The organism is Rothia sp. BD8 (genome assembly GCF_044878465.1).
Lineage (GTDB): Bacteria > Actinomycetota > Actinomycetes > Actinomycetales > Micrococcaceae > Rothia > Rothia kristinae.
Map to the genome: position 1 here is coordinate 57,672 of NZ_JANJES010000004.1, position 115,086 is coordinate 172,757.

The 115,086-nt window shown below is 72.4% G+C and carries 97 protein-coding genes, 2 pseudogenes and 1 riboswitch (2 of these 100 running past the window's edge); of the genes and pseudogenes, 33 read left to right on the top strand and 66 right to left on the bottom strand.

Annotation, left to right across the window (positions count from 1 at the left end):
- On the top strand, positions 1-100 hold the 3' portion of the coding sequence (locus NQ707_RS04480; protein WP_224799799.1) for a hypothetical protein. It extends 590 nt beyond the left edge of the window; the window shows 100 of its 690 coding nt (coding positions 591-690); its start codon lies off the left edge, out of view; it ends in the stop codon at positions 98-100.
- A 21-nt stretch (positions 101-121) separates the two neighbouring features.
- On the opposite strand, the gene NQ707_RS04485 is transcribed toward NQ707_RS04480, so the two are convergent.
- The 3 genes from NQ707_RS04485 to NQ707_RS04495 are packed head-to-tail and all read right to left on the bottom strand — an operon-like array spanning position 122 to position 2,678.
- Positions 122-976, bottom strand: coding sequence for a sugar phosphate isomerase/epimerase (locus NQ707_RS04485; protein WP_224799818.1), 855 nt, complete (start codon positions 974-976; stop codon positions 122-124).
- Positions 973-1,842, bottom strand: a complete 870-nt coding sequence (locus NQ707_RS04490) for an alpha/beta fold hydrolase (RefSeq protein ID WP_404434957.1) — start codon at positions 1,840-1,842, stop codon at positions 973-975. Before NQ707_RS04490 ends, NQ707_RS04485 begins: the two co-directional genes overlap by 4 nt.
- Positions 1,839-2,678 carry an SDR family oxidoreductase gene (locus tag NQ707_RS04495; RefSeq protein ID WP_404434958.1) on the bottom strand — a complete coding sequence of 280 codons (840 nt, stop codon included), beginning with the start codon at positions 2,676-2,678 and terminating at the stop codon, positions 1,839-1,841. Before NQ707_RS04495 ends, NQ707_RS04490 begins: the two co-directional genes overlap by 4 nt.
- A gap of 237 nt (positions 2,679-2,915) precedes the next feature.
- Here NQ707_RS04495 and NQ707_RS04500 point away from each other — a divergent pair, with 237 nt between their 5' ends.
- The 4 genes from NQ707_RS04500 (at position 2,916) to NQ707_RS04515 (ending at position 7,373) form a co-directional block, all read left to right on the top strand.
- Positions 2,916-3,509, top strand: coding sequence for a YdhK family protein (locus NQ707_RS04500; protein WP_404434959.1), 594 nt, complete (start codon positions 2,916-2,918; stop codon positions 3,507-3,509).
- Positions 3,506-5,743 carry a heavy metal translocating P-type ATPase gene (locus tag NQ707_RS04505; protein ID WP_058730549.1) on the top strand — a complete coding sequence of 746 codons (2,238 nt, stop codon included), beginning with the start codon at positions 3,506-3,508 and terminating at the stop codon, positions 5,741-5,743. Before NQ707_RS04500 ends, NQ707_RS04505 begins: the two co-directional genes overlap by 4 nt.
- Before the next feature lie 170 nt (positions 5,744-5,913).
- Entirely contained in the window at positions 5,914-6,609 is a 696-nt protein-coding gene (locus NQ707_RS04510; protein ID WP_058730554.1) for a YitT family protein, read from the top strand.
- A gap of 167 nt (positions 6,610-6,776) precedes the next feature.
- Positions 6,777-7,373 carry a DUF1269 domain-containing protein gene (locus NQ707_RS04515; protein ID WP_058730550.1) on the top strand — a complete coding sequence of 199 codons (597 nt, stop codon included), beginning with the start codon at positions 6,777-6,779 and terminating at the stop codon, positions 7,371-7,373.
- A gap of 65 nt (positions 7,374-7,438) precedes the next feature.
- On the opposite strand, the gene NQ707_RS04520 is transcribed toward NQ707_RS04515, so the two are convergent.
- The 4 genes from NQ707_RS04520 to NQ707_RS04535 all read right to left on the bottom strand — a co-directional run bounded on the left by NQ707_RS04520 (position 7,439) and on the right by NQ707_RS04535 (position 12,942).
- On the bottom strand, positions 7,439-8,713 hold the full coding sequence (locus NQ707_RS04520; protein WP_081101560.1) for a HesA/MoeB/ThiF family protein: 1,275 nt from the start codon (positions 8,711-8,713) through the stop codon (positions 7,439-7,441).
- Positions 8,714-8,822: 109 nt separating this feature from the next.
- Complete coding sequence (locus NQ707_RS04525) at positions 8,823-9,686, bottom strand: galactosyltransferase-related protein (protein WP_058743517.1); 864 nt, start codon at positions 9,684-9,686, stop codon at positions 8,823-8,825.
- Entirely contained in the window at positions 9,683-10,723 is a 1,041-nt protein-coding gene (locus NQ707_RS04530; RefSeq protein WP_061225407.1) for a hypothetical protein, read from the bottom strand. Before NQ707_RS04530 ends, NQ707_RS04525 begins: the two co-directional genes overlap by 4 nt.
- On the bottom strand, positions 10,720-12,942 hold the full coding sequence (locus NQ707_RS04535) for a glycosyltransferase (protein WP_328798703.1): 2,223 nt from the start codon (positions 12,940-12,942) through the stop codon (positions 10,720-10,722). Before NQ707_RS04535 ends, NQ707_RS04530 begins: the two co-directional genes overlap by 4 nt.
- Before the next feature lie 255 nt (positions 12,943-13,197).
- On the opposite strand from NQ707_RS04535, the gene NQ707_RS04540 reads away from it, so the two are divergent.
- Positions 13,198-14,286 carry a WcbI family polysaccharide biosynthesis putative acetyltransferase gene (locus NQ707_RS04540; protein WP_165607419.1) on the top strand — a complete coding sequence of 363 codons (1,089 nt, stop codon included), beginning with the start codon at positions 13,198-13,200 and terminating at the stop codon, positions 14,284-14,286.
- Positions 14,283-16,820 (top strand): glycosyltransferase, encoded by a 2,538-nt coding sequence (locus tag NQ707_RS04545; RefSeq protein WP_404434960.1) that lies wholly within the window; start codon positions 14,283-14,285, stop codon positions 16,818-16,820. Before NQ707_RS04540 ends, NQ707_RS04545 begins: the two co-directional genes overlap by 4 nt.
- Here NQ707_RS04545 and NQ707_RS04550 read toward each other — a convergent pair.
- Positions 16,783-18,135 (bottom strand): UDP-glucose/GDP-mannose dehydrogenase family protein, encoded by a 1,353-nt coding sequence (locus NQ707_RS04550; RefSeq protein WP_269148350.1) that lies wholly within the window; start codon positions 18,133-18,135, stop codon positions 16,783-16,785. The two genes, NQ707_RS04545 and NQ707_RS04550, sit on opposite strands and share 38 nt — an antisense overlap.
- Before the next feature lie 252 nt (positions 18,136-18,387).
- Here NQ707_RS04550 and NQ707_RS04555 point away from each other — a divergent pair, with 252 nt between their 5' ends.
- From NQ707_RS04555 to NQ707_RS04565, 3 genes are all read left to right on the top strand, one after another.
- Positions 18,388-19,635, top strand: coding sequence for an Nramp family divalent metal transporter (locus tag NQ707_RS04555; RefSeq protein ID WP_404434961.1), 1,248 nt, complete (start codon positions 18,388-18,390; stop codon positions 19,633-19,635).
- Positions 19,636-19,705: 70 nt separating this feature from the next.
- Entirely contained in the window at positions 19,706-20,044 is a 339-nt protein-coding gene (locus NQ707_RS04560; RefSeq protein WP_081046281.1) for a YrhK family protein, read from the top strand.
- A 126-nt stretch (positions 20,045-20,170) separates the two neighbouring features.
- Positions 20,171-21,553 carry an NAD-dependent succinate-semialdehyde dehydrogenase gene (locus NQ707_RS04565; RefSeq protein WP_404434962.1) on the top strand — a complete coding sequence of 461 codons (1,383 nt, stop codon included), beginning with the start codon at positions 20,171-20,173 and terminating at the stop codon, positions 21,551-21,553.
- Between the two features lie 116 nt (positions 21,554-21,669).
- Here NQ707_RS04565 and NQ707_RS04570 read toward each other — a convergent pair whose 3' ends face one another.
- Positions 21,670-22,113, bottom strand: a complete 444-nt coding sequence (locus NQ707_RS04570; RefSeq protein ID WP_404434963.1) for a hypothetical protein — start codon at positions 22,111-22,113, stop codon at positions 21,670-21,672.
- 96 nt (positions 22,114-22,209) lie between these two features.
- On the opposite strand from NQ707_RS04570, the gene NQ707_RS04575 reads away from it, so the two are divergent.
- A complete protein-coding gene (locus NQ707_RS04575) occupies positions 22,210-22,548 on the top strand; it encodes a TetR family transcriptional regulator C-terminal domain-containing protein (RefSeq protein ID WP_404434964.1) in 339 nt (112 codons plus the stop codon).
- Between the two features lie 7 nt (positions 22,549-22,555).
- Here the strand turns inward: NQ707_RS04575 and metE are convergent, their stop codons facing one another.
- Complete coding sequence (gene metE / locus NQ707_RS04580; RefSeq protein WP_404434965.1) at positions 22,556-26,125, bottom strand: 5-methyltetrahydropteroyltriglutamate--homocysteine S-methyltransferase; 3,570 nt, start codon at positions 26,123-26,125, stop codon at positions 22,556-22,558.
- Between the two features lie 62 nt (positions 26,126-26,187).
- Positions 26,188-26,296: riboswitch (SAM riboswitch) on the bottom strand.
- Between the two features lie 162 nt (positions 26,297-26,458).
- On the opposite strand from metE, the gene NQ707_RS04585 reads away from it, so the two are divergent.
- The 6 genes from NQ707_RS04585 (at position 26,459) to NQ707_RS04610 (ending at position 32,368) form a co-directional block, all read left to right on the top strand.
- Positions 26,459-27,841, top strand: a complete 1,383-nt coding sequence (locus NQ707_RS04585) for an NAD-dependent succinate-semialdehyde dehydrogenase (RefSeq protein ID WP_404434966.1) — start codon at positions 26,459-26,461, stop codon at positions 27,839-27,841.
- A gap of 81 nt (positions 27,842-27,922) precedes the next feature.
- Positions 27,923-28,816, top strand: a complete 894-nt coding sequence (locus NQ707_RS04590; RefSeq protein ID WP_058731665.1) for an SDR family oxidoreductase — start codon at positions 27,923-27,925, stop codon at positions 28,814-28,816.
- A gap of 111 nt (positions 28,817-28,927) precedes the next feature.
- Positions 28,928-29,728: a hypothetical protein gene (locus tag NQ707_RS04595; protein ID WP_058731662.1), complete on the top strand. Its 801-nt coding sequence runs from the start codon at positions 28,928-28,930 to the stop codon at positions 29,726-29,728.
- 267 nt (positions 29,729-29,995) lie between these two features.
- Complete coding sequence (locus NQ707_RS04600) at positions 29,996-30,469, top strand: hypothetical protein (protein WP_058731661.1); 474 nt, start codon at positions 29,996-29,998, stop codon at positions 30,467-30,469.
- A 270-nt stretch (positions 30,470-30,739) separates the two neighbouring features.
- Positions 30,740-31,357: a DUF47 domain-containing protein gene (locus NQ707_RS04605; RefSeq protein WP_058731660.1), complete on the top strand. Its 618-nt coding sequence runs from the start codon at positions 30,740-30,742 to the stop codon at positions 31,355-31,357.
- Between the two features lie 3 nt (positions 31,358-31,360).
- Positions 31,361-32,368: an anion permease gene (locus NQ707_RS04610; protein WP_404434967.1), complete on the top strand. Its 1,008-nt coding sequence runs from the start codon at positions 31,361-31,363 to the stop codon at positions 32,366-32,368.
- Between the two features lie 27 nt (positions 32,369-32,395).
- Here NQ707_RS04610 and pstB read toward each other — a convergent pair whose 3' ends face one another.
- From pstB to pstS, 4 genes are read right to left on the bottom strand one after another with little or no spacing between them, the layout of a single operon-like run.
- On the bottom strand, positions 32,396-33,175 hold the full coding sequence (pstB, locus tag NQ707_RS04615) for a phosphate ABC transporter ATP-binding protein PstB (protein ID WP_058731658.1): 780 nt from the start codon (positions 33,173-33,175) through the stop codon (positions 32,396-32,398).
- A 37-nt stretch (positions 33,176-33,212) separates the two neighbouring features.
- A complete protein-coding gene (gene pstA, locus NQ707_RS04620; RefSeq protein ID WP_404434968.1) occupies positions 33,213-34,346 on the bottom strand; it encodes a phosphate ABC transporter permease PstA in 1,134 nt (377 codons plus the stop codon).
- On the bottom strand, positions 34,343-35,260 hold the full coding sequence (gene pstC / locus NQ707_RS04625) for a phosphate ABC transporter permease subunit PstC (RefSeq protein WP_058731657.1): 918 nt from the start codon (positions 35,258-35,260) through the stop codon (positions 34,343-34,345). Before pstC ends, pstA begins: the two co-directional genes overlap by 4 nt.
- Entirely contained in the window at positions 35,257-36,360 is a 1,104-nt protein-coding gene (gene pstS / locus NQ707_RS04630) for a phosphate ABC transporter substrate-binding protein PstS (RefSeq protein ID WP_064724957.1), read from the bottom strand. Before pstS ends, pstC begins: the two co-directional genes overlap by 4 nt.
- A 206-nt stretch (positions 36,361-36,566) precedes the next feature.
- Here pstS and NQ707_RS04635 point away from each other — a divergent pair, with 206 nt between their 5' ends.
- From NQ707_RS04635 to disA, 3 genes are all read left to right on the top strand, one after another.
- Positions 36,567-37,793 carry an aromatic acid exporter family protein gene (locus NQ707_RS04635; protein WP_279752077.1) on the top strand — a complete coding sequence of 409 codons (1,227 nt, stop codon included), beginning with the start codon at positions 36,567-36,569 and terminating at the stop codon, positions 37,791-37,793.
- Between the two features lie 156 nt (positions 37,794-37,949).
- Positions 37,950-39,353 carry a DNA repair protein RadA gene (gene radA, locus NQ707_RS04640; RefSeq protein ID WP_279752078.1) on the top strand — a complete coding sequence of 468 codons (1,404 nt, stop codon included), beginning with the start codon at positions 37,950-37,952 and terminating at the stop codon, positions 39,351-39,353.
- A 110-nt stretch (positions 39,354-39,463) separates the two neighbouring features.
- Positions 39,464-40,534 (top strand): DNA integrity scanning diadenylate cyclase DisA, encoded by a 1,071-nt coding sequence (gene disA / locus NQ707_RS04645; RefSeq protein WP_058731097.1) that lies wholly within the window; start codon positions 39,464-39,466, stop codon positions 40,532-40,534.
- 129 nt (positions 40,535-40,663) lie between these two features.
- On the opposite strand, the gene NQ707_RS04650 is transcribed toward disA, so the two are convergent.
- Positions 40,664-41,464: a hypothetical protein gene (locus NQ707_RS04650; RefSeq protein WP_058731098.1), complete on the bottom strand. Its 801-nt coding sequence runs from the start codon at positions 41,462-41,464 to the stop codon at positions 40,664-40,666.
- 121 nt (positions 41,465-41,585) lie between these two features.
- On the opposite strand from NQ707_RS04650, the gene NQ707_RS04655 reads away from it, so the two are divergent.
- The gene (locus tag NQ707_RS04655) at positions 41,586-42,563 is read left to right on the top strand and encodes an A/G-specific adenine glycosylase (RefSeq protein WP_058731099.1); all 978 of its coding nucleotides are present in this window, start codon (positions 41,586-41,588) and stop codon (positions 42,561-42,563) included.
- A gap of 40 nt (positions 42,564-42,603) precedes the next feature.
- On the opposite strand, the gene NQ707_RS04660 is transcribed toward NQ707_RS04655, so the two are convergent.
- From NQ707_RS04660 to dacB, 20 genes are all read right to left on the bottom strand, one after another.
- A complete protein-coding gene (locus NQ707_RS04660; protein ID WP_058731100.1) occupies positions 42,604-43,110 on the bottom strand; it encodes an amino-acid N-acetyltransferase in 507 nt (168 codons plus the stop codon).
- A gap of 105 nt (positions 43,111-43,215) precedes the next feature.
- Positions 43,216-45,846 (bottom strand): ATP-dependent Clp protease ATP-binding subunit, encoded by a 2,631-nt coding sequence (locus tag NQ707_RS04665; RefSeq protein WP_404434969.1) that lies wholly within the window; start codon positions 45,844-45,846, stop codon positions 43,216-43,218.
- A 190-nt stretch (positions 45,847-46,036) separates the two neighbouring features.
- The gene (locus NQ707_RS04670; protein WP_061225396.1) at positions 46,037-46,387 is read right to left on the bottom strand and encodes an Lsr2 family protein; all 351 of its coding nucleotides are present in this window, start codon (positions 46,385-46,387) and stop codon (positions 46,037-46,039) included.
- 170 nt (positions 46,388-46,557) lie between these two features.
- Positions 46,558-46,779 carry a hypothetical protein gene (locus tag NQ707_RS04675; protein WP_061225395.1) on the bottom strand — a complete coding sequence of 74 codons (222 nt, stop codon included), beginning with the start codon at positions 46,777-46,779 and terminating at the stop codon, positions 46,558-46,560.
- A 3-nt stretch (positions 46,780-46,782) separates the two neighbouring features.
- Positions 46,783-48,327 (bottom strand): lysine--tRNA ligase, encoded by a 1,545-nt coding sequence (lysS, locus tag NQ707_RS04680; protein WP_404434970.1) that lies wholly within the window; start codon positions 48,325-48,327, stop codon positions 46,783-46,785.
- 53 nt (positions 48,328-48,380) lie between these two features.
- A complete protein-coding gene (gene panC, locus NQ707_RS04685; protein WP_404434971.1) occupies positions 48,381-49,334 on the bottom strand; it encodes a pantoate--beta-alanine ligase in 954 nt (317 codons plus the stop codon).
- 108 nt (positions 49,335-49,442) lie between these two features.
- The gene (locus tag NQ707_RS04690; protein ID WP_058731106.1) at positions 49,443-50,384 is read right to left on the bottom strand and encodes a Rossmann-like and DUF2520 domain-containing protein; all 942 of its coding nucleotides are present in this window, start codon (positions 50,382-50,384) and stop codon (positions 49,443-49,445) included.
- On the bottom strand, positions 50,381-52,129 hold the full coding sequence (locus NQ707_RS04695) for a PH domain-containing protein (protein WP_404434972.1): 1,749 nt from the start codon (positions 52,127-52,129) through the stop codon (positions 50,381-50,383). Before NQ707_RS04695 ends, NQ707_RS04690 begins: the two co-directional genes overlap by 4 nt.
- Positions 52,126-52,689: a PH domain-containing protein gene (locus tag NQ707_RS04700; RefSeq protein ID WP_404434973.1), complete on the bottom strand. Its 564-nt coding sequence runs from the start codon at positions 52,687-52,689 to the stop codon at positions 52,126-52,128. Before NQ707_RS04700 ends, NQ707_RS04695 begins: the two co-directional genes overlap by 4 nt.
- A complete protein-coding gene (locus NQ707_RS04705) occupies positions 52,649-53,194 on the bottom strand; it encodes a DUF3180 domain-containing protein (protein WP_061225390.1) in 546 nt (181 codons plus the stop codon). The genes NQ707_RS04700 and NQ707_RS04705 overlap by 41 nt, the downstream gene beginning before the upstream one ends.
- Before the next feature lie 6 nt (positions 53,195-53,200).
- On the bottom strand, positions 53,201-53,701 hold the full coding sequence (folK, locus tag NQ707_RS04710; RefSeq protein ID WP_058731109.1) for a 2-amino-4-hydroxy-6-hydroxymethyldihydropteridine diphosphokinase: 501 nt from the start codon (positions 53,699-53,701) through the stop codon (positions 53,201-53,203).
- Positions 53,698-54,111 (bottom strand): dihydroneopterin aldolase, encoded by a 414-nt coding sequence (gene folB, locus NQ707_RS04715; protein WP_058731110.1) that lies wholly within the window; start codon positions 54,109-54,111, stop codon positions 53,698-53,700. The genes folK and folB overlap by 4 nt, the downstream gene beginning before the upstream one ends.
- A 78-nt stretch (positions 54,112-54,189) precedes the next feature.
- Entirely contained in the window at positions 54,190-55,122 is a 933-nt protein-coding gene (folP, locus tag NQ707_RS04720) for a dihydropteroate synthase (protein ID WP_404434974.1), read from the bottom strand.
- Positions 55,119-55,688, bottom strand: coding sequence for a GTP cyclohydrolase I FolE (gene folE, locus NQ707_RS04725; RefSeq protein ID WP_058731116.1), 570 nt, complete (start codon positions 55,686-55,688; stop codon positions 55,119-55,121). Before folE ends, folP begins: the two co-directional genes overlap by 4 nt.
- Positions 55,689-55,693: 5 nt before the next feature.
- The gene (gene ftsH / locus NQ707_RS04730) at positions 55,694-57,898 is read right to left on the bottom strand and encodes an ATP-dependent zinc metalloprotease FtsH (RefSeq protein WP_058731112.1); all 2,205 of its coding nucleotides are present in this window, start codon (positions 57,896-57,898) and stop codon (positions 55,694-55,696) included.
- Between the two features lie 148 nt (positions 57,899-58,046).
- Positions 58,047-58,598: a hypoxanthine phosphoribosyltransferase gene (hpt, locus tag NQ707_RS04735; protein ID WP_058731113.1), complete on the bottom strand. Its 552-nt coding sequence runs from the start codon at positions 58,596-58,598 to the stop codon at positions 58,047-58,049.
- Positions 58,599-58,653: 55 nt separating this feature from the next.
- Positions 58,654-60,000 carry a tRNA lysidine(34) synthetase TilS gene (tilS, locus tag NQ707_RS04740; protein WP_404434975.1) on the bottom strand — a complete coding sequence of 449 codons (1,347 nt, stop codon included), beginning with the start codon at positions 59,998-60,000 and terminating at the stop codon, positions 58,654-58,656.
- Positions 60,000-61,331, bottom strand: a complete 1,332-nt coding sequence (locus tag NQ707_RS04745; RefSeq protein WP_129357942.1) for a zinc-dependent metalloprotease — start codon at positions 61,329-61,331, stop codon at positions 60,000-60,002. Before NQ707_RS04745 ends, tilS begins: the two co-directional genes overlap by 1 nt.
- Positions 61,332-61,334: 3 nt before the next feature.
- Positions 61,335-62,753, bottom strand: a complete 1,419-nt coding sequence (locus NQ707_RS04750; protein ID WP_358292548.1) for a glucose-6-phosphate dehydrogenase — start codon at positions 62,751-62,753, stop codon at positions 61,335-61,337.
- Between the two features lie 77 nt (positions 62,754-62,830).
- Positions 62,831-64,273 carry a D-alanyl-D-alanine carboxypeptidase/D-alanyl-D-alanine-endopeptidase gene (gene dacB, locus NQ707_RS04755; RefSeq protein ID WP_404434976.1) on the bottom strand — a complete coding sequence of 481 codons (1,443 nt, stop codon included), beginning with the start codon at positions 64,271-64,273 and terminating at the stop codon, positions 62,831-62,833.
- 137 nt (positions 64,274-64,410) lie between these two features.
- On the opposite strand from dacB, the gene NQ707_RS04760 reads away from it, so the two are divergent.
- A complete protein-coding gene (locus tag NQ707_RS04760) occupies positions 64,411-64,923 on the top strand; it encodes an inorganic diphosphatase (RefSeq protein WP_058731650.1) in 513 nt (170 codons plus the stop codon).
- Between the two features lie 96 nt (positions 64,924-65,019).
- Here the strand turns inward: NQ707_RS04760 and NQ707_RS04765 are convergent, their stop codons facing one another.
- The 8 genes from NQ707_RS04765 to NQ707_RS04800 all read right to left on the bottom strand — a co-directional run bounded on the left by NQ707_RS04765 (position 65,020) and on the right by NQ707_RS04800 (position 73,986).
- Positions 65,020-65,544, bottom strand: coding sequence for an O-acetyl-ADP-ribose deacetylase (locus tag NQ707_RS04765; protein ID WP_058731651.1), 525 nt, complete (start codon positions 65,542-65,544; stop codon positions 65,020-65,022).
- 10 nt (positions 65,545-65,554) lie between these two features.
- A complete protein-coding gene (locus NQ707_RS04770) occupies positions 65,555-66,592 on the bottom strand; it encodes a M20/M25/M40 family metallo-hydrolase (RefSeq protein WP_404434977.1) in 1,038 nt (345 codons plus the stop codon).
- 348 nt (positions 66,593-66,940) lie between these two features.
- On the bottom strand, positions 66,941-68,344 hold the full coding sequence (gene brnQ / locus NQ707_RS04775; protein ID WP_404434978.1) for a branched-chain amino acid transport system II carrier protein: 1,404 nt from the start codon (positions 68,342-68,344) through the stop codon (positions 66,941-66,943).
- Positions 68,345-68,515: 171 nt separating this feature from the next.
- On the bottom strand, positions 68,516-70,042 hold the full coding sequence (locus tag NQ707_RS04780) for an amidohydrolase family protein (protein ID WP_404434979.1): 1,527 nt from the start codon (positions 70,040-70,042) through the stop codon (positions 68,516-68,518).
- Positions 70,043-70,184: 142 nt separating this feature from the next.
- Complete coding sequence (locus tag NQ707_RS04785; RefSeq protein WP_328798694.1) at positions 70,185-71,573, bottom strand: MFS transporter; 1,389 nt, start codon at positions 71,571-71,573, stop codon at positions 70,185-70,187.
- A 147-nt stretch (positions 71,574-71,720) separates the two neighbouring features.
- The gene (locus NQ707_RS04790) at positions 71,721-73,055 is read right to left on the bottom strand and encodes a hypothetical protein (RefSeq protein WP_404434980.1); all 1,335 of its coding nucleotides are present in this window, start codon (positions 73,053-73,055) and stop codon (positions 71,721-71,723) included.
- 61 nt (positions 73,056-73,116) lie between these two features.
- Positions 73,117-73,593 (bottom strand): acyl-CoA thioesterase, encoded by a 477-nt coding sequence (locus NQ707_RS04795; RefSeq protein ID WP_081046066.1) that lies wholly within the window; start codon positions 73,591-73,593, stop codon positions 73,117-73,119.
- A 30-nt stretch (positions 73,594-73,623) separates the two neighbouring features.
- On the bottom strand, positions 73,624-73,986 hold the full coding sequence (locus NQ707_RS04800; RefSeq protein WP_058731062.1) for a universal stress protein: 363 nt from the start codon (positions 73,984-73,986) through the stop codon (positions 73,624-73,626).
- Positions 73,987-74,283: 297 nt separating this feature from the next.
- On the opposite strand from NQ707_RS04800, the gene NQ707_RS04805 reads away from it, so the two are divergent.
- The 3 genes and pseudogenes from NQ707_RS04805 to NQ707_RS04815 all read left to right on the top strand — a co-directional run bounded on the left by NQ707_RS04805 (position 74,284) and on the right by NQ707_RS04815 (position 77,334).
- Positions 74,284-75,252, top strand: coding sequence for a tripartite tricarboxylate transporter substrate binding protein (locus NQ707_RS04805; RefSeq protein ID WP_404435017.1), 969 nt, complete (start codon positions 74,284-74,286; stop codon positions 75,250-75,252).
- A 74-nt stretch (positions 75,253-75,326) separates the two neighbouring features.
- A complete protein-coding gene (locus tag NQ707_RS04810) occupies positions 75,327-75,830 on the top strand; it encodes a tripartite tricarboxylate transporter TctB family protein (RefSeq protein ID WP_404434981.1) in 504 nt (167 codons plus the stop codon).
- A pseudogene (locus NQ707_RS04815) lies at positions 75,830-77,334 on the top strand (tripartite tricarboxylate transporter permease). The gene NQ707_RS04810 and the pseudogene NQ707_RS04815 overlap by 1 nt, the downstream one beginning before the upstream one ends.
- A gap of 35 nt (positions 77,335-77,369) precedes the next feature.
- Here the strand turns inward: NQ707_RS04815 and NQ707_RS04820 are convergent.
- Together NQ707_RS04820 and NQ707_RS04825 are read right to left on the bottom strand one after the other, a co-directional pair.
- On the bottom strand, positions 77,370-77,846 hold the full coding sequence (locus NQ707_RS04820) for a hypothetical protein (RefSeq protein ID WP_058731060.1): 477 nt from the start codon (positions 77,844-77,846) through the stop codon (positions 77,370-77,372).
- Positions 77,847-77,975 (bottom strand): hypothetical protein, encoded by a 129-nt coding sequence (locus NQ707_RS04825; RefSeq protein ID WP_260006706.1) that lies wholly within the window; start codon positions 77,973-77,975, stop codon positions 77,847-77,849.
- Between the two features lie 77 nt (positions 77,976-78,052).
- On the opposite strand from NQ707_RS04825, the gene NQ707_RS04830 reads away from it, so the two are divergent.
- Positions 78,053-78,463: a hypothetical protein gene (locus NQ707_RS04830; RefSeq protein WP_058731059.1), complete on the top strand. Its 411-nt coding sequence runs from the start codon at positions 78,053-78,055 to the stop codon at positions 78,461-78,463.
- A gap of 1 nt (position 78,464) precedes the next feature.
- Here NQ707_RS04830 and NQ707_RS04835 read toward each other — a convergent pair whose 3' ends face one another.
- From NQ707_RS04835 to NQ707_RS04850, 4 genes are all read right to left on the bottom strand, one after another.
- A complete protein-coding gene (locus NQ707_RS04835) occupies positions 78,465-79,538 on the bottom strand; it encodes a 2,3-butanediol dehydrogenase (RefSeq protein WP_058731058.1) in 1,074 nt (357 codons plus the stop codon).
- A gap of 353 nt (positions 79,539-79,891) precedes the next feature.
- Entirely contained in the window at positions 79,892-80,722 is an 831-nt protein-coding gene (locus NQ707_RS04840) for an AraC family transcriptional regulator (protein ID WP_133143317.1), read from the bottom strand.
- Between the two features lie 34 nt (positions 80,723-80,756).
- Positions 80,757-81,812, bottom strand: a complete 1,056-nt coding sequence (locus NQ707_RS04845; RefSeq protein WP_242650364.1) for an NAD(P)-dependent alcohol dehydrogenase — start codon at positions 81,810-81,812, stop codon at positions 80,757-80,759.
- 33 nt (positions 81,813-81,845) lie between these two features.
- A complete protein-coding gene (locus NQ707_RS04850; protein ID WP_058731056.1) occupies positions 81,846-83,150 on the bottom strand; it encodes an MFS transporter in 1,305 nt (434 codons plus the stop codon).
- A 239-nt stretch (positions 83,151-83,389) separates the two neighbouring features.
- Here NQ707_RS04850 and NQ707_RS04855 point away from each other — a divergent pair, with 239 nt between their 5' ends.
- Genes NQ707_RS04855 through NQ707_RS04870 form a run of 4 tightly spaced genes read left to right on the top strand, consistent with a single transcriptional unit; the run spans position 83,390 to position 88,986 of the window.
- A complete protein-coding gene (locus NQ707_RS04855; RefSeq protein ID WP_404434982.1) occupies positions 83,390-87,217 on the top strand; it encodes a TM0106 family RecB-like putative nuclease in 3,828 nt (1,275 codons plus the stop codon).
- On the top strand, positions 87,204-87,941 hold the full coding sequence (locus NQ707_RS04860) for a hypothetical protein (protein WP_058731055.1): 738 nt from the start codon (positions 87,204-87,206) through the stop codon (positions 87,939-87,941). The genes NQ707_RS04855 and NQ707_RS04860 overlap by 14 nt, the downstream gene beginning before the upstream one ends.
- A gap of 20 nt (positions 87,942-87,961) precedes the next feature.
- Positions 87,962-88,402, top strand: coding sequence for an HD domain-containing protein (locus tag NQ707_RS04865; protein WP_174544407.1), 441 nt, complete (start codon positions 87,962-87,964; stop codon positions 88,400-88,402).
- Positions 88,402-88,986, top strand: coding sequence for a hypothetical protein (locus tag NQ707_RS04870; protein WP_058731053.1), 585 nt, complete (start codon positions 88,402-88,404; stop codon positions 88,984-88,986). Before NQ707_RS04865 ends, NQ707_RS04870 begins: the two co-directional genes overlap by 1 nt.
- 89 nt (positions 88,987-89,075) lie before the next feature.
- Here the strand turns inward: NQ707_RS04870 and NQ707_RS04875 are convergent, their stop codons facing one another.
- From NQ707_RS04875 to NQ707_RS04940, 14 genes and pseudogenes are all read right to left on the bottom strand, one after another.
- Positions 89,076-90,074 carry a glycine betaine ABC transporter substrate-binding protein gene (locus tag NQ707_RS04875; RefSeq protein ID WP_058731052.1) on the bottom strand — a complete coding sequence of 333 codons (999 nt, stop codon included), beginning with the start codon at positions 90,072-90,074 and terminating at the stop codon, positions 89,076-89,078.
- Between the two features lie 2 nt (positions 90,075-90,076).
- On the bottom strand, positions 90,077-91,108 hold the full coding sequence (locus NQ707_RS04880) for a glycine betaine ABC transporter substrate-binding protein (protein ID WP_081046063.1): 1,032 nt from the start codon (positions 91,106-91,108) through the stop codon (positions 90,077-90,079).
- A 4-nt stretch (positions 91,109-91,112) separates the two neighbouring features.
- A complete protein-coding gene (locus tag NQ707_RS04885) occupies positions 91,113-91,871 on the bottom strand; it encodes an ABC transporter permease (protein ID WP_058731051.1) in 759 nt (252 codons plus the stop codon).
- Positions 91,868-93,217: an ATP-binding cassette domain-containing protein gene (locus tag NQ707_RS04890; protein WP_081101549.1), complete on the bottom strand. Its 1,350-nt coding sequence runs from the start codon at positions 93,215-93,217 to the stop codon at positions 91,868-91,870. Before NQ707_RS04890 ends, NQ707_RS04885 begins: the two co-directional genes overlap by 4 nt.
- Complete coding sequence (locus NQ707_RS04895; RefSeq protein WP_058731050.1) at positions 93,210-93,851, bottom strand: ABC transporter permease; 642 nt, start codon at positions 93,849-93,851, stop codon at positions 93,210-93,212. The genes NQ707_RS04890 and NQ707_RS04895 overlap by 8 nt, the downstream gene beginning before the upstream one ends.
- A 169-nt stretch (positions 93,852-94,020) precedes the next feature.
- Complete coding sequence (locus NQ707_RS04900) at positions 94,021-94,731, bottom strand: hypothetical protein (protein ID WP_279752095.1); 711 nt, start codon at positions 94,729-94,731, stop codon at positions 94,021-94,023.
- A 132-nt stretch (positions 94,732-94,863) separates the two neighbouring features.
- Positions 94,864-95,904 carry a nitronate monooxygenase gene (locus NQ707_RS04905; RefSeq protein WP_129357956.1) on the bottom strand — a complete coding sequence of 347 codons (1,041 nt, stop codon included), beginning with the start codon at positions 95,902-95,904 and terminating at the stop codon, positions 94,864-94,866.
- 10 nt (positions 95,905-95,914) lie between these two features.
- Complete coding sequence (locus NQ707_RS04910) at positions 95,915-97,297, bottom strand: MFS transporter (protein WP_404434983.1); 1,383 nt, start codon at positions 97,295-97,297, stop codon at positions 95,915-95,917.
- A gap of 137 nt (positions 97,298-97,434) precedes the next feature.
- Complete coding sequence (locus tag NQ707_RS04915; RefSeq protein WP_207483665.1) at positions 97,435-98,658, bottom strand: MFS transporter; 1,224 nt, start codon at positions 98,656-98,658, stop codon at positions 97,435-97,437.
- 58 nt (positions 98,659-98,716) lie between these two features.
- Positions 98,717-99,784: a CAP domain-containing protein gene (locus NQ707_RS04920; RefSeq protein WP_404434984.1), complete on the bottom strand. Its 1,068-nt coding sequence runs from the start codon at positions 99,782-99,784 to the stop codon at positions 98,717-98,719.
- 304 nt (positions 99,785-100,088) lie between these two features.
- Positions 100,089-100,922, bottom strand: coding sequence for a hypothetical protein (locus NQ707_RS04925; RefSeq protein ID WP_058731387.1), 834 nt, complete (start codon positions 100,920-100,922; stop codon positions 100,089-100,091).
- A gap of 13 nt (positions 100,923-100,935) precedes the next feature.
- Positions 100,936-102,492 (bottom strand): amino acid permease, encoded by a 1,557-nt coding sequence (locus NQ707_RS04930; RefSeq protein ID WP_404434985.1) that lies wholly within the window; start codon positions 102,490-102,492, stop codon positions 100,936-100,938.
- 153 nt (positions 102,493-102,645) lie between these two features.
- Positions 102,646-104,241, bottom strand: a pseudogene (locus NQ707_RS04935) (amino acid permease).
- Between the two features lie 441 nt (positions 104,242-104,682).
- A complete protein-coding gene (locus tag NQ707_RS04940; RefSeq protein WP_061225585.1) occupies positions 104,683-106,224 on the bottom strand; it encodes an amino acid permease in 1,542 nt (513 codons plus the stop codon).
- 170 nt (positions 106,225-106,394) lie between these two features.
- On the opposite strand from NQ707_RS04940, the gene bioB reads away from it, so the two are divergent.
- From bioB to bioD, 3 genes are read left to right on the top strand one after another with little or no spacing between them, the layout of a single operon-like run.
- The gene (bioB, locus tag NQ707_RS04945; RefSeq protein ID WP_100463792.1) at positions 106,395-107,699 is read left to right on the top strand and encodes a biotin synthase BioB; all 1,305 of its coding nucleotides are present in this window, start codon (positions 106,395-106,397) and stop codon (positions 107,697-107,699) included.
- Between the two features lie 17 nt (positions 107,700-107,716).
- A complete protein-coding gene (bioA, locus tag NQ707_RS04950; RefSeq protein WP_100463855.1) occupies positions 107,717-109,120 on the top strand; it encodes an adenosylmethionine--8-amino-7-oxononanoate transaminase in 1,404 nt (467 codons plus the stop codon).
- Complete coding sequence (bioD, locus tag NQ707_RS04955) at positions 109,117-109,920, top strand: dethiobiotin synthase (protein WP_100463791.1); 804 nt, start codon at positions 109,117-109,119, stop codon at positions 109,918-109,920. The genes bioA and bioD overlap by 4 nt, the downstream gene beginning before the upstream one ends.
- A 233-nt stretch (positions 109,921-110,153) precedes the next feature.
- Here the strand turns inward: bioD and ilvD are convergent, their stop codons facing one another.
- The 3 genes from ilvD to NQ707_RS04970 form a co-directional block, all read right to left on the bottom strand.
- The gene (ilvD, locus tag NQ707_RS04960; protein WP_404434986.1) at positions 110,154-111,995 is read right to left on the bottom strand and encodes a dihydroxy-acid dehydratase; all 1,842 of its coding nucleotides are present in this window, start codon (positions 111,993-111,995) and stop codon (positions 110,154-110,156) included.
- A 128-nt stretch (positions 111,996-112,123) separates the two neighbouring features.
- Positions 112,124-113,815: an amino acid permease gene (locus NQ707_RS04965; RefSeq protein WP_404434987.1), complete on the bottom strand. Its 1,692-nt coding sequence runs from the start codon at positions 113,813-113,815 to the stop codon at positions 112,124-112,126.
- Positions 113,816-113,863: 48 nt separating this feature from the next.
- On the bottom strand, positions 113,864-115,086 hold the 3' portion of the coding sequence (locus NQ707_RS04970; protein WP_404434988.1) for an amino acid permease. 382 nt of this gene lie beyond the right edge of the window; the window shows 1,223 of its 1,605 coding nt (coding positions 383-1,605); its start codon lies off the right edge, out of view; it ends in the stop codon at positions 113,864-113,866.

Consider the following 115,086-nt stretch of genomic DNA (forward strand, 5'->3'; position numbering starts at 1 on the left):
GGCCGGCACCCGGATGACCCGCGCCTCCCGGCGGCTGATCGGCACCGCCGAGCAGCTGGAGGCCGCCGCCGCGGCGTGGCGGGCCGGCACCCTCGACTGACCGCGCCCCGACCGGGTCGGCTCAGGCGGCCCGCTCCCACGCCTGCTCCAGGGCATCCCGGTTCTGCCGGATCAGGGCGCGCAGGTCCCCGTCGTACAGGGAATCCGGCACCCCCTGGGAGAAGATCTCCACCACGCAGGCCCCGGTGTAGCCGGACTCGGCCAGCGCGTGCAGCAGCCGCCCGGTGGGGATCGGCCCGGTGCCCACGCTGCGCCGGTCCATCCCGGAGCGCGGGGTGCGCCAGTCGCTGACCTGCAGGATCGAGATCAGCTCGCCGTGGCTGCGGATCCCCTCCTCCAGCAGGGGGTCCTGCCACAGGTTCCAGGTGTCCAGGCACAGCCCCAGGCCCTCGACGCCGGTCCGCTCGATCAGCTCGACCGCCTGGGCGAAGGTCCAGATCATCGTCTCCGCGTTCAGGGAGATCGGGTTCAGCGGCTCCACCGCCAGGCGCACCCCCAGGTCCGCGGCCACCGGCGCCAGCTCCCGGTGGAAGCGCACGGCCTCCTCCAGGCCGCGGTGCATGTCCCCGTCCGGGGCGGGCCCGGTGTTGGTCACGAACACCGCCCCGGGGGCCACCGGGGCCAGCCGCTCCAGGCTGGCCCGGTAGGCGGCGATCCGCTCGTCGGCGCCCTTCGGGCTCGGCTGCATCGCGCTGGGCACGGCCGTGCGCACCGCGGGCTGCACCGAGCACACCGGCAGCCCGGACTCCCGCAGGGCCTCCAGCTGCTCCCGGCCCGCAGCACCCTCGGCCAGCTTGGCCTCGCACAGCTCGAAGGTCTGCACCCCGAGGTCCGCGCACTCGCGCAGGTCCCGCTCGAAGCTCCACGGCTGGGTGGTGAACTCGTTCATCCCGAAGGCGAAGGGCATCCCGCTCATCGGTCCGCCTCCGCCAGGAACTCCCGGACCGTCTCGACGAAGGCCTGCGGCTCGTCCAGGAACAGCGCGTGGCGGCTGTCCTCGAAGATCCGCTCCCGGGCGTCGGGCAGGTGCTCGGCCACCCAGTGCGGGCCGCGCCAGTCGAAGACGACGTTGCGCCGGGCCACGCACACCAGGGCCGGCACGGACAGGTGCGGGATGACGTCGCGCCAGTCCAGGCGCGTGTGGTTCTGCATCACCGCGTTGCGCACCTCCCGGCGGCACCGGCCCATCTCCGCCAGGAACAGCTCCCGCTCCCGCTCGGTGGGCTCGCGCTGCAGGATGGTCGGCACCTGCTCGCGGTCCTGGCCGGCCGGGTCGGCGGCGATGGCGGCCTGCAGGCCGGCCAGGGCGGCGTCGTCCCAGCACTGGGCGTGGGCCCACGGCCAGTCCGCGGTGCGGTACTGGGCCGGGGTCTGGTCGATGTACACGGCCTGGGCGACCCTCGCGGAGCCGAAGGACTCCAGCAGGCCCCAGATGATCGGGCAGCCCAGGGACCACCCGATGAGGGTGGTCTCGCGCAGGTCCAGGGTCTCCAGCAGCTCGTGCAGGTCCGCGCTGAGCCGGGACATCCGGTACCCGTGGTCCGGGGACTCGGAGCGTCCGTGCCCGCGCAGATCCAGGCGGATCACCCGGTGCCCGCGGGCCAGCTCGGAGGCGACGCCGTCGAAGAACCTCCCGGAGAAGGTCCACCCGTGGATCATGACCACGGGCCGACCGGCGCCCTCGTCGGTGTAGGACAGGCGCACCCCGTCCGAGGTGGTGATGGTGTGGCGTTCGACGGCGCCCGTCGTCTCGGCGGCGGTCTCGGAGTCGACGGCGCTCATAGGATCGGCTGACCTCCCGTGACGGCCACGCGGGCCCCGGAGACGTAGCTGGACTCGTCCGCGGCGAGCATGACGTAGGCGGGCGCGAGCTCGGCCGGCTGCCCGGCCCGGCCCACGGGGTAGTCCCCGCCGAAGTCCTCGACCATCTCCTCCAGCATGGTCGCCGGGATCAGCGGGGTCCAGATGGGGCCCGGGGCCACGGAGTTGGCGCGGATGCCGCGCGGGGCCAGGGACTGGGAGAGGGAGCCGATCATGTTGGCGATCCCCGCCTTCGTCGCGTTGTAGGCCAGCAGCTGCTGCGGGGGCATATCCGAGTTCACGGAGGTGGAGCCGATGATGCTGGAACCCGGCTGCATGTGCGGCACGGCGGCCTTGACCAGGTGGAACATCGCGGAGAGGTTGGTGGCCAGGGTGAAGTCCCATTCCTCATCCGGGATGTCGGTGATCTGCTCGCGGACCATCTGGAACGCGGCGTTGGAGACCAGCACGTCGATCCCGCCGAGCTCCTCCACGGTGCGGCGCACCAGCTCCCGGCAGTGCTGCGGGTCGGTGAGATCCCCCGGCACCAGGATGGCCTTCCGGCCGGCCTCGCGCACCCACCGGGCGGTCTGCTCGGCGTCGTCGTGCTCGTCGTAGTAGGAGATGACCAGGTCCGCACCCTCCCGGGCGAAGGCGATGGCCACGGCGCGCCCGATGCCGCTGTCCCCGCCGGTCAGCAGCACGCGCTTGCCCTCCAGGCGGCCGCTGCCGCGATAGGACTGCTCGCCGTGATCCGGCTGGGGGTCCATGGCCGCGGTGGAGCCGGGCCAGGGCTGGGTCTGCGCGGGGATCTGCATCGGGTCCTGCCTTTCCTCGGGAACGGCGCCCGAGGAGCGGGCGCGCATCCCCAGGCTACCGCCGTCGGACGGGCCCGCACCCCTCCCCGACCGGCATTCGCGCTGATCACAGCCGGGAAGGTGGTCAGGATCGGCCGTCTGCCCCCACCGCCCGTGAATACCCCCTGGGGGTACTTGACAGGGGGTGTACTACTGAAAGGAGAAGGACCCACCGCACCGAGAGGAACCATCATCGCCATGCCGCATCTGCGCACCGCCCCCGCCGCTGCCTGCCTGGCGGCCGCCGCCGTCCTGCTCACCGGGTGCTCCGCCGGCGACGACGCCGGCTCCCGCCCCTCGGAGCAGACGACGGGCGCCACCGCCAGCCCCTCGACCACGGCCGGCATGACCGGGATGGACCACACCCACTCCCACGGCGACCCGCTGCCCACCGACATCCCCGCGGCCCAGGACCCCCGCTACCCCGTGGGCTCCCACGTGCGGCTGACCGCCGACCATATGGAGGGCATGGACGGCGCCGAGGCCACCGTCGTCGGGGCCTACGACACCTGGACCTACGCCGTGGACTACACCCCGACCACCGGCGGGCCCGAGGTGAAGGACCACCGCTGGGTCGTGCAGCAGGAGATCCGCGACGCCGGCTCCCAGCGCCTGGCCGACGGCACCCGCGTCACCCTGGACGCCGACCACATGGAGGGCATGGACGGGGCTCAGGCCACGATCGTCTCCTCCACCGACGAACCGGTCTACATCGTCGACTACACGACCCCTGACGGACAGACCGTGACCAACCACCGCTGGGTCGTGCAGAGCGAGATGGAGAGCCGATGAGCACCGAGGAGAGCACCCACCACCGCGACGCCGGGAGCGATCCCCACGCCGGGCACGACGAGCACGCCGGCGGCGAGTCCCACGGCCAGCACCGCGACCAGCACAACGGCGGGCACGGGCACTCCGGGCACGGCGGACACGATCAGCACGCCGGGCACGACCACCACGGCGGGCACGCCGGGCACGGCGGCGGGCACATGCAGCACCACGTGATGATGTTCCGCCGGCTGTTCTGGATCATGCTGGTGCTGGCCGTGCCCGTGTCGGTGTTCAGCCACGGCTTCGCCCACCTGCTGGGCTACTCCCTGCCCGATGCCGAGTGGGTCCGCTGGATCGCCCCGGTGCTGGGCACCGTGATGTACGTCTGGGGCGGGAAGCCCTTCCTGAGCGGCGCCGTCTCCGAGATCCGCAGCAAGTCCCCCGGGATGATGCTGCTGATCTCCCTGGGCATCACCGTCGCCTTCCTCTCCTCCTGGGGTGCCACCCTGCACCTGCTGGATTCCGGTCTGGAATTCTGGTGGGAGCTGGCCCTGCTGGTGGTGATCATGCTGCTGGGCCACTGGATCGAGATGCGCTCCCTGGCCCAGACCTCCTCCGCCCTGGACTCCCTGGCAGCCCTCCTGCCGGATGAGGCGGAGAAGGTCGAGGGCGAGAACGTCGTCACCGTCTCCCCGGACGAGCTGGCGGTGGACGACGTCGTGCTGGTGCGTCCCGGCTCCTCCGTCCCGGCCGATGGGACGATCCTCGAGGGCGCCGCCGCGATGGACGAGTCCATGGTCACCGGGGAGTCCCGGACCGTGCGCCGCGGGAAGGGCGAGCACGTGGTGGCCGGGACCATCGCGACCGACTCGGGGCTGCGCGTGCAGATCACCGCGACCGGCGAGGACACGGCCCTGGCCGGGATCCGCCGGCTGGTGGATGACGCCCAGTCCTCCTCGACCCGCGCCCAGCTGCTGGCCGACCGGGCCGCGGCCTGGCTGTTCTGGTTCGCGCTGGGCGCGGCGGTGATCACCGCGATCGTGTGGTTCGCGCTGGGTCGCCCGGACGACGCCGTCGTGCGCACCGTGTCCGTGCTGGTCATCGCCTGCCCGCACGCCCTGGGCCTGGCGATCCCGCTGGTGGTCTCCCTGGCCACCGAGCGCGCCGCGAAGGCGGGGGTGCTCATCTCCAACCGCTCCGCCCTGGAGGCCATGCGCCGGGTGGACACCGTGTTCTTCGACAAGACCGGGACCCTGACCCGCGGGGAGCCGGCCGTCACCGCGGTGGACCCGGCCGAGGGCCGGGAGGAGGAGAGCGTGCTGGGGCTGGCGGCGGCCGCCGAGCAGGACAGCGAGCACCCGCTGGCCCGGGCGATCCTCGCCGCCGCCCGGAAGCGCTCCGTGCGGCTGCCGCAGGCGCAGGACTTCACCTCCTCCCCCGCGGTCGGGGTCAGCGCGAGCGTGGACGGCGCGACGGTGGAGGTCGGCGGCCCGCGGCTGCTGGAGCAGCACGACCTCGAGGAGCTGCCCCAGGCCTCCTCCTGGCGCGATGAGGGCGCGATCATCCTGCACGTGGTCGTGGACGGGACGGTGGCCGGGGCTCTGCGCCTGGCCGACGAGGTCCGCCCGGAGTCCCGCGAGGCCGTGGAGGCGCTGCACGCCGCCGGGGTGCAGGTCGCGATGATCACGGGCGATGCCGAGGCGGTGGCCCAGGATGTCGCCGGGAAGCTGGGCATCGACCGGGTCTTCGCCGGGGTGCGCCCGGAGGACAAGTCCGCGAAGGTCGAGCAGGTGCAGGGCGAGGGCCGCCGGGTCGCGATGGTCGGCGACGGCGTGAACGACGCCCCCGCCCTGGCCCGGGCCGACGTCGGCCTGGCCATCGGGGCGGGCACGGACGTGGCGATCGGCTCGGCCGGGGTGGTGCTGGCCTCCTCGGACCCGCGCTCGGTGCTGTCCGTGATCGAGCTGTCCCGGGCGTCGTACCGGAAGATGCGGCAGAACCTGTGGTGGGCCGCCGGGTACAACCTGGTCTCCGTGCCCCTGGCGGCCGGGGTCCTGGCCCCGGTGGGCTTCCTGATGCCGATGAGCGTCGGCGCGCTGCTGATGTCCGCCTCCACCGTGGTGGTCGCGGCCAACGCCCAGCTGCTGCGCCGGCTGGATCTCTCCCCGGAGGCCAGCGCGCAGCGGATCCTGCAGCGCCGCGGCGCCGACAGGACCGAGGCGCAGGAGGTCCAGCACCGCCACGGGACGGCATAGCCCCGGGGACGGAGATCACGTCATCCCAGCCCCGCCCCCGCCTTGGACCCCGGCCGGGGGCGGGGCTACGGTGGGACGATCCCGCCGACGGGGCCGCCGCGCCGTCGTCCCCCGCCGTGTGCACCCACGGCGGGCCCTTCCGACCCGAAACGAGGCCCGACGTGGCGAGCATGACCCACGGGAAGCACCTGTCCGCGGCCGAGATCGCGCTGCGCTCCGCCTACGCCCTGGTCGGGGTGGCCGTCATCGGCCTGGGCGCGGCCATCATGCTGGACGGCGGGGTGGGCGTGGACCCGTTCACCGCGCTGAACACCGGCATCAGCGATCTCATCGGGTGGTCCCTGGGCACCTGGCAGCTGCTGGCCAACGCCATCCTCATCGTCGCCGTGGTGATCTGGGGCCGCGGGTACATCGGCGTCGGCACCGTGATCAACATGGTGCTCACCGGGTACTTCATCACCTGGTTCTCCGCGCTGCTGGATCCCGTCATCCCGGATGACCTGGGACTGGGCGGCAAGGCGCTGTTCTTCCTCCTGGGCATCGCCGTGTTCGACTTCGGCGCCAGCGCCTACATGTCCGCGGGGGTGGGCACCGCCCCGTACGATGCGATCGCCCCGATGATCGTGGACAAGACCCGCTTCTCCTACCGCTGGGTGCGCACGGTGCAGGACATCCTCACCGTGACCTCCGCCTGGCTGTGCAGCGGGCCCGTGGGGGTGGGCACCTTCGCCACCGCCTTCTTCAACGGCCCCCTGATCGAGGCGTTCTCCCAGAAGGTGAACTCGGTGCTGGTGGGCCGCCTGGTGGGCCTCCTGCCGGAGCACCTGCGCAGCGACGAGCACCGCGAGGACCCCACGGAGGGCTGAGCCGCCCGACGTCGCCCCCGCGACCGACCCCTCCGGGCCGGGTCTTGTCCAGGCGGCTCCGGCGGAGTAGACTGAGGGCAGACGGGGCACGGTCCGGCGGGCCCGGGCCGCTCCAGCGCCGCCGCGCGTTTCCGATGTCGGCCCCGCGAGACCGCAGGAGGTTCCCCATGACCCAGTACGCCGCCGTCGTCACCTTCCCCGAGGACGCCACCGCCTATCAGGCCCTGTCCGAGCTGCGCGGCTCCTCTCTGTCCTCCCTGGTCCGCTCCACCGCCCTCGTGGAGCGGGATGAGCAGGGCCGGCTGCGCGTGCCCGAGGGGGATGATCCCGGCATCGGATCCGGGACCGCGGGCGGCAGCCTCATCGGCATGATGATCGGGGTGCTCGGCGGGCCGCTGGGCATGATCTTCGGTCTGGGCACCGGGGCCATGCTGGGCGGACTGTTCGATCTGGACCGCGCGCAGAGCGCGGATTCCGCCCTGGAGGAGCTGGGCCGCACCGTGCAGCCCGGGCGCAACGCCCTGGTGCTGGAGACCGATGAGCCGGACACCGCCGCCCTGGACGCCTTCGTCGCCGAGCGCGGCGGGAGCATCGTGCGCCGCCCCACCGACGAGGTGGTCGCGGAGATGGAGTCCCAGCAGGCCGCGGCCGAGGCCGCCGCGGAGGCCGCCCGCCGTCAGCTGCGCGAGTCCCGCCGGGCCGAGCGCAGGGAGAAGTTCGAGGATCGGGTGGAGAGCCTGCGCAGCCGCTTCCGCAGCGCCTGATCCCCGCCGGGCCCGGGCATCGCCGCCCGGGGCCGGGCCGGGGCCCGGGGGCGCCGCCGGCGCGCTCAGGCGTCCTCGCGCTCCCAGGCGTCGTATCCGCCGGAGAGGCTGAGCCACGGGGTGTCCGGGTCCGCCGCGGCCAGGGCCTCCTGCGCCCGCCGCGAGCGCACCCCCGCCTGGCAGTACAGCACCACCGGGCCGCCTCCCGCTCCGGTCTGCTCCCGCAGGCGCCGCACCCGGTGCGCGGCCGCGGCGGGATCCCGCTGGATCTCCCCCAGGGGCAGCAGCGGGCTGCCCGGGATGGCCCCGAGGCGGTGCTCCCAGGCCTCCCGCACGTCCAGCACCAGAGGGGCCTCCTCCTCCGCGCGCCAGCGCCGCAGCCGCTCCGGTGGGATCTGTCCGGACTCCCGCGCCGGGCACGCGGAGGCGGCGGGCCGCGCGGCCTCGTCAGCCGACGGGACGGCGCACGCGGCGGCGTCGTAGTCCCGGGCCGCGCCCATGCGGGTGACCGGCCGACGCCGGGGATCCGGGGCGAAGGGCACCTCGCGGAAGCCTGCGGTGAGGGCGTCGTAGAACAGCAGCCGCCCGATCAGCGGCTCGCCCACCCCGGCCAGCACCTTGACGGCCTCGGTGGCCATGAGGGTGCCGATCACCCCGGGCAGCACCCCGATCACCCCGGCCTCCGCGCAGCTGGGCACCTCCCCCGGGCCGGGCATGGTGGGGAACAGGTCCCGGTAGAGGGGTCCGCGTCCGGGCCAGAACACGCTCACCTGGCCGTCGAAGCGCAGGATCGCCCCGTAGACCACGGGCACGCGCAGGATCTCCGCGGCATCGGCCACGGCGTAGCGGGTGGGGAAGTTGTCCGAGCCGTCCAGCACGACGTCCGCCCCGGCGAGCAGGCGCAGGGCGTTGCCGGCATCCAGCACCTCGCGGATCTCGGTGACCTCGGCTTCCGGGTGCAGCTCCCGCACGGTCCGGGCGGCGGAGGCGGTCTTGGGCCGGCCCAGGACGGATTCCCCGTGGATCACCTGCCGGTGCAGGTTGGAGCGCTCCACCACGTCGGCGTCGATCACGGTGATCCGCCCGACCCCGGCCGCGGCGAGGTAGCTGAGCACCGGCGCTCCCAGGCCGCCGGCCCCGATCACCACGGCGTGGGCGTTGAGCAGGCGCAGCTGGGGCTCGGGGCCGAAGCCGGTGAGGCTCAGGTGGCGTCGGAAGCGCTCGAGCTGGGCCTGCGTGAGGTCATCGGGGCTGCGGTAGCGCGGGGACGGGGCCCGACCCGCGCCCCCTGCCCGTGTGGGCGGCAGGACCACGCCGGCATCTTCCGGGGCGACGGGCATGGGACCTCCTACGAATGGGACTGCGCCGCCCCCATTGTCCTCCCCCGCGGGCCCTTCGACCATTCCGGCGGGAAAAGGGTCCCGGGGCGGAGAACAGTCATGCATGCGGTCACTCAGCGAGCAGCCAACCGCGCTGCGGATCCCAGCGGGCCAGACCACGTTCGGCGAATGCCTCCAGCCACCCGCGCATGGGCCACACACCCCATCGCCTGTGGAAGAGCCTCGCGTTGTCGAGGATCTCCGTGAGGTGCTCTACCGGCGGGGAGGAGACCGGGTGGTACTGGTGGAAGGCATGGGCCCCACCCACCCAAGCCAGGTCCACCCCCGCGCTATGGGCGCTGTAGGCGAAGTCCGTGTCCTCCCCTCCGTACCCGGTGTACTCCTCGGAGAAGCCTCCGATCCGGAGGTAAACCTCGGGACGCACCGCGAACGACAGGGACCAGAACAGCTCCCAGGCCTCCCGGGGGTGCTCCACCACCCGGGTCAACCGGATTTGGCAGTCGGCCGGATTCGGGCGGGCCGGGTGTGGGTGGGGGTGAGCGACGATCCGCGTCAACTCCCATTGGGTCTCCTCCGGTTCCAGATAGGTGACCGGACCCGCCAACAGGGCCTGCGGGAAGGCGGCGGCAGCGGCCTCGTAGCGCTCGATCATGCGCGGAGCCGGAAGACAGTCCGCATCGAGGAAGACCAACAGGCCAACCCCGGCTCTCCGCCCTGCCGCCGCGGCGAGATTGCGCGCTCGGGCCAGGTTGGCCCGTCCCCCGCACAGTCCCTCCGTCACGGGGACCACCTGCCAGCCCTGGTTCTCGACGACCTCCCGGGGGGCATCCCCGAGCAGAGCCAGCACATGAATGAGACTCCCCTCCTCGAGGCGGTCGCCATGGTACTGCCGAAGGGCGGCATGCTGACGACGCACGTGCGGCATCCGCTCCACACTGGCCAGGGTCAGTACTGCGGTGCGCGCGCGGCTCATTCCACCAGCTCCTGGATTGCCCGCGCCGCCCGATCCGCAGCGCCTCTCACCTGCCAACCGCCCCAAGCCGGGCCCCCGGCGGATAAAGCACGGTCCACCAGAGCATCCCACTGACCTATCTCCGGCATGCCGGAGGCGGTCACCACGCCGATGCCCCGCAGCAACCGCACCGTGGCGTTCTGCTCTCCGAAGGGCCGGTCCTGGGCCAGCACGACGGCGGGCCGGGCCAACCGGGCGACGTCGGCCACAGATCCCAGCCCCGCATTGATCACCACAACGTCGGCCTCGGCCATCCGCTTCCGCACATCCGAGACCCACGGGAAGCCGGGGACCCCGACCACCTCCCCAGCGAAGGTGCTCGCGGCGAGCAGGGGACGCAGCGCCTCCGCGGTCATCGCAGAACCGCCGCGGGATCCGACGAACAGCACCCGGGAGCCCGCGACGGTATCAGCCCTCTCCTGTGCGGGCCCAGCCGTCTCATCCAACGCGGAGATACCGCCGGTGAACACCGTGCGTTCGGCGAACTCGAGAACGTGCGGGGCAGCCTTGGCCAACACGGCTCGTCCAACCCGATCCGGTCCGGGAAAAGACGCCAGGATGCGGGTGGCGGCCCGATAGGCCAGCTGGTGAGTCAGATCCGTCCGCTCTCCTGGTTGGGTGACCGCCACCACGGGAACCCCCAGCAACCTGGCGAGCAGCACAACCTCCGCGGAGACGTCCACGACCATCAGCTCCAGATCCGTGGCGGCCGCGGCGATAGCGGCGAGCCGGGAGGCATGTCCTCGGTGATGCAGAGGCGCCCAGTGCAGCAATCCCCCGGCCACGGGATCTGCGGTACTCGGATCCGGGCAGAAGGTCTCCGGTGTCCAATCCTCGGGCAACTGGATCCAGCCCACCGGCCCGCTGCGGGTGGTGACGGATAGCTGCGGGGCAGGCAGGGAGCTGAACACGGTCACCTCGGCCTCAAGCTGCGCGGCGATGGCCCGCAGCCGCTGCAGATGCCCGGCCCCGTGATGGTGCAGATACCAGCCGATCACGCCCGCACCTCCCGCGGTGCCGCCGAGGGGCGGGCGGTGCGGCCGCGCTCGCGGATCGCGCGCCGGTATACCCGCTCCAGCGCGTCCACGGTGCGTTCGAAGGAGAACCGGCGCACCGCCTCCTCCCGGGCCAGGCCCCGCAGCCGGGCCCGCTCCTCCGGGTCGCGGTGGGCGGCGGCCAGCACGCGCACCTCCCGCGCCAGCCTGGCGGCGAGGCGGTCCTGATCCTCGGCGGGGGCGACCAGCCGGACCCCTTCGGTGCGGTCGAAGACCTCCCCCAGCCCACCCCGGCGCACCGCCACCACCGGGGTGCCGCAGGCCAGGGACTCCGGGACCACCTGCCCGAAGGGCTCATCCCACACCGGGGTGACCAGGGTGCACAGGGAGGAGCCGACGAGGTCGGCCAGCTCCGCCTGGCGCAGCGGCCCCCGCCACCGCACATCGCGGCCCCGGCAGAGCCGGGCCAGCTGAGCGGCGTACGCGGGATCCCCGACGGGCCCGGCCAGATCCAGTCCCATCCCGAGGCGGGCGGCCGCGAGGACCGCCAGGTGCGGGGCCTTCTCCGGCACGATCCGCCCGAACCAGCACAGTCTCTCCCCGCCGGCCCCGAGGGTCCACGCGGAGGTGTCCACCCCGTTGGGCACGGCGCGGGCCGGGACCCCCTGGGCGCGCCACCCCTCGGCGGTGTGCTCGGAGACGGCGACCAGGGTCTCCGGACCCCCCGGCCCGGCGCCGCGCCCGGCCGCCCGGCGGATCGGCTCCACCAGCTCCGGCAGCGGCGGGGTGTGCAGCGTACTGACCAGCGGCACGGGCAGGTCGCCTGCCCGCTCGTGGGCACGGGCGCACAGGGCATGATGGTGCACCACATCGACGGCGCCCGGATGTGCCTGAAGCCAGTCCAGGGCCCGGTCCAGCGCCTCGTCCTGCAGCCGTCGGATCGGCTCCGGCAGGCTCGCATCCGTGCGCGCCTGGTCCACGGGCCAGGTGAAGCGGGGCCAGGTCAGCTCGGGGATGCCCGCGTCCAGGAAGTCCGAGCCCGCGGGGGCGCCCAGCAGGACCAGGTGTCCGCGGGCGCGCAGCTGGCGCACCAGGGACCAGACGTGGGATTCCAGGCCGCCCTGGTGCGGCTGGACCAGGGGGTAGCGGAACCCCGCCAGGACGAGGATGCGCAGTCGGGCGCCGGCGCTCTCCAGGGCCCGCGGGGCGAGCAGGCTCCGGTAGATCGCGGTGTGCTCGGCGCGCACCGCGGTGATCCGGTGGCGGGCCTCGGCCCGGGTCATCGGGGCGGGGCGGGGTGTGCGCAGCAGCTGCTCCACGGCCCGTCCCAGGGCGGCGCGGTCGTGGAGGTCGACGGCGCTCACGACACCGGGCCGCTGGGCGGCGAAGTGCCCCCGGTCGCTGACCAGCACGCGCACCCCCAGGTCGCAGGCCAGCTCCAGCAGACCGGAGTGGGTGCCGTGGCCGTAGGGCAGCACAAGGGCGTCCAGCCCGCGCAGCCACGCCTCCAGGGCGGCGTCGTCCAGGCGCCCGGTGCGCAGCAGCCGCGCCGTCGGCCGGTCGGCCAGCCGGGCGAACAGGGCGGCGACGGCCTCCTCCCGGCCGGCCCGGAAGCGGCCGTGGTGCAGGATCTCCAGGCGGGCACCCGATCCGTCGGCGGCCGGCGGCTGATCCAGGACCTCGGCCAGGCCCGCCACGGCTTCCAGGTCCAGGGAGGGCCGGGCGTCCTTCAGGAGTACGCCCAACCGGGCCGGGCCCGCCGGGGCCTGCGCAGGGTCCTCCCGGCGTGGTGGCGCGATCCTCGGGGCCGCGGCGGCGTCCGGACCCAGCAGGAGCGGCGGGTGCTCCACGACGACGGCGCGGCGCCCCCACCGCCGCTCGATCTCACCGGCGGCCGTGGGGGTGAGGGTGAGCACCTGGTCCGCGTGGCGCACCAGCGCATCCAGACAGGCGAGGAAGCCCTCCTGATGCTCGGCGGGCAGCTGCGGGTTGGACAGGTCGTGCACGGTGAGCACGAGCAGCCGGGAGCAGGCGCGCACCTCCCGGCAGAAGGCCTCGATGGTCCGGGGATCACAGGCCTCGAAGCCGAAGTGCACATGGACGATGTCGAAGCGCTCCGCGTGCCGGCGGATCCACCGCGGGTCCAGCACCGGCGAGGGGCGCCAGGCGGCGGTCTCATCGCGCGCCGCGCCCGGATCCGGGAGGACCTGCTCACGGCGCACGGGTCCAGGACCGCCTGGATGTAGGGGTGGTGGGAGGGCACGGAGAGCACGCGGGCGGGGATGCGCGCGCGATCGGGGGACACGAACCCACCTTCCTCGTGGTGACGGTCTGCATGGGCCGTCAGGGAAGCGGGCGGCCGCCAGCACCGGGTAGGCGCGACGATCAGGCCGCGGACCCGGAAAAGCCCGGTCTCACCTGGGGATACGGCGATGTTATCACGCAGCTCACGGCGCGGATCCCGGTAGCATGAGCCCATGTTCACCACCCCTGCGGACCGCCCCGCCGCCCCGCTTCCGCCCCCCGCCGCGGCCGATGCCGCGCGGGCCCGCCGGGAGCACTTCGGCGAGTTCTATGGGCTGCGCCCCCTGGCTCCCGCCGGGCGCCCGGTGGTGCTCGTACACGGGAACTGCCAGGCCGGTTCCGTGCGGCGGCTGCTGGAGACGGCCGGGGCCTGCGCCGTACGGGTTCCGCCGGTGCACGAGCTGGAGACCGAGGACCTCGGGCATCTGGCCCGCCTGGCCGGGCGGGCCGAGGCGCTGGTGACCCAGCCGGTGCGCGCGGATTACCGGGACCTGCCGGTGGGCACCGAGCAGGTGGCGGCCCTGCTGCCCGCCGGGGCGCCCGTCGTGGTCTTCCCCGTGCTGCGCTTCGCGGGGATCTTCCCGTTCCAGGTGACGGTCCGGCCCTCCTGCGCCGGGTCGGTGGACCCGCCGGTGGTCCCGTATCACGACCTGCGCCTGCTGCTGGCGGCCCGGGAGTCCCGGCGCTATGCCCGGGGGCTGCCCTTCCCGCGGGCCCTGCGGCTGGTCGAGGAGCTGACCGGGGCCGTGGACCCGGCGGCCGTGGGGCGGCTGACCGCGGACTCCCTGATGCGGATGCGCCGGCGGGAGCGGGCCCACGACGCCGTGGCGGCCTCCGCGGTGCTGGCCGCGATGCTGCCCGCGCAGCGCACCCACCACACGCTGAACCACCCGACCAACGCCTTCCTGACCGGCGTGGCCCCCCTGGTGATCCGGCGCCTGGCCGAGGCCGGGTTCGCCCTGGACCCCGCCCCGGAGGCCCCGGACGCGCAGATGCTCGGCGGGATCCGCGCCCCCGTGACCGCCGCCGCCCGGGCGGCCTTTCCGGGGGTGCCCGCGCAGCAGTGGTCCGGTCCCGGCTGGCAGGTGGACGGCGTCCGGGTCCCCGAGGAGGAGGTCGCCCGCGCGCAGCTGGCCTGGTACACCCGCCATCCGGGGTTCGTGGATGCCGGGCTCGCCCGCCACGCCGGGACCCTGAAGCTGCTGGGACTGACCGAGGCCCTGGATGGCGCCCGACGCCGCCGACCGGAGGCGCGCGGATGACCCGGCCCGAAGAGGCGTCGCCCGAGGCGATCGGCAGCGAGGCGACCCACACCCCGACGCCCGGGGATCCCGCTCTGCCGCTGCACGTGGTGCCGGGGCCGCCCGAGCACGGGGTCAGCGCCTGCGCCCTGGACCTGGCCGCGGCCCTGGGCGCCCCCGTGCTGCGGGTGCCCGACCCCGCGGCCCTGGATGCGGCCCTGCCGCGTCTGGCCGGGCGCCGGGTCCACCTGCACGTCACGGAGGCGCTGTTCGGTCCCAGCCCCGAGGAGGCCGCCGAGCGGGTGGCTCGAGTGGCCGCCGCGTGCGCGGGGCTGTCCGCGACCCTGCACGACATCCCCCAACCCAGCGATGGCCCGCGGAACCTGCCGCGGCGGCGGAGGGCCTACGCCCGGATCGCCGCGGCGGCCGGGGCCGGAGTCGTGGTCAGCTCCCGGCACGAGCTGGCCCTGCTCGCCGAACACGGGACGGTCCCGGCGGCCCCCGGCCCCGGGGCCCGCCCACCGCGGATCGCCGTGGTGCCGCTGCCCCTGCCGGATCCGCCCGCCGCGCGGACCGCCCCTGGGACCTCCACGGGTATCCAACGGAGACCCGACCAGGGGGCGGCGTCCCGCCCGACCGCGGAGTCTTCCAGCACCGGAGGGGATGCGGCGGACCCGCTGGACCGCTGGCTGCCGGCCGGGCACGGCCCGGTCCTGGGGATCTTCGGCTTCGTGTACCCGGGCAAGGGCCACGAGGAGGCGATCGATGCCGCGGCCGCGCTCGTCGGATCCCCGGCGGTGCCGGCCGGACCGCCGGTGGTGCTGGCCGTGGGGCGGACGGCCGCCGGACATGAGGAGATGGCCGAGACGCTGCGGGAGCGAGCCGAGCGGCGGGGGGTCATCTTCCGGATCACCGGATACGTCCCGGAGCCGCAGCTGCCCGCGGTGCTGGGGGCGGTGGATGCCCCCCTGTGCCTGCACCGGCACCTGTCCGCCTCCGGTTCGGTGAACTCGTGGATCGGCCTCGGGCGCCGCCCTGTGTGCGCGGACTCCCGGTACATCCGGGAGATGGCCCAGCTGCGCCCGGGCACGGTGCTGCCCCTCGCGCCGGGCGAGCTGCTCACCCGCCTGCGCGAGGTCCTCGCGGATCCCGGTCTCACCCGCATCGAGGATCCCGGGTCCCTGCCCCACGGCCGGGTGGAGGCCGCCCGGGACTACGCCGCCTTCTTCGCCCCGGATCAGCCCGAGCTGAGCGTGGTGATCCCCTATTACAACGACGGCGCCCCCGATCCGACCCCCGGGGCCACCGGGACCCTGGCGGCCCGTCGACTCGAGCTGCTGCTGGCCGCCCTGGCCCGGCAGGAGGGCCTCGGAACCGCGGAGACGATCGTCGTGGACGACGGCTCCCCGGCGGCCCCGACGCTGCCCGAGGCCGTGGTGGGTCTGCGCCAGGAGGATCGGGGGTTCCGGGCGGGGGCGGCGCGCAACCTCGGGGCCCGGCGCGCTCGCGGCCGGGTCCTGGCGTTCCTGGACGGGGACACCGTCCCCGATCCGGGGTACCTCGCGGCGCTGTGCGCCCCGCTGCTGGCAGGCACCGCGCAGGTGAGCACGGGACGCCGGGATCACGCGCACCTGACCGGTCCCCACGCCGGTCGGCCGCTGGAATCCCCGACCTGGCTGAAGCAGATCCACCACCGCACCCGGAATCTCGCCGGCGGGGACGCCCGCACCCACCAGGCGGTGATCTCCGCGGTGCTGGGGGTGAGCCGGTGGACCTTCCTGGCCGTGGGCGGATTCGACGAGTCCCTGACCGGCTACGGCGGGGAGGATTGGGAGCTGGCCCACCGGCTGTGGGAGGCCGGGGCGGCCTTCCGCCACGTCCCGGAAGCGCGGGCGGTGCACGACGGACCGGACTGGGCCGCCCGCGGCGGCCGGGAGGACCCGGAGCAGAAAGCGGTGAAGAACCGGGAGACCCGGGCCCTGGCGGTGCGCATCCCCGCGCCCTGGACCCGCCCGGCCGGCGTCGTCTTCCCCGTCCCGCAGCTGATCGCGGACCTCACCGGCCCGGCGCTGGATGACGAGGGGGACCCCAGTGACCGGGTGAGCGCGTGGATCGCGGATCTGCTGGCCGCCGTGCCCGACGCCGCGGTGCACCTGCCGCCCGACATCGGCGTTCCGGAGGTCCTGGCCGCGGACCCCCGGGTGCGCGCCGCGCCGATCCCGCGGCCCGTGCAGGGCGAGCCCGCCCCGCGCTTCCGGCTCGCGGTGCGCGCCCTGTTCGACCCGGCCGGGCTGGCCGGGACGCTGCGGGAGCTGGATGCCGCCGCGGAGGACGGGCCCCGGGGCGGTGCCGAGCGGCGGGCTCGGCTGCTGCTGCCCGGGACCGCCCAGGAGACGGGCGACGCCGTGGTGGCCGACGCCGTGGCGGCCGAGCTGGTCAGCGCCCGGGCCGCGGCCCTGGAGCGGGCGGGCCACCCGGTGGGGACCGGGATGGCGGCGGCGGTCGGGCCCTACCCGCTCAGTCCCGATCTGGAGCGGCGCTGGGCCGGGTGGTGACCCGCCCGATCGAGGCGTAGGCGAAGCCCGCGGCCGCCACCTGCTCCGGGTCCCACAGGTTCCGCCCGTCCACGATCACCCGCCCGGCCATCCGGGAGGTCAGCAGCTGCGCGTCGAAGGCGCGGAACTGCTCCCACTCGGTGCACACCACCAGCGCGTCCGCGCCCTCCAGGGCATCCTCCCGGGTGAGCGCCGGCTGGTAGGCCTCCGGCAGCTCGCGCACCCCCAGCCGCGCGGCCAGGGCCGCGGCGAAGGTGTCCCCGGCCGCCGGATCGTAGGCGCGCACCCGACACCCGGCGGCCAGCAGCCGCTCCACGAGCGCCAGCGAGGGGGCCTCGCGCACGTCGTCGGTGCGGGGTTTGAAGCTCAGCCCCCACACCGCGACCCGCGCCCCCTCCGGGTCCGGCAGCAGCTCGGCGAGCTTCTGCCCCAGCCGCTCCTTCTGCCGCTCGTTCACGCGCATCCCGGCCTCCAGCAGCCCCGGATCCACCCCGACGGCGCGCGCGGTGTGGGCCAGGGCGGCGACGTCCTTGGGGAAGCAGGACCCGCCGTAGCCGGCCCCCGCGTACAGGAACGGGTAGCCGATCCGGGGATCGGAGCCCACGCCCAGGCGCACCCGCTCGATATCGGCGCCGGTGGCCTCGGCGATCCCGGCCATCTCGTTCATGAAGCTGATCTTGGTGGCCAGCAGCGCGTTGGCGGCGTACTTGGTCAGCTCCGCCGACGCCGGGTCCATGACGATGATCTTGTCCCGCTGCCGGTTGAACGGCGCGTACAGGGTCCGCATCGTCTCCTCGTCACGGGCATCCTCCACCCCGATCACGATCCGCTCCCCGTGGGTGAAGTCCGCGACGGCAGCACCCTCCTTGAGGAACTCCGGGTTCGAGCACACCCCGATCCTCGGGGCCGCCCCCTCGGCGAAGCGCGCCTCCAGCTCCTCGCGGATCAGCTCCCGCACCGCCGCGGCGGTGCCCACCGGCACCGTGGACTTGTCAGCGACCAGCAGGTCCCCGTCCGCGCACCGGCCGATGGTGCGGGCCACCGCGTGCACCGCGGTGAGATCCGCCGCCCCGTCCGCACCCTGCGGGGTGCCCACCGCGATCAGCGCGACCTGCGCCTGATCCAGGGCCTCGGCCGCCTCGGTCGTGAAGGCCAGCCGCCCGGAGGTCAGCCCCGAGGACAGCAGCGGGGCCAGGCCCAGCTCCCAGATCGGGCAGTCCCCGCCGCGCAGGCGCTCCACCCGCTCGACGTCGACGTCCACGCACACCACGCGGTGCCCGCCCTCGGCCAGGCAGGCCCCCGTCACCAGTCCCACTTACCCGGACCCGAACACCGCGATGCGCATCCGCGCTCCTCTCCTCAAGGCCCGCCGCGCGCGGACTCCTGGGACCGATCATCGCAGGTCAGCGGCCGCTTCCGTGGGCTCGGCCCGGGGCGGTCCCCGGTGTTCCCCCGCCCGATGCCGCGGCGTCGGCTGCGCGTCACCGGCCGGCCACCGGCCTCCTCCCGGATCCCCCGGGGCGTCCGGACCGTCCGGACCGTTCCGTGGCCGGACTACGGTGAGATCATGAGCATCACCTCGCGGCGGGGCTGGCGCCTGCTCGGCCCGGCCTTCGTGGCCGCCATCGCCTACGTGGACCCGGGCAACGTCGCGGCCAACCTCACCGCGGGGGCCCGGTTCGGCTACCTGCTCGTGTGGGTGCTGGTGCTGGCCAACCTCATGGCCGTGCTCGTGCAGCACCTGTCCGCCCGGCTCGGGGTGGTCACCGGCGCCTCCCTGACGGAGCTGCTCGGGCGTCGGCTGCGCCCGGTCCCCCGGCGCCTGTTCTGGGCCCAGGCCGAGCTGATCGCGGCCGCCACGGACCTCGCGGAGGTCATCGGCGGGGCCATCGCGCTGCACCTGCTGTTCGGGCTGCCGCTGGTCTGGGGCGGGCTGATCGTCGGGATCGTGTCCATGCTGCTGCTGGGCATCCAGTCCCGCCACGGGCAGCGGCCCTTCCAACACGTGATCATGGGGCTGCTGCTGATCATCACCATCGGATTCACCGCGGGCCTGTTCGCCGCCCCGCCGGACTGGTCGGCCACCGCCGCGGGGCTGATCCCCCGCTTCGAGGGCGCGGACTCCGTGCTGCTCGGCGCCAGCATGCTGGGTGCGACGGTCATGCCCCATGCGATCTACCTGCACTCGCGGCTGTCCGTGGACCACGCCGGGGCCGACGCCGACGCGGCGGAGCCGGGATCTGAGCAGGCCGAGGCGCGGCGTCGAGCCCTGCTGCGGGCCTCCCGCTGGGATGTGGTCTTCGCCCTGGTGATCGCCGGGTCCGTGAACATCGCGATGCTGCTGCTGGCCGCCGGGAATCTGCAGGGGGTCCCCGGCACGGACAGCATCGAGGGCGCGCACGCGGCGGTCACCGCGGCCCTGGGTCCCGGGATCGGCGTCGTCTTCGCGGTGGGGCTGCTGGTCTCCGGACTGGCCTCCACCGCGGTCGGCTGCTACGCCGGGGCGGACATCATGGCCGGGCTGCTGCAGCTGCGCATCCCCCTGCTGGCGCGCCGGGTGATCACCCTGGTCCCGGCGCTGGCGATCCTCGCCGCCGGCTGGGACCCCACCCGTGCCCTGGTGCTCAGCCAGGTGGCGCTGTCCCTGGGAATCCCCTTCGCCCTGATCCCGCTGGTGCACTGCACCGCGGACCGGACCCTGATGGGCGAGCACGCGAATCCGCGGTGGATGACGATTCTGGCGTGGGCCGCGACGACGGCGATCATCGCGCTGAACGCGGCACTCGTGTGGCTGACCGCCGTCGGGCTGGCCTGAGCCCGACGCCGCGGCACGGCGGGTCGGCGCCCGGCGGGTCGGGTTCGCGCGGATGTGCGAGCATGTGCCCATGGCAGATTCGACCGCACCCCCCGAGGATCGCACCGCCGCCGCCCCCGCCGCCGGAGAGCAGGGCCAGCGCCCCATCCAGCTGCGCATCGGACCCGACGAGCTGGTGATCCGGGGACTGTACGAGACCCTCTCGATCGTCAACGACGTGCTGATCGGGCTGATCTTCCTGATCGGCTCCTTCCTGTTCTTCAGCGACGCGACGATGGTCGCGGGCACGTGGCTGTTCGTGGCCGGCTCCGTGCTCATGCTCGTGCGCCCGTGCATCCGCCTGACCCGCCGCATCCACCTGCAGCGGATCAACCCGGCCCTGTCTCCGGAGACCGCCCGGGACTTCTGAGTCCCCGGGCACCCGTCCGCCGTCGTCAGGCCTCCGTCCCGAGCCGTCCATCCGGGCCGTCCGCCCAGGCCGAAATCCCTGGTCACGCCCTGGACGAGGTGCGCGTCACGCGGTTGACTGGGGACCATGAGCACTTTCGCAGTCACCAATCCCAACACCGGCGAGGTCGAGGAGACCTTCGATTCGCTCACCGAGGAGCAGCTGAAGGACGTGGTCGACCGCGCCGACGCCGCCTACCAGGACTGGTCCCAGCGGTCCTACGCCGAGCGCGGGGAGATCCTGAACCGCTTCGCGGACCTGTTCGAGGCCCGCCAGGAGGAGCTGGCTGAGATCGTCGGGCACGAGATGGGCAAGCCGAAGCCGCAGACCATCGCGGAGGTGAAGAAGGTCGCCGCGACCGCCCGCTGGTACGCCGAGCACGCGGAGGAGTTCCTGGCCCCCACCGAGCTGCACCCCTCCGACGGGGTGAGCACCGTCGTCAAGCACGACCCGCTGGGCGTGCTGCTGAGCATCATGCCGTGGAACTTCCCGTACAACCAGCTGGCCCGCTTCGCCCTGCCCAACCTGATGGTCGGCAACGCGATCATCATGAAGCAGGCGGCGATCTGCCCGAAGTCCTCCCAGGCCCTGGCGGATCTGCTGGTGGAGGCCGGGCTGCCGGAGGGGGTGTACACCAACGTGTACATGGACTCCTCCGACGCCGAGGTGGTCCTCGGCGACCCGCGCGTCAAGGGCTTCTCCCTGACCGGCTCGGAGAAGGCCGGGGCCGCGGTCGCCGGGATCGCGGCCAAGCACCTGAAGCGCTCCGTGCTGGAGCTGGGCGGCAACGACCCGCTGATCGTGCTGGACACCGACGACGTCGCGGCCCTGGCGAAGAAGGCCGTGTCCCTGCGCCTGGCCAACGCCGGGCAGGTGTGCACCTCCCCCAAGCGCTTCATCGTGCTGAAGGACATCTACGACGAGTTCGTGGCCGCGGCCAAGCAGGCCGTGGAGGCCACCGTCGTCGGTGACTACGACGCCGAGGACACGGACATGGGCCCGCTGTCCTCCGAGTCCGCCCGGGATGAGCTCGTGGAGTCCGTGCAGCAGGCCGTGAAGGACGGCGCGACCCTGCACTGCGGGGGCGAGAAGCTGGACCGGCCGGGCTGGTTCATGTCCCCCGCCCTGATCACCGACGCCCCGCTGGATTCGGACATGGGGTGCCGGGAGATGTTCGGGCCGATCGTCAACATCTTCAAGGCCGAGGACGAGGAGGACGCGATCCGCATCGCCAACGACACCCCGTACGGCCTGATGGGCTCGGTGTGGTCCACGGATGTGGAGCGGGCCCGCCGCGTGGGCGAGCGGGTGCAGGTGGGCATGCTGCAGATCAACGCGCACATGGAGTCCGGTCCGGAGTTCCCCTTCGGCGGGATCAACCTCTCCGGCTACGGCCGCGAGGGCGCCCAGTGGGCCCTGCGCGAGTTCACCAACGAGAAGACCTTCCGGGTGCACGAGCAGGAGCTGTAGCCCCGCCCCGGACCAGCCACGAACGAGCCGGCGCCCCCGTCCCTCGGATCTGCGGATCCGGAAGGGCGGGGGCGCCGGCTCGCGGCACGGGGGCGCTCAGCGGCGCCGGGGTGGAGTCAGCCGGCGGCCCGATGGCGCGGCGCGGCAGTCGCGGCACCGGCCTGAGACGCGACGCTGCTCGCGGATTCGGCACCGCGGGCCCCGCCCTCGTGGGCTTCCTCCCACTGCTCCTCGGACACATCGCTGGTCCTGCCGTGGTGGTGCACCAGGTAGCCCACCACGGTCAGGGCGACACCCAGCAGGGCCCAGAAGATCAGGGTCCACCACTGCTCGGCGGTGTCGGCGTCGGGGAAGAAGGACTCGCTGCGCAGCAGGTGCTGAGCCGCACCCGGCACCAGGTGCTGGCCGATCCAGCCCCAGGGGTGCGGGTAGAACTGCCAGGGCACCTGAGCACCGGACAGCGGGTTGCCCAGGAACATCGTGATCACCGCGCCCAGACCGATCCCTGCGTTGCCGATCAGCGCGGTGCAGCCCAGTCGGCCGGATCCATCTACTCCCACTTCTCCTCCAAGGACGAGATCCTGCAGGCCACCGCCGAGCGCACCCTTCAGCGGGCCGAGCGGATCCTGGCCGAGGCCGCGAGCGCGGAGCAGGCCGTGACCCCCCGGGGCATCGCCCGCACCGTGCCGCGCGACGTCGTGGACCGAGACCTGATGCGCATGTTCCTGCAGCTGTGGTCCGAGGCCGTCCTGGACCCCCGGATCGCGCAGCTGGCCCGGGGCAACCTGCGGCGGGTCCGGGACCTGATGGCCGGGGCCCTGCTGCCCTGGGCCCGCCGTCAGGGCGACGCCGGGCCCGCGGAGGAGCTGGCCCGGCGCCGCGCGGACGGGCTGCTGGCTCTCATGCACGGCTACTTCGTGCGGATCTCGGTGGATCCGGGACTGGACACCCCGGAGTTCCTGGAGGGGATCGTCGAGCTGCTGCCCGAGGACTGAGCGGGGCTCAGGCCACCGGCACCGCCTCCTCCGGACGCGCCGCGGCCTCCCGACGCACCGCCGCGGCCGCGGCCACCAGGTGGCGCAGCGCGGCCTCGGTCTCCGGGTATCCCCGGGTCTTCAGCCCGCAGTCCGGGTTGGCCCACAGCCGATCCGCCGGCACCACCCGCGCCGCGGCCTGGAGCAGGTCCCGGATCTCCTCCTCGGCGGGCACCCGCGGGGAGTGGATGTCCCACACCCCCGGCCCGATGCCGCGGTCGAAACCGGACTCGGCCAGCGGGGCCAGCAGCTCCATCCGGGAGCGGGCCGCCTCCACGCTGGTGACGTCGGCGTCCAGCGCGTCGATCGCCGCGAGCACCTCCCCGAACTCCGAGTAGCACAGGTGCGTGTGGATCTGGGTCTCGGCGCGCACCCCGGAGGTGGCCAGGCGGAAGGCCTGCACCGCCCACTCCAGGTACGCGGCGTGGTCCTCCCGACGCAGCGGCAGCAGCTCGCGCAGGGCCGGCTCGTCCACCTGCACGATGCCGATGCCGGCGTCCTCCAGATCCCTCACCTCATCGCGCAGGGCCAGGGCCACCTGGTCCGCGGTGACGGCCAGCGGTTGGTCCTCCCGGACGAAGGACCACGCGAGGATCGTGACCGGGCCGGTGAGCATCCCCTTGACCGGGCGCTCGGTCAGCGACTGCGCCCAGGTGATCCACGGGACGGTGAAGGCCTCCCCGCGCACCCCCTCCCCCTTCCGGGAGACGTCGCCCCACAGGATCGAGGGGCGGGTGCAGCGAGAGCCGTAGGACTGCACCCAGCCGTGCTCGGTCGCGGAGAAGCCCTCGAAGTGCTCGGCGAAGTACTGGACCATGTCGTTGCGCTCGGCCTCACCGTGCACCAGCACATCCAGCCCCAGCTCCTCCTGCAGCCGGATCACCCGGGCGATCTCCTCCCGCAGCCGATCCCGGTAGCCCTCCTCGGACAGCCGCCCGGCCCGGTGCTCGGCGCGGGCCCGCCGGATCTCGGGGGTCTGCGGGAAGGAGCCGATGGTCGTGGTCGGCACCGGGCCCAGCCCCGCGGCCGCGCCGCGTTCGCGCTGGATGTCGCGACGCACCTGACCCGGCTCCCGCCGGCGGTCCTGCGGGCCCACGGCCGCGGCGCGCGAGCGCACGGCCGCATCGAGCCCGGGGTCCCCAGCGTCGGGCGTGCTGCGGCCCGGCTCGGTCGGGCTCGCCTCGGCCGCCGCGAGCTCCTCGGCGATCGCCTCCCGTCCCTCGGCCAGGCCGCGGGCGAGGATCAGCACCTCCTGGACCTTCTGGTCCGCGAAGGCCAGGCGGTTCCGGGCGTGGCCGGGCAGGGCGGTCTCGGCCTCGAGGTCGTGGGGCACGTGCAGCAGGGAGGTGGAGGTGCCCACCCGCACCCGGGCGCCGGCCTCGGTCAGCTCCTCGAGCAGGTCCAGGGCACCCGGCAGGTCCGTGCGCCACACGTTGCGCCCGTCCACGACGCCGGCCACCAGCGCCGGGGCCTGCGGGGCGAGGAAGGGCTCGAGCTGCTCGGCGGTGAGCCGGCGCAGTCCGCGCCGCCCGGAGGCCAGGTCCGCGTGCACGGCCTCCACCCCGGTGCGGGCCAGCACCGGCAGCAGCTCACGGGCGTCCCCGTAGGCGGTGGTGACCAGCAGGGCGGGGTCCTCCGCCGCCCGGGCCTCGGAGAGCACGCGGTAGGCCCGCTCCACCAGCTCCGGCAGATCCTCCCGGTCCTGGTCGGCCGCCAGGGCGGGCTCCTCCAGCTGCACCCAGCGCACCCCGGTGCGCCCCAGGGCCGCGATCAGCTCGGAGTACACCGGCAGCAGATCCTCCAGCCGGTCCAGGGGGTCGTAGCCGGCCGGGGCGGAGTCCTCGGGCTTGGCCAGCAGCAGGAAGGTCACGGGTCCGACGACGGCCGGGCGCAGGGCCGCGGCGTCGGCCGGGGAGTAGGTGCCGGCGTAGACCTGGCCCTTGAGCTCCTCGGGGTTCGCCGCGAAGGGGGTCTCCGGCCCGATCTCGGGGACCAGGTAGTGGTAGTTGGTGTCGAACCACTTGGTCATCTCCAGGGGCCCGCGGGCGGCGTCGCCGCGGGCCAGGACGAAGGAGGCCTCCCGGTCCAGGCGCCCGTGCTCGTCGGCGAGGTCGTGGAAGCGGGCGGGCACGGCCCCGGTGGCGACGATCGCGTCGAGCACCTGGTCGTAGAGGGCGAAGGACGCGGGGATCGCGGAGCAGCCGGTCAGTCCCAGCTCGCGCAGCCGGGCGACGGTGCGCACCCGCAGGGCGGTGACCTCGCTGGCCAGGTCCGCGGCGTCGGCGTTCCCGGACCAGCGCCGCTCCAGGGCGCGCTTGAGCTCCCGGCGGGGCCCGATGCGCGGGTATCCCAGGACGGTCGCGGCGGGGAAGGGGCAGGCGGCGGCCCCGTGGGTGGACAGGGCGGTGCGCTCTTCAGTGTGCTCGGCGGTGCGGTCGGTGGTGCTCACGGTGGTCTCCTCGGCATCGGATCGGGTGTCTCGGGTGTGGGGGTGATCGGGGTGGCGGGAACGGTCCGGCGGTCCCGGATGGCGCTGCTTCTCGGTCGCAGGCGCCGGGAGGATCTCCTCGTCCAGGGGCTGGGAGCCGGAGGGCAGGTGCCCCCGGGCGGTCTCCACCGGACTGCGTCGGCCCAGGGGCGGGCGGGGTGTCGGGGAGGGGCGAGGCAGGTCCAGGACCTCCAGCAGCTCCAGGGCCGCGGGATGCTCGTTGAAGGTGTACAGGTGCAGTCCCGGCGCCCCGGCGTCCAGGGCGGCCAGGGCCTGCTCCCGGGCCCGGGCCACCCCCACCCGACGCCGCTGCGTCTCGCTCTCGGCGGTCTCCAGCCGGTGGGCGAAGCGCTCGTCCACCGCCAGCCCGGCCAGGGCGCAGACCCTCTCGTAGCGGCGCAGGCTGGTCACCGGGAGGATCCCAGCCACCAGCGGCAGCCCCACCCCGGCCTGCTCGGCCCGGGCCCGCAGGCGGACGTAGTCCTGCGGGTCCTGGCAGACCTGGGTGATCGCGAAGTCCGCCCCGGCCCGCTCCTTGGCCAGCAGCACCTCGATGTCGTGCAGGGCGCTCGGGGATTCGGGGTGGCGCACGGGATAGGCCGCGACCCCCACCGCCAGGCGCCCAGCGCCCAGGTGGGCGCGGTGCTCCCGCTCCACCTCCCGGACCAGCTCCACGAGGTGGCGGGCGAAGGGCAGCTCCTCCGGCCCGGGGACGTATCCGGGCGGGCGGTCCCCGCGCAGCGCGAGGATCCCGCGCACCCCGAGGTCCAGGATCCGGGCCGTCAGCTCCCGCAGCTGCCCGCGGGTGCTGCCCGTGGCGATCACGTGGGCCAGCGGCCGGTACAGGGTGTGGTGCACCAGGTGCTCCAGCAGGTCCAGGCAGCCGGCGCGTCGATCGGCCTGCACCCCGGTGGTCACGGAGACCCAGTCGGGGGCGGTCGGGGCGAGGGCGTCGAGGGTGCGCAGCAGGGCGTCCTGGGCGGCGGGTCCGCGCGGTGGGAACAGCTCGTAGGACAGCGAGGGCGGCGGGGTCGGGGGTGCGGCGGGCACGTCGGGCCTCCTTCTGCAGGATCGGCCGACGGATCGCGGCAGCCGCGGCGGCTGTCGCACGGTATCCATCGGTCCTGGCGGGAGCACCGTTCCCGAACCGTCGCACGAGGGCGGTGGGGGTGGTTGCTGCGGCGTCGTCGAGCCAGGTCTCTCGGCCGCTCTGGATAGGTACCCCTCCAGTGAACCGGCGCAGCCGCGGCCAGCCAAGAACGGACGCGGATGTGACCGTGCGACGCGCCGATGACGCCCGGCGTCCCCGGATGACGCCCCCGCCGTCATGCTCACGGCGAAACCCCTGGAACCGTCCCCCACCCGGGGCGTTGACTAGGGGTTATGACCGAATTCGCAGTGACCAACGCATCCACCGGCGAGGTCGAGCAGACCTTCGACTCCCTGCCCGCCCAGCAGATCCCCGAGATCATCGAGCGGGCGCACCTCGCCGTCGGCCCCTGGCGGGACACCCCGATCGCCCAGCGCGCCCAGGCCCTGGCGAAGGTCGGAGACCTCATCGAGCAGCGCGCCGAGGAGCTGGCCGGGATCATCGGCCGGGAGATGGGCAAGCTCAAGAGCGAGGGCCTGCAGGAGGTCCAGCTGGTCGCCTCCATCTTCCGCTGGTACGCCGAGCACGGCCCCGACGTCCTGGAGCCCACCGAGCTGCAGCCGCAGGGCGCGCAGAAGACCATCGTGGAGCACGAGCCGCTGGGCGTGCTGCTGGGGATCATGCCGTGGAACTTCCCCTACTACCAGCTGGCCCGCTTCGCCGCCCCGAATCTGCTGATCGGCAACACGATCCTGATGAAGCAGGCGGCCATCTGCCCGCTGTCCGCGGGCACCTTCGCCGAGATCCTGCACGAGGCCGGGATCCCGGAGGACGCCTACATCAACCTCTACCTGGACACCGAGGACGTCCCCGCCGTGCTGGAGGACTTCCGGGTGCGCGGGGTCTCCTTGACCGGCTCCGAGCGGGCCGGGGCCTCCGTCGCGCAAAACGCGGGGAAGAACCTCAAGAAGTCCGTGCTGGAGCTGGGCGGCAACGACCCGTTCGTCGTCCTGGACACCTCGGACCTGGACGCGCTGGTGCGCACCGCCGTCGGGCTGCGCACCTCCGTGCAGGGGCAGGTGTGCACCTCCCCCAAGCGGATCATCGTGGTCGATGAGCTCTACGAGGAGTTCGTCGCCAAGGCCCAGGAGGCCGTGGAGGCGATCCGCGTGGGCGCCTGGGACGATCCCGACGCCGACATGGGGCCTCTGTCCTCCGAAACCGCCCGGGACGAGGTGGTCCAGCGCATCCACGACGCCGTGCGGAACGGGGCGACCCTGCGCACCGGCGGCGAGAAGCTGGAGCGTCCCGGCTGGTTCATGTCCCCCGCCCTGCTCACCGACGTGGACCCGGATTCCGACCTGGGCTGCAACGAGCTGTTCGGCCCCGCCGTGATCGTCTACCGCGCCGAGGACGAGGAGGACGCGCTGCGCCTGGCCAACCACACCGACTACGGGCTGCAGGCCTCGGTGTGGACCGAGGACCTGGAGCGCGGCGAGCGCTTCGCCCGGCGGATGCAGGCCGGGATGGTGCACGTCAACGAGCACCTGGTGACCCAGGCGGGCCTGCCCTTCGGCGGCATCGGCCGCTCCGGCTACGGCCGGGAGCTGGCCGAGTGGGGCCTGAAGGAGTTCACCAACGAGAAGCTGGTGCGGGTCAGCGCCCAGTCCTTCTGAGGCCGCACCCCGCACCCTGGCCCGGTGACCCCGGGCCCTCAACATAAGGAGCAGAGCGTGACCGATGAGCAGCGCACCCCCGTGGCCTCCCAGCTGGAGTTCGCGAACCCGGTGACCGCCTACCCGCAGCTGAACCCGGATCCCCAGCACCAGCCCAATCCCGGGCTGGATGCCCGCCTGGAGCCGAAGCCGGATCGCGGCGAGCGCACCTACCGGGGCCTGGGGCGCCTGCCCGGGCGTCGGGCCCTGATCACCGGGGGCGATTCCGGGATCGGCGCGGCCGTGGCGATCGCCTTCGCCCGCGAGGGCGCCGACGTCGCGATCGCCTACCTGCCGGATGAGGAGGAGGACGCCCAGGCGGTCGCCGAGCTGATCCGGGCGGAGGGCCGCACCGCGGCGCTGCTGCCGGGGGATCTGCTGGAGGCCTCGTACCGGGACGGGCTGGTGGAGGCCGCCGTTCAGGAGCTGGGCGGGCTGGACATCCTGGTCAACAACGCGGGCATGCAGTTCTGGTCCGAGAGCATCCAGGAGCTCACCGATGACCAGGTGGATCGCAGCTTCGCCCTCAACGTGCAGGCGATGTTCACCCTGTCCCGGGCGGCGCTGCGGGTGATGCCGGCCGGTTCGACCATCATCAACACCACCTCGGTGCAGGCCTACAAGCCCTCGGATGTGCTCCCGGACTACGCCGCGACGAAGGCCGCGATCAAGGCCTTCACCAAGTCCCTGGCCCAGCAGGCGGCCCCGCAGGGGATCCGCGTGAACGCGGTGGCTCCGGGGCCCTTCTGGACGCCGCTGCAGGTCACCGACGGGCAGCCCGATGCGAAGCTGGACGGCTTCGGCCAGCAGTCCTGGCTGGGGCGGGCCGGTCACCCCGTGGAGATCGCCCCGGCGTACGTGTACCTGGCTTCTGCGGAGTCCAGCTACGTGGTCGGCTCAGTGCTGGACGTCAACGGCGGCGCTCCGACCCCGTGACCTCCTCTCGACGGCGCGTCCCCGGCGGGGGCGCGCCGTCGCGGTTTTTCTGGTGAACTGGTGGTATGCACCACCACCGGTCCCAGACCGCCCCGACCGAATGAGGATGAGATGACCCAGCCCCCTTCTTCCCCCGAGGACCCGAGCCGCGACCGTCCCCAACCGCGCTACGGCCAGTACGCCCCGCAGGACGGCGCCGACGCCGCGGGCGGGCCCGCCGCGGGGGCACCCGCCCCGGGCCACGCCGGGTACCAGCAGGCCCCCGGCTACGGCCAGGGCGCGCCGACGCATGGTCAGGGTGCACCGGTCTATGGGCAGGGTGCCCAGCCGGGCGGGGCCCCCGGCGGCGTCCCCCGCTACGGCGATGCGACCGGTTCCGGAGGGTATGTGCCCCAGCCCGGTGATGTCCGGCAGGCGGGCCCCGCCCCGCAGCGGCTGCGCACCGGGGTGCTCATCGGCTGGATCGGCTGCGGACTGGCCCTGCTGGGCAGCCTGGTCAGCATGATCGACGAGAACCTCATCTTCGGCGGCGCCCTCGAGGTGGCCGGCGCCGTCATCGGCGCGGTCCTGGGCCTGGGGGTCTACGTGATGGGGGCGGCCTTCCTGTGGCTGTGCCTGCGCGGGGCCAACTGGGCGCGGGTGAGTTCGCTGGTCTTCGCGATCATCGCCGGGCTGCAGGCCCTGGCCTCGCTCTTCGCGCTCATCGCCCTGCCCGTCATCGGAACGGTCCTGGCCGCCGAGAACCCGGAGATCGACACCCTGATGCAGGAGGCCACCGGCCCGGCCTTCTGGATCAGCTCGGTGATGACGCTGATCGCCGAGGTCGCCTACCTGGTGGGGGTGCTCATGCTGTGGACCAAGCCGGTCTCCCGGTGGTTCCAGACCGTGCAGGTCCTGCGCCGCGGCTACTGACTCACCGCGGGACTTTCCCGCGGTGATCTGGTGGAATGGGTGATGCACACCAACTTCACTCGAGACGCACGACGCACACCCCCGAGACCCCTTCGAAGGAGCACATCGATCATGTCGCAGCAGCCCGAGCAGAACCCCGCCGACGGCGGCACCCCGCAGTACGGCCAGGGCCAGCCCTAGCAGGGCTACCCGCAGTACCAGACCGGCCAGGGCGCCCCGCAGTACGGAGCCCCCGCCTACGCCGGTCAGCCTCAGGCCGCCGGCTCCGTGGACCAGCTGCTCCAGCAGAAGCCCCAGCAGGTGCGCACCGGCCTCCTGATCCTGTGGATCTCGCTGGCGCTCACCGTGGTCCTCGGCATCATCGCCGCCCTGACCCTGGACTTCGAAGCCACCTACACCCAGCAGGCCCAGGTCAACGGCCAGACCGTCGATGCCACCACCGTCTCCACGATGGCAAGCGCGGCCCGGATCACGGCGCTCGTGGCCTACATCCTCATGGGTGCGGTGGGAGCCCTGTTCGTGTGGTTCGCCGGCAAGGGACGCAACTGGGCGCGCATCGTCCTGCTCGTCTTCGCGGCCCTCTCCGCCCTGGGCGTCCTCGCGAGCCTGGCGACGGGCGGCCTCCTCGGCAGCATCGGGACGATCGTCTTCATCATCGGGGTGATCCTCCTGTTCCTGAAGCCCTCCTCCGCCTGGTACCGCGCGGTCACCGCCGCCCGCCAGGCCCCGACGGCCTACTGAGCGGCCCTCCCCGCACCGCGCAGGCTCGTTGACAGCCCCCGCGGTACGGGACCAGACTGGAAGGGCGGCACTGGGCCGCTGGTAGCCCCGGGCTCCATCATCAAGCCGCTTCGAGCGGCCTTCCGCCGAGAGGCGCTCCCGGTCCAGTGCCCACCTCCTCATCCGACGGCCCGCCCCGAATCCCCGGGGCGGGCCGTCGTCGTTAACCTTGCCCGGTTATGGTGTAGCGGCACCCCGACCACCCCTCGACCGGAAAGCCGGAAGCACCGCGTGGCACTACGACTGTTCCCCCAGGAGAACCGGGCCCTGACCCTGCTCTCCCAGATGGCCGATCTCGTCATCGACGCCGCCTCCGCGGTCTCGCGCACCATGGGCTCCCCCGTGGAGGACCGGCCCGAGCTGCTCGAGCAGGCCTTCGACATCGAAGGCCGGTGCACGGACCTGTTCTTCGCGGTGATGACCGACGTGCGCTCCTCCTTCGTCACCGCCCTGCCCCGCGGGGACCTGTACCTGCTGGCCCACCACCTGAACACCGCCGGGGAGGATCTCGCGGCCGCGACCCACACGATCGTCATCAACGGCCTGGACCAGTTCTCCTCCCGCGCCTCGGACCTGCTGGACCTCATCCAGCGCCAGGCCTCCCTCACCGCGGAGGCCATGCACCACCTGTCCGACCTGGAGGGTCTGGACGAGTACTGGGTGGAGGTGCTGCGCATGGCCAAGCAGTCCACGCGCACCGGGGACCTGTACCGGGCGGACCTCATCGAATCCCTCAAGCCGCGCCGCTACGAGCAGACCGCGCAGTTCGCGGACAAGCTGGACTCCGCGGCCCGCCACCTGCGCGCGGTGGCCACCGAGGTCGGCCGGATCCTCGTGCAGGAGTCCTGAGCGGTGGCCCTCCTGCTCGTCCTGGGCCTGCTGCTGCTCGCGGGGTTCGCGGTGATCGGCAGCTTCCACGACGCCCCCAACGCCATCGCCGTCGCCGTGCGCACCCGCGCCCTGACCGCGACGACCGCGCTGGCCCTGGCCGCCGTGTGCACCGCCATCGGCTTCGGTGTGGGGCTGGCGACCCTGCCGGAGACCGCCCACGACTGGCTGCGGGTCCCCTCCAGCACCGACGGGCTGGGGATGCTCACGGCGGTCCTGGCCACCGCGATCCTGTGGGAGCTGGCCACCTGGTGGCGGGCCATGCCCTCCTCCTCGACCCACGCCCTGATCGGGGCCCTGCTGGGGGCGGGGTGGGCCGCCCGCGCCGTGGACCTGGACGTCCCGGCCGACGCCGCCAGCCAGCTGCTGGCCTCCGTGTGGCTGCCGCTGGTGGCCGGGCCGCTGCTGGCCTACGCGGTGTCCTGGCTGGCGGCGGTGCTGCTGGTGGGGCTGCTGCGCCACGCCAGCCCCCGCACCGTCAACGACCGCTCCCGGTACCTGCTGTGCCTCAGCGCCGCCGTCGTCTCCCTGAGCCACGGCATGTACTTCGGGCACCGGCTGCTGCTGCTGGGCGGGCTGCTGCTGGGCTGCGCCGGGATCACCCCGCCCAGCGCCGTGGCGCTGGCTGCCGGGGCGGTGCTGTGCGCGCTCATGGTGCTGGGCACCCTCGGCGGCGGCTGGCGGATCGCCCGCACCCTGGCCACCCGCATGGTGCAGGTGGACCCGTTCCGCGGGGCGGTCGCGATGACGACGACGAGCCTGCTCAGCCTGGGCACCGGCGCGGTGCTGCGCGAGCCGTACTCCTCCTCGCACCTGTCCGCCGCGGCCGTGCTGGGGGCCGGGTCCACCCAGCGGTTCACCGCGGTGCGCTCCCAGGTCGCGGGCAGGATCGTGCTGACCTGGCTGCTCACGGTTCCGGTCTGCGCGGTGCTGGCGGCCGTGCTGCTGCTGGCGCTGTCCCCGCTGCTGTGAGGCGCGCCCCCGCGCGGGGATCCCGACTCAGCCGAAGCGCCCGGAGACGTAGTCCTCCGTGGCCTGCTCCTTGGGGTTGTTGAAGATCTCCTGGGTGGGGGCGTACTCGATGAGCCGGCCGGGCTTGCCGGTGCCGGCGATGTTGAAGAACGCGGTGCGATCCGAGACGCGCGCGGCCTGCTGCATGTTGTGCGTGACGATCACGACCGTGTACTCCTCCTTCAGCTCGTGGATCAGATCCTCCACGGCCAGGGTGGAGATCGGGTCCAGGGCCGAGCAGGGCTCGTCCATGAGGATCACGTCCGGCTTCACGGCGATGGTCCGGGCGATGCACAGCCGCTGCTGCTGACCGCCGGAGAGCCCGGCCCCGGGCTTGTCCAGCCGGTCCCGGACCTCCTCCCAGAGGTTCGCCGAACGCAGGGAGGACTCCACCAGCTCATCGGCCTGGGCCTTGGGCAGGCGCCGGGAGTTCAGCTTGACCCCGGCCAGCACGTTGTCCCGGATGGACATCGTGGGGAAGGGGTTGGGCCGCTGGAAGACCATGCCGACCTGGGAGCGCACCCGCACCGGGTCCACCCCCTTGCCGTAGAGGTCCTCCCCGTCCAGGCGCACCGAACCCTCCACCCGGGCCCCCGCGATGACCTCGTGCATCCGGTTCAGGGTGCGCAGGAACGTGGACTTGCCGCAGCCGGAGGGCCCGATGAACGCGGTCACGGACCGGGCGCGGATCTGCATGCTCACGTCCTGCACGGCCAGGAAGTCGCCGTAGTAGACGTTCAGGTGCTCGACGTCGATGCTCTTGGACACGGGGCAGGCTCTCCTTGGGGTGGCGGGTGCGGGGGCGTCAGCGGCCGGTCTTCGGGGCGAAGATCCGGGCGATCAGCCGGGCGGCGAGGTTCAGCAGCATGACGACGACGATGAGGATCAGCGCCGCGGACCAGGCCCGGCCCTCCGAGATCTGGGGGCTGGTGGGCGAGGTCGGGGTCATGATCTGGTAGTAGATGTACGTGGGCAGGGTGGTCATCCAGCCGGAGAACGCGTTCCAGTTGATGGTGGTGACGAACCCGGCGGTGACCAGGATGGGAGCGGTCTCCCCGATGACGCGGGCGATCGCCAGGGTCACGCCCGAGGAGATCCCGGAGATCGCCGTCGGGATGACCACCTTGACGATGGTGCGCCACTTGCGCACCCCCAGGGCGTAGGAGGCCTCCCGCAGCTCGTTGGGCACGATCCGCAGCATCTCCTCCGCGCTGCGCACGACCGTCGGGATCATCAGCACGGACAGGGCGACGGAGGCGATGAAGCCGAAGCGCACGGAGGGGTCATCCAGGATCTGCACGAAGAACGCGGCCGCGAACAGACCGGCGACGATCGAGGGGATGCCGGTCATCACGTCCACGAGGAACGTGATGGTCTTGGCGATCGCACGGGAGATGCGGGTGGCCCCGCCGTACTCGGTCAGGTAGATCGCGGTCAGCAGACCGATCGGCACGGACATCACGGTGGCCCAGAAGGTGATCACCAGGGTGCCGACGATCGCGTGGTAGGCCCCGCCGTACACGGGGCCCTCGCCGGCGGCCGCGGCGTTGTCCGTGACGCCGGTGACCCCGCCCATCGAGGTGGTCAGCAGGTGCGCGTTCAGCCCGGGCAGGCCCCGGGCGAGCACGACCCACAGCACCGAGACCAGCGGGACGAGGGCCAGCAGGAAGGCCCCCCAGACGAGGTAGCGAGCGAAGGCGTCGGCCCCGCGGCGTCGTCCCTCGATCCCGGCGACGGCCAGCGGGCCCGCGATCACCAGGATCAGGGCGGAGAAGATCGCCCAGGAGGCGATGCCGAAGCCGATCAGCGCGGAGGCCGCGGCCCCGAGGATGACGGCGAGGACCCCGATCAGCCACGGCAGCCAGGCCGGGGCGGTGCGGGTCCTCAGCCGGTGACCCAGCTGGGTGCGCTGCGACGATGCGGTGGAGGGCTGGTTCATGCGTCGGCTCCCGAGAAGTGCCGGTAGCGGGCCACGACCAGGCGGGCCAGCATGTTGACGACGAGGGTGATGAGGAACAGGACCAGGCCGGCGGCGATCAGCTCGTTCATCCGCATCCCGTAGGCCTCCGGGAAGTTCAGGGCGATCTCACTGGCCACGGTCTGGTTCCCGGACTGGATCAGCGAGGGGTTGAAGGCCCCGCCGGACAGGACCAGGGCCACGGCCATGGTCTCCCCGAGAGCCCGACCCAGCCCGAGCATCACGGAGGAGACGATCCCCGCCCGGGCGAAGGGCAGCACCGTCATCCGGATCATCTCCCACCGGGTGGCACCCAGACCCAGGGCCGCCTCCTGCTGCAGCACCGGCGTCTGGGCGAAGATCTCCCGACACATCGAGGTGATGATCGGCAGGATCATGATCCCCAGGACGATGCTCGCGGTGAGGATGGTCTTGCCGGTGGCCGAGGCCGGGCCGGCGAAGATCGGCAGGAAGCCCAGCTCATCGGCCAGCCAGTCGTAGAACGGCACGATCTTGGGAGCCAGGACGGAGGCACCCCAGGCGCCGAACACGACGGACGGGATCGCGGCCAGCAGGTCGATGACGTAGCCGACCGGGGCGGCCAGGCGCCGCGGGGCGTAGTGGGAGACGAACAGGGCGACGCCGATGCCCACGGGGGTGGCGATCAGCAGGGCGATCAGCGCGCTGATCAGGGTGCCCGCCACCAGCGGGCGGATGTAGCCGATGAAGCCGTCTCCGCCCGTGAAGTCCCCGGCCGGCGTGCCCACCAGATCCTTCGCGCGCAGCACGAGGAACAGGGCGACGCCGGCCAGGACGACCAGGATCACCAGGCCCGCCGCGAGGGCGAGCCCGGCGAAGATCCGGTCCTGGGCCGGAGAGGAGGACTTGGCGCTCACTTGGTCTTCACGGTGTCGATGGCGGCCTTCGCCTCATCCCGCAGCTTCTGGGGCAGCGGGGTGGAGTGGGCGGCGTCCGCGGCGGCCTTCTGCCCGTCCTCGGAGGTCACGTAGGTCTCGAAGGCCTTGACCTGGTCCACGGTCTCCTGCTTGTCGTAGGCCGAGCAGATGATGTGGTAGGAGACCAGCACGATCGGGTAGGCCCCGTCGGTGCCCTCGTGGTCGATCTCCAGGGCGATGTCGTGCTCCGAGCGGCCATCCAGGCGCTTGGCGTTCTCCACGGCGCGGGCGACGTTCTCCTCCTCGTGGGAGACGTAGCCGTCCCCGGCCTTGATCTTGGCGGCGCCCAGGTCCCCCACGGCGGAGGAGTCGGCGTAGGTGATCGCGCCTTCGGTGGTCTTGGTGGTGGACACGACCCCGGAGGTGCCCTTGTTGGCCTCACCGGACAGCCCGGAGGGCCAGTTGCCGGAGGCCTTCTCGGTCCAGGCGCCCTGCGAGGCGTCAGCGAGGTAGTCGGTGAAGTTCTTGGTGGTCCCGGAGTCATCCGAGCGGTGCACGGTGGTGATCTTGGTGTCCGGCAGGTCGGTGCCCTCGTTCTGATCCGCGATCGCCGGGTCGTTCCACTGGGTGATCTTGCCGGAGAAGATCTCCGCGATCGTCTTGGCGTCCAGGTTCAGGGAGTCGATGCCCTTGAGGTTGAAGGCCACGGAGATCGGGGAGACGTAGACGGGGATGTCCATGGCGCCGCCGTCGCCGCACTGGGACTTGGCCTTCTCGACCTCATCGTCGGTCAGGGGGACGTCGGAGCCGGCGAAGCTGGCCCCGCCGGCCAGGAAGGCCTCGCGCCCGGCGCCGGAGCCGTCCGGGGAGTACTGGACGGTGGCCCCGGAGTGGGCGGACTGGTAGCCGGACTGCCAGGCGGTCATGGCCGCCTGCTGGGAGGAGGCGCCGACCCCGGAGAGGGTCCCGGACACGGAGGAGTCCGAGCCCGCCGAGCCGGAGTCCCTGGAGCCGGTGGCGTCGTCCGAGCCGCAGGCAGTCAGGGCGAGGGAGCCGACGGCGGCCAGGGCGGCCCAGCGGCCGATGCGCGAGATCTTCATGTGGGTTCTTCTCCCTATGGGTCTGGTGTGCGCCCCGTTGCGCGGGGACCGATGGTGGTGCGGGGCCCGGTCCGGGCCCGCGGTCTCGAGCGTACGCAGGGCAGGTGACCCGAGGCCCGATCCCGGGTGAACGCCGGGTGAACACTCGGGCGCCCCGTCCGCACCCGACCGAACCCCGCCCGGGACGCTTTCCGTACCATGGGGGCATGAGCGGAAGCGGGATCGCCGGGCGTGCAGGCGCCGTGCTGGACCACGCCCGTCGTCGGACCCGCACGGGACTGGGCCGGGTGCGCGCGGGCTTCGGGCAGTCGCTGCAGATCACGATCGCAGCGGTCGGAGCCTACGCCTTCGCCGAGCATGTGCTGGGCCACCACGGTCCGCTGTTCTCCGCCACGGCCGCGATCGTCTCCCTCGGCTACGGAAACGGCTCGGTGCATCTGCGCCGCATCCTGGAGGTCTCCCTCGGGTGCACCCTGGGCATCGCGGTCGGCGATGTGCTGATGCACGTGCTGGGTCAGGGCCTGGTGCAGGCCTCCGTCGTCCTGCTGGTCTCGATCCTGCTGGCCCGCTTCCTGGACAACGGCACGATCTTCACCACCCAGATGGGCCTGCAGTCCGTGCTGGTGGTGATCCTCCCGCCGTCGGTGGACGGGCCCTTCGCCCGCAGCCTGGACGCCATCGTGGGGGCCTGCTTCGCGCTGGCGATCATGGCGATCTCCCCGCGGGATCCCAGCCGGGAGGCCCGGCGGGGCTTCCGCACGCTGAGCGGGGAGTTCTCCGCGGTGCTGCGCGAGATCGCGGCGGCCCTGGGCGGGTACGACGCCGAGCGCGCCCAGCGCGCCCTGCGCCGCAGCCGGCGCACCCAGCCCAGCATCACGGCCCTGGAGTCCGCGCTGAAGATGGGCCGGGAGCAGGCGCGGTTCACCCTGCTGCGGCGCGGCCGCCTGGAGGAGATCGAGGCCTACGAGCGCTGCCTGGACGCCCTGGATCACGCGGTGCGCAACACCCGGGTGCTGGCCCGGCGCCTGACCGCCGTGATCCGCACGGTGCGGCTGCGGCCCCAGGCGGTGGCGGCCCTGGAGGAGATCCTCACGGAGCTGGCCGAGGCCGTAGACCTGATCGGGGCGTCCTTCGCCGGCGGCTCGACGACGGCCCGGGAGGCCTTCTCCGCTCGCGCCCGGGCGGACCTGACCCGGGTGGCCCAGCGCCTGGATCCGGCGGCCCTGGGGGTGCGCACCTACCAGGGCGAGTCCCTGGTGATGCTGATCCGACCGCTGAGCGTGGACCTGCTGGCGGCCACGGGCCTGCCCTACGCGAAGGCCAGCACCATCCCGGTGCAGATCCGCCAGGAGCTCACCGAGGCGCTGCCGGTGGTGGACCCGGAGGAGGAGGACGACCGGCCCGGGTCCCGCACCCGGCGGGACTCGGACTGAGGCGCTCCGGATTCGTGCTGAGATGCGGGGATCGTGCTGAGATGCCGCACGGCGGGACGCATCTCAACACGAACGGCGCAACTCAACACGAAACCCGCATCTCAGGGCGGGGAGGCGCCTGCTCGATCTGTCAGTCGGGGCCTCTACCCTGGGCACATGAGCCCCGCACGCAAGAGCCCCCGCGCCGCCAACGCCTATCGCTGCCGCGAATGCGGCTGGACCACGGCCAAATGGGTGGGCCGCTGCGGGGAATGCCAGCAGTGGGGCACCATCGAGGAGGTCGGCGCCGTCGCCTCCGGGCCGCGCACCAGCGCCGCGGCCAGCGTGCAGACCCCCGCCCAGCCCATCACCCAGGTGGACGCGACCCTCGCCCGCGCCGCCTCCACCGGCATCGCCGAGTTCGACCGCGTGCTCGGCGGCGGGCTGGTGCCCGGGGCCGTGGTGCTGATGGCCGGGGAGCCCGGTGTCGGCAAGTCCACGCTGCTGCTGGACGTCGCGGCGACCTTCGCCCGCGGGGCCGGGAGCACCCGGGACGTGCTGTACGTGACCGGGGAGGAATCCGCCGCCCAGGTGAAGCTGCGCGCGGACCGGATCGGCGCGGATGCGGACACCCTGTACCTGGCCGCGGAGACGGACCTCGGCGCCGCACTGGCCCACATCGAACGGATCAACCCGACGCTGCTGATCCTGGACTCCGTGCAGACCCTGGCCAGCGCGGAGGTGGACGGCTCCGCCGGCGGGGTCACCCAGGTCCGGGAGGTGGCCGCGGCCGTCATCGCCGAGGCCAAGCGGCGGAACATGACCACCCTGCTGGTGGGGCATGTGACCAAGGAGGGCGCGATCGCCGGGCCCCGGCTGCTGGAGCACCTGGTGGATGTGGTCTGCCAGTTCGAGGGGGATAAGAACTCCCGGATCCGGATGCTGCGCGCGGTCAAGAACCGCTTCGGCCCCACCGACGAGGTCGGCTGCTTCGACCTGCTGGAGGACGGCATCACCGGGGTCTCGGACCCGTCCGGTCTGTTCGTCTCCCGCACCCCCGTGCCCGTGGCCGGGACCTGCCTGAGCGTGACCCTGGAGGGCCGCCGCCCGCTCCTGGCGGAGGTCCAGGCGCTGCTGGATGAGTCCTCCACCTCCCAGCCGCGCCGGGCCACCGCCGGACTGGACGCCCAGCGCACCGCGATGCTGCTGGCCGTGCTGCAGCGGCGGGCCGGCTTCGGCGTCGGGAAGATGGACTGCTACCTCTCCACGGTCGGCGGGGTGCGCCTGAGCGAGCCGGCAGCGGATCTGGCGACCGTCATGGCCCTGGCCTCCGCCGCGGAGGACAAGCCGCTGCCGCGACGCCTGGTGGTCTTCGGGGAGGTGGGCCTGGCCGGTGAGGTCCGCGCGGTGCCCGGCATCCGCCAGCGCATCGCCGAGGCCGCGCGGCTGGGCTTCACCCACGCCCTCGTGCCCGCCTCCCCCGCCGGGGCCGGACAGGTCCCGGCGGGCTTCACCGTCAAAGAGGTCGCCTCCGTGGTGGAGGCCGTGGCCACGCTCTTCCCGGGGCGCACCAAGGGCTGAAAGCCCGCGGGCTTCCCTCCCCCGCCCGCAGGGCCCGTTCTCGAGGCCCGCCGACAGCCGGTCCGCGCGGCCCCGCGATCCATCGGGGACCGCCCACCTAAGATGGACGGGTGGCTACCGCACGCACCTGTCTGCTGACCAAGACCCTCGCCCTGCTCGCCCCCGGCACCCAGCTGCGGGAGGGTCTCGAGCGCATCCTGCAGGGCGGCACCGGGGCACTGGTGGTGCTCGGCTCGGACCGGATGGTCGAAGCCATCGGCACCGGGGGCTTCGACATCGGCATCGAGTTCACCGGCACCCGCCTGCGGGAGCTGGCCAAGATGGACGGGGCGATCGTGTGCGACCGGGACGTGACCCGCATCCTGCGGGCCGGGGTGCATCTCATGCCGGATCCGGCCATCCGCACCGAGGAGTCCGGGACCCGGCATCGCACCGCCGAGCGGGTGGCCAAGCAGACGGGGTTCCCGGTGGTCTCCGTGTCCGCGTCCATGGGCATCATCACCATCTACGCGGACGGGGTGCGCTACCCCCTGGAAGACACTCAGGCCATCATGTTCCGCGCCAACCAGGCCCTGCAGACCCTGGAGCGCTACTCCCACCGGCTGGATCAGGAGTTCGCGAACCTCGCCTCCCTGGAGATCGAGTCCGATGTGACCGTGCGCAGCGTCGCCGCGGCCCTGCAGCGGCTGGAGCTGGTCCGGCGCATCACCGCGGAGGTGGACCAGGCCGTCGTCGAGCTGGGCACCGAGGGGCGGATGGTGCAGATGCAGCTGGAGGAGCTGGTCCTGGGCCAGCCCGATGCGGATGCCCTCCTGCTGGACTACCTCCCGGTTCCGCCCGACGCGGCCGCACTGGCCCAGGCCCGGGAGGCGGTGGCCGGGTTGGACCCGGCGGAGCTGGCGGATCTGGCGGTGGTGGCCCGCACCGTGGGACTGCCCGGGGCCGGGGACCTGGACGTGCCGGTGGCTCCGCGCGGGCACCGGCTGCTGGCCGGGATCAAGTCGCTGCCGCGGGCCGTGGCCGACCGGCTGGTGGAGCGCTTCGACGGTCTGCAGGCGCTGATGGCCGCGAATCTGGAGGATCTGCGCGCCGTGGACGGGGTCGGCGAGCAACGCGCCCGCAGCATCCGCGAATCCCTGGCCCGCACCGCCGAATCCAGCCTGCTGGAGCGGTTCATGTGAGACCCCGCGGCGGGCGCCCTGCACCGGAAGAGACGCGGCCCTGCCGCCCACGCGAACGCACCGCGCCCGGCCCCGGATGTCCCTGAGCGGGTCCGGCGCCGGGCGTGAAGCGCGGTCGATGAGACGCGGCTACTGGATCACGATGAGCGTGGGCTGGGAGCTCACGCCGTTGACGGTCGCGGTGACCCAGTAGTACCCCGTCTTCGCCTGCTGGGCGGCCTGCCCGCAGCCGTAGGCGTTCATCCCGCGATCCCAGGTGAGGCTCGTGGTCTGCTTCGCCCCGGCCTGCAGGGTGGCTTCATCGTGGGTGGGCTGGGCCTGGCAGGTCTGGCTGCTGTAGACGTTGGCCGGGCCGGAGGTGATCTGGTACGTGGTGTTCGCGGAGCCGAGATCCACGGTGCAGGGGTTCTGCGAGCCGTTGGCGACGGTCGTGGTGATGACCGGCTGCTGCCCCGCGGCGTAGACCTGCTTGTCCACCGTGGTGCTCACGGTGAAGGCGTCGGAGCAGGCCTGCACGGGCTGCTGCGTCGTGGGCTCCGGGGTGGGTGCGGCGGCCTGGTCCGTGGGGGTGGCGCTGGCCTCGGTGCCTTCGGCGTCGGCCGAGGCCGTGGACTCGCCGGTGGGGGTCACCTCCGCGGAGGCCGAGGCCGAGGGCTGGGCGGAGGCGGAGCCCGAGGCGGACCCGGAGGCGCCGCCGGTGGGACGGGCGCTGAAGCTGTCGAAGTTGTCTCCGGCGGCGGCGCTGGAGGCTGCGGCGGTGTCATCCCCGGAGTCGGTGAGCCGCTGGAAGGCGAAGACCAGCGCCCACACCACCAGGATGATCGCGAGGATCGCGATGATCGCGGCGATGATGCGCCGCCTGCGATAGACCTCGGGCGCCTCGCGCTCGTACTCTTCCCCGTCACCGTCGAATTCTTCGTAGTCAGCCATGGCCCTCAGATTACCCAATTCTCCCCGCCGCCGCGTCCTGGCTCACTCCCATCCCGGACCCGCCGGAAGCCGCCTTTCCGCGGCATCCCGGGCCCTCCGCCTGCCCTACAGTGGTGGGGATATGCCTGCTCCCACCGCCCTGCCGGATCCCGCGACCCTGTCCCAGCTGCACGAGCGCATCGGCGCGTGGTTCCGCGCCCACGCCCGGGACCTGCCCTGGCGGGCCCCCGAGCGCACCCCCTGGGAGGTCATGGTCAGCGAATTCATGCTGCAGCAGACCCCGGTGAACCGGGTTTTGCCGGTCTGGCGGGAGTGGCTGCGGCGCTGGCCCACCCCCGCCGCGCTGGCCGCGGAGTCCCCCGGGGAGGCGGTGCGGGCGTGGGGCCGACTGGGTTACCCGCGCCGGGCTCTGCGCCTGCACGCTGCGGCCGCGGCCATCGTCGCCGAGCACGACGGCGAGGTTCCGGCGGACCGGGAGACCCTGCTGGGTTTGCCCGGGATCGGGGCCTACACCGCCGCGGCGATCAGCGTCTTCGCCTTCGGGCACAGGGAGACCGTGGTGGATACGAACATCCGGCGCGTGCAGGCCCGGCTGATCTCCGGGCGGGCCCTGCCGGGCAGGGGCATGACCGCCGCCGAGATGCGCCTGGCCGAGGCCCTGCTGCCGCGAGATCGGGAGGATTCCGTGCGGTGGAACATCGCGGTGATGGAGCTGGGCGCCCTGGTGTGCACGGCCCGCGCCCCGCGCTGCGAGGAGTGCCCGGTGCTCGCCGACTGCGCCTGGGTGGCCGCGGGGCGCCCGGAGCCGGAGGTCGCCCCGAAGGGCCAGGCCTGGCACGGCACGGACCGGCAGGCCCGCGGGGCCCTGATGGCGGTGCTGCGCGCGGCGAGCGCCCCGGTGCCCCGGGCCCTGCTGCTGGACCCGCGGCTGCCGGAGCAGGCCCACGGCTCGGCGGCGGAGGCTGACGACGTCGTGCGCGCCGTGCGCGCCCTGCGTCGCCTCGAAGCCCCGCCCGAGCAGCTGCGGCGGTGCCTGGAGGGGCTGCTCACCGACGGGCTGGCCGCGGAGCCCACCCCGGAGACGGTGGCCCTGCCCTGACCCGGCCGCCCGCGAGCGGGGCTCAGCAGATGGGCGGGGCTCAGAGGGCGCGGATCATGCGGGTGTTGCCCAGGGTGTTGGGTTTGACCCGGGCGAGGTCCAGGTACTCGGCGATGCCCTCGTCCTTGGAGCGCAGCAGCTCGGCGAAGACCTGCGGGTCGATGCCCTCCTGCTCGTCCATGACCTCGAAGCCCATCCGCCGGAAGAACTCGACCTCGAAGGTCAGGCAGAACACCCGGCTCACCCCGAGGTCGCGGGCCCGCTCCAGCTGCGCCTGCACCAGCCGCCGCCCGATGCCGTGGCCGGTGAGCACCGGGTCCACCGCGACGGTGCGGATCTCGGCGAGGTCCTCCCAGATCACGTGCAGCGCCGCGCAGCCGGCCACCCCGACGCCGGGGGCCTCGATGACCAGGAACTCCTGGATCGCCTCGTAGTAGTCCACCGTCTCCTTGGTGATCAGCACGCCCTGTTCGGCGTAGGGCGCGACGAGGCGCCCGATCGCCCGGGCGTCCGCGGTGCGGGCCGGGCGCAGGTGGAGGTCGGTCATGGGTGTCGAGTCTACGCGTCCCCGAACATGGCGAACGCCCCGGACCCGCGCGCCGTGCGCGGGTCCGGGGCGTTCGCGGCATCCCGGATGCGGGCCTCTTCCGGATCAGGCCTGGGCGGCTCCGGAGGCCGGGCCGGCCTCCCCGCCGCCGCGGTCCGTCTTGGGCGGCAGGGCCGAACCGGACAGCTGCTCCGGGTCCACGTGGGAGTCGGTGATCTCCGCTCCCTCGTCCCCGTAGGAGATGCCGTCCTCGGACAGCTCGGCCATCTTCTGCGAGGAGAACGTGAACTGCGCGTCCTGTCCCTCGCCCTCGACGTCCACGGTGATCTTCTCCCCCGCGGAGATCTCCCCGAACAGGATCTTCTCCGAGAGCTGGTCCTCGATCATCCGCTGCATGGTCCGACGCAGCGGGCGGGCGCCCATCGCCGGATCGTAGCCGCGCTCGGCCAGCAGCTTCTTCGCGGCGTCGGTCAGCTCGATGGACATGTCCTGATCGCGCAGGCGCTCGGCCAGGCGGGCCACGAACAGGTCCACGATCTGGATGATCTCCTTCTCCGTCAGCTGCGGGAAGACGATGATGTCATCCACGCGGTTGAGGAACTCCGGGCGGAAGTGCTCCTTGAGCTCCTCCTGCACCTTCGCCTGCATCCGCTCGTAGTTGGTCGTGGCGTCATCCGCGGACTGGAAGCCCACGGGCACGCGGCGGGAGATGTCCCGGGTGCCCAGGTTGGTGGTCATGATGATCACCGTGTTCTTGAAGTCCACCACACGGCCCTGGGAGTCGGTCAGGCGACCGTCCTCCAGGATCTGCAGCAGCGAGTTGAACAGGTCCGCGTGGGCCTTCTCCACCTCGTCGAACAGGACCACGGAGAACGGCTTGCGGCGCACCTTCTCGGTCAGCTGGCCGCCCTCCTCGTAGCCGACGTATCCGGGGGGCGCCCCGAACAGGCGGGAGACGGTGTGCTTCTCCTGGTACTCGGACATGTCCAGGGTGATCAGGGCGTCGTCGTCGCCGAAGAGGAACTCCGCCAGGGCCTTGGCCAGCTCGGTCTTGCCGACGCCGGTGGGCCCGGCGAAGATGAACGAACCGCCCGGGCGGCGCGGGTCCTTCAGCCCGGCGCGGGTGCGCCGGATCGCCCGGGACAGGGACTTGATGGCGTCGTCCTGGCCGATGACGCGCTTGTGCAGCTCGTCCTCCATCTTCAGCAGGCGGCCGGACTCCTCCTCCGAGAGCTTGTACACCGGCACCCCGGTGGCCGCGGCCAGCACCTCGGAGATGACCTCCGGGTTGACCTCGCCCATCGCGGAGTCGGATTCCTTCCAGCTCTTCTCCGCCTCCTCCTTCTGCGCGATGAGCTTCTGCTCCTTGTCCCGCAGGTTGGCGGCCTTCTCGAAGTCCTGACCCTCGATCGCGGCCTCCTTCTGGGAGCGCAGATCCGCGATGCGGTCCTCGAGGTCCTTGATCTCCGGCGGGGCGGTCAGGCGCTTGATGCGCAGCCGCGCCCCGGCCTCGTCGATCATGTCGATGGCCTTGTCCGGCAGGAAGCGGTCCGAGATGTACCGGGCGGACATGGACACCGCGGCCTCCAGGGCCTCGTCGGTGATGGTCACCCGGTGGTGGGCCTCGTACTTGTCGCGGATGCCCTTGAGGATCTCCACCGCGTGGGCCTGGGAGGGCTCATCCACCTGGATCGGCTGGAAGCGGCGCTCCAGGGCGGCGTCCTTCTCGATGTGCTTGCGGTACTCATCCAGGGTGGTCGCCCCGATGGTCTGCAGCTCGCCGCGAGCCAGCATGGGCTTGAGGATGCTGGCCGCATCGATCGCGCCCTCGGCGGCGCCCGCCCCGACGAGGGTGTGGATCTCATCGATGAACAGGATGATGTCCCCGCGGGTGCGGATCTCCTTGAGCACCTTCTTCAGCCGCTCCTCGAAGTCGCCGCGGTACCGGGAGCCGGCCACCAGGGAGCCGAGGTCCAGGGTGTAGAGGTGCTTGTCCTTCAGGGTCTCCGGGACATCCCCGCGCACGATGGCCTGGGCCAGGCCCTCCACGACGGCGGTCTTGCCGACGCCGGGCTCGCCGATGAGCACGGGGTTGTTCTTGGTGCGCCGGGACAGCACCTGCATGACCCGCTCCATCTCCTTGAAGCGCCCGATCACCGGGTCCAGCTTGCCCTCGCGGGCCGCGGCGGTGAGGTTGGTGCCGAACTGGTCCAGCACGGTGGAGCCGGCCGGGCTGCCGTCCTTGCCGCCGCCGGCGCCGACCCCGGCGGTCTCCTTGCCGGCATCCCCGGTGCCGCCCTGGTAGCCGGAGATCATGTCGATGACCGTCTGGCGCACCCGCGAGGGGTCCGCGCCGAGCTTGGTCAGCACCTGGGAGGCCACGCCCTCCCCGGCCCGGATCAGGCCCAGGAGGATGTGCTCGGTGCCGATGTAGTTGTGTCCCAGCTGCAGGGCCTCGCGCAGGGACAGCTCCAGGACCTTCTTGGCCCGGGGGGTGAAGGGGATGTGCCCGCTGGGAGCCTGCTGCCCGGGACCGATGATGTCCTGGACCTGCTCGCGCACGGCGGACAGCGTCACGCCCATGGATTCCAGGGCCTTGGCGGCGATGCCCTCGCCCTCGTGGATGAGACCGAGCAGCAGGTGCTCGGTGCCGATGTAGTTGTGGTTGAGCATGCGGGCCTCTTCCTGGGCCAGCACGACGACGCGCCGAGCGCGATCCGTGAACCTCTCGAACATATGGGTGTCTCCTTGTACGCGGCTTTGCCCTCGATGCTACGCACGCCCAAAGCCCGCGTGCGGACTGTTCGCCACCGGCGAGAGACGCATCAAGCCCAGAGCGGAAAGCACGTGCGCTTTTCCGCCCTGGGCTTGATGCGCGTCCCGCCCGCGAGGTCCCGCGGGGCGGAAGGCGTGGTTCGGGAGGGGTCTACTTCCCGCTCTTCATCGCGGCGTAGTAGGCGTCCTGGATCTCCTGGTGGATGCGGCCGCGATCGGAGACGTCGTAGTTGTTCTCCTTGGCCCACTTGCGGATCTTCGCGGTCTCGGGGTTGCGGGCCTGACCGGAGGAGGAGGACTGCTTTCCGCCGCCGCGGCCGGTGCGGGCCTGCACCCGGCGGGCCTTGGCCACGTAGGGACGCAGCGCATCCCGCAGCTTGGAGGCGTTCTCGGTGGTCAGGTCGATCTCGAACTGTCCGCCGTCCAGCCCGAAGCGGACGGTCTCATCGGCCGGTCCGCCCTGCAGATCGTCCTCGAGAATGATCTTCACTTTCTGAGCCATGGTGTTCTCCTGCCGATTCGCTCACGTCATTGCCACGCGCCTGAACGGTGAGGATCCGGATTATCCGATCCAGCGGATCGTCCTTCGCATCTCACATCGCGCGCTGCGGCTCGTTCGATTCCGAGGATAACAACATCGCCGCGGAGAATACAATCTCCGCGGCGATGAATTCACGAATTCCCAGGTTTCTCTGCGTCTGGCTCTCTCGGAGAGGAGAAGATCGCATCCCCACCCTCGCGTCGGCGCACCCCTTCATACCAGGTGCGCGCATCCTCCTCCGCGGCCGCGTGGGCGCGCCGCTCCCGGCTGTCCGCGCGCAGGATCCAGCGCATGATGAGCCAGAAGAGCACGCCCAGGCCGATCGAGGGCAGCAGCACCGCCAGATATTCCACGGCCTAATCCTGCTCGGGCTTCATCAGGGGGAACAGGATGGTCTCGCGGATCCCCAGCCCGGTGAACAGCATGACCAGCCGATCCAGGCCCAGACCCAGCCCGCCCATCGGCGGTGCGGCCGACTCCAGGGCGCGCAGGAAATCCTCATCCAGCTGCATGGCCTCGTCGTCCCCGCGGGCGGCCTTCCGGGACTGCTCGGTGAGCCGTTCGCGCTGGATCACGGGATCGATCAGCTCGGAGAACGCGGTGCCGCGCTCCATCCCGCCGATGATCAGGTCCCACGCCTCGATGACCCCCTCCTTCTCCCGGTGCGGGCGGGCCAGCGGCTGAGCCGACGGCGGGTAGTCGCACACGAAGGTCGGATCGATCAGGGTCGGCTCCACGATCTCCCCGAACAGCTCGATCACCAGCTTCTCGGCATCCCACGCCGGATCCACCGCGACGTCGCGCTCGGCGGCGATCTGCCGCAGCCGCTCGGCCGAGGTGTCCGGGGTGATCTGCTCGCCCACGGCCTCGGACAGCCCCGGGTACACCCCGAGCCAGCGCCATTCGCCGTCCAGGTGGATCGTGCCGTGCTCGGAGGGGATCTCGCGCACGCCCAGGGCATCCGCGCAGGCCAGGATGACCGAGCGGATCAGCTCCGCCATCGTGTACTGGTCCCCGTAGGCCTGGTAGGCCTCCAGGGTGGTGAACTCCGGGCTGTGCGTGGAGTCCACGCCCTCGTTGCGGAAGACCCGCCCGATCTCGTAGACCCGCTCGATCCCGCCGACCACGGCGCGCTTGAGGTACAGCTCCGTGGCGATGCGCAGAGTCATGCCCTGGTCGAAGGCGTTCAGGTGCGTGGCGAAGGGGCGCGCGGTGGCCCCACCGTGCACCAGCTGCAGGATCGGGGTCTCGATCTCGGTGTAGTCCTGCTCCTCCAGCACCCGGCGCACCGTGGAGATGATCTTCGCCCGGGTGCGCACCACCTGCTGGGCCTCCGGGCGCACCATGAGATCCAGGTGGCGCTGGCGCACGCGGGTCTCCTCGTTGAGGTCCTTGTGCAGGGTCGGCAGGGGCCGCAGGGACTTGGAGGCCATCGCCCACTCGTCGGCCATCACGGACAGCTCGCCGCGGCGGGAGCTGATGACCTCCCCGCGCACGAACACGTGATCGCCCAGGTCCACCAGGGACTTCCACTCATCCAGCGCCTCCTGGCCGACCTTGGCCAGGGAGAGCATCGCCTGCAGGCGGGTGCCGTCCCCGGACTGCAGGGTCGCGAAGCACAGCTTGCCGGTGTTGCGCTGGAAGACCACGCGCCCGGCCACCCCGACGACGTCACCGGTCTCCTCCCCCGCGGCGAGCCCCTCGTACTGGGCCCGCACGCTCGGGATCGTGCGGGTCACGGGGACCCCCACCGGGTAGGGTTCGCGTCCGACGGCCAGCAGGGCGGCGCGCTTGTCCGCGCGCACCCGCATCTGCTCGTTCGCCTCGGCGGCGGCCTGGGCGCGCTCGGCCTCGACGGCCGGGGTGGTCTCGGGGGCCTGGGGGGATTCTGCGGAAGTCACGCCCTCCAGCCTAGCGCGTGGCCGCGGGCTCCCGGGTCTCGGCAGGGGTGGGCTCAGACCACGTCCATGTTGTCCAGCAGGCGGGTGGCGCCCACGCGGATCGCGGCCAGGGCCAGGGCCCGCGGGGAGTCCTCGGTCGGGGGTTCGAAGGTCTCCGGGTCCACGATCTCCAGGTAGTCCAGCTCGACGCCGTCGGCGTGCTCGATGCGCTGCCGGGCGGCGTCCAGGTCGATGCCCGCGTACCCGCGGGACAGGCCCTCCTCCCGCAGCAGGGCGAGGGTCCGGGAGAGCACGAGCGCGGCCGTGCGCTCCTCGGCGGACAGGTAGGCGTTGCGCGAGGACAGGGCCAGGCCGTCGTCGTCGCGCACGATCGCCACCGGCACGATGGTCACCGGCAGCGCGAAGTCCGAGACCATCCGCTGGACCAGGGCCACCTGCTGGGCGTCCTTCTGCCCGAAATAGGCGCGCAGCGGGTGCCCGGAGGCGCCGGCGGCGGTGATGTTCAGCAGCTTGTTGACCACGGTGAGCACCCCGTCGAAGTGCCCCGGGCGCCGGGAGCCCTCGAACAGCTCGCCCAGCCGCCCGGAGGTGACCCGCACCAGCGGCTCGCCGCCGGGGTAGAGGGTCTGCACCTCGGGGAGGAACACCAGATCCACCCCGATCCCGCGCAGCAGCTCCAGGTCCGCCTCGGGGGTGCGGGGGTAGCGGTCGTAGTCCTCGCCGGGACCGAACTGCAGCGGGTTGACGAAGATCGACACGACGACGACGTCGTTCTGCTCCCGGGCCCGGCGGATCAGGGTCGCGTGGCCCTCGTGCAGGGCGCCCATCGTGGGCACCAGGCCCACGGTGGCCACCCGCGGGGCCTCGGGGGCGACGTCCTCCTCGGTCTGCCCGGCGGCCCGCCGCTGCTCGACGGCGGCGAGGTTGCGGGCCTCGGCCTGGCCCACGCGCTGGGCCAGGTGCGCGCAGAGCTCCTCCGGGGTGCGGGCCACGATGAGCTCGGTCATGCTCGACAGTCCTTCTCGCGGGGTCCGACCCGCCGTCGGGGCGCTCCTTCTTCGACGGGGGCGCGGAGGCGGGGGCGGGACCGTGGTTCGGGGTTTCGGCAGGAGAGTCTACCGGTACTCGGCGCCGTGCGGGGGCTGCCGGTCCTCCTCCAGGGCCCCCAGCACCTGCTTCAGGGCCGCCGCGGACAGCGCCCCGCGCCGGTGCGCCCGCTCGGCGCTGGCCCGGGCCATCGCCAGGTAGGCCCGGCCGATGTCCGCGGCGTCCTCCTCCCGCGCGAAGCCCTCCAGGATCTCCCGGTGCGCGGCCAGCGTGCCCACATCGCCGCGGGCCACCGGACCGGTCAGGGCGGCGTCCCCGCTGGCCAGGGCGTTGTCCAGGCTCGCCCGCAGCAGCGGGGCGAGCATCCGCCCCGGCTCGGGCACCCCGATGCTCTCCAGGATCTGACGGGACTGCCCGACCAGGGTCACCAGGTGGTTGGACCCGTGGGACAGGGCCGCGTGGTACAGCGGCCGGTCCCCCTCCTGCACCACCACGGGCTCCCCGCCCATCTCCACGACCAGCGCCTGGGCCACCGGCAGGAACGCGGCGGGGGCGGTGACCCCGAAGGGGCAGGAGCGCAGCCGGTCCAGGTCCAGGGACAGCCCGGTGAAGGTCATCGCCGGGTGGATGGCCAGCCCCACGGCCCCGCGGGCTCGGGCCGTGTCGAAGACCTCGGTGCCGCTGCGCCCGGAGGTGTGCACGAGCAGCTGCCCGCTGCTGACGTGCCCGCCGTCCACCATGCCCCGCACCAGCGGGGCCAGGGCGTCGTCGGGCACGGCGAACAGCACGAGCTCGCTGCGCTCCATGATCTCGGGGATCTCCCAGCGCGGCGCACCCGGCAGGAGGGACTCCGCCCGGGTGCGCGATGCCTCGGACACGGCGTGCACCCCGGTGATCGCGTGCCCGGCGGCGCGCAGGGCCGCGCCCAGCACGGCCCCGACCCGTCCGGCCCCGATCACCCCGATGCCGAGGCGTCCGGGACGGGCGGCGGGCGATTGCTGCGGGCTCATGCGGTGGGCTCCTCGTTCTCGGGTTCTGCTGCTGCGGAGGTCGGGGAGGGCTGCTGCCCCACGGACGCGCGGACCGGCCCCCGCGCCGAGGGATCCTCCGACGCCGGGACGGCGAGGACACGGGCCAGGGCCAGGGCATCGACCCGGGCCAGTCGGCGCACCCGGGTGTCCACGGGCCCGGCCACGGTGCACAGCTGGAGATCGGCCAGCCCCAGCCGGCGCAGCAGCGGTCCGTCCTCCAGGACCACCCCCTGCACCCGCCGCTGCGGGACCACGCTCAGCTGCCGGGTCAGCCGCCCGCCGCGCAGCAGCAGCGCCCCGGAGTCGCGCAGGAATCCGCTGCGGCGATAGGTCAGCGGGGCCAGCCAGCGCGCCGCCGGCGGGGAGACGGTGAACCCGTGGCCGGTGCCGCTGCCGCGCAGCGCCGCCGCGAGATCCTCCGCCCCGGGGGCCTCATCCTGGACCACGGGTCCCAGCACGTACGGCAGGAGCCGACGCAGCTGCGCTTGGGTGCCGACCGGCAGCAGCACGGAGCGGGTCTCGGAGCCCTCCCCCGCGCCGATCCCGGCGCTGGTCAGCCGGACCCGATACCACCCGGGCAGGCGCCACAGCAGCGGCTGCTCGATCCCGACGGTGTGGATGCGGCCCAGGGGGATGGACTGGGCGCGGGTGTCGGTCAGGCCCGCGCGGGTGCGCAGGCCGCCGTCGGCCTCCAGCACCCGGAATCCGGCGCCGGCGTTCACGGCCGACCACACCGTGCTGCCGGCCACCAGCAGCATCGGCAGCACCCCGGCCACGGCCGTTCCGGCGCTGTCCGCGGCCCAGCCCAGCGCGACGGCGATCAGCAGGATGGCCAGCAGGGAGCTCAGCAGCCCCGCGGACAGCAGCGGGGCCGCGGCCGCGCGGGCGAGGGGAACGCGCAGCACCTCCCGCTCCGCGAGGCCCTCGGGCGCCTCGCTCTGCGGAACCCCGCCCTCGGAGATCCCGGTGTCGGGACCCCCGGCGGCGACCGTCCCCGAGGCAGGACCGATCGAGCCGCCCCTGGCCTGCACCACCCGCGGGTCCCGCGAGTCGGAGTCCTGCGCGGCGGAGTTCTCCGGGGCGGCGTTTCCCGAGGCGGCGGCACCTGAACCCGGCGTCGCGGGGGCGCGCAGCTGGCGGGCCCGGGAGAGCAGGCGCCCGCGCAGGTCCTCGGCCTGGCGCAGGCTCAGGAAGCGCAGGTGCAGGGCGGCGTCCTCGGCGTCGGCGACGTCGAAGCGCAGCTCCGCCAGCCGCAGCAGCCGGGCCAGCAGCGGCTGGGTGATCTCGATGGCCTGGACCCGCTCCAGCCGCGCCTGGCGCTCCTTGCGCAGCAGGATGCCCTCGCGCACGTGCACGGAATCCTCGGTGACGGCCCAGCGGGTGAACCACCAGGTCAGGGCCATCGCCCCGATCACCACGGCCACCGCCGCCAGCACCGTCAGGACGGCGAGCAGGCTCACCCCGCCGGCCATCTCCTCGGCGCCGCGCACCAGGTCCTCGGCGTCGGTCTCCCCGGTGATGACGTCTTCGATCAGGGGCCGGAGGAAGAGCACCAGGATCAGCACCGCGGTGATCCAGAAGCGGGCCAGCGGGGTCAGCGGATGCACCCGGCGCCACTGCGGCCCCGCCTCGGGCTGCCCCGGCGCCTCCCGGTTCATCGGGTCCTCCGACGGCTGCGGCGCGGGCGCGGCGTCCGGGGAGGACGGGTGGGGCGCGCGGCTCACAGGGCCTCCATCCGCTCGCGGCCGCGCCGGCTCAGCTCCTCGCGCAGCCGGCGCGCCTCCTGCCGGGAGACCCCGGGCATCGAGACGTCCGCGGCGGCCGAGGCGGTGCGGAAGGTCACCGAGGACAGGCCGAACAGCCGCTGCCAGGGCCCCTGGGAGACCTCCACGTACTGCATCCTGCCGTAGGGCACGGCGGTGACCCGGTGGCTGAGCACCCCGCGGCGCACCAGCACGTCCTCCTCCCGCTCGGCGTACCCCATGGCGCGGGCCCGCCGGGGGATCAGCAGCAGGTCCGCCGCGGCCCAGATCAGCAGCAGGCCCAGCACGACGAGGCCGACCGCCGTCCAGGCGCCGGGCAGCAGTCCGAGCAGTCCCAGGACCGACGGTGCGGCGGCCAGCAGCAGGACGATGAGCCAGCCGAGGCCGCGAGCCAGCAGCATGCTCGCCGGATACCGCGCGTCCATCCGCTGCCAGGGGGCATCCCAGGCGTCCAGGGCGGCCAGGCGGGCCTCGAAGCGGTCACTGCCGGGTCGGACCCGGGCTCTGGCGGTCTCGGGCATAGCCACCCTCTCCTTCGGGGATGTCCCGGCGCTGGGCGCGGCGGGGATCGGCGTGCTGGGGCCCCTCATCCGTATCATCCGGTGGGCGCTTGCACCAGGCTTCGGCCACGCACCCGGCCGCGCACACCAGAGCCCCGACCACCAGGTCCGCGATGATCAGGGGCAGATCCTCGGTGGCGCTGCGCCAGCGCAGCAGGCTCAGCTCCCGGATCAGCAGCCCCGCGGCCCATCCCGCGGCCAGGGCGCCGAACACCGCGCAGGTCTGCGCCAGCACCGCGGTGCGGGCCGCGAGCAGCGGCTCCACCGGACGCCCGCGCGGATCCCGCACGTGGGCGCGCACCCGGCGGGCCAGCACCAGCACCGCGATCGCCAGGACGATCAGCGCGGCCAGGGTGATCCAGGGCAGCACCAGCAGGCCGCCGGGCACGAGCAGGGACAGCAGGAGGGCGCCGACCAGGCCCGCGGTCCAGATCAGGGCCAGCCATCGGGGACGCAGAGGACGCATCGCGGATCAGCTCCCGTCCTCGGTGAGCCAGCCGCGCACGCCGTCGGCGTCCGGGGCCCGTTCGGCCAGCGCGGCCACGCGGATCCCGTCCAGCTGGGCGTCGGGGTCCATCCGCGCCCAGGGGGCGAGCACGAAGGCCCGCTGCCCGGCCCGCGGGTGGGGCAGGACCAGCTCGGGTTCGTCCATGTGCAGACCCCCGTAGGAGATGATGTCCACGTCCAGGGTGCGCGGGCCCCACCGCACGGTGCGGACCCGGTGGAACCGATGCTCGATCTCCTGGCACCAGCGCAGCAGGGCGAAGGGCCGCAGATCCGTGCGCACCCCGACGACCATGTTGAGGAAGTCCGGCTGGTCGACGGGTCCCCCGACCGGCGCGGTGATCACCACCGGGGAGCGGGCGGTGACGCTCACGCGGGGATGCTCGCCCAGACGCCCCACGGCTTCCGCGAGGATGCGCCGTGATTCGCCCTGATTGGAGCCCAGAGCCAGGACCGCGTCCACACTCATGCGCGCTCCCGGTGGATCGTCACGGACACATCGCCGAAGGTGACCTCGATGGGGGCCTTGGGCTTGTGCACCGTCAGCTCCACGGCGTCGACCGGGAAGCGCTCCAGGATCCGCTGGGCCATGGTGTGCGCGAGGGTCTCGATCAGCTCCACGCTCGGACCCATCACGACGTCCTTGATCGTCTCGGCCACCGCACCGTAGTCCACGGTGCGGGACAGATCGTCCGTGCGTCCGGCCTGGCTGAGGTCCCGGTAGAGGATCACGTCCGTGAAGAACGGCTGGGCGATCTTCTTCTCCTGCTCCAGGACCCCGTGGGTGCCGACGGCGCCCACCCCGATCAGGGTGATCCGGTCCCGGCCCGCACTCCCCTGCCGGGGCGCGGTGCCGCTGCCGTCCTGGTTCTGCTCCACCGTTCCTCCTCGGTGCTCGCGACGATGTGATGGTCGATGGGATGCCCGGGCCAGCGCCGCCCGTCCCGGGGCTGCGGCTCAGCCGCCGGCCCGGCTCCAGGCCCGCTGCACGGCCAGCGCATCCGCGGTGGCCCGCACGTCGTGCACCCGCACCGCCCAGGCCCCGGCCCGGGCCGCGAGCACCGAGACGGCGGCGGTGGCGACGTCGCGCTCGACGGGACCGGGGGTCTGCGGCTGAGCGCTGCCCGAACCGCCGGGAGCCCCCGATTCATCCGGCGTCGCTGCGCCGTCCGGGAGCTGCGCCCCGGGCCGGTGCTCGGCGCGCGCCGCGGCCAGCGTCGAGCCCAGGAAGCGCTTGCGGGAGGCCGCGACCAGCACGGGATGGCCCAGCCCCGTCAGGGCATCGAGCCCCGCCAGCAGCCGCCAGTCCTGATCCCCGCCCTTGGCGAAGCCCAGGCCCGGGTCCAGCACGATCTGCGCGGGGTCCACCCCGCCGTCCAGCAGCCGCTGGCGCAGCCCCAGCAGCTCGGCGCGCACCTCCGCCACCGGGTCCGCGTACCGGGCCAGGGAGTCCATGGTCGCGGAGTCCCCGCGGGCGTGGGTCAGGATGTAGGGCGCACCGGTGCGGGCGATGAGCTCGATCATCTCCTCGCCCAGCCGGGCCCCGGAGACGTCGTTGACGATCCCGGCGCCGGCCTGCAGGGCCGCCTCGGCGGTGTCCGGGTGCAGGGTGTCCACCGAGACGACGACGCCGCGCTCGGTGAGCCGGCGAACCACCGGCAGGATGCGCCGCCGCTCCTGAGCCGGATCCACGGGCTCGGCCCCGGGGCGGGTGGACTCCCCGCCGACGTCCACGACGTCCGCGCCATCGCGGACCAGGGCCAGCCCGTGGGCGACGGCGGCCTCCGGGTCCAGGTGCTCTCCGCCGTCGGAGAAGGAGTCCGGGGTGACGTTGAGGATGCCCATGACCAGGGTGCGCCCGGTGGGCAGGCTCGGCCAGCGGGCGCTCACCGACGCTCACCCCCGCGGATCAGGCCCATCGCCTCGGCGCGGGTCGCCGGGTCCCGCAGCTGCCCGCGCACCGCCGAGGTGACGGTGTGCGCGCCGGGTTTGGCGACCCCGCGCATGGCCATGCACAGGTGCTCGGCCTCCACGACGACGATCGCCCCGGCCGGGCGCAGGAACTGCTCCATCGCCTCCACGATCTGGGTGGTCAGCCGCTCCTGGACCTGGGGGCGTCGGGCGTAGAGGTCCACGAGCCGGGCCAGCTTGGACAAGCCGGTGACCCGCCCGTCCGCGCCGGGGATGTACCCGATGTGGGCGGTGCCGAAGAACGGCACCAGGTGGTGCTCGCACATCGAGTGGAAGGTGATGTCCTTGACCAGCACCATCTCGGAGTGGCCGATGTCGAAGGTCGTGGCCAGCAGATCCGCCGGGTCCTGCCCCAGCCCGGAGAAGACCTCCGCGTAGGAGCGGGCCACCCGGGCCGGGGTCTCCCGCAGCCCGTCCCGGTCCGGGTCCTCGCCGACGGCCAGCAGGATCTCCCGCACGGCCGCCTCGATGCGCGGCAGGTCCATGGGCATCACCGGCTCCAGGGCCCGGCGGGCCGGGGGCCGTCTCCGTCCTGCTCGGGCTCCCGGGCGTCGGGGCCCGGCTGGGGGCCCTGGGGCCCTTGGGCGCCGGGCCCGCCCTGGGCGCCGCCGTCGGACTCGGTGCCGGGAGGGGTGGTGCCGGTGTGGTTGCGGGGCACCTCGAGGGGGTGCTCGGGCTTGGCGGCCACGGCCTGGTCCTGCGGCGTCATCTCCGCCGGGTCCTGGGTGCCCTCACGGCGAGCCTCGGCCTGCTCGGCGGGGGTGGTGATCGGGGGGATCTCGGAGACCGGGCGGGTCTCCTTGGACAGCCAGACCTCGCGCACCGGGCGCTGGCGGACGTCCTTGAAGACCTCCGCGATCTCCTTCTCGTTCAGGGTCTCCTTATCCAGCAGCTCGAAGGCCAGCCGGTCCAGCACATCCCGGTTCTCGGTGAGGATCGCGTAGGCCTCGTCGTGGGCGTGGTCGATCAGGGCCCGCACCTCGACGTCGATCTGGGCGGCGGTCTTCTCGGAGTAGCCGCGGGAGGAGGCTCCGCCGTCGCGGCCCATGAACGGCTCGGTGTCATCCGAGCCGAGCTTGATCGCCCCGATCGTCGCGGACATGCCGTAGTCGGTGACCATCTTGCGGGCGGTCTTGGTGGCCTTGTCGATGTCGTTGGCGGCACCGGTGGAGGGGTCGTGGAAGACCAGCTCCTCGGCGACCCGCCCGCCCAGGGCGTAGGCCAGCTGGTCCAGCAGCTCGTTGCGGGTCGTGGAGTACTTGTCGTCCACCGGCATGACCATGGTGTAGCCCAGGGCGCGCCCGCGCGGCAGGATGGTGATCTTGGTGACCGGATCCGTGTTGCGCAGCGCGGCCGCGACCAGGGCGTGCCCGCCCTCGTGGTACGCGGTGATCTTGCGCTCCAGCTCCTTCATCAGCCGGGAGCGGCGCTGCGGGCCGGCCAGGACGCGGTCGATCGCCTCGTCCAGGGCGCGGTCGTCGATGATCTGGGCGTTGGAGCGGGCCGTGAGCAGCGCGGCCTCGTTCATCACATTGGCCAGGTCCGCGCCGGTGAAGCCCGGGGTCTTCTTGGCCACCTGGGCCAGGTCCACGTTGTCCGCCAGGCGCTTGCCCTGGGAGTGGACCTCCAGGATGCGGCGTCGGCCCTTCAGGTCCGGGGCGTCCACGCCGATCTGCCGGTCGAAGCGCCCCGGGCGCAGCAGGGCCGGGTCCAGCACATCGGGGCGGTTGGTCGCGGCGATGAGGATGATGTTGGTGTTCTCGTCGAACCCGTCCATCTCCACCAGCAGCTGGTTCAGGGTCTGCTCGCGCTCGTCGTTGCCCCCGCCCATGCCGGCCCCGCGCTGGCGTCCGACGGCGTCGATCTCGTCGACGAAGATGATCGCGGCCTCGTTCTGCTTGGCCTGCTCGAACAGGTCCCGCACGCGGGAGGCGCCGACGCCGACGAACATCTCCACGAAGTCCGAGCCGGAGATGGAGAAGAACGGCACCCCGGCCTCGCCGGCCACGGCCTTGGCCAGCAGGGTCTTGCCAGTGCCGGGAGGGCCGTACAGCAGCACGCCCTTGGGGATCTTGGCCCCGACCGAGGTGAAGCGCTGGGGATCGGTGAGGAACTCCTTGACCTCCTGCAGCTCCTCCACGGCCTCGTCCGCCCCGGCGACGTCGGAGAACTTCACGGTGGAGTTCTCCTTGTTGAACTTCTTGGCCTTGGACTTGCCGAACTGCATCAGCTGCCCGCCGCCGCCGGACATGCGCGAGAGCAGGAACCAGAACAGCGCCAGGATGATCAGGAACGGCAGGATCAGCCCCAGCAGGGAGGTGAACCAGTTGCTCTCCACGGGCTGATCCGTGTAGCCCTTCAGGTCCCCGTCGTCGATGGCCTGCACGACGTCCTCGGCGCGCGGCTCGACGTAGTAAAACACCACGGACTTGCCGAGGTTCCGGTCCCCCTCCGTGTAGTCGTCCTTGAGGGAGAGCTCGACCTTCTGGTCGCCGTCGTACATCTTGGCCTCGGTGGCCTTGTGGTCCTGCAGCAGCTCGATGCCGACGTTGGTGTCCACGCGGTTGGTCTCCGCGGACATCGTGGTGAACAGCACCGTCGCCAGGCCCACCAGGGCCAGGACGATCCAGAAGTAGGGTCCCTTGAAGAGGCGCTGGCGGACGGTCTTCTTCTGGGGACTGGTGTTGGTGGCCAAGCTGGTGGTGCCTTCCGATCGTCGTGGATGCGTCGTGGGGCGCGAGCGGTCTCGTGACAGACTACCGCCGGGAGCCGGCAGGGCCTCCCGGACTTCCCTCACGGCGGACGCCGCGCGGGGACGGGGGGCTGCCGCAGACGGCGGCGCGTCAGGAGTAGACGTGCGGGGCGAGGGTCCCGATGAAGTCCAGGTTGCGGTACCGCTCCGCGAAGTCCAGGCCGTAGCCGACCACGAACTCCGGGTCGATGTCCCACCCGATGTACTTGACCGGCACGTCCGTCTTCACGGAGGCCGGCTTGCGCAGCAGCGCGCAGATCTCCACGGAGTTCGCCCCGCGGGATTCCAGGTTGGACTTCAGCCAGGACAGGGTCAGCCCGGAGTCGATGATGTCCTCGACGATGAGCACGTCCCGGCCGTGCAGGTCCGTGTCCAGGTCCTTGAGGATCCGCACGACCCCGGAGGATTTGGTCCCGGAGCCGTAGGAGGACACGGCCATCCAGTCCATCGTGTAGTGCCCGTGCAGGGCGCGGGAGAGGTCGGCCATGATCATCACGGCGCCCTTGAGCACCCCGACGAGCAGGACGTCGCGGTCCTCGTAGTCGCGGTCGATCTGGGCCGCGAGCTCGGCGACCTTCTCCCGGATCTGCTCCGTGGTGAACAGGACGTTCTTGAGGTCCTCGCTGACGTCGTTCGCATCCATTGGGGTCTCCTGCTTTCCGTGATGCTGCCGGTGGCCGCGGTGCCGCTGGGTCGGATCACCCCGCCGGGGTGCGGGTCAGGATCAGCGCCCCCGCGGCCTCTGGCTCGGGGGCTCGCCGCTCCAGCGCCCGGCGGCGCCACACGGTCACTCTACCCGGCATCTGCACGGGACCGGCATTGCCCCGGCCGCCGAGCAGCTCCTCCAGGGCGGCCAGGCGCTCGTGGGTGGGCGCAGCACCCCCGGCCTCCTGCAGGGCCGCCGCGAGGATGCGCCGACGCAGGGCGGGGTGGGTGCCCGACAGCACCCCCAGGGACAGCGCGGCCAGGGCCTGCTCCGGCACGGGGTGGAAGCGCCCCGGGTCCGCGCGCGCGTCCTGCGCCCGCCGGGCGGCCAGGGCATCCAGCAGGTCCGCGTCCTCGGTGAGCACCTCGGCCGTGCGGGCCAGGGCCTGAGCGATGCCGGGGCCCAGGGTGCGCTCCAGGTGGGGCAGGACGTCGTGGCGCACGAGGTTTCGGCGCAGGGAGGTGTCCGCGTTGCTCGGGTCCCGCCAGGGGCTCAGCCCCTCGGCGGCGAGGATCTGCTCGACCTCCTCCCGGGTGGTGCCCAGCAGGGGCCGCAGCAGCAGGGCGGCCGAGGGAGTCTCGTCGGTCCCGTCGGGATCGGCGCGCGGCGGCTCGTCGGGCGGCGTCGCGATCGACGCGGTGAGCGGCTCGCTCTTCGGGGCGGTGATCGGCTCGCCGTCGATGCCGAGCCCGGCCAGGGGGCGCGCCGGCGGCATCCCGGCCAGGGAGCGGGTTCCGGAGCCGCGGGCCAGGCCCAGCATCACGGTCTCCGCCTGATCGTCGCGGGTGTGGCCCAGCAGGATGCCGGCCACGGTCTCGCCCTGCTCCCCCAGCTCGGCGACGGCCTCCTCGAAGGCCCGGTAGCGGGCGATGCGCGCGGCCATCTCGGGGCCGTGCCCGCCGGGCTCCACCGCGGCCCGCCGGATGAGCACGGGGGCCAGGCTCAGCTCCCGGCACTGCTCGGCGGCTCGCCGCGCGACCTGCGCGCTGCCCTCCTGCAGCCCGTGATCCACGACGATCGCCCCGGCCCGCAGGTCCCCGCGGCGGGCGAAGTGCGCGGTGAGCGCGGCCAGGGCCAGGGAGTCGGGCCCGCCGGAGCAGGCGACCAGCAGCAGCGGCCCCTCGTCTGCGCGGGGCGCGGCGGGGGCGCTCGGGGTCCCGGGCGAGGAGGCCGGGTCCTGCTCGCCTCGGCCCGCCCGCCTCCCGGCCTCCGCTGAGCGCGCGGCCCGCCCCGTCGGAGTCGTCTCCAGGCCCGCGTGCTCGGCGAGGTGGCGGGCCAGGCGGCGTCGGGCGGCGCCGACGGCGGGGTGCAGGCGTCCGGTGCGTCCGCTCTGAGCCATCAGCGCCGCTCCGTCCCGTCGACGCCGCGCGCCTCGGATCCAGGCGCGTCGGATCCGGCCCCCTCGGCGTCCGTCCCGTCGGCTCCGGTGCCGACCGCCCGGGCGGATGCCGCCGCGTCGTCCGCAGGGGCGGAGTCCTCGGGCGCGCCGTCCAGCACCCGGGCGATCCAGCGGTGCGGGTTGTGGATCTCCCGCTCGCTGGGCAGGTGCTCCGGGCCCTCCCAGACCCGGTTGACGGCGTCCATCCCGCGCTCGCGCAGGATGGTGCGCACGAACTCCTGGCCGTCCCGGTACTGGCGCATCTTCAGGTCCAGGCCCAGCGCCCGCCGCATCGCCCGGTCCAGCAGGCCGCGCTGGGGGCGGGCGTCGAAGCGGCGGCGGATGGTCTTCACGGTCGGCACGATGCTCGCGTCCACCGCGTCCATGACCACGTTCGCGTGGCCCTCCATGAGGCTCATGATCGCGGTGAGCTGCGACAGCGCGGCGGCGGAGTCCTCATCCAACAGCAGGCTCATCCGGTTGCCGGGCACGGGCCGCTCCCCGCCCGGGGAGTCCTGCCCGTCCTGCTCGCGGCGGGCGGACAGCGCCCGCCGGGCGGCCTCCCCCAGGCGCTGGACCAGCTCGCCGCCTCCTCCGCCGAGGCCCTCCGGCAGCCGGGTGATCAGCTCCAGCAGGTGCCCGCGCAGCCAGGGGGCGGCCGCGAACTGCACCCGGTGGGTCTGCTCGTGCAGGCACACCCACAGCCGGAAGTCCTCCGGCTCCACGTTCAGCTCCCGCTCCAGCATCGCGATGTTCGGGGCGACCAGCAGCAGGCGCCCGCCCGCGGCCCCGTGCCCGCCGAGCGCGGCGAAGGGATCGTACTGGCCGAGCACCTTGCCCGACAGGAAGGCCAGCAGCCCGCCCAGCTCGACGGCGGCCCCGGCGGCCGTGACCCGCCGGTCCAGCCCGGACATGTCCTGAACCCGCTTCCCCGGTCCCACGGCCAGCAGGCGGTTGAGCAGGAAGGCGAAGGTCTGGGCGTTGGCCCGGGACCAGCCGGCCCGGTCCACCACGAGGACCTCGGAGTCGTGCAGGTTGCGCGCCGCCTCCAAGCCAGTGATGGCGTGGACGTGGTCCACCGCGGCATTCGCCTGGTACCGCACGGATTCGACGACGGCCCCGGCCTCCCGGCGGGACAGCCGCGGCCCGGCCGGGGCCAGGCGACGGGCCGCGGCGGCGGCCGCCTCCCAGCCGATGACCTCGGGCGCGGGCTGTCCCGGCGCCCCGGCGGATCCGGCGGGGACGGCGGCGTCGGGGGACGGACTCGAGGCGGGGGTCCTGGGCTGGGCCATGGCTCAGGCCTCCGCGGCGGACTCGTCCGCCGGCACGGGGCCCGCGGAACCCGCCGGGTAGTCCAGCAGGGGCGCGCGACCGTCGTCGTAGGCGGCGCGGATCTCGGAGAGCACCCGCCAGCCCTGCTCGGCGGCCCGCCCGCTGACGCTGAAGGTGCGCCGACCCTCGAAGATCCCGCGCACCACCGAGCCGTAGGGGGTCAGCGGGGCCTGGCGGACGTGGGAGGACAGGGTGATCCGCCCCAGGCCCCGGGAGTCGTACTCCCCGCCCACGTTCGCGTCGATCGCGATGACCTCGTCCTGCAGGCCGATGCGCAGCATCCCCGGGCGGGCCTCCTGCACCCCGGGCAGATCCGCGCTGCGGGCGGAGGGACGGAACCGGATGCGGATCTCCTGACGCGGCTCGCCCACGGCCTTGCCGGAGGCGATGGTCACGGGGACCCCGCGCCACCGCTCGGCGTCCACCGCCAGGGTGGCCCGGGCGTAGGTCTCGGTCTGCCGGGACGGGTCCACCCCGTCCTCGTCCACGTAGGAGGGCAGGCTCTTGCCCCCGGCCTCACCGGCGGTGTAGCGCCCGCGCACCACCGCTGGACCCTCGCCGTCGGCGGAGCTCTCGGCCACCCGGGCCGAGCAGATGATCTCGGCGCTGGCCTCCTGGATCGCCGCGCCGTCGATGTCCCCCTGCGGGTCCATCAGGGTCAGGCCCATGACCTGCAGCAGGTGGGATTGCAGCATGTCCTCGGCCGCCCCCGTGCCGTCGTAGAAGTCCGCCCGGCCCTCCAGGCCCAGGGTCTCCTCGAAGAGGATGTCGATGCTCTCGATGCCCTCCCGGGACCAGGCGGACTCGAAGAGCCGGTTGCCGAAGCGCAGCCCCAGCAGGGACAGCAGCCCGGGCATCCCCAGGAAGTGGTCCACCCGGTACACGTCCTCCTCCGGGACGAGGTCCGCGAGCTTGGCGTCCAGCTCCCTGGCGGAGTCCTCCCCGGTGCCCAGGGGCTTCTCCATCGCGAGGATCAGCCGCCGCGGCAGCCGCCCCTGCTCCTTCAGCCGGGCCAGGGCGTCCACCGTGTCCACCGCTACGGCCGGGGCCAGCGCGAAGTACAGGACCACGGGGCCGGCCTCGTGCTCCAGCAGCCCCGCGAGGTCCTCGGCGTCGGTGGCGTCGCTGACGCGGAACTCCGCCTGCTGCGCGGTGCCCTCGACCACCGGACCGGGCAGGGGGTCAGCCCCCAGGGTCTGGGCGAAGACCTCGCGCACGGTCTGCGGGAACTCGTCATTGGCGTGGCGCCCGGAGCCGATGATCTTCAGCGGCTGGTCCACGGCCCCGGTCGCGAGGTAGGAGGCGATGCCGGGCAGCAGCAGCCGCTCGGTGAGGTCGCCGTTGGCGCCGAGGATGACGAAGGTCTGCGGGGTGTCAGTCATGGCTCTCACTCAACCCGTTCGCCCGCGACGAATCCAGGGAGGATCCCGCGCGTTCGCCACGGGGTGAGCGGGCGGCGCTACAGCCGGGTCAGCGCGGCGGCGGAGCGGTCCAGCATGTCCTTGGCGGCGGTGAGGTCCGTGAGGTCGTTGACCACGAAGGAGTAGACCAGCAGGCGCCCGTCCTCGGTGGTGGTGACCCCGGAGAGGGAGGAGACCTTCAGCAGGGTCCCCGTCTTGGCCCGCACGTACCCGCGCCCGGCGGCCTCGTCGGCGGCCTCGAAGCGGGCCGCCAGGGTGCCGTCCAGTCCGGCGGTCGGCAGGGCGGAGACCAGCTGGGCCCGGGCGTCATCGGCCGTGACCGCGTGCTGCACGGTCTGCACCAGGGTCGCGGGGGTGACGCGGTTGCGGTCCGAGAGCCCGCACAGGTCCGCCTGCTCCAGGCCCTCGACGCCGATCCCGTCCCGGGTGAGGGTCTCCCGGACCAGCGCGATCGCGGCCTCCTGAGAGCCCTCCTTCCCGGCGGCCACCGCCGCGTTGCGGCCCAGCACCTCGGCCAGCACGTTGTCCGACTCGTCGAGCATGTACCGAGTCTGCTCCAGCACCGTCGCGGATTCCACCGCACCCAGGCGCTGGGAGGCCTCCCGATCCTGCGCGTCGGCCGCCCCGGCGTCGGTGAAGCTCAGGCCGTGGGCGGACCCGGCGGCATCCAGATCCCGCAGGTACGCGGCCACGGCGTCCTGGGCGGCGTCGTCCGGGCGGTGGGAGGTCTCCTCGGGGTCGGCGGGCTCCTGGGTGTGATGGTCCCACAGGGCGATGGGGTGCACCCCGGTGACGTAGCCGCTGGCCACGTCCTCCGCGCTCCACGCCGGACTCACCGCGGGGCCGGTGAAGCGGGAGGCGTCCAGGCGCACGGGCACGGTGCCGGTGACCCCGCGGTGGTGCAGGGAGTCCACGGTCTGGCGGGCCAGGTCCCGCAGGCTCGCCCGCCCGTCGACCCCCTGCCGGGCCTCGTCGGGGCTGAGCATGGTGTCCCCGCCGGCGCGCAGCACCACGGACCTCCCGTCCGCCCCGAGGTAGGCGCCCGTCTCGTAGCGGGCGGAGGGGTCCTGGTGGGACAGCAGGGTGTAGGCGGTGAGCAGCTTGAGGTTCGACGCCGGCATCACCGGCTTGGCGGCGTCGTCGGAGTACAGCACGTCCCCGGTGCGCGCGTCGGCGACCTGCGCGGTCAGGGAGCCGCCGCGGAAGTCCCGCTGCGCGGTGCGCAGGGCGCTGGCCACCGCCTCGGAACCGGGCTGCGCGGCGTCCGGGTCCAGGGTGCTCACCGGCGCGGCGGAGGGGCTTGCCGGTGCGGCGGCGGCGATCTGCGGGGTCTCGGTGAGGTCCTCCCAGTGCTCGGCCGCCTGCGGGACGATCACGGCCCCCGAGCCCAGGCAGGCGATGCCGAGGATCCCGGCCGCGGACCACCACCGGCGGGTGCGACGCCGATCCCGGGACGGGGCCTGCGGGGCGGTGCTGCTCATGGCGGGGATCCTTCGAGGCGGCGGGGTGGGCGGGTGCGGCTCCACTCTACCGGGGCGGCGTCGGTTAGCCTGGGGGAAGCCGCCCGCCGCACGGCGGGCACCGCATCCCGATCGCCGAACAGCTGAAGGAGCACATCATGGAGCGCGACGTCACCATCGAGATCCCCCGCGGGTCCCGCGTCAAGTACGAGATCGACCACGAGACCGGACGGCTGCGCCTGGACCGGGTCCTGTTCACCTCGATGCAGTACCCCACCGCCTACGGGTACTTCGAAGACACCCTGGGCGAGGACGGGGACCCGCTGGATGCGATGGTGATCCTCGACGTCGACGTCGTGCCCGGCGTCATCGTGGAGGCCCGCCCGATCGCCGTGTTCAACATGACCGACGAGGCCGGCGGGGACGCCAAGGTGCTGTGCGTGGCCACCGACAAGCGCTACGACGAGATCCAGGACCTGGGCGACGTCAACCCGTACCTGAAGGACGAGATCCAGCACTTCTTCGAGCGGTACAAGGACCTCGAGGCCGGCAAGTGGGTCAAGGGCGAGGGCTGGGACGGCAAGGAGGCAGCGGAGAAGATGGTCCAGGACGCCATCGAGCGCTTCCAGCACTCGGACTACGACTCCGCCCAGGAGGCCGAGCAGGACTGACGTCCGGCCCCCGCGCAGACCGCGCAGCAGAGGCCGCGCCTCCCGAGAGCTGAGCTCTCGGGAGGCGCGGCCTCTGTCGTATCGCATGCCCCGCGCTCAGCCGAAGGCGGCGCGGAAGGCGGTCTCGGCCGCCGACCCGTAGGGCGTGAACAGCACGGTGCGCACGGTCTCGCCGACCTCCTCGGCCGTGGCGCGGACCGTCTCCACGGCGATGCGCGCGGCGTCGTCCATGGGCCAGCCGTAGATCCCCGCGGAGATCGCGGGGAACGCGACCGAGGCGGCACCGAGCTCGGCGGCCACCCGCAGGGACTCCCGGTAGCAGGAGGCCAGCAGGGGCGCCTTCTGCTCGTACTTGGTCTTCGCGTAGGTGGGTCCCACGGTGTGGATGACCCAGCAGGCGGGCAGCTCCCCGGCGGTGGTGGCCGCGGCCTGCCCGGTGGGCAGACCGTCCGGGAAGCGCTCGGCGCGCAGCCGGCGGCAGGCCGCCAGGATCTCGGGTCCCCCGGCGCGGTGGATCGCCCCGTCCACCCCTCCCCCGCCGTACAGGGTGTGGTTGGCGGCGTTGACGATCGCGTCGGCCTGGGTGCGGGTGATGTCCCCGGGTCGGATGATCAGCTCCATGAGCCCCACCCTAGCCGCGGATCCCGGGCCGGTCCGGGCCGGTGCGGAACCACTGCTCGGGTCGCTCGCCCATGTCCCAGAACACCCCCGCCATGATCCGCAGGCCCTCGCGCAGTACGGAGGCCAGCGCGTGCTCATCCGGGGCGTGCTGGTTGGACCCCGGGGGGGGGGAGTGCGGGATCCACACGGTCGGCCGGCCGAGCTGGTCGGCGAACACGGCGTTGGGGATCGTCCCGCCCAGATTCGGCTCGACGGCGGGCTCCCGACCCACGGTCTCGGCGATCGAGACCTCGGCCGCGCGCACCACGGGGGCAGCGGGATCCAGCCGAGTGGCGGGAACCGGTTCATGAGCGCGCACCGTGACGCCGCGGATGCCGCGCTCGCGCAGGACCCGCTCGGCCTTCGCGGCGAAGTCGGAGACGTCCGTGCCGACGACGTAGCGCAGCTGCAGCACGGCGCGGGCCCGGGCGGGGATCGCGTTCTTCGGCTCGGCCGGATCACCGGCCTCCAGAGCGAGGACCTCGACGGTGTTCCACGCGAAGACCCGCTCGTTCGGGCTCAGCCCCGGCTCGCCCCAGTCACGGTCGACGGCCGGGCCGCCGTCGTCGGCGGGCTCGGGCAGGGCCTGCACGGCCCGGCGCACGGGGTCGGGGATCCGCGTGGGGCGCAGGAAGTCCGCGCGGATCACCCCGTCCCCGTCCACGAAGGCGCCGATCGCGGCGGCCAGGACGGTCGCGGGGTTGCGCACTCGCCCGCCCCAGTTGCCGGAGTGCAGGTCCCCGGCGTGCTCGCGGACGATCTCGCTCAGCCCCACGGAGCCGGCCTCCTCGCCCATCTCGATCAGAACCGTGACGTTGTAGCCGAGCTTCCCACGCACCCCGATGACGGCGCCGAGGGCGCACAGGTCGACGGTGTGCTGGCCCTTGTTGTCCGCGCTGCCCCGGCCGTAGAGGGCATCGCCCTCGATGCTCAGGTGCCAGGGGCTGCGACCCTCGCTCCAGTCGTCCGCGTGCCCGAACTGCACATCGCCGTGCCCGTACACGAGCACGGTTGGGCAGCCGCGGATCCTCGACGCGCCGGCCGATGATCGCGGGATGGTTCGCCGAGACGGGGTTCTGCGCGATCCGCCAGGAGAACCCGAGGTCCTCCAGCTGCGGGGCGATCTCCTCGGCGAGGTAGGCCAGGGCCCGGTCCCGGTGCCCGCCGCCCTGGCTCTCGGTGCGCCGGGCGACCCGGGCGCGGAGCAGGTTCACGAGGGCGTCGTAGGTATCTGCGGAGGCCTCGATCGCCCGTTCGCGGGAAGCCTCGGAGCCGGTGACGGAGGAGCGGGTCGCTGTTCTCCCGTGCAGGGTCAGGGGATGGCATGGGGCTTTCCTCCAGGTGGTGGCTGCCGCCTTCAGCCCAGGACGCGGTCCTCGGCCTCGGCCTTGGTCTCCCCGCCCACGGGCACGGCCTTCTTGGCTCCGCGGGAGAGGTCGATGATGTAGCCGACGATCGCGGCGGCCAGGGTGGGGAAGAACCAGCCGAGCTCCTGCTCGTAGCCCGGGGCCCAGCCGATCAGCGGCTCGATCCAGGAGGAGACCCAGCCGAGGGAATCGGCGCTCATCAGGGCGGACCAGATGATGGCCACGGTCAGGGAGAACACGTAGGTCAGGTTCAGGCGACGACGCAGCAGTGGCTCGACCAGGGTCAGGAAGATCAGGGTGATCGCGGCCGGGTAGAGGAAGCCGACGATGGGCCCGGCGATCGCGATGACGGTGCTCAGCCCCAGCGTGGAGACCAGGAACGCGATGATCGTGAAGATGACGGCCCACCAGCGGTAGGAGATCGCGGGCACGAGCTTGGCGAAGAACTCGGAGGTGGCGCCCAGCAGACCCACCGAGGTGGTCAGGCAGGCCAGCAGGACGATCAGACCGAAGACCCACGCGCCGGGCCGACCCATGGTCTGGGCGGCCGCCGCGGAGAGCAGGGAGGCGCCGTCCGGGTAGCCGGCGGCGTCGGGGATCCGGTGCCCGATCACCCCCAGGCCCACGTACACCACGGCCAGCAGCGCCCCGGCGATGATCCCGGACAGGCTGACCCCGCGCACCAGGGCGGGGCCGGTGGGCACGCCCTTCTGGCGCAGCGCGGAGACCACCACGATGCCGAAGGCCAGGGCCGCGAGGGAGTCCATGGTCAGGTACCCCTCCAGGAACCCGGCGGAATAGGGGTGGCTGGCGTACTCCTCGGTCGCGGCACCGGGATCCGAGTGCAGATTGGCGATGCCCAGGACCACCATGATCACCAGCAGGATGATCAGGGCGGGCGTGAGGAACTTGCCGAGGGCGTCCACGATGTTGCGCGGGTCGAAGGCCAGGGCGAGGGTGATGAGGAAGAAAACCGCGGAGAAGAGGGCGGTGGCGCCCCAGGAGTCCCAGCCGAAGTTGGGGGTGATGGTGGTGGAGAAGCTGACCGTGGCGGTGCGCGGCAGGGCGTAGAAGGCGCCGATGGACAGGTAGATCAGCACCGGGAAGATCACGCCGAAGACCCGCCCACCGCGGCTGGCCAGGTCCTGCACGTCCCGACCGGTGATGGCGATGGCCAGCACGGCCAGCACCGGCAGGAGCACCCCGGAGCTGAGGAAGCCGAGCACCGCGGGCACGAAGCTCTCACCGGAGGACGCCCCGAGGATGGGCGGGAAGATGAGGTTGCCCGCCCCGAAGAACATGGAGAACAGCATCATCGCCGCGACGACGATGACCACCCCGGTGCGTTCGGTGCGGCGGGGGCGGCCGGGGGCCGCTTCGGGGGCGTTGGTCATGGGGGTCCTCCGGCGGTGAGCCTGACGATGCGAGTGGAGAGCGCCCCCAGCTTAGACCTCGCCCTCACTCTCCGGCCACGCGTACCACTATGTGAAACACTGCCGAGGGGCGCCGGGGCGCGTCCCACCCGATGGGAGGCCCGCGGGAGACGAGGGCGGCGTCGGGACGGCTCAGCACGCCGTCGGACCGTGGGTGGGGCGACCGGCCAGGAAGGTGGCCCAGACCCGCATCCCGCGCAGCCGCGCCCCGGTCTCGGCGGTGTCCGCGGCCGGGGCCAGGGGGTTGTCCTCCACGATGGCCAGGTCCGCGACGTCGCCGTCGGCCGGCACCAGACGGCCCCCGGTCGAGGCCCGCAGCGCGGCCTGCGCGCCGATGGCCTCCTCCGGGTGCCAGGCGGGACGGGCGTCCCCGGAGCGGTGAACGGCCGCGGCCATCTCCAGCCAGGGATCCAGCGGGGAGACCGGCGCGTCGGAGCCGAAGGCCAGCGGGATCCCCGCGGCCAGCATGGAGGCGAGCATGAAGCTGCGCTCGGCCCGATCCGCCCACAGCACGTCGGTGACGTCCCGGTCATCCAGCAGGTGCGCCGGCTGCACGCTGGCGGTGATCCCCAGAGCGGCCATGCGGGGCAGGTCCTCCCGGCGCATCAGCTGGGCGTGCTCGATGGACCCGCGCGCCCCGGTGGCGGCGTAGGCGTCCAGGGCGTGGCGCACGGCGGCGTCGCCGATGGCGTGCAGGGCCACCTGAAGCCCCGCCTCGTGGGCCGCGCCCAGCAGGCGTCGCAGGCGCTGCGGACTCTCGTTCTGCACCCCGGAGGGGCGGGTGGGATCCGGGGAGCCCAGATAGGGGGAGCAGCAGTTGGCGGTGCGGGTGCCCAGGGATCCGTCGGAGATGATCTTCAGCGGCCCCATCCGCAGCAGCCCCTCCGGGTCCTGTTCCGGGGAGCACAGCTGGTCCCCGGTGCGCAGCCCGGCCTCGACGACCTCCTCCAGGTGCTCCTGGTACACCCCGGTGCGCACGCGCAGCAGGTTCAGCCCCGCGGCCAGGCGCTCGGGCCAGACCCGGTGGTTGGCGGCGAATTCCAGGTCCACCAGGCCCACCACGCCGCGGGAGGCGGCATCGCGCAGCGTCTGCGGGATGAGTCGGGCGGTGTCCGGCATGTGCCGCTCCAGCTGGGAGTACAGGGGGAACCAGCGGTTCTCGGACAGCGCGCCGTCGGTCTCCGGGGCTCCCAGCATCCGCAGGGCGGTGGTGTTCAGCCAGCCGTTGTGCATGTCCCCGCTGATCAGCACGACGGGGCGGGGCCCGGTCACGGCGTCCAGCTCGGCCACGGTGGGCTGGCGCGGCCACACGGAGGAGCGGTACCCGAAGCCGAACAGGGCCTCTCCGGGCTCCAGGTCCTCCGCCCGCTCACGTTGAGTCAGGTGCGCGCGCACGGTCTGCAGGGCCTGTTCGGCACTGTCGGCCGCGGTGAGGTCCAGGCGGGTGCGGGCCTGGGCCCACTGGTCCACGTGCACGTGCCGGTCCCACAGGCCGGGGATCAGCCAGCGGCCCTCGGCGTCCAGCACCGTCTCCCCCGGTTCCGGGGTGAGGGCACCGGGCGGGGCCAGGCGCACGCGGGCGTCCCGGATCCGGGCGTCCAGGGTCTCTCCGGTGCGAGGATCGCGAAGGCTGCGCAGGAGGTGTCCGGTGGAGCTCATGCCTACTGTTCTACACGGGCCGCACACCCGCATACCCTGCGTCCGGGATCACACCGACCCGGGGCCGGCGGGGATGCGGAACGCCGACGGACGCCCCGGGAGGTCTTCGACCCGCACCCGGGCCGTCTGCCCCGGTCCTGGCTCAGGCGCCCCGGTGGGTGACCCGCCAGCCGCCCCCGGACCGCTCGACCCCCGGCTCCAGCTCCGGGTCCTGATCCAGCTCGGCCAGGGGGCGCCCGGCCATGTCCCGGACCATCGCGACCACGGGGATCCCGAAGAGCACGGCCACGGCGGTGGAGTACACGGCCGGGGCCAGAGCGGAGCCGGTGGCGGACATCAGCCACGTGGCCAGGAACGGGGAGAGGCCCCCGAACAGGACGGTGGCGAGGTTGTAGCCGATGGCCATGCCGGAGAACCGGCCCACCGCGGTGAACTGCTCCGGGACGGCGGCCGCGGCGATCGCGGACCACCCGGCGGCGGGCACCGCGAGCAGGGCCACGCCGACCATGGCCGAACCGGGGCCGGCGTGGGTGAGCATCAGGTAGGCCGGGATGGTGCTGACCGCGATGATCGCGACGAACGCGGCCAGCAGCGCGCGCCGTCCGAACCGGTCCGAGGCCAGCCCGATCAGCGGGGTCACGACGATCGCGACGACGGCGGCGATGGTGCCCAGGCCGAGGGAGCCCGCGGACTCCAGGTGCGCGGCCTCCTCCAGGTAGGCGGGCACGTTGGTGATGTTCAGGAAGTACGTCACGGACCCGATGGAGGAGATGAGGAACGCCAGCAGCACCGACTTCGGGTGGGTGCGCAGCACGGCGATCAGCGGGGAGCGGGCGGCCTGTGCGGTGCTGCGCTGGGTGTGCTCGAAGGTCTCGGTCTCCACCATGAGCCGGCGCAGCGGGATCATCAGGGCCGCGAGCGCCCCGCCGATCAGGAACAGCACCCGCCAGCCCCACCCGTCCAGGTCCTCGGGGCTCAGCTGCACGGCCATGACGGTGCCCAGCCCCACGGCCAGCAGGGAGCCGACCTCGCTGTTGGCCGCGGCCCAGCTGGCGGCGAAGCCGCGGCGGCCGTCCTTCGCGGATTCCATGAGGAAGACCATGATGCCGGTGTACTCAGCACCCACGGAGAAGCCGGCCAGGCAGCGCAGGGCGATGACGGTGACCGCGCCCCAAACGCCCCAGGTCTCCTGGCCGGGGACGAGGGCGATGCCGGCCATCGCCACGGCCATCAGGCTCGCGGAGATCACCAGGGAGGATTTGCGGCCGATCCGGTCCCCGAGGTGCCCGAAGACCATCGCGCCGATGGGACGGAAGAGGAAGCCGACCGAGCCGATGGCCAGGGTCATCAGCAGGGATCCCTCATACGGGCCGAAGAAGACGCGGGACAGGCTCGTGGAGACGTAGAAGAAGATCGAGAAGTCGTACCACTCCACGACGGTGCCGAAGGCAGCCACGAGCATGGAGAGCCGACGCCGCCTCCCGGTGACGGCCGCGGGCGGGGCGGGCTGGTGGGCGGCGGTCGAAGCCATGGGGAGGTCCTGACGTGGGCGGCGGTGGGGCGCGGCCGACGACGCGGCGAAGCCCCTGGTCAGACCAGCCTAATGCCCCTCCGCCGGAACCCGAAAGGCTCGCAATGCTTTCCTGCCGGGGAGGGGTGGACTCCCTGAGAGGAGGGCTCAGAGGCGGATCCCGGCGCGGGCGGCGTCGAGGGTCTGGGCGACCTCTTCGGTCCGCGGGTGCTCGGCGCCGAGGGTGGTCTCGGCCCGCTCGCGCAGCGCTTCCAGCTCCTGCACGGAGGCCTCCAGCGCTCCGGCGTAGCGCAGCTCGTCGGCGGCGAACAGCCCCAGCGCGATCTCCTCCTCGTCCCCCAGGATCTCGGCCTCGCGGTAGGCGTCCAGGGCTTCGATCAGCCGATCGTGGGCATCCCGATGGGCGCGGGAGACCCGGCCGCGGGGGTCCTGCTCCGCCTCGACCTGCTCCGGCAGGCCCCGGGCCAGGGCGGCCTCGGTGAGCAGCTCGCGGTGCTCCTCGGTGGGGTCCGCGACCACCATCTCCAGCAGCTTCCGGTACTCGGTCCGGGCGGCGTCGTGCTGATCCCGGATCATCAGGTGGGCGTGGGTCAGGGCGGTGCGCTGCAGCTCGTCCAGGTCCTCCCACCCGCGGTGCAGCTGCTCCTCGGCCTCGGCCACCAGCCCCAGCCGCTCCAGGAGCCCGGCGAGCTGGCGGCGCAGCTGCAGGGTCTGCGGGTCCTGTTCCCCGCGCCGCTGCTCGGTGTCCGCCACCAGGGACTCCAGGGCGGACCGGGAGGCTGCCGGGTCGTAGGCGTAGGCCAGCTCCTGGCCGAAGCTGCGGCGCAGGGCGGCGGCCTGGGCGGAGTCCGCGCCGTAGTAGTGGTGCACCCGCACGAGCAGCCGACGCAGGGCCTTGGCCCCGGCGTCGAAGCGGCCGGCGGCGAACAGCACGACCACCCGCAGCCGCAGGGCCTCGAAGGTCAGGGCGTGGTCGGGGCCGAGCACCTGATCGGCCTCGCCCAGCAGCCGGGTCAGTCCCTCGGCGGCGTCGCCGGTGCGTCCCGCGCGCAGCTGCACGCGGGACAGGTGCAGCTGGGCTTCGGCCAGCTGCTCGGAGAACCGCGCTCCGGCGGCGGCCCAGCTGGCCACGGTCTCCTGCAGGGCGGAGATGGCCTCGTCGGCGCGCCCGGCGGACTCGAGCACGGCGGCCTTCTGCTGGAGCAGGAAGCTGCGCTGGGCGGCTGATGACTCATCCGATGCGGCCGAGGTCTGCCGGATGAGCTCGTCGAACAGCTCCAGGGCCCGGTCGACCTGGCCGCCGGCGGCCAGGGCCGTGGCGCGGTAGGAGGCCACCTGCACGGTGAACGGGTCGCGCTCCCCCAGCTGGGTGCGCGCCTCGTCCAGCAGCCTCTCGGCCGCGTCGGGATCCGGGGAGGGCAGGGCGAGCTGCTCCTCGAACCGGGTGTGCAGGGTCTGGGCGTCAGCGGCGCTGCTGGGCATCTGGCTCACCTTCCGTGGTTCGGCGCGATGTGCTGTCAGTCCCATTGTCCCACTGTGGGGGTCAGTCGTTCTCCCAGTCAGGGTTCTGCGGGCGCGTCGGGATGCGGTCGCGCCTGTAGGTGATGTCCGTGTACCCGTGGGGCACGGGGCGGCCGTTCTCATCCACGGAGACGAACACGATCTTCTCGATGGACAGGATCAGCCGGCGGGTCAGCATGTTGCGGACCTCGCAGCGCATGGTCACCGAGGTCCGCCCGAAGCGGGTGGCCTTCAGCCCCATCTCGATCATGTCCCCCTGCACCGCGGAGGAGACGAAGTTGATCTCGGAGATCAGCTTGGTCACCGCGCGCCGGTTGCCGGTCTGCAGGATCGCGTAGATCGCGGCCTCCTCATCGATCCAGCGCAGCAGGGAGCCGCCGAAGAGGGTGCCGTGCGCGTTGAGGTCCTCCGGCTTGACCCACTTGCGGGTGTGGAAGTTCATGCCGTCGTCCACCACGGACAGCTCGGCGGTGTTCGGGGAGATCGGGTATTCGGCCATACATCCCACTGTAGGCCGCGCACCACGGGATCATTCAGGTTTGACGGTGATGACCGGACACTCCGCCTCGAGGATGATCTGCTGGGCCGCGGAGCCCAGCAGGATCTTCCCGACGGGGCTGCGCCGGCGCACCCCGACGACCACCGCCTCCACGTCCTCATCACCGGTCGCATCCACGAGGTCTCCGACGGCGATGCGGCTGCGCGGATCCGGCCGCTGCACGCGCACCCGATCCGGGTCCAGCCCGGTCAGCTCGGGGGCCCGCGGGTCCGGCTCGGCATCGTCCACCGGGAACAGGATCAGGTCGGCGTCGCGCCGCTGGGCCTCCCGCACGGCGAACTCGCGGGCGGCGCGCCCGGCGGGGGTGTCGGTGTGGGCCAGGATGATGCTCACGGATGGGTCTCCTCGGTGCGTCACGGGCTCTGCGGTGCCCCTGTTGGCGGGGCGCCGTCCCCTCACTGTAGGGTGAATCACACTCGCCGTCGAGCCCGGGACCCGTGCTCGACACCCATCGATCGCCCACCGCCCAGGAGGCTCCCCGTGGCATCCGACCGCGACCAGCAGACCCCGTGGGGATCCGACCCGTACGACCCCGCAGCCCCCGATGCCGGTCCGACCGGTCCCGGCTCCGGCCCTGCGCCCGAAGCGCCGGACGCCGCGGCGTCGGAAGCCGGCCCCACCCGCCGCTCGGTGCTGCGCTGGGGCCTGGGCGGGGTCATCGCCCTGGCCGCTATCGGCACCGCCTCCTACGGCTCCATCAGCTCGGCCTCGGCGGGCCGGGACCTGCGCTCGGCCCTGACGATCATCGCCCCGGCCGCGGCCGGCGGCGGCTGGGACACCGTGGCGCGGGAGATGCAGCAGGCCCAGCGCGCCGAGGGCATCGTGAACAACACCCAGGTGGTCAACATGCCGGGGGCCGGCGGGACCATCGCCCTGGGCAACCTCTCCGTGCTGGAGGGCCAGCCCGGCAACCTCATGGTCGGCGGCACCGGGCAGCTGGCGGCGACCATCAAGTACGGCTCCGCCGCGACCTATGCGGACGTGAACCCGCTGGCCATCACCGTGGAGGAGTACGACGTCGTCGTGGTGCCCGGGGACTCCGAGTTCCGCACCCTGGGGCAGCTGATGGACGCCTGGAAGGCGGACCCGCGCTCCATCCCGTGGACCGGCGGCGGCTCCTTCGACCAGCTGGTGATCGCCGAGCTGGCGATGGCCGCGGGCATCGACCCGCAGACCATGATCTACGTGAACTCCGACGGCGGCGGGGAATCCGCGGCGGCCCTGATGAACGGCACCGCCACCGCCGCGGCCAGCGGCTACCCGGACTCCATCGACCAGATCGAATCCGGGCGCCTACGGGCCCTGGCGCTGGTCGCGAAGGAACGCCCCGAGGGCATCGACCTGCCGACCACCGTGGAGCAGGGCTACGACGTGACCCTGGCGAACTGGCGGCTGCTGGTGGCCCCCGGCGGCATCACCGACGAGGACCGTGCGGGGCTGCTGGAGATCATCGAGGAGACCATCGCGACCCCGCAGTGGCGGGAGGCGATCACGCGCTACCACTGGAACGAGAACGTGGTGACCGGTCAGGAGCTGACGGACTTCCTGGAGCGGGAGAAGCGGCGGATCGGCGAGCTGTATAAGGAGCTGGGACTGTGAGCACCGCATCGAGCACGCGCGCACCCCGGTCGCGGTCCGAGAGGACCCGGCCGCGATGGGCCCGGGAGCTGATCATGCCGGCAGTCCTCGTGGCCTTCGCGGCCTATCTGCTGATCGGCTGCGCCGCGATGGAGGTCCCCGACTCGGCGGCCTTCCCGGGGCCGCGGTTCTTCCCCCTGGTCATCGCCGTCGGGATCCTGGTGCTGACGCTCGCCGAGGTGGTGCGGATCGCGCGCTCCCGCACCCGGCCCGCTGAGGAGGCCGACGACGACGACGCGGATGCCGCTGCCGGGGCCGTGACGGCAGGTGAGGGCGAGCCCCCGGCCGCCCCCGGCTTCTCCTGGGCCTCGCTGGCCTGGGTGGTGGGCGGCTTCCTGATCTTCGCCTTGTTGCTGGAGACCCTCGGCTGGGTGATCGGCGGCGGGCTGCTGTTCTGGGCGGTGGCCCGCGGCTTCGGGGCCCGTCGCGACCTGGTGAGCCTGGTGGCGGGTCTCACGGTCAGCTCCCTGGCATACATCCTGTTCGACATGGTCCTGGGGCTGAACCTGCCCTCCGGGATTCTGGGAGGCGGTTTCTGATGGATGCGATCTCGCTGCTCGCGGAGGGCTTCGCCGGGGCGCTGACCTGGCAGAACCTGTTCTGGGTGGTGCTGGGCTGTCTGCTGGGCACCGCCGTCGGGGTGATGCCCGGGCTGGGGTCCTCGATGGCGGTGGCCCTGCTGCTGCCGGTGACCTTCGCCCTGGAGCCCACGGCCGCGTTCATCATGTTCTCCGGGGTGTACTTCGGCGGGCTGTTCGGGGATTCCACGATGGGCATCCTCATGAACACCCCGGGGCAGGCCTCCGCGATCGCCTCGACCTTCGAGGGCCACAAGATGGCGCTGAACGGGCGGGCCGCCCAGGCCCTGGCCACGGCCGCGATCGGCGCGTTCATCGGCGGCTTCGTCTCCTCGGTGGCCGTGGTGTTCCTGGCCCCGTGGCTGGCGGACCTGTCCGCGAGCTTCGGGCCGGCCGAGTACTTCGCCCAGGCCCTGTTCGCGTTCGTCGCGACCTCCTCGGTGGTCACCGACTCGGCGGTGAAGGGCCTGCTGTCGCTGCTGCTGGGGCTGGGCATCGCCGTCGTCGGGGTGGACGCCGTGACCGGCGTGCCCCGGTTCACCATGGACTCCCCGTACCTGTTCGACGGGATCTCACTCGTGACGGTGACGGTGGCGGTCCTCGCCCTGGGGGAGGTCATCCACTGCGCGGTGGTGGATCGCTTCGCACGAGCGGGGAAGATGGTGAACTCCACGGGGCGGCCCTGGCTGTCCCGGAAGGAGATGCGCGAGGCCGCCCCGGCCTGGGCGCGCGGCACCCTGATCGGCCTGCCCTTCGGGGTCATCCCCGCGGGTGGTGCGGACATCCCCACGTTCCTGGCCTACGGGGTGGAGCGGCGCCTGGACCGACGTCGACGACGCCCGCAGTTCGGCCGGGGCGCGATCCGCGGGCTGGCGGCCCCGGAGGCGGCGGGCAACTCCACCACGGGCATGGCGATGGGGGCGCTGCTGGCCCTGGGCCTGCCATCTCCGCGACGGCCGCGATCATGCTGGCGGCCTTCCGCCAGTACGGGCTGCAGCCGGGTCCGCTGCTGTTCGAGCGCTCCCCGGACCTGGTGTGGGCGCTGCTGGCGAGCTTCTTCGTCGCGATGGTCGTGCTGCTGATCATCAACCTGCCCTTCGCGATGGTGTGGGCCAAGCTGCTGCTGATCCCCAAGCCGTACCTGTACGCCGGGATCACGGTGTTCTGCGCGCTGGGGATCTACGCGACCAGCGGCGAGGTCTTCGACCTGCTGATGCTGCTGGGGGTCGGGGTCCTGGGGTTCCTGATGCGCCTGCACGGCTACCCGCTGGCGCCCCTGGTCATCGGCATGGTGCTGGGCCCGCTGGCGGAGACCAACCTGCGCGACGCCCTGATCTCCTCCGACGGGAACGCGGGCGTGCTGGTGGACAGCCCCATCGCCCTCGGGATGTACGCCGTGCTGCTGGTGGTGCTGGCGCTGACCGTGCGCTCGAAGGTGACCTCCCGGACCCGCCGGGACACCTGAGCCGGCTCTGGCTCGGGGTTCCTGAGGTCCCGGGGTCAGCCTTCCGGGGAGCCCTCGGCGTCCCGAGAGCGGGGCCGGCGGGGCCGGCGTCGGGTGCGACGGGGCCGGTTCAGCCACGACTGGTACAGGCGCGTGGTCCACGGCAGCACCCAGTACACCATCGTGGGGGTGGCCAGGAGGATCACCAGGAGGATCTTCACCAGGAACGGCGCCTGCGGCACCACGTGCCCGACGATGTCGTTGGCCAGGGCGGAGACCGGGTAGAAGCCGGTGAAGATGACGATGGCCTGCTTCCACCGCGGCGGGACCACGTCCGGCTCGGCCTCGTCCTGCGGGGTGTCGAACCACCCCTCGATGCCGGTGCGCTTGACGTGGCGGAACTCGCGGACGTGGCTGTGGAACTCCGCCATCCACGCCTGCCGCTGCGGGGAGTCCGCCCAGGTGCGCAGGGTGTCCTCGGAGGAGAAGCGCAGCAGCATGTGCCAGACGGTGGAGTCCTCGTGGGCGCGCACTCAGCCGGAGCCGAGGTATCCGGGGAAGCCCGCGACGATGGACTGGCCGCGGGCCACCCAGTCCTCCACCTCGGTGACGGCCCCGGGATCGACGTCGCGGGTGATCTGCACGGTGACGGGAAGGCTCATGGGCCACAGTGTATGACCCGGATGTTTCGGATCTGGAGCGGCGGGGCGCCGGTGCCCGGGCCCGTAGGATCGGGGGCGTGAAACCCGCGCGCCCCGAGTCCTCCGCCGAACCTGCCGCCCGTCCCGCCTCCGGGGCGGGGCGCTGGATCCTGCTCGCCCTGGGCGCGGCGTTCCTGCTGGTGCAGCTCTACGGCCTCTACGCCCCGGCCCAGCCCGACGGACCCGACGGCCTGCTGGACCTGCCGGGGATGGACAAGCTCGCGCACCTGGGCATGTTCGCCCTGCCCGCGCTGTTCCTCCGGGCGGCCGGGGTGCGCTGGCGGCTGCTCGCCGTCGTCTTCGCCGCCCACGCCGTGCTCTCCGAGGTCATCCAGGGCACCCTGCTGCCGCACCGTTCCGCGGACCCGCTGGATGCCCTGGCCGACGTCGTCGGGCTGAGCCTCGGCCTGCTGGCCGGCACCGCGATCCTGCGGCGCCGGCCCGCCTGAATCAGTCCTCCAGACCCTTGCCCGTCGGGGAGACGAGGATCTTCACGGCGGTCTCGTTGTGGTTGATGAGGGTGTCGAAGCCCTTGTCCACCAGGTCGTCCAGCCCGATCTTCCCGGTGATGAACGGCTTGAGGTCCACCTTCCCCTGCTCCACCAGGGCGATGGTGTCCGGGTGGTCGCTGCAGTAGCCGATGGTGCCGCGCAGGTCGATCTCCTTCATGACCAGCTTGTGCATGTCCACCGCGGGCTTGTGCCCCCAGATCGAGACGTTGACGATCACGCCGGTGGGCCGCACGGCGTCGAGCAGCATGTCCAGCACCACGTCCACCGAGGTGCACTCGAAGCCCACATCAGCCCCCTTGCCGTCGGTGAGCCTGCGGACCTCCTCGACGACGTCGACCTCCTTGGGGCTGAAGGCGTGGTCGGCGACCCCGGCGTCCAGGGCCTTCTTCCGCCGCAGCTCGGACAGCTCCGAGATGATCACGGTGAGCCCCTCGGCCTTCAGCACCGCCGCGGTGAGCACGCCGATGGGCCCGGCCCCGCCGATGATCGCGACGTCCCCGGCCTTCGCACCGGAGCGCACGTAGGCGTGGTGGGCCACGGACAGCGGCTCGATCAGCGCGGCCTCGTCCAGCGGGACGTCGGCGGAGACGGGGTGGACCCAGTGCCGCTTGACGGAGATCTGCTCCGCCAGGCCGCCGCCGCGACCGCCCAGCCCGATGAAGTTCATGTCCGGGCTCAGGTGGTAGTTCGGCTGGTCCTCGTCCTCCTCGCGGATGATGTAGGGCTCCACGACCACGTGCTGGCCGACCTCGAGATCGTCCACGCCCTCGCCGAGGGCCGCGACGGTGCCGGACATCTCGTGTCCGAGGGTCACAGGGGCGGACTCCCCGGAGATGGGGTGCGGGTGCCCGTGCGGGGGCACGAAGATCGGGCCGTCGAGGTATTCGTGCAGGTCGGTGCCGCAGATCCCGCACCAGGCGACGTCGATCAGCACCTCCCCCGCGGCGGGCGTCGGCGCATCGATCTCCTCGATGCGGATGTCGTGGTTGTCGTGGTAGCGGGCTGCGCGCATCGGTGCACTCCTTCGTGACGGATCCTGTTCAGCACCTCCCACGCTAGTCCGGCCGCGGATCCGCCGGGCCCGGATGACACCGGTGTTGCGCCGCGGGGCCGGCCCGCACGGTGCCCCACGCGGCGTCCGCGGAGTACCGTGCCTCCGCGGACCGGATCGTGCATCCCGAGCCGGATCATCCGGCTCACACTGCACGATCCAGTCCCGGAAGACACTGGCGGCACAGAATCCTGCCGACCCGCGCCGTGTCACTGGCCTCTGTCACGCTGAGTGCAGGATGCCCCGAACCGTTCGCGACATCCTGCACTGACCGTGACATGCCGCGCATCGGAGGGCTGACGACAGACGCCGCATCACCCCAGCGACCGGCGGTAGGCCGACGGCGTCGTGCCGGTCTCCTCGCGAAAGCGCCGGTTGAAGTTGGACAGGTTGCGGAATCCGGACGCCCAGCACACGTCCACCACGCTCAGTCGCGTGCTGCGCAGCAGTCGGCACGCCTCCGTGACCCTCATGCGGCTCATCAGCCGGGAGAATCCCACGGTCGTCGCCCGGGTCAGCATCCGAGAGGCGGCCGAGGTGGACATGCCGAGCTCACGGGCCAGATCCTCCAGCCGGACCTCACGACGCAGATTGCGATGGAGGAATTCCAGGGCCCGGTCGAAGTCCTCCCCGCCGCGAGGGCCAGCCTCCGCAGGAGCCTCCGGATCGACGATCTCTCGCTCTTCGGGCGGAGCAGCCATGAGGATGCCGAGCAGCTCGATCCCCAGAGCGAGGCGGAGCGGCCCGGTGGATCCGCCCATGGCCGTCAGAGCCTTCGTGGCCTTCACCCGGGTGCCTCCCGTGAACTCGATCCCGGCACGAGCCGTCTCCAGCAAGGCATGCAGCCCCGTCAGCTCCGGCAGAAGCTCCTCAGCCTGAGCCAGCAGCTGAGGGTCAGCGTGCACGAGAACGTCCCGACCGGGAACCTCGCGACGATCCTCGAGAACGGAGACCCAGTTGTGGGGGAGATCCGCCCCGAGCAGGTAGAGGCTTCCCGGTCCGAACACCCGCACGGAGCGGCCGATATGGGCCGCTCCATGCGAATCCCGGATCAGGTGGATCTCGATCTCGGGATGGTGGTGCCAGCGAGCCAGTGGATGGGGGAATCCATGGCTGAACCACCGGAAGATGCTGCTGGTGTCCATGGCCACCAGCTCCCGCTCCGCCGGGTGGGCGCCGTCAGCGGGAGCCATCCACCCGGATCTGCAGCTTGGTGTCGGTCGGGCGGGCCTCAGCACCCCGGTCGAAGACCTCCACGGAGCGCTCCAGCGGGAGGGTCTCGGTGACCAGCCGGGCCAGGTCCACGGTGTCCCCGGCCGCCAGGTCGATGGCCTTCCGGTACACGTTGGCGTAGCGGAAGATCGTCTCGATCCGCAGCTCCTTGGCCTGCGCGGCCACGACGTCGAACTGCACGGGGCCGGTGGGCATGCCCACGCACACGACAACCCCGCCCGGGGCCGCGACGTCGGCGACGAAGCCGTAGGCGGCACCCGCCCCGGATGCTTCGAAGACCGCCTGGGCGCCCCACCCGTCCGTGTCTGCGGCGACCCGCTGCGCCAGATCCTCCCGGCTGGCGTCCACGGGCACGATGCCGTCCAGACCGGCCAGCTTCTCCAGCTTCTCCGGGGCGATGTCCGAGACGTAGACCCGGCTGGCGCCGCCGGCCAGGGCCGCCATCGCGGTGACGATGCCGATGGTGCCCGCCCCGACGACCGCCGCGACGTCGCCGGGGGCCAGCCGGGCCTTGGTCGCGGCCTGCATGCCGACCGCGAAGGGCTCGATCAGCGCGCCCTCGGCGTAGCTCAGGGAGTTCGGAAGCCGGTAGGTGTACTCGGCGGGGTGGGTGACCTCCTCGGTCAGGCAGCCGTCCACCGGCGGGGTGGCCCAGAAGCGCACGTCCGGGTCCACGTTGTACCGTCCTTCCCGCGAGGCCCGCGAGCGCGGATTCGGGATGCCCGGCTCCATCGCAACCCGATCCCCGGGGCTCAGGTGCTCGACGCCGTCGCCGACCTCCAGCACCGTCCCGGAGGCCTCGTGACCCAGGATCATGGGCTGCTCGAGGACGAACTGCCCGATCCGTCCGTGCGTGTAGTAGTGGACGTCGGATCCGCAGATGCCGACCGTGTGCACCGCGATCTTCACCTCACCGGGCCCGGGGGCACCGGGGCGGGGGATGTCGTCGATGGTGATGCGCCCCTTCTCCTGGAGCACGACGGCCTTCATGGTCTCGGACATGATCTGTCTCCTTCTCTCCTCGATTGCGGTTGGCTAGTGCGCCAGCGAGGTTCCGGCGCGGGCTCGACGTCGCTGCCCGGCGGGGAGCATGCGTCCATTCTCGTCCGTGATGCCGGGCTGGGGCGGGCGGATGAAGAAGGTGATGACGATGCCGGACAGGAACAGCAGGATGTACACCCAGATGACCCCGAGGGAGCCGATCAGGGGAAGCAGGGCCGTGGCGATCCCCGGGCCGATGAAGGTGGTCAGACCCGAGGCCAGATTGTGCGCCGAGATCGCGGCACCCCGGTGCTGCGGGGCCAACGCGGGGAAGATCGCCCCCATCGGGACGAACGCGGTCACGGAGCAGGCGAAGATGACGGCGGCGATGAGCATCATCGCGTAGTTGGCGCCGAACAGATGGGGGAAGTATCCGAAGGCGAAAGCCGACAATGCCATCCCGCCGAAGCCGAACCACCGCATCTGCCGCATCCACCCGTAGCGGTCTCCCAACCGGCCCCAGACGATGTTCGCGACGATGGTGATGGTGTTCATGACCGCCCACAGAGTCATCCATTCGGTCTGCTGGAACCATGGCTGGGAATCGTCGAGCTGCCCGGTGAGATACAGCGGCATCATCATCGGGAAGCCGTAGAGGGTCAGGTTGCACAGGATGCGGATGATGACGCTGAGCAGGATCTGCCGGTTCTCCACGAGGATGGTGACGCCACGCAGCAGCTCTCTGGCCCGGTCGGCACCTTCGAGCCGTTCTGCGGTGCGCTCCTCCGGCGGAGCCTTCGGGACCAGGAAGAGGCACATCAGCGTGCCGACGCCGACGAGCACCGGGGCCAGCCAGAGGGTACCGGTCTCCCCCAGATGCGGGATGGTCAGGGTGGGGATGAATGCCCCCAGAGATCCCAGCCCGACGGAGAACGCGGCCCAGAACCAGCCCATCGCGGAGGCGAGGCGCCCCGGATCGACCGACTGGGCGATCAGCACCACGAAGCTGTACATGAACAGCGGGTACGCGATCCCGCGAGCGCCGTAGGTGAGGATCGCGGCGACGGGGGAGATCAGCCCGACCGTCAGGAAGAGGACGTGCAATCCGATCCAGAGGATTCCGCCCAGCAGCATGAGCCGCTTGGCCCCGAAGGTCTCCGCGAGCACTCCCGTGGTCCAGGCGGAGAAGGCGACGACGAGCCCGTAGACCGTGAAGCACAGACCCGCTTGGGTGCTGGTGAACCCGTGCTGGGTCACGAGGTAGCGGGAGAGGAAGGTCAGGTCGAAGCCATCACCGGCCATGAACACGGCCAGGGCGATATACCCCCAGACCAGGCGCTTGGGCATACCCAGGATCATCGGCAGCACTCCTTCGTGCGGTTCTCGCCCCTTGAGGAGGCGTCTCGAACGCTCCGGGGCTCTGTCAGTGACCAGTGTCGCAGCGGTGCACGGACCTCGACAGCGGCTGCCGCCCCGATTTCCGATACTTTCTTGCAGCCGTCGGGCTTCCCGTCGGCCGTTCGATCTGTCAGTCGGCCCTCGTAGGGTGGAGCCAGACGGCGGCACCCACCGCCCGAGACACCCCCAGGAGGCCGCAGATGTTCTTCGTCGACGTCCCCGGCGGCATCGAGACCGACGGCCGCGTCCTCGTCTACTCCGCCACCGATCTGGTGCGCGCCGCGGAATGCCCGTGGGCGACGGTGCGGATCCTGGACGAGAAGCTCGGGCGGGTGCCGCGGCTGCCGGTGCCCGAGGACCCGATGCTCGAGCGCACCGCGCGGCTCGGGGACCGCCACGAGGCCGAGGTGCTGGCCGAGCTGCGGGAGCGGTACGGCCCCTACCAGCCACCGGACGCGGGCGCGCCCGGGCGCGGGGTGTACGAGGTGGAGCCGGCGAGATCGATGACCCACGAGGCCCTCACCGCCAAGCACGAGGAGACCGTGGCGGCCCTGCGCTCCGGGGCCGACGTCGTCTTCCAGGCCTCCTTCTACGACGGCCGCTTCCACGGCCGCGCGGACTTCCTGATCCGCCGGGCGGACGGCGCCTACGCCGTGTACGACACCAAGCTCGCTCGCCACGCCAAGGTCACCGCGCTGCTGCAGCTGGCGGCCTACGCAGACCAGCTCGCCGCGGCCGGGATCCCCGTGAGTCCCGAGGTCACCCTCATCCTGGGAGACCGGCGGGAGGCGAGCTTCGAGGTCGAGCGGTTCCTGGAGGTGTATCGGGAGCGACGGGAGCGGTTCGAAGCACTCACCGCGAAGCGTCGGCGCCCCGGCGCGGCGCCGGCGGACTGGTGGGAGGAGGCCCTGCCTCGCTGCGGCGTCTGCCCCCACTGCCTGGAGCAGATCCAGGAGAACCAGGACGTGCTGCAGGTGGCCGGGATGACGCTGGCGCGGCGGACCCTGCTGCGCGAACGCCACGGGGTGCGCACCGTGGCGGATCTGGCCCACCTGCCCGAGGACGACGCTCACCTCTCGGGGTCCCTGCGCGCCGCCCGCGCCCAGGCGCAGATGCAGCTGGGCGAGGGCTCACCGGACGGGGAGGTCACCTACCGGGACTCCGCCGGGGAGGAGCATCGGCTCACCTACGCGGTCACGGATGCGGCGCCGCTGCGGCGGATACCGCGAGCCGCCCCCGGGGACGTCTTCTTCGACTTCGAGGGGGACCCGCTGTGGCAGGACCCGGAGGACGGCTCCTGGGGCATCGAGTACCTGTTCGGCGTCGTCGAGGCTCCGGAGGATCCGGCGCTGCTGGCGGACCCGGACCACGAGCCGCGGTTCGTGCCGTTCTGGGCTCACTCCCGCCGCGAGGAGCGCCGGGCGCTGCTGGACTTCCTCGAGTACATCGCCGAGCGGAGACGGCGATACCCGCAGATGCGGATCTACCACTACGCCGACTACGAGAAACGCGCGCTGCGGTCCCTGGCGATGCGCCACGGCGTCGGCGAGGAAGCCGTGGATGACCTGCTGCGCCAGGAGGTCCTGGTGGACCTGTACGAGCCGGTGCGCCGCGGGCTGCGGATCTCCGCGCCGTCGTACTCGATCAAGAAGCTCGAGCCCCTGTACATGGGCGAGCATCTGCGGGCCGGAGACGTGACCGACGCCGGCGCCTCCGTGGTGGCCTACGCGGACTACGCCGCGCACCGGGACGCGGACGAACCGGAGCAGGCCCGCCGGATCCTCGCCTCCATCGCCGACTACAACGAGTACGACTGCCTGTCCACGCTGCGGCTGCGGAACTGGCTGCTGGACCTGGCCGGGCGCGACGCCGCCGCGGAGGCCTGCGCACCGGATCCGGCCGCGCCGCACCCGGAGGCGCCCGAGGATGAGGACGCCGAGGTCTCCGCGGTGGAGGCCTCCCTGACCCACTTCGCCCAGCACGCCACCACGGCCTCCACCGGCCTGGACGAGGCGGAGCTGGCCCGCACCGTGACGGCCGCCGGGATGGTCGCCTCGGCCACCGGGTACCACCGGCGCGAGCGCAAGCATTTCTGGTGGTCGCACTTCGACCGGTTGGCCTCCGCCGTCCAGGAGTGGGAATCCACCCGCGACGTCGTGCTCTTCGACCGCGTGACGGTGGCCGAGGACTGGCACACCCCGCCGCGCGGGCGCACCGAACGCCGCGTCCTGGAGGGCACCGCTCGCATCCCGGACGGCTCGAGTCTGCGCGGCGGGGAGTCCGGGCTGTTCGCGATGTACGACTCCCCGCTGCCCGGGTACCTGCGGGATCAGGTGCTGCAGGCCCAGGAGCGGAGGGGCCAGGGTGGTGGTGCTGCGCCGGTGCCCGAGCAGGCCTCCCAGGCCCGCGCGACGCTGGAGGAGATCGAGCCGGGGCCGCAGGAGGGGACCTACCGGGTGCGGGTCACCGAGACCCGACCCGCCGACTCCGAGGCCTTCGCCCAGCTGCCGATGGCCCTGACCCCGCCCGCCCCGATCCGCACCCAGGCGCAGGAGGACGCCCTGGCGGCGCTGGCGGAGGAGGTCGACGCCGCCCTGCCGCACCTGCCGGCCGACGCCGGCCTGGACATCCTCTCCCGCCGGTCCGCGCGGCTGCGCTCCGGCGGGGCGCTGCCCGCCCCGGACTGGTCCGCGCCGGGCCTGCCGATGGTCGAGGCGATCCTCGCCGCGGTCCTGGACCTGGACCGCTCCTACGCGGCGGTGCAGGGTCCGCCGGGCACCGGAAAGTCCTTCGTCGGGGCGCACGTGATCGGGCGGCTGGTGCAGCGGGGGTGGCGGATCGGCGTGGTGGCGCAGTCCCACGCGGTGATCGAGAACCTGCTGCGCGGGTGCGCGCAGCACGGCCGGGTGCCGCGGGAGGCCATGGCCAAAGCCAAGCCCCGTCGTCCCCGCGGCGCCGAGCAGGTCGCGGAGCCGACGGTGCCGTGGCGGCGGATCGGCCCCCAGGAGATCCCGGACTTCCTGGCCGGGGAGGACGATGAGGTCCCGGTGCCCGGGCGGGTGTACGGGGGCACCGCCTGGGACTTCGCCAATGCGGAGCGGTTCTCCCCCGGCCAGCTGGATCTGCTGGTCATCGACGAGGCCGGTCAGTACTCCCTGGCCAACATGCTCGCGGTCTCCCGGGCCGCACGGAACCTCCTGCTGCTCGGGGATCCCCAGCAGCTGCCGCAGGTCACCCAGGGCACCCACCCGTATTCGGTGGACGAGTCCGCCCTGGGCTGGCTCTCCGCCGGCGAGCAGACCCTGCCCCCGCAGCTCGGGTACTTCCTGGACGCGACCTGGCGGATGCACCCGAGCCTGTGCGCCCCGGTGTCCCGGCTGAGCTACCGGGGCCGGCTGCACGCAGCGGAAGCGGCCGGTCACCGCCGGCTGGCCGGGCTGGCCCCGGGGGTGCACCGACTGGAGGTGGAGCACACGGGCCGGGCCACGGCCAGTCCCGAGGAGGCCGACGCCGTCGTGCAGGTGGCGCGCACCCTGGTGGGCCGACCCTGGACCCCCGGGACGGGGCGAGCGCCCCGCCCGCTGGAGGCCTCGGACCTCCTGGTGGTCGCCGCGTACAACGCCCAGGTGGAAGCCATCCGCCATGCTCTGGGGGCCGCGGGTCTCACCGGAGAGGATGACGGCGTCCGAGTGGGCACCGTGGATAAGTTCCAGGGGCAGGAAGCCGCGGTGGCGATCGTGTCCATGGCCGCAAGCTCCGCCACCGAGGTGCCCCGCGGCATGGACTTCCTGCTCTCTCCGAACCGGTTGAACGTGGCCGTATCCCGGGGCCAGTGGGCGGCGGTGCTGATCAGCTCTCCGGCACTCACGGACTACTGGCCCGCCTCCCCGGAGGGTCTGGCGGTGCTCGGCGGGTTCACGGGGCTGCGCCGTCGGGCCCTGCCCTGGCGGGAGCCCACCGGATCTACGATGGACGGTCGGGACGCGGATTGGACGGGAGACGGAGGTGAGGCGGATGAGCCGGGATGACGCCGCGGCGGCCGAGGACGCCGCTCGCCCTCCGGTGATCCGTCCCAGCTTCCGGGCGCGGACCCCGTTCCTCCTGCACTTCGATGACCAGACGGTGGCCCTGGGGGATGCTCATCTGCTGCAGCAGATCGAGGCCAACCTGCTGGCCGCGGATCGCGCCCCGCGCACCACCTTCTGGGATCAGGCGTACCTGTCCGGGGAGGAGGGGGCGCTGTTCGCCCCGGATCCGGACCCAGAGCACATCAACTCGGTGGGGATCACCGGCGGGGCGGAGGAGTTCTGGGCGGCGATGGACGCCGCGGTGTTCCAGCAGACGGAGTGGCCCCGGGAGGAGACCGCCACGGTGTGGTTCCCGGAGTACCCCGCCTGGCTGCGGGAGACCACCTCCTGGACCTACGACCCGATCTGCCCGCCGATGGGTCCGGGGGCTCCCGGGGGCTGGGTGCGCACGCGCAGCATCCCCGGTGAAGGCCGCCCGGTGGGCCTGTTCCAGCTCACCGATCGCGATGCCTTCTGGGTGTTCGGCGCCGCACAGGACCTGCGCGGCATCGTCGCCCTGTGCGGTTCCCTGGCCCGGTTCCGTCGCGGCTTCGACGCGCTGACCGCCTACGCCGGTCCGGACGACGTCCTGGGGTCCCTGGCCCTGCCCCTGATCTGCCGGGAGGCGCTGCAGGAGGAGCTCATGGTGCGCGGCGTGGACGTGGAGACCCTGTTCTGGGAGTAGAGGAGGAGACGGTGTCGGAGATGATCGAGCGCGCGCAGCGGGTGGCTCGCCGCGCCCATGCGGGTCAGGTAGACAAGGCGGGTGCGGCGTACATCGAGCACCCGCGGAGGGTGGCGCAGCGGGTGCGAGGCTATGCCGCACCGCAGGACCTCGAGTCGGCGCGGGCCGTGGCGTGGCTGCACGACGTCGTCGAAGACACCCCGGTGTCCCTGGAGGACCTGGAGCGGGACTTTCCCGCGGAGGTGGTGGCCGGCGTGGACGCGATGACCCGCAGGGAGGCGGAGGCCCCGGAGGAGTACTACGCGCGGGTGCGCGCCGACCGTCTCGCCCTGGCGGTCAAGCAGGCGGACCTGGAGGACAACACCGATCCGGCACGCACCGCTCGCCTGGATGAGCCCACCCGCGAGCGCCTGGCACAGAAGTACCGGCACGCGCGGGCCCTGCTGGAGGAAGGCCGCTGATGTTCGTTCTGCTGTGCTGCGCCCCGGACCCGGAGCCCGTGGCCCGGCTCCTGCGCCGACGCGCCCGCGAGACCCCCGCCGGCCCTCAGCTCTCGCTCATCAATCGCACCGTCGCGCCCCACGGGCAGGATCCCCGCACCGAGCTGCGCGCCGTCCTGGACTCCCCCATCGCCGCCGCGTGGGCCGTCCTGGATGCGGTGCGGGCCGGTACGGATCGCATCGCCGTGGGCGCCGGACCGGTGATCCTGGACGGCGAGCAGGCCGACGGCGTCGGGCTGGGCCGTGCCCGCCGGGCCTTCGACGAGGGACCGGGGATCCGGGTGCAGGGAGCGGATCCCGTGCTCGACGAGGCGGCCGCGGCCCTGCTGGAGCTGGCGGCCCGCCTCATCCGCGAGCGCAGCGCCGCGCAGTGGCGGGTCGTGGACCTCATGGTCCCGGGGGTGCGAGGTCAGCACGCCGAGGCGGCACGGGCGCTGGGGATCAGCCCGCAGGCGGTGAGCCGGGCCCTGATCCGCACCGGCTGGGCGGAGCAGGTGCGCGCCGCGGATGCTGCGGCTGCCCTGCTGGAGCGCACCGCGGCCTGACGCCTCCGCCGTCGGCGGGCCCGAAGCCACTGCCGGGGCCGTCGCATCCGGCTCCGGACCCGGCTGCCGGTCCGACTCCGCGCGGCGGCTCACCCCTCGGAGATGAACCCCTCGGAGATCATCCACTGCTTCGCGACCTCACCGGGATCCTTCCCGTCCACATCCACCTGCCGGTTCAGGTCCATGAGCATCTCGTTGGTGATCTTCTCATCCACCTGATCGAAGCGGTCCATGAGCTCCGGGTACTTCTCGAGGAACTCGGTGTTGATCACCGGGGCGACGTTGTAGTTGGGGAAGAAGTGCTTGTCGTCCTCCAGGACCACCAGGTCCAGGGCCGGAATGCGCCCGTCGGTGGTGAAGACCTCCCCGAAGGAGCAGTCCCCGGACCCGGTCGCGGCGTAGATGGATCCGGTGTCCATGATGGACACCTCGTTCTCCGGCACGCCGTCGGGGGCCCCGCGCGGGATGCCGTAGGTCTGCAGCATCGGGTCCAACCCGTCCTGCCGGGAGTTGAACTCGGTCTCCACGCAGAAGTTGCGCTCGTTCACCGGGACCTTCTCCTTGATGTCGGAGAGCTTGGTGATCCCGTACTTCTGCGCGAACTCCCGGTTCACGGCGAAGGCGTAGGTGTTGTTCATGGGCGCCGGCGGGCCCCAGGTGAGCCCGTTCTTCGCATCCTCGTCCTTCACGGCCTGCCACTGCTCACGCTGATCCTTGATGCCCTGCTCGTGGCCCATGTACGTCAGCCACGCGGAGCCGGTGTACTCGTAGAACATATCCGTCTCCCCGGAGAGCATCAGGCGGCGGACCTGCTGGGAGCCGGGCACATTGGCCATGTCCACGGTGTCGAACCCGGCGGCCTCCGCCGTCATCACCGCGATCTTGGACAGGATCAGCTGCTCGGTGTAGTTCTTCGAGGTGATCACGATCCGCTGCCCCTCGGCCCCCTCCACGGGCTGCAGGGAACCGGGGCCGATGTTCGGGGGTGCCGCGGTGGACGGCTGCAGCCCGCACCCGCTCAGCGCGAGCATCCCGACGGCGCCCATCGCCGCGATCACGCTCCACCGGCTCTTCCTCGTTCCCCTCATACTCAGCCCTCCTTGATCAGATCCTGATCGACCATCCACTGCTCGGCCACATCCCCCGGGTCCTTCCCCTCGACGTCGACCTGGTAGTTCAGCGAGCGCATCGTGTCATCGCTGAGACGCTCGGCGACCTCCTGGAACCTCTCCGGAAGCTGCGGATAATCCCGGACCAGCTGCGCGTTGAACACCGGTGAGGCGTTGTACTGCGGGAAGAACCTCCTCGTGTCCTGAAGGACCACCAGGTCCAGGGCGGGGATGCGGCCATCGGTGGTGAAGACCTCGCCGAAGGTGCAGTCCCCGGAGCCGGTCGCGGCGTAGATGGACCCGGTGTCCATCACGGATACGTTGGCCTCCGGGACGCCGTCGGCGCTGCCTCGGGGGATGCCGTAGGCCTGCAGGAACGGGTTCATCCCGTCCTGGCGGGAGTTGAACTCGGATTCCACGCAGAACTGGCGATCCTGCACCGGGACCTTGGTGCGGATGTCGTCCATCGTCTTCAGCCCATACTTCCGGGCGGTCTCCTGATTGACCGCGAAGGCGTACGTGTTGTTCACCGCGGAGGGGCGCCCCCAGTCCAGCCCGTTGGCAGCGTCCTCGTCCTTCACCGCCTGCCACTGCTGCTCGGCGTCGGGCAGGGCCTGCTCGTGGCCCATGTACGTCAGCCACGCGGTGCCCGTGTACTCCCAGCCGATCTGGGCATCGCCATCGACCAGCATGTTCCTCGACGGCACGGAACCCGGCACGTTGGTCATGTCCGTGACGTCGAACCCGGCGGCCTTCGCGGTGAGCACCGCCATCTTGCCGAGGATGATCTGCTCGGTGAAGTTCTTGGACGTCACGGTGACCTCGCGGTCCCCGGCGCCGTCGATCGCCGCGATGGTCGCGGGACGCACCTCCGGCACTGCGGAGGTGGACGGCGCCAGGCCGCACCCGGACAGCCCCAGGAGCAGCGCCGCGCCGGCGGGCAGCCATGCCGCCTTCCAGGCTCGGCGGGAGGTGCCGCGGTGCCGCGGCTTCGATGCTGAGGCGGAGCTCATGCGGTCACAGCCCCTTCGGTCGGGCGACTTCTTCGAAAACGCGCGCCACCCAGTCCACGGTCAGCGCGAGCAGCGCCACCAGGAGGGACCCGGTGATCAGCACGCGGTTCAGGGCCAGGTTCACCCCGGTGGTGATGAGCAGGCCGAGTCCGCCGCCGTCGATGAACGTGCCGAGGGTGGCGGTGCCGACCAGCAGCACCAGCGCGGTGCGGATCCCGGCGAGCATGACCGGAACCGCCAGGGGCAGCTCCACCTTGAGCAGCACCGCCGCATTGGACATGCCCATGCCCCGGGCGGCCTCGATGACCCGCGGGTCCACGGCGTCCAGGCCCACCATGGTGTTGCGCAGCACCGGCAGCAGCGCGTAGAAGATCAGCGCGAGCACCGTGGCCTTGAAGCCGAAGCCCAGCCAGAAGGCCAGCAGCACGACGATGCCCACGGGCGGGGCGGCCTGGCCCATGTTCGCCACCGCCAGGACGGGGGTGTTCAGCTTCCGGAAGGGCCGGCGGGTCAGCAGGATCCCCAGGGGGATCGCGATCACGAGCACCACGACGGCGGAGACCACCGTGAGCTCCAGGTGCTGCCAGGTCAGATCCCACAGGTTCGCGGGGGCCAGGGTGACCTGCTCGGTCTTGGACAGGTCCGCGTTGAGCAGCCAGATGACGATGCCGATGAGGAAGGCGGCGATGACCAGCGGCTGCGCGATGAGCCCCTTCCAGGAGCGCCGGTCCGTGCTCTGAACGGTCTCGGTGTCGCGGCTCACCGCGCCTCACCTCCCGCGTTCCACGGCTCCCCGCCGCCGGACGGGGCGGGATCCGAGGCCGCGGCATCCGCGTCCGCCGCGGCAGGACCCTCATCGGTCTCCTGTCCCGGCAGCCGGGAGATCTCCCCGGTGTTGTTGCCCACCGGGGCGCGCTCGGCCGGGTCGAAGCGGCGCAGCTCCCGGATGGAGTTCATGACGGTCTCCACGGTGATCACCCCGCGGAAGCGGCCGCGCGGGCCCTCCACCAGGGCCGCGCCGGTGGAGGCGACGAGCATGGTGTCCAGAGCGTCGTTGAGGGTGGAGCGCAGGGAGACCAGCGGCAGGTTCTCGTCCCGCTCGACGGGCAGGGAGGAGAGGCGCCGCAGCTGCTCGCGGGAGAGCCAGGCCAGGGGCCGCTCGCGTTCGTCGAGCACGACGGCGTGGTTCTGCCGGCCCTTCTCCACCAGGTCCAGCAGCTGCACCGCGCTGTCCCCGGCGCGTCCGGTGATCGCCTCGAGCAGGTCCACGTCCTCCACGCGGGCCAGGCCCAGCTGCTTCAGCCCGGCGCCGGAGCCGATGAAGTTCTCCACGAACTCGCTGGCGGGTTCGGCGAGGATCCGCTCGGGGGTGTCGTACTGGACGATCTGCGCGCCTTCGTCGAACACGGCGATCCAGTCCCCGAGCTTGACCGCCTCATCGAAGTCGTGGGTCACGCACACGATGGTCTTCTGCAGCTCGTTCTGGATGTTGATCAGCTCGTCCTGCAGACGCTGACGGGTGATGGGGTCCACGGCGCCGAAGGGCTCGTCCATGAGCAGCACGGGCGGGTCGGCGGCCAGGGCGCGGGCGACGCCCACGCGCTGCTGCTGCCCGCCGGACAGCTCCCGGGGGTAGCGGTCCCGGTAGGTGTCCGGGTCCAGGGAGACCAGGTCCAGCAGCTCGTCCACCCGCTCGGCGATGCGCCGCTTGTCCCACCCGAGCATCTTGGGTACCAGGCCGATGTTCTTGGCCACGGTCATGTGCGGCAGGAGCCCGCCGGCCTGGATGACGTAGCCGATCTGGCGGCGCAGCCTGTCCCCGTTCATGCGGGTGACGTCCTGCCCGTCGATGACCAGACGCCCCTCGGTGGGTTCGATGAGCCGGTTGATCATCTTCAGGGTGGTGGTCTTCCCGCACCCGGAGGGTCCGACGAACATGACGGTCTGCCCGGCGGGGATCTCCAGGGTCAGGTGGTCCACGGCGGCCTTGCCGGAGCCGTAGCGCTTGGTCACGTTCTCGATGAGGATCTGCGCGCCCTTCTGCCGGGTCTGGGACCCGGTGTCCTTCCGGGCGGCGTCGGGCGTGGCGGTGGTGGTGTGCTCAGACACGGATACCCCTTGAGGTGGTCAGGCGGCCGATGAGGACGAGGATGAGATCGAGGATCAGGGCGAGGATCATCACGGCGATGACGCCGGTGACGACGGACTCCAGGGAGTTGGCACCGCCCAGCCGGGACAGGCCGGAGAAGATGTAGGTGCCGAGCCCGGGTCCGAGGACGTAGGCGGCGACGGCGGCGATGCCCATGGTCATCTGCGCGGAGACCCGCATCCCGGCGAGGATCACGGGCCAGGCCAGGGGCAGCTCCACACGCAGGAAGGCGGCGGTCCGGCCCATCCCGATGCCGCGGGCGGCCTCCACGGTGGCCCGGTCCACCCCCGCCAGCCCGACCACTGCGTTGCGCAGGATGGGCAAGACGGCGTAGAAGGTGATGACCACGACGGCGGGCAGGACGCCGAAGCTCAGGGGGATCACGAGCAGGCCGATGAGGGCGAAGGAGGGGATGGTCAGGCCGACGGCGGTGACGTTGTTGGCCAGGGAGGTCAGGCTGCGGCGTCGGTAGCACAGCGCGGCCAGGGCGACGGCGATGACCGTGGCGAGCAGGAGGCATTGGACCACCAGGCTCAGGTGCTGCCAGCTGGCGAACAGGATCTGCCCCCACCGTTCGCGGACGAAGTCGATCATGGGATCCTCGGGTGATGACGGGTACGTGGGGCGGCGCACGCCGTCCCGGGGTCACCTTCCAGAGTAATCAGCTTGCTGATAAAGACAACTCCGACCCGCCGTGTGACACTCAGGCGTCGACGGCGGGCCGGAGGCATCTGCGCCGGTCAGGGACCGAATCGGCGGAGATCTACGACCCGGAGGAGGCGGAGGCGCTGGGCTCGAGGCGCTCCGCCGCGGGGCCCCACGGGGTGTAACCGGTGAGGTCCTCCGAGGAGTCTCCGTACGCATCGGCGGCGAAGGACCAGTCATCGTCCTGCCAGGTCAGCGGCAGAGCGAAGGAGATCTCGTGGTGGGCGCCCTGCGCCTCCATGCTGTACGCCACGCTGATGACGGCCCGATCCTCCGAGTAGGACTCGACCTTGTATCCGGCCACCTTCATGCTCTCGATGATCTGCTTCGTCTCGGTTCCCCGGTAGGTGTCCTCCAGCCTCTGGAAGTCCTCGGTGATCTTGTCCCGGTCGGCGCCGGTGGCGTGCTCCTGCGTGAGCTTGTTCACCTCGTCGGCGTCGAAGCTCATGATCACGGAGATGAAGTCGGCGCTGGCCACGAGCGCGCCCTCCGGGGAGTGGCGGTAGCAGGTGCCGATGCCGTCCTTCTCCTCGGCGGGTCCGAGGTCCTCGGACTTCGGCGTGGAGGGGCGCCCATCGTGCTCCACCCACTCCACCTCCGGGGCGGAGTCGATGGTCGTGGCCTCGGAGGCCTCCTGCTGGCAGATCGGCTTGTCCTCGGTGGGCGAGGCCGAGGCGTCGGCGTCGGTGGAGCCTCCGGCGCCGCAGCCGCTCAGCGCGAGCATGCCGATCGCCGCCAGACCCGCGGTCCTCATGAGGTGCTTGTCCATGTCGGTCCCCCTCGGGATCGGCCCGCGTGGCGTGAGCCGGGCGGTATCGAGTGATGATGCTCACCATCCTAGGTGAAGCGGGGCGCCGATGCTCCGCGGCTCCTCGCCGGCGGGAGCCGCGAGCCGCCGACCTCAGGCGATCAGCCGGGCCAGGATCTCCCGGGCGGGAGCCGATCGCACCCAGCCCACCCCGGTTCCGGCCCACAGGTTCACGGCCTCCGGATCGCCCGCGCGGCGGGCGGCCGCGCGCAGCGGGGCGGTCAGATCGTTCACCTCGGGGTACCCCGTGATCTCGTGGTCGGCCAGCTCCCGGGTGAAGCGGTTGGCCAGGGCCCGGGCGGGTCGCCCGGAGAAGGCGCGGGTCACCGCGGTCTCCGGGGGCCGGCCCGCCGCGGCGTCCGCGGCGGCGCGCAGCAGAGCATCCCGGTGCACGGGGCCGGTCCCGGCCTCGGCGGCGGCGGCGAACAGGGTGCCGATCTGCGTGGCCGCCGCCCCGGCCTCCAGGGCGGCGCGCACGTGCTCGGCGGTGCCGATGCCGCCGGCCCCGATCAGCGGCAGGTCCGTCACGCGGCGCACGGCGCGCAGCAGCTCCGGCAGCTCCTCCTGCCCCAGCGGCGCGTCGGCGGCCAGGGTTCCCCGGTGGCCCCCGGCGCGGTGGCACTGCACGATCAGCGCGTCGGGCTCCAGCGCCGCGGCGCGCCCGGCCTCCGCGGCGCTGGTGACGGTCAGCGCGGTCCAGGTGCCGACGCCGCGCAGGCGGGCGAGGACCTCGGGGCCCGGAAGGCCGAAGGTGAAGCTCACCGCGGGCACCGGGTCCGCCAGCAGCAGCTCCAGCTTGGCCTGCCAGCGGTCATCGGAGTATCCGGGCAGCTCGGCGGGGGCCTGCACCCGCCAGCGGGTGCGCCAGGGCTGCAGGACGCGGGAGTATTCCGCCAGCTGGGCGGGATCGGTCCGGTGCCGCTCCGGGACGAACAGGTTCACGCCGAAGGGCGCCTCGGTGAGCCCGCGCAGGGTGCGGATCCGCTCGGCCAGGGCCTCGGGTGCGAGGTATCCGGCCGCGAGGAATCCCAGGCCCCCGGCGTCGGACACGGCCGCGGCCAACTCAGGGGTGGAGGGGCCGCCGGCCATGGGGGCCTGGATGATGGGGTGGGGCAGTCCGGCGAGGTCGAGCATGTCCCCGAGTCTAGATCGTCGAGGGTTCCGGGGCGGAGCTGGCGCAGCGGCGGCCTGGGTGCTCGGTCCGGAGCAGGACGGCGACGCCGAACAGCCCCAGCAGTGCAGGAACGGCGAGCACCAGGAGGATCCGGTCTGCCCCGGACAGGGCGGCGGAGCCCAGAGCGACGGCCGCGACCCCGGCGGCGCTGCCCATCTGCCGGGCCGCGTTGAACACCCCCTGACCGCGCCCGCGTACCGCCTCGGGCACGTCGGAGACGGAGACGGCCGTCAGCAGCACGGCCGCCACGTCGTTGCCGAACCCGCACAGCGCGCAGCCGAGCAGCACGAGTCCGGAGAGGCCGAGGCGGCAGCCGGCGCCCACCGCCGTCAGACCGGCCAGGAGCAGCAGCAGCCCGGTGGCCGCCCGGCGGGGTCGGGGCCAGGAGGTCAGCACGCGGGCGGCCGCCAGGGAGCCCGCGATCGCGGCGAGCGCCTCCAGGGCGTACCCCTGGACGATGACCCGCTGCGCGTCGGGCAGAAGGTCCCGGATCACGAAGGGCACGATCATGAACTGCCCGTAGAAGGCGGCGTTGAGGAACAGCGCGCACGCGGTGACGCGGCGGAACCGGCCGTGGTCGAACAGGGACAGCACGGGCCGTCCGCGCCGGCGGTCCAGGCGCAGACCCAGCCCCACGAGGATCGCGGCCGCGACCGCCAGCAGGAGGGGCAGGGCGATCGGCTGCTCGGGCAGCAGCTGCGCGGCGGCGATGCCCGCTCCCAGTCCGAGGGAGAGCACGGCGGCCGCCGTTCCGACCCCGTCCCGGTCGGCCCTCGGATCGCGGCTGGTCGCGCCGGGGAACGCGGCGGTGGGCGGGATGGCCACGAGCAGCACCAGGGCCGTCGCGCAGACGGGGAGGTTCATCCAGAACACACTGGGCCACCCCCAGCGGGCGGCGAGCGCACCGGCCAGCACGGGACCGGCCGCGGCGGCCACCCCGGAGATCGCCGACCAGATGCCCAGCACCGCCGCGAGGCGCCGCTCGGCGTACAGCCCCGCGATGAGGGACAGGGATGCGGGCACCATGGCCGCGGCCCCGACGCTCTGGACCACTCGCGCCAGGATCAGGGCGAAGGCCCCCGGGGCCGCGGCGCACAGTGCGGAGCCGATGCCGAAGATCACCAGCCCCAGCAGATGGGTCCGCCCCGGGCCGATCCGATCCGCGAGGGCGCCGCAGGGCATGAGCAGCACCGCGAAGCCCAGCAGGTAGGCCGCGGCGATCCACATCCCGGCGGAGCTCCCGTCGCCCAGGTCCGCGACGATGCCCGGCAGGATCGCGGCCACTGCCGTCGTATCCAGCAGCACCACCGTGAATCCCAGGCAGGCGCCGAGGAATCCCAGGTGGCGGCGCATCAGCGGGCGAACTCCGCGCAGGCTCTGGTCTGCTCGGTGAGGCTGTTCACCATCCGGTAGAGCTCCTGGGTCGCCCAGGGCCCCACGCCGCCGATGACACCGAGCATGTGCCGCCTCCCCAGGATCCATTCGCTGGGCTATACGCTACACGGCTGTCGTCTCGCACACACCAGGTCGGCCGCGGCCGCCAGACCCGTCAGGGCGGTCAGCGCGAAGCCGACGCCGCAGACCCCGGACCAGCCCCACCGGTCCCACGCCCACACCCCGGCCGCCGAGCCGACGGCGGCGCCGACGAAGTACACGGTCATGTACACCGAATTCAGCCGGGCGCGGGCCGAGGGCTCCAGCGCGTAGACGGCGTTCATCGACAGGATGTGGATCAGCTGCAGTCCGCCGTCCGCCACGGCCATCCCGACGCAGAACCACACCACGCTGCCCCCGCCGAGGACGAAGGCACCCCACCCGGCCGCCAGCAGCGCCACCCCCACCCCGGTGCCGCGCTGGACGAGACCGCGGTCCGTGAGGCGCCCGGCCCACTGGGAGGTCAGGGTCCCGGCCAGCCCCGTGAGGCTGATCAGGCCGATCGCCGCCGGGCCCAGCCCGAAGCCGGGGCCGGACAGCAGCAGCGCGGTGGTCGCGAAGACCGCGGAGATCGAGGCGAAGGAGAACCCGGAGGCCAGGGACCGGGTGCTCAGCCGCGGATGGGTGCGCAGCAGCCGGGCCATGGAGGCGAACAGCCCGAGGTAGGTGGGCGGGTCCTGCGGACGCGAGGGCGGCAGCGTGCGCCACAGACCCAGGGCCACCAGGACCATCAGCAGCGCGGCGACCCGGTACACGAGGGTCCACCCGCCCAGCTCGGCGAGCAGGCCGGCCACCGCGCGCGCCACCAGGATCCCTGCCAGCAGGCCGCTCATCACGGTCCCGACGGCGCGCCCCTCCCGCCCGGGCGGGGCCAGCAGCGCCGCGTAGGGCACGAGGACCTGTGCGGCCACGGAGAACAGCCCGGCCGCCCCCACCCCGAGCAGGAACACCCCGAAGACGGGGGCGAACCCCGCGGCCAGCTGCCCGGCCGCGGTGAGCAGGATGAGCCCGACGGTCAGCCGACGCCGCTCCAGCAGATCGCCCAGCGGGGTGATCAGCAGCAGGCCGACGGCGTACGCCACCTGGGCGACGGTCACGGAGCCGGCCGCCGCCGCCTCGGACACGCCGAGGGTCTGGGCGATGCGGTCCAGCAGGGGCTGGTTGAAGTAGTTCCCGCCCGCGCACAGTCCCGTGGCCAGGCACATCAGGAGCAGCAGGGTCCGGGTCAGCCGTGGGGCGCCCTCGACGGGGCTGCCGGGGGCGGGGTTCGCAGCGGGCACCGTCACATCCTACGGCGGGACCCGCCGCACCGGATGGGGCCCGGGACCGACGTCGGGATCAGGATTGCTCGACCCAGGTTCGCTGGGTCACCGAATCCCACTTGATGGTGTAGCCGCCGGAGAAGCGCTGGTGCATCTCCCGGCCCACGCGGTACTCGTTGGTCACGGGGTAGCCGTAGCCGCGCTCGTAGCCGGCCCGGGACCAGGTCGCGCCGATGCCGCCGTACTCCTTGATGTAGTGCGTGCCGGTGCTGGAGCTCCACATGACCTTGGTGTACCGCCCGTCCTTGACGAAGCGCTGGTAGCGGCCGCCGTCCGCGGCGGGGGCCTCGGCCATCACGGGGGTGCCGAAGCCCGCGGTCCCGCCGAAGTTCCGCCAGGTCACCCCGATCGCCCCGTACGGACTGTAGGCGGCCGCGGCCTGGGGCTGCACCTGGGCCGCCGGGACGGTGACCGCACCGCCGGCCACGGTGGTGGTCGCATCCGCGGGGGCGCCGCCGTTGGCATAGCCGTAGAGGTTCACGGTGCCCAGCAGCCGCCACGGCTGGCCGGTGCGCTGCAGGGAGCCGTCCGCGTAGGTCAGGGCGATGCCGATGACCTCGGCCTTGGGGCTGGTGATCGCGGCGTTGTGGGCGGCGGAGGTCTTCCACCACGCCAGCAGCTGGTTGACGTCGCTCTGATAGGACAGGGCGATGACCTCGTTGACGTGGGTCCAGCGCCCGGCCCGGGAATCCGTCATGAACTGGTCGGTGTGGTAGAAGCTCTCGTCGCGCACCTGGGCATCCGAGTGGGCCTGTTCGATGTTCGTGAGGGTCTGGGAGTACCGGACCGGTTTCAGGCCGAGGGAGCGGCGGTAGGAGTTGATGGAGTCCAGCAGCTTCTGCTGGTCCGCGGCGCGCTGGGCGGCGGAGACCTGCACGATGTCGGACTGCGCGGCCTGGGCGACCGGCGCGTCGGCGAGCTGCCCGGTGGCGAAGGTCCCGGCCGCCAGCGCGGTGACCAGGGCCGCGGCGGTCAGCGGGCGGGTCCCGAGCGGGCGGCGGCCCCGGTGGGCCCGGGGACCGCGGCGGGTGCTGTGCTGGGGGACGTACCGACCGGCGCGGGAGGATGCGGTGGTGCTGTTCACTCGAAGGCTCCTGGGTGAGGTGACGGGATCTCCCGCACCCTCGGCTGTGATGCCGGAGACTCGCGGGCACCATGGAGTCTATAGAGGAAACGTCACGAATCTGACCGTCCAGACCAGAATGTTCACCGTTCCGTGATATTCGAACACGCGCCTTCCCCGGCGCGACCTGCGCGGTCGCTCCGCAGATGGTTGCATCCGGCGGGCTCCGGGGCGGAAATTCTCAGCTGATCTTCGAAGACCGCGTCCCTCAAACACGGCGCACGTCGCGGGATCGGCACCGGATCGCCGCTGGACCGGCGCACCATCACCGGCCGGCGGCCTCGCGCTCCAGGTCCTCCTCCAGCAGCGCGTGGACGTCGTAGCCGCCGTGATCCGCTCCCGGCACGGTCTGGAAGCGCGCGCGGGTGAACCCGGCGTCCCGATACTGCCGCCACCCGGCGCGTCCGGCCGTGGTCCCGGACCAGCCCTGCGGATCGTCCTGGGCCGGCACATCCTCGGTGCCCTCGTGCCAGGTCAGGGCCATGCCCTTCACGGCGGCGCTCGGGGCGGTCGGGAAGCCGTCGCCTTCGCCCCCGCCGACGATCGTCGCCCCGCCGCCGCGGATCCACCCGGAGTCCCGGGCCAGCGCCTCGTCCGTGATGAAGTCGGCCCCGCCGGAGTATCCGGTCAGCCACAAGCGGGAGGCGTCCAGGTGCTCGGTGCGAAGCAGGTGCCGGGCCAGGGCCCGGAACCACGCGCCGTCGTCGCGCTGCCGCAGCCACCAGGTGATCTGATCATCTGGGTTCTCCGCCTCCTCGGCCTCCGGGGAGAGCACCGGGACCAGCACCAGGTTGCGGCGGTTGACCTCCGCGGCCATCGCGCGGATCTGCGCCCCGTACGGGTTCCAGAACCAGGCGTCCTCCCCGGTGCTGTCCCCATCGAAGAAGAAGGCGACCCCCACGGGGCGGGAGCGGTCCACCCCGCCGTCGAGCACGTGGTACCGGCTGGTGCGCTGCCCGTCGGAGAAGTCCTGGAAGTACCGTCCCTGCGCGTCGTCCTGGGCGCGGGGCCGCACCACGGCCGCGACCAGGATCAGCGCCGCCGCGAGGAGCAGGACGCCGACCGTGCGCAGCATCCGCCGCCCGCGCACCGCACCCATATCCCGAGACCGCCTACCGAGCGTCCCGGCTCCGACGGGCCGCCGGACGCTGCGGGACCACCGGGTTCAGGCCGGTGTATCCCTCCCGCTGCGCGGCGATCTCCAGGACCCGTCCGCGCACGGCGAACCAGCCGAGGATCAGCAGGGGGATCAGCAGCAGGGCCGCGCCGAGGGTCCAGGTGCCCACCGGGTAGTCCCGGGCGATGAGCACCACCACCCCGGCGAGGAACGCCAGAACCAGCCAGTCCGTGAAGGGCGCACCGGGCATCCGGTAGCCGGGGATCCGGTACCGGCCGGCGCGGGTCAGGCTCCGGAAGCGCAGATGGCAGGCGATGATCGCGACCCACGTGGACATGATGCCGATCGAGGCGAAGTTCAGCACGATCTCGAAGGCCTGGGCCGGCACCAGGAAGTTCAGCACCACCCCCACCATCGCCACGGCGGCGGTGAGCACGATCCCGCCCCACGGCACCCCGGAGCGGGTCAGGTGCCGGGCGAAGCGCGGAGCGGAGCCGGCCATCGCCATCGAATGCATGATCCGTCCCGTGGAGTACAGGCCCGCGTTCAGGGAGGACAGGGCGGCGGTGATGACCACCAGCTGCATGATCGGACCGGCGGCGTCCACGCCGATGCTGGAGAAGAACGTGACGAACGGGGATTCATCCGCGGAGTAGGCGGTGTAGGGCAGCAGCAGGCACAGCAGCAGCACCGAGCCGACGTAGAACACCGCGATGCGCAGGATCACCGTGTTGATGGCCTTGGGGATGATCCGCTCGGCGTCGCGGGTCTCCCCGGAGGTGGTGCCCACCAGCTCGATGCCGGCGTAGGCGAAGACCACGCCCTGGGTGATCAGCAGCGCGGGCAGCACCCCGCGGGGGAACAGCCCGCCGTGGTCGGTGATCAGGCTCAGTCCCGAGGGCTGGTCGTTGGGGGTGCCGGTGAAGACCATGATCACCCCGACCACCAGGAAGATCACCAGGGCCGCGACCTTGATGAGCGCGAACCAGAACTCCATCTCCCCGAAGACCTTCACGGAGATGAGATTGGCGGCCACCACGACGGCGACCACCGCGAAGGCCGTGACGCCCTGCGGGATCGCGGCGACGGCCTCGGAGTAGCGGCCGAACCAGGCGACGTAGATGGCGATGGCGGTGGAGTCCACGATCGCGGTGGTGGACCAGAACAGCCAGTACATCCACCCGGAGACGTAGGCGGCCTTCTCCCCGAACAGCTCCCGGGCGTAGGAGACGAAGGAGCCGGAGGAAGGCCGGTGCACCACCAGCTCGCCGAGGGCCCGCAGGATGAGATAGCCCATGAATCCGCACACCGCGTAGATCAGGGCCAGGGAGGGCCCGGCCTGCTCCAGGCGCCCGCCGGCCCCGAGGAACAGGCCGGTGCCGATGGCCCCGCCGATCGCGATCATCTGCAGCTGACGCGGGCCGAGGCCCTTCTGGAAGCCGCTCTGCTCCTCATGGAATCCTCCGGGGGCGGGGTCGGCGGTGGCCGTCGGGGAGCCGACGGGCTCCGGGGAGGCGGTGGATCCGGCCTCGTGCGCGGTGGGGTGGGTCATGTCGGTGCGGTCCGTCTCCAGGGGAAGCGCGGGACCGGCGGGCCCCGCGGAGCGGGACGAGCCGCGTCGGGCTGGCGCCGGCCGCGGCTCGTCCTCGGGTCGTGATGTCGTTCTGGGGTCGTAACTTACACCACGCGGCTGTGAGCTGGGGACCTAGCGGGGATCCTCATCCAGCAGCTCGGCCTGCGGGATGCGGGCCTGGGCGGCGTCCTCGATCTCCCGCAGCTCCGTCTCCCTGACCGCCTCCACGCTCGGCGGGATGGCGGCGATAGGGAAGACCCCCGTGATCCCGGCGCGCTCGGCGGCGATGTGCGCGACCCGTCCCCGCACCGCGAACCAGCCGATGAACAGCAGCGGCACCACGATCACGAGGAAGGACCCGAGGGTCAGGGTGACCACCGGGTAGTCCACGGCGATCAGCACGATCACCACGGCCAGGAAGACCAGGGTCAGCCAGTTGGTGTACGGGGCGAGGGGAGCCCGGTAGCTGGGTCGGGAGTACAGGCCCTTCCTGGTCAGGGAGACGAACTTCTGGTGGGACAGGCTGATCGTCGCCCACGCGGCGATCGTGCCCAGCGCGGAGAGGTTCAGCACGATCTCGAAGGCGTCCGAGGGCACGAAGTAGTTCAGCACGACCCCCAGCAGGGCCACGGCCGCGGTCAGCAGGATCCCGCCGAAGGGCACCCCGGACTTGGTCATCATCGCCGCGAACTTCGGCGCAGACCCGGCGTGGGACATCGAGTTCAGGATGCGCCCGGTGGAGTAGATCCCGGCATTGAGCGAGGACAGCGCCGCGGTGATGACCACCAGCTCCATGATGGGCCCGGCCGCGCCGACGCCGATGCTGGAGAAGAACGTGACGAACGGGGACTCGCCCTTCTTGAAGGCGGTGTAGGGCAGCAGCAGGCACAGCAGCAGCACCGAGCCGACGTAGAACACCGCGATGCGCAGGATCACCGTGTTGATGGCCTTGGGGATGATCCGCTCGGCGTCGCGGGTCTCCCCGGAGGTGGTGCCCACCAGCTCGATGCCGGCGTAGGCGAAGACCACGCCCTGCACGATCATCAGGGTGGCCATGCCTCCGGCGGGGAAGATGCCGCCGTGGTCGGACATGAGGTGGAATCCGGTCTCGGAGCCGGTGGGCGAGCCGAAGATGACGAAGCAGATGCCCGCAATCAGGAAGATCACCAGCGCGGCGACCTTGATCAGGGAGAACCAGAACTCCATCTCCACGAAGACCTTCACGGAGATCATGTTGGTCACGACCACCAGCACGACCACGGCCAGGGCCACCGCCCACTGCGGGATCGCCGCGACGAAGGCGCTGTACTGGCCGAACCAGTGCACGTAGATGGCGATGGCGGTGGAGTCCGCGATCGCGACCATCGCCCAGTTCATCCAGTACAGCCAGCCGGAGACGAACGCGGCCTTCTCCCCGTAGAACTCCCGGGCCTAGGAGACGAAGGAGCCAGAGGAGGGCCGGTGGCAGACCAGCTCCCCGAGGGAGCGCAGCATGAGGTACCCGAAGAAGCCGCACACGGCGTAGGCGATGAACAGGGACGGGCCGGCGGAGGCCAGGCGCCCGCCTGCGCCGAGGAACAGGCCGGTGCCGATGGCCCCGCCGATGGCGATCATCTGCAGCTGGCGCGGACCGAGGCCCTGGTGCAGCGCGTCGTCCTCAGGGGCGATGGTGGCTTCGGTTCCGTGGCGCAGCGCCTGCGGATCCTTGGGTGAGGCGGTCAGAGACATGGGTGGTGAGCCCTTCGAGCGGGGAGCTCCCCGAGGGTGCGCGCGGTGCGTCGTCGGCATGGGCGTCGGCGGGATCCGCACGCGGGGAGATCCGGGTGGAGAACCGTCGGACGCCGCGGCCGGTGGCCCCGGTGACGGGGCCGCGGTCCGCGGCGTCGTGAACGATGAGCAGAAGCATACGCACGCTTCGCATATCCTGTTGTTTCCATCACATGAAAAGACCGGGCGGCTATGCCCCCATCCGAAACATCACCGTCGCACGAGGGCATCTCCCCTAGTCAGAGCGTCGGCACTTGGGACTCTCCCAGTTCCGCATCAGCAAGATCCCAGTCCGGATGCTGAGATCCGCCCGCATCGAACCGCCACACGCGACGGCACCGTCCCTTCCGAACAGGCCGGAGCTTCGGAGGGGACGGTGCCGTCGCGGGGGCGGGGCGCAGGTCAGGGCAGCGTGGAGATGGTGCCCTGATCCTCGGTGCCGGGAGTCTGCACGATCACCGGATACGCCCCGGTGAACCCCTCGCGTTCGGCGGCCAGACGTCGCACGCGCCCGCGCACGGCGAACCAGCCGATGATCAGCACCGGGATCACCACGCCCATCGAGGCCAGCGTCCAGGTGCCCAGCGGGTAGTCCAGGGCCACCAGCACCAGAACCCCCACCAGGAAGAGCATGGTGAGCCAGTTGGTGTACGGCGCCAGAGGCGCGCGATAGGCGGGCCGACGCTGCTGACCGCGCCGGGCCTGGGCGACGAAGCGCTGGTGCGGCAGCATGATGGCCGCCCAGCCGACGATGATCCCGATCGCGGAGATGTTCAGGACGATGTTGAAGGCATCCTCCGGGACGTAGTAGTTCAGCACGACGCCGAGCCCGCCGACCAGCACGGTCAGCAGGATCCCCCCGAAGGGCACCCCGGAACGGGTCATCTTCCCGGTGAACTTGGGCGCGGAGCCGGCCATCGCCATCGAGTGCACGATCCGCCCGGTGGAGTACAGCCCGGCGTTGAGGGAGGACAGCGCGGCGGTGATGACCACCAGCTGCATGATCGGGCCGATGTAGTCCACCCCGATGCTGGAGAAGAAGGTCACGAACGGGGACTCGTCCGCGGAGTACGCGGTGTACGGCAGCAGCAGGCACAGCAGCAGCACCGAACCGACGTAGAACACGGCGATGCGCAGGATCACGGTGTTGATGGCCCGCGGGATCTGACGCTGGGGGTCCTTGGTCTCCCCCGCGGTGATCCCCACCAGCTCGATACCGGAGTAGGCGAAGACCACGCCCTGGGAGACCACCAGCGCGGCGAGGATCCCGTGCGGGAGCATCCCCCCGCTCTCGCGGATCAGATGGAAGCCGGTGGGCGCCCCCGTGGGGGTCCCGAAGATCACGAAGCACACCCCGACCACCAGGAAGATCACCAGCGCGGAGACCTTGATCAGGGCGAACCAGAACTCCATCTCCCCGAAGACCTTCACGGAGATCAGGTTGGTGATCATGACGATGATCAGCACGGCCCCGGCCAGCACCCACTGCGGCAGCTCGTCGATGAACGTGCTGTACTGCCCGAACCACTTGACGTAGATGGCCATCGCGGTGGCGTCCACGACCGTGGTGGAGGCCCAGGACAGCCAGTACATCCATCCCACGAAGTATGCGGCCTTCTCGCCGTAGAACTCCCGGGTGTAGGAGACGAAGGACCCGGAGGAGGGTCGGTGCACCACCAGCTCGCCGAGCTGACGCAGGATGAGGTAGCCGAAGAACCCGGCCACGGCGTAGAGGATGAACAGGGTGGGCCCGGCGTCGGCCAGGCCGCCGCCGGCCCCGAGGAACAGGCCGGTGCCGATCGAGCTGCCGATGGCGATCATGTGGATCTGCCGGGGCGTGAGGCCCTTGCTGTAGCCCTCCTGCTCCCGCGCGTGCAGCGCGTCGTCGCCGGTGAGGGGCTGGGAGGATCCGGGGGCGCCGGGATCCGCGGGGCTCGGGGACATGGACCTGCCGTTTCGACGAGGGGATGAGATGCCCCCACAGCATACTCGACGGGTGTGACGCGCACCGCCCGTGCGCAGACCTCGGATCTCGGGCCCGTGCGGGCCCCGCGATGCCGCCGGGGATGCGCCTCGGACTTGACCGGGACGGGGGGCCGTCCGAAGATTGAACGGTGTTCAAGACTTTCGATGACCTCGCCGATTCCGTCCTCGCCGGGACCCCCGCGGACCGGGAGGCGGCCCTGGCGGTGCTGGCCTCCGAGGACGACGTCCTGCTGGATCTCGTGGCCGCGGCCTCCCGGGTTCGCCGTCGCTACTTCGGCAACTCGGTCAAGGTCAACTACCTCGTCAACCTGAAATCCGGCCTGTGTCCCGAGGACTGCGGGTACTGCTCCCAGCGTCTCGGCTCGGATGCGGAGATCCTCAAGTACTCCTGGTTGCCCACCGACGAAGCCAAGCGCCAGGCCGAGTTCGGCCTGGCCGGCGGGGCCTCCCGGGTGTGCCTGGTGGCCTCCGGGCGCGGCCCGTCCAACCGCGACGTCGGGCGCGTGGCCGAGATGACCGAGGCCATCAAGGACGCCAACCCGGAGACCGAGGTCTGCGCGTGCCTGGGCATCCTCAAGGAGGGGCAGGCGGAGCGGCTGCGCCAGGCCGGGGTGGATGCGTACAACCACAACCTGAACACCGCACCCTCCCACTACGAGGAGATCTGCTCCTCGCACACCTTCCAGGACCGCGTGGACACCGTGGACTCCGCCCGCAGCGCGGGGCTGTCCCCCTGCTCGGGGCTGATCGTGGGCATGGGCGAGACCGACGAGCAGCTGGTGGAGGCCGTGGAGGCGCTGCGGCAGATCGACTCCGACTCCATTCCCGTGAACTTCCTGATCCCCTTCGACGGCACCCCCCTGGAGGGCACCTGGGAGCTGACCCCCCAGAAGTGCCTGCGCATCCTGTGCATGGTCCGGCTGATGTGCCCGGACCGGGAGCTGCGCATCGCCGGCGGCCGTGAGCTGCACCTGCGCTCCCTGCAGCCGCTGAGCCTGAATGTGGCCAACTCCCTGTTCCTCGGGGACTACCTGACCAGCGAGGGCCAGGCCGCCGAGGATGACCTGGACATGATCGTGGACGGCGGATTCCAGATCGTCGGCCAGGAGGATGCCAAGGCGCTGCGTGATCGGCTACGCGCGCACCGAGCCGCCCACCGCGAGGCCATGGGCGGGGCCGGCGCCGAGACCGGTGCGGGCCTGCCGCCGTGCGCCGGCGGCGGCGGAGGCTGCGGATCCCACGCGGCCCCGGAGGAGCAGCAGGTCCCGGTCGAGCAGCCGGTGCCCGCGGGTGTGGGCGCCGCACAGCCCGCCGAGGCCCCCGAGGCCGGCGTCGGCACCGTGCGCCACGGTCTGCGCGATGACGCCGGGCGCCCCCTGGTCCCGACCATCCGCCGTCGCGGCGCCGGCACGGACGCGCTGCCCAACTCGTGAGCGCGGGCGCCGATCCCGTGCCCCCCTCCCTCGCTGGCTCCGCCGGGCCCGCCGGCCGTACCGTGCTGGATCGGGACCGGGCCCTGCTGTGGCATCCCTACGGCTCCCTAGAGGCCGGGGCCCGGTACTCCGTGCACGGCGCCGAGGGGCCCTTCGTGGATCTGGTCGCCCCGGGGGCCGAGCGTCCCCAGCGGGTGCTGGACGGGATGAGCTCGTGGTGGTCCGTGGTGCACGGGTACCGGAACCCGGTGCTGGACGCGGCGCTGCGGGCGCAGATCGATCGGTTCTCGCACGTGATGTTCGGCGGGCTGACCCACGCTCCCGCCGTCGAGCTGGCGGAGCGGCTGGTGGAGGTGACCCCGCAGGGCCTGGACCACGTCTTCCTCGCGGACTCCGGCTCGGTGTCCGTGGAGGTGGCCCTGAAGCTCGCGGTGCAGTACCAGCGGGCCCGGGGCCGGGAGCGCGGACGCTTCCTGGCGCTGCGCGGGGCCTATCACGGGGATACGACGGGCGCGATGAGCGTGTGCGACCCGGTCGGCGGGATGCACGCCGACTTCGCCTCGCTGCTGGCCCCGCAGGTCTTCGCCCCGCAGCCCCCCGCACCCTCCGGTGATGCCGCGGTCGATGACGCCGCCTGCGCGGCGTGGGAGGCCGAGGTGTCCGAGCTGCTGGATCGGCACGGGGCGGAGCTGGCCGGGATCATCGTGGAGCCGGTATTCCAGGGCGCCGGGGCCATGCGGGCGTATCTGCCGCGGGCCCTGCGCTTCCTGCGCGAGGCCGCGGACCGGCTGGATGCGGTGTTCATCACCGATGAGATCGCGACGGGCTTCGGGCGCACCGGCACAGCCTTCGCCTGCGAGCAGGCCGGGATCGTCCCGGATGTGATGTGCGTGGGCAAGGCCCTGACCGGCGGGTACCTGACGCTGGCGGCCCTGCTGTGCTCCGGCCCGGTGGCCGAGGTCATCTCCCGCTCCTCCTATGCGGCCCTGATGCACGGACCCACCTTCATGGCCAATCCCCTGGCGTGCGCGGTGGCCGCAGCCTCCGTGGACCTGCTCTTCGGGCGCGTGGGCGGCGCGGAGGTCGCCGCCCCGGAGGGCGCCGCGCCGTCGAGCGCGTGGTACGAGGCCGTGCCGCGCTTGGAGGCCGGACTGCGCGCTGGCCTGGCCCCGGCGGCCTCCCTGGAGGGAGTGGCCGAGGTGGCCGTGACCGGGGGGATCGGCGTGGTGCGCACCCGGGGCCCGGTGGATGTGGATGTCTGCACCCGCATCGCGGCCGAGCACGGGGTGTGGCTGCGCCCGTTCCGCGACGCGATCTACACGATGCCGCCGTACCTGAGCACCGAGGAGGGCCTGGCCCGGATCACGGGGGCGATGGTCGCCGCGGCCGCCGCCCACGAGCCCGTCGAGGAGGACGCATGAGCACGACGTCGAGCGCCGACGCGCCGGCGGATGCGCAGGCGGGCGCCGTGGAGCGGACCGCCCCGGATGCGCTGGCCGACGCGCAGCCGGACGCCTTCCTGGACGCCGACGCGGTGCGTGCCGCCGCCGCGGACGGGCTGCTGTTCGTCACCGGCACGGACACCGGCGTCGGCAAGACCTACGCCACCGCGGCCCTGGCGGCCCTGCTGGCCGGGCAGGGTCTGGACGTGCACGTCCACAAACCGGCCCAGACCGGACTGATCGCACCGGATGATCCCGAGCGGGAGGCCCTGGAGGCGCGGTACTCGGATGTGGTGGTGCGCGGGGACGCGCAGATCGCCGGGGAGCTGGCCGGGGTCTCCTACTCCACGGGCTTCGCCCTGCGCCTGCCCCTGGCCCCGGCGGCCGCAGCAGAGGCCGCGGGGGTGCCGGTGCCCACCGCGGCGGAGCAGGCCGCCCGGATCCTGGGCCTGCGCGAGCGGCACGACGTCGTCCTGGTGGAGGGCGCCGGCGGGATCCTCGTGGATCTGGGCGGGCACACCCTGGCCGATATCGCCCGGGAGTGCGGCGCGGGCGGGCTGGTGGTGGTGTGCCGCCCGGGCCTGGGCACCCTGAACCACACGGATCTCACGGTGGAGGCCATCGCCGCACGCGGACTGCGCATGGCCGGGGTGGTGATCGGCGCGTGGGATGACCCGCCGCGGGCCGTGGATCTGTCCAACCGGGAGGCCCTGTCCGCCCGCCATCGCCTGCTGGGCGCGGTCCCCCGCGGCTGGCGCGCAGCCGCGGGCGCCCGCTGAACCCGCTGCACCCCGCCCGGTGACCCGGGGGCCGCGCTCTCCCGCGCCCGCGACCCGGCGCATCCGTTCCCGCCCGCCCGCGAGACGGCGCATCCGTTCCCGGAAATCCGGTTTTCGGGAACGGATGCGCCGTCTCGGTGGCGGGGTGGGCACCGCTGCGCCGCCTCGAGGTCGCGTCGGCGGGCCCGGGACGCCCGGGACGCCGGAGCGTCAGAGCAGGATCGAGCGCCCCTTTACTCCGGGACCACCCGCACCGCGCCCTTGTCGGCGCTGGTGACCATCGAGGCGTAGGCGCGCAGGGCCTTGGAGACCTGGCGCTCGCGCGGCTTGGTCGGCTTCCACGGCAGGCGCCCGCGCTCCTCGCGGCGTCGGGCCAGCTCCTCGTCGGAGACGTTGACCTGCAGCAGCCGCTGGGTCACGTCGATCTCGATCTCGTCCCCCGTGCGGATCAGCCCCACCGCGCCGCCGGAGGCCGCCTCCGGGGAGATGTGGCCGATGGAGATCCCGGAGGTCCCGCCGGAGAAGCGCCCGTCGGTGATCAGCGCGCATTCCTTCCCCAGCCCCAGGCCCTTCAGGTAGGAGGTGGGGTAGAGCATCTCCTGCATGCCCGGCCCGCCCTTGGGCCCCTCGTACTGGATGACGACGATGTCCCCGGGCTGCACGTGCTTGGAGAGGATCTCGAAGACCGCCTCGTCCTGGGATTCCACCACGAAGGCCTTGCCGATGAAGCGGAACAGGTACTCGTCGATCCCGGCGGTCTTGATGACCGCGCCGTCCTCGGCGATGTTGCCGTAGAGCACCGCCAGGCCGCCGTCCTTGGTGTAGGCGTGCTCCACGGACCGGATGCACCCGAACTCGGCGTCGGTGTCGTGGGATTCGAAGCGGTTGGCGGTGGAGAAGGCCTGGGTGGTGCGCACCCCGCCGGGGGCGGCCAGGTACAGCTCGCGGGCCCGCTCGGAGGCGGTGTCCCGGCGGATGTCCCACTCATCCAGCCAGGCCTCCACCGACTCCGCGTGCACGGTGTGCACGCCGTCGTGCTCCAGGAGCCCGGCCCGGTCCAGCTCGCCGAGGATCGCGGGGATGCCGCCGGCCCGGTGCACGTGCTCGATGTGGAACTGGGTGGAGTTCGGGGCGACCTTGCACAGGCAGGGCACGTGCCGGGAGATCTCGTCGATGTCCTTCAGGGTGAAGTCCACCTCGGCCTCCTGCGCTGCGGCGAGGATGTGCAGCACGGTGTTGGTGGACCCGCCCATCGCCACGTCCAGGGACATGGCGTTGCGGAAGGAGGACTTGGTGGCGACGTTGCGCGGCAGGACGGACTCGTCGTCCTGCTCGTAGTAGCGCTTGGCCAGCTCGACGACGGTGCGCCCGGCCTTCAGGAACAGCTCCTTGCGGGCGATCTGGGTGGCCAGGGTGGTGCCGTTGCCGGGCAGGGAGAGCCCGAGGGCCTCGGTCAGGCAGTTCATGGAGTTCGCGGTGAACATCCCGGAGCAGGAGCCGCAGGTGGGGCAGGCGTTCTCCTCGATCTGGGCCAGCTGCGCGTCGGAGACCTGCTCGTCCACGGCGTAGGCCATCGCGTCGACCAGGTCGATCCGGCGCTCCAGCACGCCCTCCACCGGCGCCCCGGATTCCATGGGCCCGCCGGAGACGAACACGACCGGGATGTTCAGACGCATCGCGGCCATGAGCATGCCGGGGGTGATCTTGTCGCAGTTGGAGATGCACACCAGGGCGTCGGCGCGGTGGGCGTTGACCATGTACTCCACGGAGTCGGCGATGACGTCGCGGGAGGGCAGGGAGTAGAGCATGCCGTCGTGGCCCATGGCGATGCCGTCGTCCACGGCGATGGTGTTGAACTCCTTGGCCACCCCGCCGGCTTCCTCCACCGCGGAGGCCACCAGCGCGCCCATGTTCTTCAGGTGCACGTGGCCGGGGACGAACTGGGTGAAGGAGTTGGCGATGGCGACGATCGGCTTGCCGAAGTCCTCCTTCTTCATGCCGGTGGCCCGCCACAGGGCGCGGGCTCCGGCCATGTTCCGACCGTGGGTGGATGTGCGGGAGCGCAGGGCGGGCATGGCTTCTCCTTGGCGTGGCTGATGCTCGTCCCAGGCTACTCCGGCACAAAGGTCATCCAGCATCCGGGACGGGGATCTCGGATGATGAGACAATGGAGAGGACAGAAAACGCGGACCCGCTCGTCTGCTCAGGCGTCCCTGTCGCGGAAGCGACCGGAGCGGCGCCCACGGGAGGCCCGCCGCACGGCGTCGTGAGTGTAGTCCACGGCATCTTGGCGTTCCGAGGACTCCCGGGCAGCGTCGGATTGCCCAGCGATACGCTCGGCGCGGGCCCCCTCAGCCTCAGCGGCGGCCTGATCGGTCAGCGAAAGGTGCCCGGAGGCGGGCCGCCTGGCCACCGTGGGGAAGAACCCGGTGACGCCCTCGCGTTCGGCGGCGATGGCGCGGATACGCCCACGGCAGATGTACCAGCCGATGGCCATGCACGGCAGCACGAGAACCATCGCCCCGAGGGTCCAGGTTCCCTGCGGGTAGTCCAGACCGATCAGAGCCAGCACTCCCACCAGGAAAACCAGGATCACCCAGTCCGTGAACGGAGCTCCGGGCATCCGGTATCCGGGTCTCCGGTACACCCCCTGGCGAACCAGGGAGACGAATTTCAGGTGCGACAAAGCGATCGTCGCCCACCCGGCGACGATGCCCACCGAAGCCAGATTCAGCACGATCTCGAAGGCCTGAGCCGGAACCACCGCGTTGAGCACCACCCCGAGCAATGTCACCGCCGCAGTCATGACGATGCCGCCCCAAGGCACCCCGCCGCGGGTCAGGCTGCGGGCGAAGCGCGGCCCGGAGCCTGCCACGGCCATCGAGTGCATGATGCGCCCGGTGGAGTACATGCCGGCGTTCAGGGAGGACAGAGCGGCGGTGATCACCACCAGCTCCATGATGGGCCCGGCCGCGTCCACGCCGATGCTGGAGAAGAACGTGACGAAGGGGGAGACGCCGTTCTGGTATGCGGTGTATGGGAGCAGCAGGATCAGCAGCAGAATGGAGCCGATGTAGAACACCACGATCCGCAGGATCACCGTGTTGATCGCTTTGGGAATCACCTGCTGGGCATTCCGGGTCTCCCCGGAGGTGGTGCCCACCAGCTCGATGGAAGAGTACGCAAAGACCACGCCCTGGATCAGCAGCAGGGCCGGAGCGATGCCCTCGGGGAACCAGCCACCGTGGTCCGCGATGACCTGGAATCCGGTGGGCGAACCGGTGGGAGTCCCGAAGATCACGAAGACGACGCCGAGAACCAGGAAGATCAGCAGGGCCAGGACCTTGATCAGCGAGAACCAGAACTCCATCTCCCCGAAGACTTTCACCGAGATGAGGTTCATGGACACCACGATCACCACCACGGCCAGCGCGAAGACCCACTGCGGAATACCCGCGATGACGGTGCTGTACTGCCCGAACCACTTGACGTACAGGGCGATGGCGGTGGTGTCCACGATGGAGGTCATGGCCCAGTGGATCCAGTACCACCAGCCGGCGACGAAGGCCGCCTTCTCCCCATAGAACTCCCGGGCGTAGGAGACGAAGGAGCCAGAGGAGGGCCGGTGCACCACGAGCTCCCCCAGGGCCCGCAGGATCAGATAGGCGATGATCCCGCACAGCGCGAAGTCGAACAGCAGAGAGGGCCCGGCCTTGGCCAAGCGCCCTCCGGCCCCGAGAAACAGTCCGGTGCCGATGGCCCCGCCGATCGCGATCATCTGCAGCTGGCGCGGCCCGAGACCCTTGCGGAACCCAGCCTGCTCCTCCTCGAAGACATTCTCGTCTGGGCCTCTCCGTGCCATCGACGCGCCGTTCTCAGACAGGTCTCGGCTCATGACGGAGCTCTCCTTTCGTGTTCTGCGTTTCCTCGTTCTCCGGCCCCGTCAATCCCGCGTGTGCGCGGCGGGGCGGTCGGCGACGATCGGGTACAGGCCGGTCACGCCCTCGCGTTCGGCGGCGATGGCGCGCACCCGCCCGCGCACGGCGAACCAGCCGACGATCAGCGCGGGGATGATCACCACGATCAGCAGTCCGAGGGTCCAGCTGCCCACCGGGTAGTCGAAGCCGATCAGCACGATCACCCCGGCCAGGAACACCAGGATCACCCAGTCCGTGAACGGCGCGCCCCAGGCGCGGTAGCCGGGCCTGCGGTAGCGGCCCTGCTTGGCCAGGAACACGAACTTCAGGTGGGCCAGGGCGATGGTCGCCCACGCCCCGATGATCCCGAAGGAGGCGATGTTCAGCACGATCTCGAAGGCCTGCTCCGGGACGACGAAGTTCAGCACCACCCCGATCAGCGCGACGGCGGAGGTCATGAGGATCCCGCCGTAGGGGACGCCGTGGCTGTTCATCCGCTGCGCGAACTTCGGGGCGGAGCCGGCCATGGACATCGAGTGCAGGATGCGCCCGGTGGAGTACAGCCCCGCGTTCAGCGAGGACATGGCCGCGGTGATGACCACCAGCTCCATGATGGGCCCGGCCGCGTTCACCCCGATGCTGGAGAAGAACGTGACGAACGGGGACTCGCCCTCCTTGTAGGAGGAGTACGGCAGCAGCAGGGCCAGCAGCAGCACGGAGCCGACGTAGAACACCAGCACCCGCAGGATCACGGTGTTGATGGCCTTGGGGATGACCTTCTGGGGGTCCTTGGTCTCCCCGGAGGTGGTGCCGACCAGCTCGATCGCCGCGTAGGCGAAGACCACGCCCTGCATGATCACCAGGGCCGGCAGCAGGCCGTTGGGGAACCAGCCGCCGTGCTCGCTGATCAGGGAGAAGCCGGTCGGGCTGCCGTTGGGGGACCCGAAGATCACGAAGCAGACGCCCACCACCAGGAAGGTCAGCAGCGCCACGACCTTGATCAGGGCGAACCAGAACTCCATCTCCCCGAAGATCTTCACGGAGATGAGGTTGGCGCTGACCACCAGGACGATGACCACCAGCGCGATCAGCCCCTGGGGCACGGCGTCGAGCCAGTGGAAGTACTGCCCGAACCACTTGACGTAGAGGGCGATCGCGGTGGAGTCCACGATCGAGGTGGTGGCCCAGTTGATCCAGTACATCCACCCGGAGATGTAGGCGGCGCGCTCCCCGTAGAACTCACGGGCGT

What these genes read in the sequence shown, in the direction of transcription:
- NQ707_RS04485 (WP_224799818.1), bottom strand. Translation starts at nt 976, where the DNA reads ATGAGCGGGATGCCCTTCGCCTTCGGGATGAACGAGTTCACCACCCAG.
- NQ707_RS04490 (WP_404434957.1), bottom strand. Translation starts at nt 1,842, where the DNA reads ATGAGCGCCGTCGACTCCGAGACCGCCGCCGAGACGACGGGCGCCGTC.
- NQ707_RS04495 (WP_404434958.1), bottom strand. Translation starts at nt 2,678, where the DNA reads ATGCAGATCCCCGCGCAGACCCAGCCCTGGCCCGGCTCCACCGCGGCC.
- NQ707_RS04500 (WP_404434959.1), top strand. Translation starts at nt 2,916, where the DNA reads ATGCCGCATCTGCGCACCGCCCCCGCCGCTGCCTGCCTGGCGGCCGCC.
- NQ707_RS04505 (WP_058730549.1), top strand. Translation starts at nt 3,506, where the DNA reads ATGAGCACCGAGGAGAGCACCCACCACCGCGACGCCGGGAGCGATCCC.
- NQ707_RS04510 (WP_058730554.1), top strand. Translation starts at nt 5,914, where the DNA reads ATGACCCACGGGAAGCACCTGTCCGCGGCCGAGATCGCGCTGCGCTCC.
- NQ707_RS04515 (WP_058730550.1), top strand. Translation starts at nt 6,777, where the DNA reads ATGACCCAGTACGCCGCCGTCGTCACCTTCCCCGAGGACGCCACCGCC.
- NQ707_RS04520 (WP_081101560.1), bottom strand. Translation starts at nt 8,713, where the DNA reads ATGCCCGTCGCCCCGGAAGATGCCGGCGTGGTCCTGCCGCCCACACGG.
- NQ707_RS04525 (WP_058743517.1), bottom strand. Translation starts at nt 9,686, where the DNA reads ATGAGCCGCGCGCGCACCGCAGTACTGACCCTGGCCAGTGTGGAGCGG.
- NQ707_RS04540 (WP_165607419.1), top strand. Translation starts at nt 13,198, where the DNA reads ATGTTCACCACCCCTGCGGACCGCCCCGCCGCCCCGCTTCCGCCCCCC.
- NQ707_RS04545 (WP_404434960.1), top strand. Translation starts at nt 14,283, where the DNA reads ATGACCCGGCCCGAAGAGGCGTCGCCCGAGGCGATCGGCAGCGAGGCG.
- NQ707_RS04555 (WP_404434961.1), top strand. Translation starts at nt 18,388, where the DNA reads ATGAGCATCACCTCGCGGCGGGGCTGGCGCCTGCTCGGCCCGGCCTTC.
- NQ707_RS04560 (WP_081046281.1), top strand. Translation starts at nt 19,706, where the DNA reads ATGGCAGATTCGACCGCACCCCCCGAGGATCGCACCGCCGCCGCCCCC.
- NQ707_RS04565 (WP_404434962.1), top strand. Translation starts at nt 20,171, where the DNA reads ATGAGCACTTTCGCAGTCACCAATCCCAACACCGGCGAGGTCGAGGAG.
- NQ707_RS04585 (WP_404434966.1), top strand. Translation starts at nt 26,459, where the DNA reads ATGACCGAATTCGCAGTGACCAACGCATCCACCGGCGAGGTCGAGCAG.
- NQ707_RS04595 (WP_058731662.1), top strand. Translation starts at nt 28,928, where the DNA reads ATGACCCAGCCCCCTTCTTCCCCCGAGGACCCGAGCCGCGACCGTCCC.
- pstA (WP_404434968.1), bottom strand. Translation starts at nt 34,346, where the DNA reads ATGAACCAGCCCTCCACCGCATCGTCGCAGCGCACCCAGCTGGGTCAC.
- pstS (WP_064724957.1), bottom strand. Translation starts at nt 36,360, where the DNA reads ATGAAGATCTCGCGCATCGGCCGCTGGGCCGCCCTGGCCGCCGTCGGC.
- NQ707_RS04635 (WP_279752077.1), top strand. Translation starts at nt 36,567, where the DNA reads ATGAGCGGAAGCGGGATCGCCGGGCGTGCAGGCGCCGTGCTGGACCAC.
- radA (WP_279752078.1), top strand. Translation starts at nt 37,950, where the DNA reads ATGAGCCCCGCACGCAAGAGCCCCCGCGCCGCCAACGCCTATCGCTGC.
- NQ707_RS04650 (WP_058731098.1), bottom strand. Translation starts at nt 41,464, where the DNA reads ATGGCTGACTACGAAGAATTCGACGGTGACGGGGAAGAGTACGAGCGC.
- NQ707_RS04655 (WP_058731099.1), top strand. Translation starts at nt 41,586, where the DNA reads ATGCCTGCTCCCACCGCCCTGCCGGATCCCGCGACCCTGTCCCAGCTG.
- NQ707_RS04660 (WP_058731100.1), bottom strand. Translation starts at nt 43,110, where the DNA reads ATGACCGACCTCCACCTGCGCCCGGCCCGCACCGCGGACGCCCGGGCG.
- NQ707_RS04665 (WP_404434969.1), bottom strand. Translation starts at nt 45,846, where the DNA reads ATGTTCGAGAGGTTCACGGATCGCGCTCGGCGCGTCGTCGTGCTGGCC.
- NQ707_RS04670 (WP_061225396.1), bottom strand. Translation starts at nt 46,387, where the DNA reads ATGGCTCAGAAAGTGAAGATCATTCTCGAGGACGATCTGCAGGGCGGA.
- panC (WP_404434971.1), bottom strand. Translation starts at nt 49,334, where the DNA reads ATGACCGAGCTCATCGTGGCCCGCACCCCGGAGGAGCTCTGCGCGCAC.
- NQ707_RS04690 (WP_058731106.1), bottom strand. Translation starts at nt 50,384, where the DNA reads ATGAGCCCGCAGCAATCGCCCGCCGCCCGTCCCGGACGCCTCGGCATC.
- NQ707_RS04700 (WP_404434973.1), bottom strand. Translation starts at nt 52,689, where the DNA reads ATGCCCGAGACCGCCAGAGCCCGGGTCCGACCCGGCAGTGACCGCTTC.
- NQ707_RS04705 (WP_061225390.1), bottom strand. Translation starts at nt 53,194, where the DNA reads ATGCGTCCTCTGCGTCCCCGATGGCTGGCCCTGATCTGGACCGCGGGC.
- folK (WP_058731109.1), bottom strand. Translation starts at nt 53,701, where the DNA reads ATGAGTGTGGACGCGGTCCTGGCTCTGGGCTCCAATCAGGGCGAATCA.
- folE (WP_058731116.1), bottom strand. Translation starts at nt 55,688, where the DNA reads ATGGACCTGCCGCGCATCGAGGCGGCCGTGCGGGAGATCCTGCTGGCC.
- hpt (WP_058731113.1), bottom strand. Translation starts at nt 58,598, where the DNA reads ATGGATGCGAACGACGTCAGCGAGGACCTCAAGAACGTCCTGTTCACC.
- tilS (WP_404434975.1), bottom strand. Translation starts at nt 60,000, where the DNA reads ATGGCTCAGAGCGGACGCACCGGACGCCTGCACCCCGCCGTCGGCGCC.
- NQ707_RS04745 (WP_129357942.1), bottom strand. Translation starts at nt 61,331, where the DNA reads ATGGCCCAGCCCAGGACCCCCGCCTCGAGTCCGTCCCCCGACGCCGCC.
- NQ707_RS04750 (WP_358292548.1), bottom strand. Translation starts at nt 62,753, where the DNA reads ATGACTGACACCCCGCAGACCTTCGTCATCCTCGGCGCCAACGGCGAC.
- dacB (WP_404434976.1), bottom strand. Translation starts at nt 64,273, where the DNA reads ATGAGCAGCACCGCCCCGCAGGCCCCGTCCCGGGATCGGCGTCGCACC.
- NQ707_RS04760 (WP_058731650.1), top strand. Translation starts at nt 64,411, where the DNA reads ATGGAGCGCGACGTCACCATCGAGATCCCCCGCGGGTCCCGCGTCAAG.
- NQ707_RS04765 (WP_058731651.1), bottom strand. Translation starts at nt 65,544, where the DNA reads ATGGAGCTGATCATCCGACCCGGGGACATCACCCGCACCCAGGCCGAC.
- brnQ (WP_404434978.1), bottom strand. Translation starts at nt 68,344, where the DNA reads ATGACCAACGCCCCCGAAGCGGCCCCCGGCCGCCCCCGCCGCACCGAA.
- NQ707_RS04780 (WP_404434979.1), bottom strand. Translation starts at nt 70,042, where the DNA reads ATGAGCTCCACCGGACACCTCCTGCGCAGCCTTCGCGATCCTCGCACC.
- NQ707_RS04785 (WP_328798694.1), bottom strand. Translation starts at nt 71,573, where the DNA reads ATGGCTTCGACCGCCGCCCACCAGCCCGCCCCGCCCGCGGCCGTCACC.
- NQ707_RS04790 (WP_404434980.1), bottom strand. Translation starts at nt 73,055, where the DNA reads ATGCCCAGCAGCGCCGCTGACGCCCAGACCCTGCACACCCGGTTCGAG.
- NQ707_RS04795 (WP_081046066.1), bottom strand. Translation starts at nt 73,593, where the DNA reads ATGGCCGAATACCCGATCTCCCCGAACACCGCCGAGCTGTCCGTGGTG.
- NQ707_RS04810 (WP_404434981.1), top strand. Translation starts at nt 75,327, where the DNA reads ATGCCGGCAGTCCTCGTGGCCTTCGCGGCCTATCTGCTGATCGGCTGC.
- NQ707_RS04825 (WP_260006706.1), bottom strand. Translation starts at nt 77,975, where the DNA reads ATGAGCCTTCCCGTCACCGTGCAGATCACCCGCGACGTCGATCCCGGG.
- NQ707_RS04835 (WP_058731058.1), bottom strand. Translation starts at nt 79,538, where the DNA reads ATGCGCGCAGCCCGCTACCACGACAACCACGACATCCGCATCGAGGAG.
- NQ707_RS04840 (WP_133143317.1), bottom strand. Translation starts at nt 80,722, where the DNA reads ATGGACACCAGCAGCATCTTCCGGTGGTTCAGCCATGGATTCCCCCAT.
- NQ707_RS04845 (WP_242650364.1), bottom strand. Translation starts at nt 81,812, where the DNA reads ATGTCCGAGACCATGAAGGCCGTCGTGCTCCAGGAGAAGGGGCGCATC.
- NQ707_RS04850 (WP_058731056.1), bottom strand. Translation starts at nt 83,150, where the DNA reads ATGATCCTGGGTATGCCCAAGCGCCTGGTCTGGGGGTATATCGCCCTG.
- NQ707_RS04855 (WP_404434982.1), top strand. Translation starts at nt 83,390, where the DNA reads ATGTTCTTCGTCGACGTCCCCGGCGGCATCGAGACCGACGGCCGCGTC.
- NQ707_RS04860 (WP_058731055.1), top strand. Translation starts at nt 87,204, where the DNA reads ATGAGCCGGGATGACGCCGCGGCGGCCGAGGACGCCGCTCGCCCTCCG.
- NQ707_RS04865 (WP_174544407.1), top strand. Translation starts at nt 87,962, where the DNA reads ATGATCGAGCGCGCGCAGCGGGTGGCTCGCCGCGCCCATGCGGGTCAG.
- NQ707_RS04870 (WP_058731053.1), top strand. Translation starts at nt 88,402, where the DNA reads ATGTTCGTTCTGCTGTGCTGCGCCCCGGACCCGGAGCCCGTGGCCCGG.
- NQ707_RS04875 (WP_058731052.1), bottom strand. Translation starts at nt 90,074, where the DNA reads ATGAGGGGAACGAGGAAGAGCCGGTGGAGCGTGATCGCGGCGATGGGC.
- NQ707_RS04880 (WP_081046063.1), bottom strand. Translation starts at nt 91,108, where the DNA reads ATGAGCTCCGCCTCAGCATCGAAGCCGCGGCACCGCGGCACCTCCCGC.
- NQ707_RS04895 (WP_058731050.1), bottom strand. Translation starts at nt 93,851, where the DNA reads ATGATCGACTTCGTCCGCGAACGGTGGGGGCAGATCCTGTTCGCCAGC.
- NQ707_RS04900 (WP_279752095.1), bottom strand. Translation starts at nt 94,731, where the DNA reads ATGGACAAGCACCTCATGAGGACCGCGGGTCTGGCGGCGATCGGCATG.
- NQ707_RS04905 (WP_129357956.1), bottom strand. Translation starts at nt 95,904, where the DNA reads ATGCTCGACCTCGCCGGACTGCCCCACCCCATCATCCAGGCCCCCATG.
- NQ707_RS04910 (WP_404434983.1), bottom strand. Translation starts at nt 97,297, where the DNA reads ATGCGCCGCCACCTGGGATTCCTCGGCGCCTGCCTGGGATTCACGGTG.
- NQ707_RS04925 (WP_058731387.1), bottom strand. Translation starts at nt 100,922, where the DNA reads ATGGGTGCGGTGCGCGGGCGGCGGATGCTGCGCACGGTCGGCGTCCTG.
- NQ707_RS04930 (WP_404434985.1), bottom strand. Translation starts at nt 102,492, where the DNA reads ATGACCCACCCCACCGCGCACGAGGCCGGATCCACCGCCTCCCCGGAG.
- NQ707_RS04940 (WP_061225585.1), bottom strand. Translation starts at nt 106,224, where the DNA reads ATGTCCCCGAGCCCCGCGGATCCCGGCGCCCCCGGATCCTCCCAGCCC.
- bioD (WP_100463791.1), top strand. Translation starts at nt 109,117, where the DNA reads ATGAGCACGACGTCGAGCGCCGACGCGCCGGCGGATGCGCAGGCGGGC.
- ilvD (WP_404434986.1), bottom strand. Translation starts at nt 111,995, where the DNA reads ATGCCCGCCCTGCGCTCCCGCACATCCACCCACGGTCGGAACATGGCC.
- NQ707_RS04965 (WP_404434987.1), bottom strand. Translation starts at nt 113,815, where the DNA reads ATGAGCCGAGACCTGTCTGAGAACGGCGCGTCGATGGCACGGAGAGGC.